Annotated in this window: 80 protein-coding genes, 1 pseudogene and 1 riboswitch (1 of these 82 cut by a window edge); of the genes and pseudogenes, 42 read left to right on the top strand and 39 right to left on the bottom strand. The window is 70.6% G+C overall.

Features of this window, described 5'->3' with window-relative positions; translation table 11 throughout:
- On the bottom strand, positions 1-1,371 hold a 1,371-nt coding region (gene rhaD, locus ABD120_RS23360; protein ID WP_343952124.1), incomplete at its 3' end, for a bifunctional rhamnulose-1-phosphate aldolase/short-chain dehydrogenase.
- Positions 1,372-1,499: 128 nt separating this feature from the next.
- A complete protein-coding gene (gene rhaI, locus ABD120_RS23355) occupies positions 1,500-2,660 on the bottom strand; it encodes an L-rhamnose isomerase (protein ID WP_343952193.1) in 1,161 nt (386 codons plus the stop codon).
- A gap of 221 nt (positions 2,661-2,881) precedes the next feature.
- Between rhaI and ABD120_RS23350 the strand changes: the two genes are divergently transcribed.
- Positions 2,882-3,883, top strand: a complete 1,002-nt coding sequence (locus ABD120_RS23350) for a LacI family DNA-binding transcriptional regulator (protein ID WP_343952123.1) — start codon at positions 2,882-2,884, stop codon at positions 3,881-3,883.
- A gap of 130 nt (positions 3,884-4,013) precedes the next feature.
- Here ABD120_RS23350 and ABD120_RS23345 read toward each other — a convergent pair whose 3' ends face one another.
- From ABD120_RS23345 to ABD120_RS23330, 4 genes are all read right to left on the bottom strand, one after another.
- Positions 4,014-5,621: an AMP-binding protein gene (locus tag ABD120_RS23345; RefSeq protein WP_343952122.1), complete on the bottom strand. Its 1,608-nt coding sequence runs from the start codon at positions 5,619-5,621 to the stop codon at positions 4,014-4,016.
- Positions 5,622-5,825: 204 nt separating this feature from the next.
- Positions 5,826-6,686 (bottom strand): poly(ethylene terephthalate) hydrolase family protein, encoded by an 861-nt coding sequence (locus ABD120_RS23340; protein ID WP_343952121.1) that lies wholly within the window; start codon positions 6,684-6,686, stop codon positions 5,826-5,828.
- A 195-nt stretch (positions 6,687-6,881) separates the two neighbouring features.
- The gene (locus tag ABD120_RS23335; RefSeq protein WP_343952120.1) at positions 6,882-8,468 is read right to left on the bottom strand and encodes a hypothetical protein; all 1,587 of its coding nucleotides are present in this window, start codon (positions 8,466-8,468) and stop codon (positions 6,882-6,884) included.
- Positions 8,469-8,539: 71 nt separating this feature from the next.
- The gene (locus tag ABD120_RS23330; protein ID WP_343952119.1) at positions 8,540-9,550 is read right to left on the bottom strand and encodes a LacI family DNA-binding transcriptional regulator; all 1,011 of its coding nucleotides are present in this window, start codon (positions 9,548-9,550) and stop codon (positions 8,540-8,542) included.
- A gap of 167 nt (positions 9,551-9,717) precedes the next feature.
- Between ABD120_RS23330 and ABD120_RS23325 the strand changes: the two genes are divergently transcribed.
- The 5 genes from ABD120_RS23325 to ABD120_RS23305 all read left to right on the top strand — a co-directional run bounded on the left by ABD120_RS23325 (position 9,718) and on the right by ABD120_RS23305 (position 16,262).
- Entirely contained in the window at positions 9,718-11,007 is a 1,290-nt protein-coding gene (locus tag ABD120_RS23325) for an ABC transporter substrate-binding protein (RefSeq protein ID WP_343952118.1), read from the top strand.
- Positions 11,001-11,855: a carbohydrate ABC transporter permease gene (locus tag ABD120_RS23320; RefSeq protein WP_343952117.1), complete on the top strand. Its 855-nt coding sequence runs from the start codon at positions 11,001-11,003 to the stop codon at positions 11,853-11,855. The genes ABD120_RS23325 and ABD120_RS23320 overlap by 7 nt, the downstream gene beginning before the upstream one ends.
- Positions 11,852-12,670, top strand: a complete 819-nt coding sequence (locus ABD120_RS23315; RefSeq protein WP_343952116.1) for a carbohydrate ABC transporter permease — start codon at positions 11,852-11,854, stop codon at positions 12,668-12,670. The genes ABD120_RS23320 and ABD120_RS23315 overlap by 4 nt, the downstream gene beginning before the upstream one ends.
- The gene (locus tag ABD120_RS23310; protein ID WP_343952115.1) at positions 12,667-13,656 is read left to right on the top strand and encodes a serine hydrolase domain-containing protein; all 990 of its coding nucleotides are present in this window, start codon (positions 12,667-12,669) and stop codon (positions 13,654-13,656) included. Before ABD120_RS23315 ends, ABD120_RS23310 begins: the two co-directional genes overlap by 4 nt.
- Before the next feature lie 107 nt (positions 13,657-13,763).
- Complete coding sequence (locus tag ABD120_RS23305) at positions 13,764-16,262, top strand: family 78 glycoside hydrolase catalytic domain (RefSeq protein ID WP_343952114.1); 2,499 nt, start codon at positions 13,764-13,766, stop codon at positions 16,260-16,262.
- On the opposite strand, the gene ABD120_RS23300 is transcribed toward ABD120_RS23305, so the two are convergent.
- The 5 genes from ABD120_RS23300 to ABD120_RS23280 form a co-directional block, all read right to left on the bottom strand.
- Positions 16,226-16,777 (bottom strand): GNAT family N-acetyltransferase, encoded by a 552-nt coding sequence (locus ABD120_RS23300; protein WP_343952112.1) that lies wholly within the window; start codon positions 16,775-16,777, stop codon positions 16,226-16,228. The two genes, ABD120_RS23305 and ABD120_RS23300, sit on opposite strands and share 37 nt — an antisense overlap.
- 118 nt (positions 16,778-16,895) lie before the next feature.
- The gene (locus ABD120_RS23295) at positions 16,896-17,204 is read right to left on the bottom strand and encodes a hypothetical protein (RefSeq protein ID WP_343952111.1); all 309 of its coding nucleotides are present in this window, start codon (positions 17,202-17,204) and stop codon (positions 16,896-16,898) included.
- 232 nt (positions 17,205-17,436) lie between these two features.
- A complete protein-coding gene (locus ABD120_RS23290) occupies positions 17,437-20,586 on the bottom strand; it encodes a S8 family serine peptidase (RefSeq protein ID WP_343952110.1) in 3,150 nt (1,049 codons plus the stop codon).
- A 227-nt stretch (positions 20,587-20,813) separates the two neighbouring features.
- On the bottom strand, positions 20,814-21,254 hold the full coding sequence (locus ABD120_RS23285) for a hypothetical protein (protein ID WP_343952109.1): 441 nt from the start codon (positions 21,252-21,254) through the stop codon (positions 20,814-20,816).
- 92 nt (positions 21,255-21,346) lie between these two features.
- Positions 21,347-22,258, bottom strand: coding sequence for a LysR family transcriptional regulator (locus ABD120_RS23280; RefSeq protein ID WP_343952108.1), 912 nt, complete (start codon positions 22,256-22,258; stop codon positions 21,347-21,349).
- A gap of 99 nt (positions 22,259-22,357) precedes the next feature.
- On the opposite strand from ABD120_RS23280, the gene ABD120_RS23275 reads away from it, so the two are divergent.
- Entirely contained in the window at positions 22,358-22,807 is a 450-nt protein-coding gene (locus ABD120_RS23275) for a nuclear transport factor 2 family protein (RefSeq protein WP_343952107.1), read from the top strand.
- Positions 22,808-22,892: 85 nt separating this feature from the next.
- Complete coding sequence (locus ABD120_RS23270) at positions 22,893-23,717, top strand: SDR family NAD(P)-dependent oxidoreductase (protein ID WP_343952106.1); 825 nt, start codon at positions 22,893-22,895, stop codon at positions 23,715-23,717.
- A 160-nt stretch (positions 23,718-23,877) separates the two neighbouring features.
- Here the strand turns inward: ABD120_RS23270 and ABD120_RS23265 are convergent, their stop codons facing one another.
- Positions 23,878-24,351 carry an NUDIX hydrolase gene (locus ABD120_RS23265; RefSeq protein WP_343952105.1) on the bottom strand — a complete coding sequence of 158 codons (474 nt, stop codon included), beginning with the start codon at positions 24,349-24,351 and terminating at the stop codon, positions 23,878-23,880.
- A gap of 452 nt (positions 24,352-24,803) precedes the next feature.
- On the opposite strand from ABD120_RS23265, the gene ABD120_RS23260 reads away from it, so the two are divergent.
- Positions 24,804-25,676, top strand: coding sequence for a hypothetical protein (locus ABD120_RS23260; protein ID WP_343952104.1), 873 nt, complete (start codon positions 24,804-24,806; stop codon positions 25,674-25,676).
- A 37-nt stretch (positions 25,677-25,713) separates the two neighbouring features.
- Here ABD120_RS23260 and ABD120_RS23255 read toward each other — a convergent pair whose 3' ends face one another.
- On the bottom strand, positions 25,714-26,889 hold the full coding sequence (locus ABD120_RS23255; RefSeq protein WP_343952103.1) for an NAD(P)/FAD-dependent oxidoreductase: 1,176 nt from the start codon (positions 26,887-26,889) through the stop codon (positions 25,714-25,716).
- A gap of 210 nt (positions 26,890-27,099) precedes the next feature.
- On the opposite strand from ABD120_RS23255, the gene ABD120_RS23250 reads away from it, so the two are divergent.
- Both ABD120_RS23250 and ABD120_RS23245 read left to right on the top strand, forming a co-directional pair.
- A complete protein-coding gene (locus ABD120_RS23250) occupies positions 27,100-28,041 on the top strand; it encodes an RNA polymerase sigma-70 factor (protein WP_343952102.1) in 942 nt (313 codons plus the stop codon).
- A 28-nt stretch (positions 28,042-28,069) separates the two neighbouring features.
- The gene (locus tag ABD120_RS23245; protein ID WP_343952101.1) at positions 28,070-29,293 is read left to right on the top strand and encodes a cytochrome P450; all 1,224 of its coding nucleotides are present in this window, start codon (positions 28,070-28,072) and stop codon (positions 29,291-29,293) included.
- 162 nt (positions 29,294-29,455) lie between these two features.
- Here the strand turns inward: ABD120_RS23245 and ABD120_RS23240 are convergent, their stop codons facing one another.
- Complete coding sequence (locus ABD120_RS23240) at positions 29,456-30,496, bottom strand: NAD(P)-dependent alcohol dehydrogenase (protein WP_343952100.1); 1,041 nt, start codon at positions 30,494-30,496, stop codon at positions 29,456-29,458.
- 93 nt (positions 30,497-30,589) lie between these two features.
- Here ABD120_RS23240 and ABD120_RS23235 point away from each other — a divergent pair, with 93 nt between their 5' ends.
- Positions 30,590-31,186 carry a TetR/AcrR family transcriptional regulator gene (locus ABD120_RS23235; protein WP_343952099.1) on the top strand — a complete coding sequence of 199 codons (597 nt, stop codon included), beginning with the start codon at positions 30,590-30,592 and terminating at the stop codon, positions 31,184-31,186.
- Between the two features lie 80 nt (positions 31,187-31,266).
- Here the strand turns inward: ABD120_RS23235 and ABD120_RS23230 are convergent, their stop codons facing one another.
- Both ABD120_RS23230 and ABD120_RS23225 read right to left on the bottom strand, forming a co-directional pair.
- On the bottom strand, positions 31,267-32,328 hold the full coding sequence (locus tag ABD120_RS23230; protein ID WP_343952098.1) for a hypothetical protein: 1,062 nt from the start codon (positions 32,326-32,328) through the stop codon (positions 31,267-31,269).
- 294 nt (positions 32,329-32,622) lie between these two features.
- The gene (locus ABD120_RS23225) at positions 32,623-33,261 is read right to left on the bottom strand and encodes a dienelactone hydrolase family protein (RefSeq protein ID WP_343952097.1); all 639 of its coding nucleotides are present in this window, start codon (positions 33,259-33,261) and stop codon (positions 32,623-32,625) included.
- A 213-nt stretch (positions 33,262-33,474) separates the two neighbouring features.
- On the opposite strand from ABD120_RS23225, the gene ABD120_RS23220 reads away from it, so the two are divergent.
- The 3 genes from ABD120_RS23220 to ABD120_RS23210 are packed head-to-tail and all read left to right on the top strand — an operon-like array spanning position 33,475 to position 36,705.
- Positions 33,475-34,590, top strand: coding sequence for a sensor histidine kinase (locus ABD120_RS23220; RefSeq protein ID WP_343952096.1), 1,116 nt, complete (start codon positions 33,475-33,477; stop codon positions 34,588-34,590).
- Positions 34,581-35,225, top strand: coding sequence for a response regulator transcription factor (locus ABD120_RS23215; RefSeq protein ID WP_343952095.1), 645 nt, complete (start codon positions 34,581-34,583; stop codon positions 35,223-35,225). The genes ABD120_RS23220 and ABD120_RS23215 overlap by 10 nt, the downstream gene beginning before the upstream one ends.
- 34 nt (positions 35,226-35,259) lie before the next feature.
- Positions 35,260-36,705 (top strand): serine hydrolase domain-containing protein, encoded by a 1,446-nt coding sequence (locus ABD120_RS23210; RefSeq protein ID WP_343952094.1) that lies wholly within the window; start codon positions 35,260-35,262, stop codon positions 36,703-36,705.
- 198 nt (positions 36,706-36,903) lie between these two features.
- Here ABD120_RS23210 and ABD120_RS23205 read toward each other — a convergent pair whose 3' ends face one another.
- The 5 genes from ABD120_RS23205 to ABD120_RS23185 all read right to left on the bottom strand — a co-directional run bounded on the left by ABD120_RS23205 (position 36,904) and on the right by ABD120_RS23185 (position 40,888).
- Positions 36,904-37,701 (bottom strand): 2-keto-4-pentenoate hydratase, encoded by a 798-nt coding sequence (locus ABD120_RS23205; RefSeq protein ID WP_343952093.1) that lies wholly within the window; start codon positions 37,699-37,701, stop codon positions 36,904-36,906.
- Between the two features lie 3 nt (positions 37,702-37,704).
- A complete protein-coding gene (dmpG, locus tag ABD120_RS23200) occupies positions 37,705-38,709 on the bottom strand; it encodes a 4-hydroxy-2-oxovalerate aldolase (protein ID WP_343952092.1) in 1,005 nt (334 codons plus the stop codon).
- A complete protein-coding gene (locus tag ABD120_RS23195; protein WP_343952091.1) occupies positions 38,706-39,581 on the bottom strand; it encodes an acetaldehyde dehydrogenase (acetylating) in 876 nt (291 codons plus the stop codon). Before ABD120_RS23195 ends, dmpG begins: the two co-directional genes overlap by 4 nt.
- Before the next feature lie 78 nt (positions 39,582-39,659).
- Entirely contained in the window at positions 39,660-40,136 is a 477-nt protein-coding gene (locus tag ABD120_RS23190; RefSeq protein ID WP_343952090.1) for a RidA family protein, read from the bottom strand.
- 29 nt (positions 40,137-40,165) lie between these two features.
- Positions 40,166-40,888, bottom strand: coding sequence for an aspartate/glutamate racemase family protein (locus tag ABD120_RS23185; RefSeq protein WP_343952089.1), 723 nt, complete (start codon positions 40,886-40,888; stop codon positions 40,166-40,168).
- On the opposite strand from ABD120_RS23185, the gene ABD120_RS23180 reads away from it, so the two are divergent.
- Positions 40,862-41,932 (top strand): LysR family transcriptional regulator, encoded by a 1,071-nt coding sequence (locus ABD120_RS23180; protein ID WP_343952088.1) that lies wholly within the window; start codon positions 40,862-40,864, stop codon positions 41,930-41,932. The genes ABD120_RS23185 and ABD120_RS23180 overlap by 27 nt on opposite strands.
- A 45-nt stretch (positions 41,933-41,977) precedes the next feature.
- On the opposite strand, the gene ABD120_RS23175 is transcribed toward ABD120_RS23180, so the two are convergent.
- Both ABD120_RS23175 and ABD120_RS23170 read right to left on the bottom strand, forming a co-directional pair.
- Complete coding sequence (locus tag ABD120_RS23175) at positions 41,978-43,171, bottom strand: FAD-dependent oxidoreductase (RefSeq protein WP_343952087.1); 1,194 nt, start codon at positions 43,169-43,171, stop codon at positions 41,978-41,980.
- Between the two features lies 1 nt (position 43,172).
- Positions 43,173-43,727 carry a TetR/AcrR family transcriptional regulator gene (locus ABD120_RS23170; protein ID WP_343952086.1) on the bottom strand — a complete coding sequence of 185 codons (555 nt, stop codon included), beginning with the start codon at positions 43,725-43,727 and terminating at the stop codon, positions 43,173-43,175.
- Positions 43,728-43,886: 159 nt separating this feature from the next.
- Between ABD120_RS23170 and ABD120_RS23165 the strand changes: the two genes are divergently transcribed.
- Positions 43,887-44,840 carry an endonuclease/exonuclease/phosphatase family protein gene (locus tag ABD120_RS23165; protein WP_343952085.1) on the top strand — a complete coding sequence of 318 codons (954 nt, stop codon included), beginning with the start codon at positions 43,887-43,889 and terminating at the stop codon, positions 44,838-44,840.
- Between the two features lie 64 nt (positions 44,841-44,904).
- Here the strand turns inward: ABD120_RS23165 and ABD120_RS23160 are convergent, their stop codons facing one another.
- From ABD120_RS23160 to ABD120_RS23150, 3 genes are read right to left on the bottom strand one after another with little or no spacing between them, the layout of a single operon-like run.
- The gene (locus ABD120_RS23160; RefSeq protein WP_343952084.1) at positions 44,905-45,591 is read right to left on the bottom strand and encodes a response regulator; all 687 of its coding nucleotides are present in this window, start codon (positions 45,589-45,591) and stop codon (positions 44,905-44,907) included.
- Entirely contained in the window at positions 45,588-46,805 is a 1,218-nt protein-coding gene (locus ABD120_RS23155; protein WP_343952083.1) for a sensor histidine kinase, read from the bottom strand. Before ABD120_RS23155 ends, ABD120_RS23160 begins: the two co-directional genes overlap by 4 nt.
- Positions 46,806-46,828: 23 nt before the next feature.
- Positions 46,829-47,545 (bottom strand): hypothetical protein, encoded by a 717-nt coding sequence (locus tag ABD120_RS23150; protein ID WP_343952081.1) that lies wholly within the window; start codon positions 47,543-47,545, stop codon positions 46,829-46,831.
- Positions 47,546-47,684: 139 nt separating this feature from the next.
- On the opposite strand from ABD120_RS23150, the gene ABD120_RS23145 reads away from it, so the two are divergent.
- Complete coding sequence (locus ABD120_RS23145) at positions 47,685-48,257, top strand: hypothetical protein (RefSeq protein ID WP_343952080.1); 573 nt, start codon at positions 47,685-47,687, stop codon at positions 48,255-48,257.
- A gap of 72 nt (positions 48,258-48,329) precedes the next feature.
- Here the strand turns inward: ABD120_RS23145 and ABD120_RS23140 are convergent, their stop codons facing one another.
- From ABD120_RS23140 to ABD120_RS23120, 5 genes are all read right to left on the bottom strand, one after another.
- Complete coding sequence (locus ABD120_RS23140) at positions 48,330-48,863, bottom strand: pyridoxamine 5'-phosphate oxidase family protein (RefSeq protein WP_343952079.1); 534 nt, start codon at positions 48,861-48,863, stop codon at positions 48,330-48,332.
- A gap of 196 nt (positions 48,864-49,059) precedes the next feature.
- Positions 49,060-50,331: an amidohydrolase family protein gene (locus ABD120_RS23135; RefSeq protein WP_343952078.1), complete on the bottom strand. Its 1,272-nt coding sequence runs from the start codon at positions 50,329-50,331 to the stop codon at positions 49,060-49,062.
- Positions 50,332-50,394: 63 nt separating this feature from the next.
- Positions 50,395-51,132, bottom strand: a complete 738-nt coding sequence (locus tag ABD120_RS23130) for a TVP38/TMEM64 family protein (protein WP_343952077.1) — start codon at positions 51,130-51,132, stop codon at positions 50,395-50,397.
- Between the two features lie 133 nt (positions 51,133-51,265).
- Positions 51,266-52,504 carry an MFS transporter gene (locus ABD120_RS23125; RefSeq protein ID WP_343952076.1) on the bottom strand — a complete coding sequence of 413 codons (1,239 nt, stop codon included), beginning with the start codon at positions 52,502-52,504 and terminating at the stop codon, positions 51,266-51,268.
- A 392-nt stretch (positions 52,505-52,896) separates the two neighbouring features.
- Positions 52,897-53,343, bottom strand: coding sequence for a hypothetical protein (locus tag ABD120_RS23120; protein ID WP_343952075.1), 447 nt, complete (start codon positions 53,341-53,343; stop codon positions 52,897-52,899).
- A gap of 346 nt (positions 53,344-53,689) precedes the next feature.
- Here ABD120_RS23120 and ABD120_RS23115 point away from each other — a divergent pair, with 346 nt between their 5' ends.
- Complete coding sequence (locus tag ABD120_RS23115) at positions 53,690-54,328, top strand: response regulator (protein WP_343952074.1); 639 nt, start codon at positions 53,690-53,692, stop codon at positions 54,326-54,328.
- 161 nt (positions 54,329-54,489) lie between these two features.
- Here ABD120_RS23115 and ABD120_RS23110 read toward each other — a convergent pair whose 3' ends face one another.
- Positions 54,490-55,494: a hypothetical protein gene (locus ABD120_RS23110; protein ID WP_343952073.1), complete on the bottom strand. Its 1,005-nt coding sequence runs from the start codon at positions 55,492-55,494 to the stop codon at positions 54,490-54,492.
- 110 nt (positions 55,495-55,604) lie between these two features.
- Here ABD120_RS23110 and ABD120_RS23105 point away from each other — a divergent pair, with 110 nt between their 5' ends.
- Genes ABD120_RS23105 through ABD120_RS23090 form a run of 4 tightly spaced genes read left to right on the top strand, consistent with a single transcriptional unit; the run spans position 55,605 to position 57,673 of the window.
- Entirely contained in the window at positions 55,605-56,399 is a 795-nt protein-coding gene (locus tag ABD120_RS23105) for a GNAT family N-acetyltransferase (protein WP_343952072.1), read from the top strand.
- 57 nt (positions 56,400-56,456) lie between these two features.
- Positions 56,457-56,720 (top strand): S8 family serine peptidase, encoded by a 264-nt coding sequence (locus tag ABD120_RS23100; protein ID WP_343952071.1) that lies wholly within the window; start codon positions 56,457-56,459, stop codon positions 56,718-56,720.
- A gap of 58 nt (positions 56,721-56,778) precedes the next feature.
- Entirely contained in the window at positions 56,779-57,282 is a 504-nt protein-coding gene (locus ABD120_RS23095; RefSeq protein ID WP_343952070.1) for a hypothetical protein, read from the top strand.
- Entirely contained in the window at positions 57,245-57,673 is a 429-nt protein-coding gene (locus ABD120_RS23090; protein ID WP_343952069.1) for a hypothetical protein, read from the top strand. The genes ABD120_RS23095 and ABD120_RS23090 overlap by 38 nt, the downstream gene beginning before the upstream one ends.
- 246 nt (positions 57,674-57,919) lie before the next feature.
- Here ABD120_RS23090 and ABD120_RS23085 read toward each other — a convergent pair whose 3' ends face one another.
- Positions 57,920-59,233: a hypothetical protein gene (locus ABD120_RS23085; protein ID WP_343952068.1), complete on the bottom strand. Its 1,314-nt coding sequence runs from the start codon at positions 59,231-59,233 to the stop codon at positions 57,920-57,922.
- Positions 59,234-59,420: 187 nt separating this feature from the next.
- Positions 59,421-60,827, bottom strand: a complete 1,407-nt coding sequence (locus ABD120_RS23080; RefSeq protein ID WP_343952067.1) for an MFS transporter — start codon at positions 60,825-60,827, stop codon at positions 59,421-59,423.
- 216 nt (positions 60,828-61,043) lie between these two features.
- Positions 61,044-61,222, top strand: a riboswitch (cobalamin riboswitch).
- 36 nt (positions 61,223-61,258) lie between these two features.
- Between ABD120_RS23080 and ABD120_RS23075 the strand changes: the two genes are divergently transcribed.
- From ABD120_RS23075 to ABD120_RS23060, 4 genes are read left to right on the top strand one after another with little or no spacing between them, the layout of a single operon-like run.
- Positions 61,259-61,939 (top strand): (2Fe-2S)-binding protein, encoded by a 681-nt coding sequence (locus ABD120_RS23075; protein ID WP_343952066.1) that lies wholly within the window; start codon positions 61,259-61,261, stop codon positions 61,937-61,939.
- A gap of 13 nt (positions 61,940-61,952) precedes the next feature.
- Positions 61,953-63,236, top strand: a complete 1,284-nt coding sequence (locus tag ABD120_RS23070) for an MATE family efflux transporter (protein ID WP_343952191.1) — start codon at positions 61,953-61,955, stop codon at positions 63,234-63,236.
- A complete protein-coding gene (locus ABD120_RS23065; protein ID WP_343952065.1) occupies positions 63,233-63,841 on the top strand; it encodes a TetR/AcrR family transcriptional regulator in 609 nt (202 codons plus the stop codon). Before ABD120_RS23070 ends, ABD120_RS23065 begins: the two co-directional genes overlap by 4 nt.
- On the top strand, positions 63,838-64,680 hold the full coding sequence (locus ABD120_RS23060) for an NAD(P)H-binding protein (RefSeq protein ID WP_343952064.1): 843 nt from the start codon (positions 63,838-63,840) through the stop codon (positions 64,678-64,680). Before ABD120_RS23065 ends, ABD120_RS23060 begins: the two co-directional genes overlap by 4 nt.
- A gap of 51 nt (positions 64,681-64,731) precedes the next feature.
- Here the strand turns inward: ABD120_RS23060 and ABD120_RS23055 are convergent, their stop codons facing one another.
- The gene (locus tag ABD120_RS23055; protein ID WP_343952063.1) at positions 64,732-65,448 is read right to left on the bottom strand and encodes a MerR family transcriptional regulator; all 717 of its coding nucleotides are present in this window, start codon (positions 65,446-65,448) and stop codon (positions 64,732-64,734) included.
- A 69-nt stretch (positions 65,449-65,517) separates the two neighbouring features.
- On the opposite strand from ABD120_RS23055, the gene ABD120_RS23050 reads away from it, so the two are divergent.
- Positions 65,518-65,976, top strand: coding sequence for a DUF6194 family protein (locus ABD120_RS23050; protein WP_343952062.1), 459 nt, complete (start codon positions 65,518-65,520; stop codon positions 65,974-65,976).
- Here the strand turns inward: ABD120_RS23050 and ABD120_RS23045 are convergent.
- Positions 65,958-66,701, bottom strand: coding sequence for a TetR/AcrR family transcriptional regulator (locus ABD120_RS23045; RefSeq protein ID WP_343952061.1), 744 nt, complete (start codon positions 66,699-66,701; stop codon positions 65,958-65,960). The two genes, ABD120_RS23050 and ABD120_RS23045, sit on opposite strands and share 19 nt — an antisense overlap.
- 112 nt (positions 66,702-66,813) lie before the next feature.
- On the opposite strand from ABD120_RS23045, the gene ABD120_RS23040 reads away from it, so the two are divergent.
- A complete protein-coding gene (locus ABD120_RS23040; protein ID WP_343952060.1) occupies positions 66,814-68,211 on the top strand; it encodes a serine hydrolase domain-containing protein in 1,398 nt (465 codons plus the stop codon).
- Positions 68,212-68,294: 83 nt separating this feature from the next.
- Here ABD120_RS23040 and ABD120_RS23035 read toward each other — a convergent pair whose 3' ends face one another.
- On the bottom strand, positions 68,295-69,179 hold the full coding sequence (locus tag ABD120_RS23035) for an NmrA family NAD(P)-binding protein (protein ID WP_343952059.1): 885 nt from the start codon (positions 69,177-69,179) through the stop codon (positions 68,295-68,297).
- 144 nt (positions 69,180-69,323) lie between these two features.
- Here ABD120_RS23035 and ABD120_RS23030 point away from each other — a divergent pair, with 144 nt between their 5' ends.
- From ABD120_RS23030 to ABD120_RS23015, 4 genes are all read left to right on the top strand, one after another.
- A complete protein-coding gene (locus ABD120_RS23030; protein ID WP_343952058.1) occupies positions 69,324-70,193 on the top strand; it encodes an esterase/lipase family protein in 870 nt (289 codons plus the stop codon).
- Positions 70,194-70,310: 117 nt separating this feature from the next.
- Positions 70,311-71,156: an SDR family oxidoreductase gene (locus tag ABD120_RS23025; RefSeq protein ID WP_343952057.1), complete on the top strand. Its 846-nt coding sequence runs from the start codon at positions 70,311-70,313 to the stop codon at positions 71,154-71,156.
- Entirely contained in the window at positions 71,153-71,566 is a 414-nt protein-coding gene (locus ABD120_RS23020; RefSeq protein WP_343952056.1) for a DUF4440 domain-containing protein, read from the top strand. The genes ABD120_RS23025 and ABD120_RS23020 overlap by 4 nt, the downstream gene beginning before the upstream one ends.
- Before the next feature lie 409 nt (positions 71,567-71,975).
- Positions 71,976-72,602: an iron chaperone gene (locus tag ABD120_RS23015; RefSeq protein WP_343952055.1), complete on the top strand. Its 627-nt coding sequence runs from the start codon at positions 71,976-71,978 to the stop codon at positions 72,600-72,602.
- A gap of 134 nt (positions 72,603-72,736) precedes the next feature.
- Here the strand turns inward: ABD120_RS23015 and ABD120_RS23010 are convergent, their stop codons facing one another.
- Positions 72,737-73,921, bottom strand: coding sequence for a cytochrome P450 (locus tag ABD120_RS23010; protein ID WP_343952054.1), 1,185 nt, complete (start codon positions 73,919-73,921; stop codon positions 72,737-72,739).
- Positions 73,922-74,276: 355 nt separating this feature from the next.
- Here ABD120_RS23010 and ABD120_RS39870 point away from each other — a divergent pair.
- The 4 genes and pseudogenes from ABD120_RS39870 to ABD120_RS22990 form a co-directional block, all read left to right on the top strand.
- A pseudogene (locus ABD120_RS39870) lies at positions 74,277-74,696 on the top strand (thioesterase domain-containing protein); the annotation flags it as partial.
- 85 nt (positions 74,697-74,781) lie between these two features.
- A complete protein-coding gene (locus tag ABD120_RS23000) occupies positions 74,782-75,210 on the top strand; it encodes a hypothetical protein (RefSeq protein ID WP_343952052.1) in 429 nt (142 codons plus the stop codon).
- 34 nt (positions 75,211-75,244) lie between these two features.
- Positions 75,245-75,757, top strand: a complete 513-nt coding sequence (locus ABD120_RS22995; protein WP_343952051.1) for a hypothetical protein — start codon at positions 75,245-75,247, stop codon at positions 75,755-75,757.
- A gap of 8 nt (positions 75,758-75,765) precedes the next feature.
- Positions 75,766-76,794, top strand: a complete 1,029-nt coding sequence (locus ABD120_RS22990; protein ID WP_343952050.1) for a Gfo/Idh/MocA family oxidoreductase — start codon at positions 75,766-75,768, stop codon at positions 76,792-76,794.
- On the opposite strand, the gene ABD120_RS22985 is transcribed toward ABD120_RS22990, so the two are convergent.
- Positions 76,791-77,936 (bottom strand): ROK family transcriptional regulator, encoded by a 1,146-nt coding sequence (locus ABD120_RS22985; protein WP_343952049.1) that lies wholly within the window; start codon positions 77,934-77,936, stop codon positions 76,791-76,793. The two genes, ABD120_RS22990 and ABD120_RS22985, sit on opposite strands and share 4 nt — an antisense overlap.
- A gap of 52 nt (positions 77,937-77,988) precedes the next feature.
- On the opposite strand from ABD120_RS22985, the gene ABD120_RS22980 reads away from it, so the two are divergent.
- From ABD120_RS22980 to ABD120_RS22960, 5 genes are all read left to right on the top strand, one after another.
- The gene (locus tag ABD120_RS22980; RefSeq protein WP_343952048.1) at positions 77,989-79,170 is read left to right on the top strand and encodes an MFS transporter; all 1,182 of its coding nucleotides are present in this window, start codon (positions 77,989-77,991) and stop codon (positions 79,168-79,170) included.
- A 172-nt stretch (positions 79,171-79,342) separates the two neighbouring features.
- Positions 79,343-80,764: a glycoside hydrolase family 3 N-terminal domain-containing protein gene (locus ABD120_RS22975; protein WP_343952047.1), complete on the top strand. Its 1,422-nt coding sequence runs from the start codon at positions 79,343-79,345 to the stop codon at positions 80,762-80,764.
- On the top strand, positions 80,761-81,432 hold the full coding sequence (locus ABD120_RS22970; protein WP_343952046.1) for a glutamine amidotransferase-related protein: 672 nt from the start codon (positions 80,761-80,763) through the stop codon (positions 81,430-81,432). The genes ABD120_RS22975 and ABD120_RS22970 overlap by 4 nt, the downstream gene beginning before the upstream one ends.
- Before the next feature lie 27 nt (positions 81,433-81,459).
- Entirely contained in the window at positions 81,460-82,692 is a 1,233-nt protein-coding gene (locus ABD120_RS22965) for a DegT/DnrJ/EryC1/StrS family aminotransferase (protein WP_343952045.1), read from the top strand.
- Positions 82,693-82,764: 72 nt separating this feature from the next.
- Positions 82,765-83,571: the 5' portion of a cytochrome P450 gene (locus ABD120_RS22960; protein ID WP_343952044.1), read on the top strand. The gene runs 375 nt beyond the window's last position; only the first 807 of its 1,182 coding nucleotides appear in the window; the start codon lies at positions 82,765-82,767; its stop codon lies off the right edge, out of view.

The raw sequence follows: 83,571 nt of genomic DNA, 5'->3' as shown, positions 1-83,571 counted from the left end.
CCGCGCCTTCTCCAGGTCGAGGTCGGCGACGACGACGCAGGCGCCCTCGGCCGCGAGCCGGGCGGCGACGGCCTTGCCGATGCCGGAGGCCGCGCCGGTGACGAGCGCGATGCGCGTCGCGTGCGGCTTGGGCTTCGGCATCCGCCGCAGCTTGGCCTCTTCGAGCTCCCAGTACTCGATGCGGAACTTCTCCTCGTCGGAGATGGGGGTGTAGGCCGACACCGCCTCGGCGCCGCGCATCACGTTGATCGCGTTCACGTAGAACTCTCCGGCCACGCGCGCGGTCTGCTTGTCCTTGCCGAACGAGAACATGCCGACGCCGGGCACGAGCACGATCGCCGGATCGGCGCCCCGGATCGCGGGAGTGTCCTCGCTCGCGTAGGCGTCGTAGTACGCCTGATAGTCGGCGCGGTACTGCTCGTGCAGTTCCTTGAGGCGCGCGATGCTCTCCTCGACGCTCGCCGACGCCGGCAGGTCGAGGACGAGCGGTTTCACCTTCGTACGCAGGAAGTGGTCGGGGCAACTGGTGCCGAGCGCCGCGAGCGGCTGCAGCTTCTCACGGGACAGGAACTCGAGCACTGCCTCGCTGTCGGTGAAGTGGCCGAGTTGCGGCCTGTCGTGCGACGCGAGCCCTCGGATCGTCGGCGCGAGCGCGGCGGCCCGCGTGCGCCGCTCGGCCTCGGGCAGCGGCTCGTAGCCCGGCACGACCGGGCCGAACGGCTCGGGCTCGCCGTGCTCTGCGAGGTAGGCCGCGGCGGTGTCGATGATCCACAGCGAGTTCTTCTCGCTCTCCTCGGAGGTGTGGCCCCACGCGGTGATGCCGTGGCCGCCGAGGATGCACCCGACCGCCTGCGGGTTGTTCGCCTTGATCTCCGCGAGGTCGAGGCCGAGCTGGAAGCCCGGGCGGCGCCATGGCACCCACACGACGCGGTCCCCGAAGATCCGCTTCGTGAGTTCCTCGCCCTCGGCGGCGGTCGCGATGGCGATGCCCGAATCCGGGTGCAGGTGGTCGACGTGGGCCGCGTCGACGAGCCCGTGCATGGCCGTGTCGATCGACGGCGCGGCGCCGCCCAGCCCGAACAGGCAGTGGTCGAACGCGGTGACCATCTCGTCCTCGCGCTCGACGCCCGGGTACACCTTCACGAGGTCGCGGAGCCGGTCGAGGTGCAGCACCGCGAGGCCGGTCTCGGTGAGCGTGCCGAGGTCGCCGCCCGAGCCCTTCACCCAGAGCAGTTCGACGGGCTCGCCGGTGACCGGATCGGTTTCGCTGCCCTTGGCCGAGGTGTTGCCGCCGGCGTAGTTCGTGTTCTTCGGGTCGGCGCCGAGGCGGTTCGACCGCGCGATGAGGTCGGCGGCTGCCTGGTTCGTCATAGGTCAGGTCCTTCGGTGTGGCGGGCGGTGGTCTGTGGCGCCGTCGGCGAGCCCCGTGATCTCTCGCGGGTCACCGGGGAGCGACGCTCTCCGGGCGGGAACGGTCGATGCTCGGCGACTCGACGGGCTCACGCTCCCCAGCCGGCCTGCGTACCGCCGATGCGCTCCTCAGCGGTCCGGGCGAGGTAGCCCGACTCGGCGAAGGCTCTCATCGGATCTGCGGCCAGGCCACGCGACTCGCGCCATTCCGCGAGGGCGGGGCGCACGTCGGTGTGAAAGGCGTCCATGAAGACGCGGTTCGCCTCAAGCACGTCGCCGCCGCGCTGGGCGGCGGCCAGGGCCTCACGGTCGACGAGCAGGGCGCGCGCGGTCATCTCCTGCACGTTGAGCACCGAGCGGAGCTGGCCGGGGATCTTGGCCTCGACGTTGTGGCACTGGTCGAGCATGAACACGACGTCGGGATGGTTGAGGCCGCCGCCCCGGATGACTTCGAACAGGATGCGGAACAGCTGGAACGGGTCGGCCGCGCCGACGATGAGGTCGTCGTCGGCGTAGAAGCGCGAGTTGAAGTCGAAGGAGCCGAGCTTGCCGAGGCGCAGCAACTGCATGACGATGAACTCGATGTTGGTACCGGGCGCGTGGTGGCCGGTGTCGAGGCAGACCATGGCCCGGTCGCCGAGCGCGGCGACCTGGGCATAGCTCGTGCCCCAGTCGGGCACGTCGGTGTGGTAGAACGCCGGCTCGAAGAGCTTGTACTCAAGTACGAGGCGCTGCCCGTCGCCGAGCCGGTCGTAGATCGTCTTCAGCGACTCGTGCAGGCGGTCCTGACGGCCGCGCAGGTCGGCCTGGCCCGGGTAGTTGGAGCCCTCGGCGAGCCAGATCTTCAGGTCGCGGCTGCCGGTGGCGTGCATGACGTCGATGCACGCGAAGTGGTGGTCGATGGCCTTCCGCCGGATCCTCGGGTCCTCGTGGGTGAGGGCGCCGAACCTGTAGTCGTCGTCCTGGAAGGTGTTCGAGTTGATCGTGCCGAGGGTGACGCCCAGGTCTTCGGCGTGCTTGCGCAGGTCGCCGTAGGAGTCGACGCCGTCCCACGGGATGTGCAGGGCCACGGTCGGCGCGAGGGCCGTGTACGTGTGCACCTGGGCGGCATCCGCGATCTTCTCGTACGGGTCGCGCGGCGTGCCCGGGGTCGAGAAGACCTTGAATCGGGTGCCCGAGTTGCCGAACGCCCAGCTCGGCAACTCGATGGCCTGCCGCCCGAGCTCGGCCAGGATGTCCGGGGAGAGCATGGTCACGATCGCTTCCTTCCGTCGGTCGGGGGTTCGTCGAAGGGCTCGGCCAGGTGTCGAGCGCACCATGTCGAAGGCGAGTGGCGTACGATTGAATCGTTTCAAACGATAGGCACAACGGCCAGTGCAAGCAAGTCACGCCGATCGCGAAGCGCTATGTTCTCGGAATGCCCGACCATCCGAGAGGTCGCCGCCGGGTCGATGCGCCAAGGGGAGAACCGATGACAGTGAGCGTTCGCGACGTCGCAGCCGCGGCGTCGGTCTCTGTCGGCACCGTCTCCAATGTCCTGAACCACCCGGACAAGGTCGCCCCGGCAACCGTCGAACGCGTGCTCTCCGCGATCGAAGAACTCGGCTTCGTCCGGAACGACGCGGCTCGGCAACTACGAGCAGGGATCAGCCGTTCGATCGGGTTGGTGGTACTCGACGTGCGCAACCCCTTCTTCACCGAGGTCGCCCGTGGTGCCGAAGATCGCGCGGCCGAGGAGGGGCTGACCGTACTGCTCGGCAACAGCGGCGCGGACAGCGCCCGAGAAGCGGCGTATCTCGATCTCTTCGAGGAACGGCGGGTTCACGGCCTGCTGATCACGCCGCTCGACGAGGAACTCGCCAGGCTTGAGCGGTTGCGCCACCGGGGTACTCCGGTCGTGCTCGTCGACCGGCAGGCGCTCCCCGGCAGCTTCTCCTCAGTGGCGGTCGACGACGTCGCCGGTGGGTTCCTCGCCGCTCGGCACCTGCTCGAACGTGGCCGCCGCCGGATCGCCTTCGTGGGTGGGCCACTCGGCATCCGGCAGGTCTCCGATCGCCTCAAGGGTGCTCGCCGCGCTGTCGCCAAGGTCGCGGGCGCCGCGATCGAGGTGTTCCCGACCGAGAGCCCGACGGTGCTGGAAGGCCGTACCGCCGGCGAGGTCCTGCAGGCCAGAGCCCCGGCGGAGCGCCCCGACGCGGTGTTCGCCGCCAACGATCTGCTGGCGACGGGACTGTTGCAGGCGCTCATCCTGCGCGGAAAGCTCCGCATACCCGAGGACATCGCACTGATCGGATATGACGACATCGACTTCGCCGCCTCGGCGATCGTGCCGCTCTCCTCGATCAGGCAGCCGGCCGCTCTGCTCGGTCAGACGGCGGTCGATCTCCTGCTCCGGGAGGCGTCGGGGCGCGGCGCGAAAGAGCAGGTCGTCTTCCGGCCCGAACTCGTGGAGCGAGCCTCGACGCAAGCCTGATCCTGTCGCCGTCCGCACCTGGCCGAGGTGCTGTCCGCCGTGATGATCGTGGCCACCACGCGCCCGAACCAGGCGGAGGACCGGCTCACCGCCTGTGATCACGAACACCGGGTGACCCCCCACGACCGGCTCATCGGTCGAGCCCGAGCAGGCGTACGCCCTCCTCGCGCATCTCGACCTTGCGGATCTTGCCGGTGACCGTCATCGGGAACCCGTCGACGACATGGACGTAGCGCGGAATCTTGTAGTGGGCGAGCTTGCCGGCGCAGAACTCCCTGACGGTCTCGGCGGTCAGGGGGGTGCCGCCCTGGCGGATGACGATCCAGGCCATGAGCTCCTCACCGTACTTCTCGTCGGGCACGCCGATCACCTGTACGTCGGCGATGTCGGGGTGGCGGTAGAGGAACTCCTCGATCTCCCGGGGGTAGACGTTCTCGCCGCCCCTGATGACCATGTCCTTGATCCGGCCGACCACGTTGACGTAACCGTCGGCGTCCATGGTGGCCAGGTCGCCGGTGTGCATCCAGCGGGCGGCGTCGACGGCCTCGGCCGTACGCTCCGGCTCGTTCCAGTAACCGAGCATCACCGAGTAGCCGCGCGTGCACAGTTCGCCGGGCTCGCCGCGCGGCACGGTCAGCCCGGTCTCCGGGTGCGTGATCTTGACTTCGACGTGCGGCATCACCCGTCCGACGGTCTCGGTGCGACGCTCCAGGCCGTCGTCGGACCTGGTCATGGTGGAGACGGGAGAGGTTTCGGTCATGCCGTAGCAGATGGCGACCTCGGCCATGTTCATCTCGGTGACGACGCGCCTCATCACCTCGACCGGACACGGTGAGCCCGCCATGATGCCCGTGCGCAGGCTGGACAGGTCGTACCGCCCCGCGAGGGCGAGTTCGGCGATGAACATGGTCGGCACGCCGTACAACGAGGTGCATCGTTCCTGTTGTACGGCCCGCAGCGTCGCCTCGGGGTCGAAGCCGGGCGCGGGGATGACCACGCACGCCCCGTGCGAGGTGGCGCCGAGGTTGCCCATCACCATGCCGAAGCAGTGGTAGAAGGGCACCGGCAGGCACACCCGGTCGTGCTCGTCGTAGTGAAGGAGTTCGCCGACGAAGAATCCGTTGTTGAGGATGTTGTGGTGTGAGAGCGTGGCGCCCTTGGGGAAGCCGGTCGTGCCGGAGGTGTACTGGATGTTGATCGCGTCGTCGGCGCTCAGCGAAGCCATGCGCGCGCGCAGCCGCTCCTCGGGGACGGTCAGCGCCAGCAGCCGGTCCCAGCCGGAGTCGCCGAGGTAGACGACGTCGGCGAACCCGATCTCCTCGACCATCGCCCGGTAGTCGCTGCCCTTGTGCGTGAGCGCGCTGATGAGCAGGCGCAGGCCCGACTGCCTGACGACGTAGTCGAGTTCATGGCTGCGATAGGCGGGGTTGACGTTGACCAGGATCGCGCCGATCTTCGCGGTGGCGTACTGGACGATCACCCATTCGGCGCAGTTGGGGGCCCAGATGCCGATGCGGTCGCCTTTGGCGATGCCGGAGGCGAGCAGCGCGAGGGCCAGCCGGTCGATGTCGTCGTTGAGCTCGGCGTAGGTCCAGCGACGGCCCGAGGGGACGTCGACGAGTGCCTCGCGGTCGCCGAAGCGCCGTACGGTCCGTTCGAAGTCGTCGCCGATGGTCTCGCCCAGGAGCGGGGTCCGTGCGACCCCGCTCGAATAGGACAGCATGTCAAGAACCTCCATCGAAGATCAGGGTGTGCCCGAGTGGCCGGCCGGGATCGCCGATCCCGGCGAAGCGTACCCAGGCGGTGTGCATCGCGTCGGCCTCCTGGGAGATACGCCCGACCGGCAGCGAACGTCCGCGCGGGTCGGTCAACGGGACGGCCGGGTCAGGGCGGGCTTGGTCGGTACTGCTCTCGCCGCGTCAGGCCCGCCCTGGTGGCCGTCCTAGGTGAGGTTCTTGAGGGCCTGGTCCTGCCAGGCGGTGTTGGTGGGGAGTTCGGGGGTGGCGCCGACGAAGGCTCCTCGGGCCTGGGTGTCGGCCATGAGCCGGTAGCGGAGCCAGGCGGTCACGTAGCCGAGGAAGCCGCCGCCGGTGTTCTGGATGTCGTTGTGGCCGGCGCCTTTGAGCATCGCCTTGCCCGCTCCGGCGGTGGCCTGGTCGTAGTAGCCCTGCACGGTCGCGGCCGAGGAGATCAGCCAGTCGTTCACACCGCTGAGGAAGAGCACCGGGCAGGTCAGGGCGGCGACGGAGAACTCGTCTCCCGGGCTCGCCATCCAAGGCGCGGGCACGGCGATCGGCACGACGGTCTTGATCAGCCCGGCGGAGTGGTTGGCCGCGTTGACGGATCCGCCCGCGCCCTGGGAGTGGCCGACGGCGGCGACCTGGGTGGTGTCCAGCTTGCCGTGGAAGACGCTGGCAGGGTCGGTGTTGAGGCCGACGAGGTGCTGGGCGGCGGCGAGGATCTCGGCGCCGGTGCCCGTGGTCGTGTCGGTGGAGGCGACCACCGCGAAACCCCAGGAGGCGAGGTGGTTGAGCAGTCCCGGGTAGTTGTCGGGGGTGGCCCACGAGCCGTTGCCCCAGGTGACGATCGGGTGGGTGACGCCACCCGAGCCCAGGGTCGAGGGGTGGTAGAGCCGGTGGCCGCCCGAGGTGCCGGTGGTGACCGGCCATGGACCCGTTGCCCGGTAGGTCGCCTCGATGGTGGAGGCGGCGGCGGCCGCTGTGGTGGTGGACGACAGGAATCCGGCGGACACGAGGCCGAGCGCCCCTGCTCGCAACGCCTGCCGGCGGGTGAAGTTCTCCATGGTCACCTCGATGAGTCGTGCGGAGACGTGAACATCTCCGGAGAGAAGTGCGCTGTCAAGAAGCGGACTGAAGGAAGTCCCGGCCGCCGTTCCGCTCCCCCGGGGCGACAGCCGGGACGGCCGCGCACGTGGCCGGCATCGGACGCCCGGCGTCGGCGACGGTGTGCCGACGCACGGGCGTCCTCCTGTCGTTGCTCACGCACATCCCGGCGTGCCGGAGGCGCGCTGCTGGCGCATGGCGGTCACGTCGCCCGCGACGGCCGACTGCGCCATCGGGCCGAGGTCGAGCACGACGTCGGTGAAGGCGAGCGACGCCTTGCGCATCGCCGGGATGTCGATCGCCTCGGCGCCGAACTGCGGCGTGAACAGCGTCTTGGGCGCGGCGATGGGCGAGATGACGGGCAGCAGGTGCTGGTTGTAGGGCGTGCCCTCGCCGCCGAAACTGCAGTGGCGCGGCACGGTGTTGAGGTCGGCCGCCGACAGGCCCTTGAGGATCGCGGTACGCCGCACGTCCCAGTGCTCGATGTGGCCCTTGACCAGTTCGCGCAGCGGCGTGCTCTCGCTGACCGGGACCAGCAGCAGTTCGGTGAGGGTGGGGTTGGCGACGAGTTGCTTGCCGGGCAGGCCGTTCGGCCTGGCGACCGCGTCGTAGCGCTTGGCGCCGAGGTGCTCGACGACGACGACGGAGGAGACCCCGCCCTGGTCGTACTCAGCGTCGAGCTGGGCGGCGAGTTGACCGGCGCCGCCCTCGCGGACGTCGGGTCCGGTCAGGTGCTGGTACAGGTGCCCGGTCACGAACGCGAACTGCACGGTACGCGGACGGCAGGCCACCGGCAGAGACGAGAGGTAGCGGGCCATCTCGATCATGGTGAGCGGGCCGTTGTCCCACACCGGGCTCATGCCGTCGGTGTGACTCTCCACGACGATCTTCTGCGCGCTCCCGCCGGGGAGAGTCGCGAGCAGGGTGCGCGTCGTCGTCGGCGTCCAGGCGGCGTTCACGGTCAGCGTGGCCTGGACCTGCTGCCCGGCGGCCAGTGCGTCCTTGATCTGCTTGCCCTGGTCGGCACCGACGTAGGCACCCGGCACGCCGTACGGCAGGCCCTCGTAGGGCGCGTACATACCCGCGATCTGGGCGTGCGGGAGCTGGCTGACCTCGATCACGCCCAGGGCGCCCGCGGCGGCGGCCGCCTTGAGGTCGGCGTCGGCGGCGGCCGGGGCCTCCATCGACTCCGAGCCGAGCAGATTGATCGTCATGCCCGGGTCGTACATGGAGTAGCCGAGCGTGGGCGGGTAGAAGAGCAGGTTGGGCACGTTGGTCCACGGCAGGTCCCGGACGACGATCTTCCCGGCGGCGTTGGCCGAGGTGATGTTCGTCCCGGCCGCCAGGTGGACGAGCGGCGCCGAGACGCCGCCCGTGCCGGTCGAGGAGGAGAACGGCACGGGCGCCGCGACCTGCACGTTCGTCCCGCCGACGGTCAGGCCGGTGCCCAGGTTGTCCCAGCGGTTGATGGCGTAGGGCAGGGAGGAGAACTGGAGGCCGGGGATGGTGGCCATCTCCTCCTCCAGCCACTCGATGTAGCCGGCCTGTGCGGTCGAGCCGGTCGGCCTGGGTCCGAACGTCGCCTGCCGCTCGGCGAGAGCGGTCAGGCGGGCCTCGGAGGCGAACGCGGCTGGATCCACCCTGACCGGACAGTTCTGGGCGGTGGCGGCCGCTTGCGCGGAGGCCGGTAGCGCCGGTGCGACCAGCGGGAGGAGAAGGGCGAGGAGAGCGAGACGTCTCACGTGGGGGGGTCCTTCCATTGAATCGTTTCATGCCAAGGCCGCGACGAGTCCCCCGACTTGCGGCCGAACACTCAGAGGCGCGGCGGCCCTGTGGTTCCTCGGACGATCAGCGTGGGTGACACCGACGAGGTCACCGACCGCGAGCGTCCCTCTATTCGCTCGACGAGCAGGCTCGCGGCGGTCGCCCCGATCACCTGCCCGTCCTGGTCGACGCTGGTGAGCGAGACGCGCTTGAGCGAGGCGATGCCGATGTTGTCGTAACCGGCGACGGAGAGGTCCTCCGGCACCGACAGGCCCGCCTCGTCGGCGGCGCGCAGCACGCCGAGCGCCGCGATGTCGGCCCCGGCGAAGATCGCCGTGGGCCGGTCGGCGCGCGCGAGCAGTTCCCGCGCGCCCTCGAAGCCGCCTTCCTCGGTGAAGGAGGTGGCCAGCACGTCGTCGGCGAGTCCGTGTGCGCGCATCGCCTGGCGGTAGCCTTCGGCGCGCACCATGTGCGGCAGTCCCTGGGCGCGGGCCCGCTCCAGGTGGGTGATGTGCGCGATCCGGGTGTGCCCGAGCCCGACCAGGTGGTCGACCACGAGCCCCGCCCCCATCACGTCGTCGTCGACGACCGCGTCGTAGGCGACGGCGCCGCCGTGCCTGCCCACCACGACGACGGGGGTGGCCGTCGCGATGACGGCGAGTTCGGCGTCGGTCAGGACCGGCGCTATGAGGATGAGCCCGTCCATGCTCCGGTCGATCATGGCGTCGGTCATCCTGGCCTGCGTCTTGGGCTCGATCCCGCCGGGCCCGAGCAGCACCTGGTACTCGGTGTCGCCCAGCCGGCCGGTGACACCCTCGATGATGTCGGGGAAGAACGGGTTGCGCGTGTCGGAGAGCATGACGCCCAGGGTGTAGGTGCGTCCGCGCAGGGCGCGGGCCGCGGCGTGCGGGCGGTAGCCCAGCTCGTCGATGGCCTGCGTCACCTTGGCCTGCATCTCCGCGCTCACACCGTAGGCCCCGCGAAGTACCTTGGACACGGCGGCCGTGGACACCCCGGCCCGCCTGGCCACATCCGCGATGGTCACCCGTCCGCTCGTCACACGCCGTCCTTCGTAGAGGTTTCGTAGAACGAACTACACACTTTACTGAAACGTGAGGCTAGCCCGCCGCCACTCCTCAGGTCTACCTCTTGACGCACGAATCTCCCGTGCCCTAACAATGGAGAACGTTCTACACATGCCCCCCTAGCGTGAACAGGAGGACGGGCGTGAGAGCACCATCCCGTCTACTCGGCCCGGCGATCGGCGCCGTCCTCACTCTGGCCCTCTCCGGCTGCGGATCGTCCGCGACGGAGGCGGGCGGCCAGGTCAAACTGACCCTCTGGCACAACAGCGCGGACCCGGCGCCGCTGCTGGAGATGTACAAGAAGTTCGAGAAGCAGTCCGGCCACAAGATCGAACTCGTGTCGATCCCGTCCGACGGGTTCGAGGACACCACCCAGACCAAGTGGGCCACCGGCGACCGTCCGGACATCCTGGAGTACCACGCGACGGTGAGCGGCCTGCTGGCCCTCAACCCGGCCCAGAACCTGCGCGAGCTGACCGGCGAGTCCTACATCGCCAGGTCCGGCGACCTCTACCAGGCCGCCGGGTCCGTCAACGGCAAGGTCTACGCCGCCATCACCGGCTTCCCCCAGGTCTTCGGCCTCTACTACAACAAGAAGGTCTTCACCTCGGCCGGGCTGACCCCGCCCACCGACTTCGCCGAACTCGCCGCCGCCTGCCCCAAGCTCAAGGCCGCCGGGGTCACGCCGGTCTTCGAGTCCGGCGGGTCGATCTGGCCGGTGCAGATCCTGCCCATCCTCTACCTGGCGGGCGCCAACCAGGCCAACGCGTACGGCAAGGCCGTCGCGGGCCACACCAGCACGCTGTCCGACACCGGCTCGCCCTTCGTCTCCGGCCTCACCGCCTACGCCAAGCTGCAGGCCGACGGCTGCTTCAACAAGGACATCGTCACCGCCAAGTTCGAGGACTCCATGAAAGCCCTCGTCACCGGCAAGGCCGCCATGGTCGCCCAGCACTCCGACATGCTCCCGGCCCTCCTCGCGGCCGCCGGCGGCGACCAGAAGACCGTCGACGAGAGCGTCGGCTTCGTCGGCCTGTCCAGCGACAAGCCGGTCGTGACCTACGCGCCCGGCCCGATCGGCACGTTCTACCTGCCCAAGACCGGTGACCCGGCCCGGGAGAAGGCGTCGCTCGACTTCGTGCGCTTCATGACCGGCCCGGCCTACGCCGAGTACATCACCGCGTCCAAGACCTTCCCCGTCCTCAAGGACGTGCCCGACCCGCAGGGCGTCTCGTCCGTGCTGCAGGACGTCAAGAAGGCCTACGACACCGGCGCGGTCATCGCCTTCAACTCCGACATCCCCGGCATGGGCGGGCTGGCCCAGCTCATGTCCGAGCTGATCGCCGGACAGAAGGACCCGCAGAAGGTGGCGACCCAGCTGCAGGGCCAGGTCGAGCAGGCCGCCAAGGCGGCAGGACTGCCCGGATGGTGATGCGGAACAGGGCGGCCTGGCTGCCGTGGGCACTACCGGCGATCGTGCTGGTCGCGGTCTTCTTCGTCGCCCCGTTCCTGCTCAACGTCCGGTTCGCGTTCTCCTCCTGGACGAGCTTCCGTGCCGAGATCACCTGGAACGGGCTGGACAACTTCAGCACACTGATCGACCAGGACCTGCTGGCCAACGCGGTCACCGTGACCGTGCTGTACGCGATCCTGTGCATGGCGATCCAGAACACCGTCAGCCTCTCGCTGGCGCTGGCCCTGCAGCGGACCAGCCGGATCAACACGTTCTTCCGTTCGGCGTTCTTCCTGCCGACGCTCATCTCACCGCTCGCCGCCGGATACATCTGGCGCGGGCTGCTGGCCCCCGAGGGCGCGGTCAACTCCTTCCTCGGCCTCGAATGGGCGTGGCTGGGCGAGTCGTCCACCGCGCTGGTGGTGGTCGCGTTCATCGACGCGTGGAAGTGGAGCGGGCTGATCACCCTCGTCTACATCGCGGGCCTCAACTCCATCCCGAAGTCGCTGCTTGAGTCGGCGACCGTCGACGGGGCAGGGCCGTGGACCCGGTTCCGGCGGGTGGTGTTCCCGATGCTCGCCCCGGCGCTGACCTTCAACGTGGCGGTCACCCTGGTCGGCGCGCTCAGCGCGTACGACGTCATCGCCGCCACCACCGGCGGCGGGCCCGGCGACCACACGCGGGCACTGAACGTGGTGATGCGCCAGCAGTGGGGGCAGGGCTTCTTCGGCTCGGCCAGCGCGCTGGGCTTCACCGTGACGCTGCTGGTGATCGCGACCGCCGTACCCCTCGTGTGGTGGCTGCGGCGCAGGGAGGTGCAGGGATGAGAGCGGTACTCAAGTACACGGTGCTGGCCCTCTTCGCGATCCCGTGGGTGCTCGTACCGGTCTGGCTCGTGGTCGTCAACTCGTTCAAGCCCGCGGGCGAGGCCGCCGAACTCGGCCTCGGCCTGCCCAGGACGTGGGCGGTCGCCGAGAACTACGGCATCGTGCTCGACCGGGGCGGCTACCTGGTGGGGCTGTTCAACAGCCTCAAGGTGACCGTCCCGATCGTGGTGGCCGTGGTGCTGCTCGGCGCGGCGGCGGCCTGGGCGTTCGGGCGCAGCAGGTCGCGGTGGCTGCAGGCGGCCTACTTCGTGATGGGGTTGTCGATCCTGCTGCCGCCGTCGATCATCCCGACGGTCTACCTGCTCCGGACCCTGTCGCTGGACGGCGGCTCGCTCGGCTACGTGCTGACGATGACCGGCTGCCGCCTGGGCATCGTGATCTTCCTGGCGACCGGGTTCGTCAGGGCCTTCCCCCCGGACCTGGAGGACGCCGCCGCCATCGACGGCGCCTCCCGCGCGCAGGTCTTCGCCCGCGTCCTGCTGCCTTTGCTGCGCCCCGTACTGTTCGTCGGCGGCGTGATCCTGATCATCAACGTCTGGAACGACTTCTTCTTCGCCCTCTTCCTGCTCCAGGGCAGCGCGAACGCCACGCTGCCGCTGAGCCTGTTCCAGTTCGCCTCCGGCACCCTGCAGAGCCTGAACTGGAACCTCGTCTTCGCCCACGTCCTGCTCACCACGCTGCCCCTCGTGGCGGTGTACGTCGTCGCGCAGAAGCGCGTCCTGGCCGGTCTCACGGAAGGTGCCCTTAAGGGATGACCACTCACGACTTCGCGCTCGACTGGGTCAGGCGTGAGATCAAGGAGGGGCGGCTGCCGTGCGCGGTGTTCGGCGCCGCGACCTCCGACGGGATCCAGGTGCTGGAGGCATTCGGCGCGCACGACGGCCGCGGCACCAGGACCGACGACCACTTCGCCCTGTTCTCGGTGACCAAGCCGCTGACCGGACTCGCCGCCCTGCGCCAGGTCGAGCGCGGGCTGCTGTCGCTGCGCCGTCCGCTGAAGGACGTCGTGCCCGGTTTCGCCCGTCCCGACGTGACGCTCTGGCACCTGCTCACCCACACCAGCGGCATCGCCGAGCAGACGCTCACGCCCGACAGCCTGCTCGACCATCTCGTCGCCGCGCCGTCGATGTTCGAGGCGGGCACGCTCAGCCACTACTCCAACCTGGCCTTCGCCGGGATCGCGGAGATGATCCGCGACGCCGCCGGCCGCGACCTGGCCGACGTGATCGACTCCGACCTGAACTCGCTGGTGCCCGGTGGCGGACGGATCACCTTCGACCCGGCGTGCGAGGCGGCCGAGGTTCACCACCTGGATCTGCTCGGGCCCGGCTTCGACTTCGACAAGTTCGTCCGGCTGCGCCACCCGGCGGGAGCGCTGTACTCCCGCGCCGAGGACCTCCTGGCGCTGGGCGGCGCGCTGCTGCGCGGCGACCGCGAACTGATCCACCCGACCACCCTGGCCGCCATGACGACCCCGCAGACCACCGGCCTGGTCAAGCTGCAGCCCGACCCGGTCAACGCCGGGCAGGACTGGGGACTGACCTGGAACCTGCGCCACTCGGCTCCCGGCCTGCTGGAGCGGCGGCTGTACGGACACGGCGGCGCCTCCGGCTGCCAGTGGTGGATGTACCCGGAGCAGGACGCGTGCTTCGTGCTGCTGATCAACGTGATGGCGCCGAGCCTGTCCGGCGTCGACGTCGACGGCCTGCACAACGCCTTCACCACCGGGCTCGATGCGTGAACCGGAACTCGGGGGTACAGGTCTCGGGCGCGCAGACGCCCTACATCCGCTCGGCTGCGGCCGGTTCACGAGCGGGTCTGACGTGCGGTCTGGTGGATCCTGTCGGCGTGGACGAGCCGTCGCCGAGGCTATCGTGGGACGCCCGGTTGCCGGCCGAGGCCGCCGTGGTGGTGTCCTCGGCCGGGCGTGAGGTGTGGCGGTCGTCCGTGCCTGCCGGGTCGTACCTCGTGGACGTGCCGGATGAGCTCCTGGACCCGCTGACGCCGTACACGTGGAGTGTGGAAGGGTATGCGAGCGGCGCGTTCACCACGGGCCTGCGCGGACAGTGGGACGCGCCCTGGCTGGCGGGCGACCCCCGGGCGGCGGTCAGCCTGCGCGGCTCGTTCACCCGGCGCCCCGGTCGCGTCTGGCTGGCCGCCACCGCGCTGGGTGTCTACCGGGTGCTGCTCAACGGGGTACGCCTGGGCGAGGAAGAACTGGCGCCAGGCTGGACCGACTACGGCCACCGCACCCGCTACCGGCTGCTGGAGCTCACGGAACTGCTCGCACCGGGCGAGAACGAGCTGGAGTTGTGGCTCGCTCCCGGCTGGTACGCGGGTCACGTCGCCGGTGGCGGCCCGCGCCGCTACGGCGACCGGCCCGCCGCCAGCGCCCAGGTGCTCGTGCGCGACGACGACGGGGTACGCCGCGTGCTCGCCACGGACACCGCCTGGACCCAGCGGGATCTCGGCCGGCCGCGTGCCGACCTGGTGATGGGCGAGACCATCGAGGTCCCTTCGGGGCAGACCGTACCCGCTGTCACGGCCTCTCCCCCGGAGATGCTGGTGGAGGCCGACCCCGCTCCACCGGTGCGGGTGATCGGCACGGTGCCCGCCGTGTCCGTCACCGAGCCCGCGCCGGGGATCCAGGTGGCCGATTTCGGGCGCAACGTCGTCGGGCGGGTACGGCTGCGCGTCGAGGCGCCCGGCCCCGTGCGGATCGTGGTGCGGCACGGCGAGGAGCTGACCGCGACCGGGCGGCTCTACACCGAGAACCTGCGCAGCGCGGACCAGCGTGACGAGTTCGTCCTCGGCCCCGGCTCGCACGTCGTGGAGCCCGCGTTCACCCTGCACGGGTTCCGCTACGCGGAGGTCACCGGCTGGCCGGGCCCGATGACTCCGGACGACCTGGAGGCGGTGCTGCTGTCCACCGCGCTCGCCGTCACCGGTTCGCTGACCGTGAGCGATCCCGCCGTACGCCAGCTCGTGGCCAACATCGGCGCGTCGGCCGACGGCAATCTGGTGAGCGTGCCGACCGACTGCCCGCAGCGTGACGAGCGGACGGGCTGGACGGCCGACATCTCGGTCTTCGGCTCGACGCTCAGCTTCCTGCGGCACACGCAGGCGTTCCTGTCCGGCTGGGTGACGACGCTGATCGACGGGCAGCGGGCCGACGGCGCGGTCCCGCACGTCGCCCCGGTCCTGCCGGAGTACGGCTACGACTCTCCCGTGTGGTCCGACGCGCTGGTCGAGGTGCCGTGGCTGCTGTGGCGGCGTTACGGTGACGACCGCACGCTGCGCCGTGCTTTCGAGCCGATGCGGCGGTGGGCCGACTACTGTCTGGCCCAGGCCGAGGGCGGCATCCGGCCGGGCCGGGCGTTGGGCGACTGGCTGGCCCCCGGCACGGTCGAGACGCCCAAGAGCCTCATCGCCACGGCGTCCCTCGCCCGCAGCCTGCGCCTGGTCGCGCACGTGGCCGACGTGCTCGGCGAACCGCACGCGCCGGAGTACGGCGAGGCGTTCACCCGCGTGGCGGACGCCTTCCAGCGGGCCTTCCTCAACGGGCCGAGGCTGCACACCGAGACGCAGACCGGCTACGCCGTCGCCCTCGCCTGGGATCTGGTCCCGCCCGAAGACCGGGCCGCCTCGGCGCAGGCACTGGCCGAACTGGTCCGCGCCGACGGGCACCGGCTCATGACGGGTTTCGTCGGCACCCCGCTGCTGCTGCCGGTGCTGTCGGAGACCGGTCACCACGATCTGGCGTGCCGGATCTTCAACCAGGAGGGCTATCCGTCCTGGCGCTACCAGCTCCGCGCCGGGGCGACGACCATGTGGGAGCGCTGGGACGCCTGGCATCACCGGCACGGACTGCAGACGCCGGCCATGAACTCCTTCAACCACTACGCCTACGGTTGCGTGGGCGACTGGCTGTTCCGGCACGTGGCGGGCCTGGGCGACGACCCGCGCGGGACAGGGGGCGGCTTCGGCGAGTTGCTGCTGCGTCCCGGTCCCGCCCCGCTGTTGCGCCAGGCGCACGCCCGCTACGAGAGCGCGTCGGGGACCGTCGAGTCGGGGTGGCGGGCGGGGCACGACGGCGTCCAGTTCACGTTCTCCGTCCCGGAGGGCGTGACCGCCCGCGCGGTGCTGCCCGTGCGCGGCGCGTGGGACGGGATGACCGTCAACGGCACCTTCCTCATGGGCCTCAGCGAGCAGTTGCCGACCACCAGGCTGGCCGACGGGGGCTGCGCCCTGAACCTGCCGCCAGGCCGCTGGTCGTTCACGGCCCCTGCGGCGGCCACGGCCCACCTGCTTCAGGAGTGGGACGACCTGGGACGGTCGGCCCGATAGACCACGTGGTCGCGGCCCTCGGCCGGGTTGTCCGGCGTCAGCTCGCCCTCGCCGACCCGATGCAGCCCGGCCTTCTCCAGCGCCCGCCACGACGCCCGGTTGCCCGCCGCCACCGGCACCACCACGCAGGGGGCGCCGGGGTGGTCCGTCCAGGTCGCCTCGACCACGGCCGCGATCATCCTCGGCCCGATCCCCTGACCGGCCCGCGCCTGATCGCCGACCAGGTAGTCGACGGTGACGGCGCCGTCCGGCACCTCCACCAGCGTGCGCAACTCCTCCGCGTAGTCCGGGTAGTCGGCGAAGGAAACCCGCTGCACCAGGCCGACCGGCTCCTCGTCGAGGAAGACCAGGAAGTCCTCCGAGGGCTCCTCACCGCGTGCGGCCGGGCCGAAGTCGCGCTCCACGGCCTCCGGCGAGGTCTCGTGGTTCCACCAGCGCCGCACATGGGGCTGCTCCAGCCAACCGCGCAGCAGCGGGAAATCGGCTACGGCCAGCCGTCGCCAAGTGATCGTCATCGCCTCACCTTGAGCTCGGCCGTGCTGCCGCTCCAGCGCTTCGCACGCCGAAGGAACCCGTTCCTGAAGGACACTCCATTCTTGCTTTCGCGCCTCCCCATCGCGGCCAGCATCTCATTCATACCCGCGCGGAGTGCGCCTCGCATCGGCTGACGCGGTGATCGGCGGCGTGGAGGATGGCGGCGTCGTCGAGCGGCGGATAGATCCAGGACTGGTTGATCAGCCGCTTGCGCTCCTTGCCCTCGGCACCGGACAACTCCACGGCCCGCTCGAATCCGCTGGTGTAGAGCGCGCCCGCCGGGCCGAGATCCAGGCAGGTCACGTACGGGACCGTACTGAAGGCCGCCGGCGGCAGGCTCGTGAGGTCGGCCACCGCGTAGTAGCCCGCGTGCTTGCCCAGCGGGGTCGCGTGCTGGCAGGACTGCACGACGGTGTGCCCGGACTGCAGTACGGCCGAGGCGGTGTCCCCCGCCGCGGAGACGTGTGGCGACCCGTGGACCCGACCGGGGCGCGGCGCACGCCCCGGCCACTCGCTGTTCCGACAGCGGAGCTTGTGCCCTGGACTGACAGACCTCTTCAGGCAGAAGCTCCGCCGATTCGTTCACCGACCCTGATGATTACCCGAGCGGCGTCGAGGTCGGCGGGGTGTTCTGTGCCGATCAGCCGATCGCGTAGGCGCGGCGGACGGTCTGGGTGACCGTGTCGCCGTTGCCGTCGGTGGCGGTCGCGCGCAGCGACACGAATCCGGCGGCGGCCGGGTTGGCGATCCGCGCGGCCCAGTGCGGGCCGACGGCCTTGACCAGGACGGTGGTCCAGGTGGCGCCGTCGTCGGCCGACATCTCCAGGCGCAGGCTCTTCACCTGTGCTTTGGCGGCGCCGGGGTTGCGCTCGGTCCAGATCGGGACCGTGGTGGTGGATCCGGGTTTGGCGCGGTTGTGGTCGTCGAGCCCGTGGGGCGCGTAGCGGACGGCGGTCAGCGGCAGCGCCTGAGGCGAGGGGGTGCGCGCCGAGCGGAACGTCCACGTCGCCTCCACCGAGGTGGACAGCGTGGAGTGCGGCACCTGGCGGGTGCCGGTCGCGGTTAGCGTGTACGTCGCCGCCTCGGCCGGAAGCCGGGCCTCCAGGATGCAGGAGGGGTTCGGCCACTTTGGCTCGCACCGTGTGTAGTCGGTCTTGGCGATGACCTGGCCGTTCTTGGCGAGGGTGACGCTGCCCGTGGCGTCGGCGTCCATGCCGGTCCGGCCTTCGGCGGCGTCGCTGAACAGGCGGGCGGCGTTGAAGGTCAGTCTGTCGCCGTCGCGCGCGCCTGCGGGGGTGGCGAAGGAGGGGCCGCTGACCGCGGCGTTCCACGTCTCGCGGGTGTGGCCGGCGGCCAGGCGCCTGCCGGTGTCCATGACTCTGAAGTTGCCGGTGGCCAGGATGGAACGCCACGCGATGGCGGGCGTGCGGTACTGAATCAGCGTGCCGGGCATGGGGAGGTCAGGTGTACGCGCGTCGTACGTCCAGCGGCCCTCAGTCCATTCGGAAGCCACGGAATGCGCGCCGGTCGTGGCCACGCCGGCGCCCCGGAAGGTGGTGGTCACCTTGGCGAGGTCCTCGGTTCTGGTGGCGTGGGTGAGGTTCTCCGGGATCCCGTCGGTCCCTCGGATGGCGAGGTCGTAGCGGTACGGGCTCGGGGTGGCGCCCCGCTTATGCCATACGCTCCTGGCAATGAAGGTGAACCCTGCCCGTTTCACCGGGATAGCGAAGTTCATGTTCGCCTCGATACCCGGGAACACTATGCCGGTGCTGAGCCACCCGTGGGCCATGAACACCTCAAGGAGGGTATGTGCGGCGGTGGGATCGTCCACGGTGAACGCGAGCGGCTTGCCCTGGCGGGCATCGAGCTTCACATCAGTGGATTCGGTGAGATTCACCATCTGATTGGTGGTCGTGTGCTCGTCGCCGGAACCGCTGATGCCCAGCTGGAAGTTCCACTCGCCAGGGGGGAGCCGGTAGGTGCCCGACCCGATCAAGAACACGTCGCGTTCCTGGCCGTCGGCAGTGTAGGCGTACCCGCTGGCGGAGGCGGGGGCGCCGGTCCGGTCGACGGCGGTGAACCGCACGTCGTAGGACTCGGGTTCGACCCAGGCGTTGGCGACGGTGCGGACGACCTGGTCGCCCGCCTTCGCGGTGACGGTGCCCGGGTAGTCGCCGGGGGCCTTGCCCTCGGCGTCGATCGTGACGGTGACCGGGGTGCTGCCCTTGGCGGGGATCTCGACGCGCTGGGCCGACAGGCGCAGGGTCTCGCCCTCGACGGTGAGGTCGAGGGTGACGGGGGTGTCGGCGGCGTTGGTGTAGACGATCTCGCGGGTGGCCACGCGTCCGCCGGTCGAGCCGTAGGGGAAGGCGGCGTGCAGGTTGGCGGGTGTGGCGACCACCTGCTGCGTCACGGCGCGGAGCACGTCCACGCGTCCGGCGCCCTGGTCGAAGAGGGTGGTGCCGGGCTGGGGCGCGGCGCTGCCGGTCAGGGCGGCCTTGAGCTGCCTGCCGGTCCAGGTCGGGTGCTTCTGGGCCAGGATGGCGGCGGCCCCGGCCACGTGCGGCGCCGCCATGGAAGTACCGGACATGGCCACGTGCGAGCCGTCGGACGTGCCCTTGGCGGCCGCCGCGACGATGTCCACACCGGGCGCGGTCACATCCGGCTTCACCGCATGATCATGGGCCCTCGGCCCCCGGCCGGAGAATCTGGCCATCTTGTCGGACTTGTCGACCGCGCCGACCGTCAGCGCGGCCTCCGAACTGCCAGGACTGCCGACGGTTCCGGGCTCGGAGCCGCTGTTGCCCGCCGCGATGACGAACAGCGTGCCGGTCTGCTCCGAGAGCGTGTTGACAGCCTGCTCGACCGGGTCGAGGTCGGGCGTGTCCAACCCGCCCAGACTCAAACTGACGATCTTGGCCTTGACGTCGACCGCGGCCCACCTCATGGCCACCAGGAGCGCGGACTCGGAGTATCTGTCGTTGCCGATCTTGCCGACGGCGAGTTTGGCGCCGGGGGCGACGCCCTTGTACTTGTCACCGGCACCTGCCAGGGTCGCGGACACATGGGTGCCGTGGCCGTTTCGGTCGGTCGGGTCGGGGTCGTCGGTGAAGTTCCGCGAGTGGGCGACGACGCCCTTGAGGTCGGGGTGGTCGGGATCGTAGCCGGAGTCGAGCACCGCGACGGTGACCCCGGCCCCGGTCAGGCCCTGCTGCCACGCCTGCGGGGCGCCGATCTGCGCGACGCTCCGGTCGAGGGTGGGAGATCGCTGTCCGTCGAGCCAGATCTTGCCGGAGGCGCGCGTACGGGCACCGTCCGCGACGGCCTGCCAGGTCCTGGCGGCCTCGGCCTTCGGGACGTTCATCGTCGCCAGCCCCAGCCCGGCGAGTTGTCTGGCCTGCCGCGCGCCGCCGAGCACGGCCGCCTCCCCCGAGGCGGACTGCGTGATCAGCGGGATCTCGTTCTTCTGCGCGTCGCCGTAGCCCCACTTGAGGAGCTGGGTGACGTTGAACAGCCGCTCGTCGAGCAGCCCTTGCGCCAGCAGGGACTTGGCGTCGGACGGGACGATACGCAGGTCGCCGTCCCGTTGCGTCACCTCGAACCGGACCTTGCGCTGCGGACCGGGCTCGATGTGGTAGCCCTGACCGGTGACGGTGACCCGGTCGCCGGTCAGCAATGTGACCGTGCCCGAGTCCGCCGCTGCGGAAGTGGCTTCAGCGGTGGCCGGGAGTGCGCCCGTGCCCATGGAAGCCACCAGCGCCGTGGCGAGAATCCCGTTGCGTAATCTCATGCATCTCCTCGTCGATGTGTCCCGACACCGAGTCGACGGCCCGCAGCCGAGCTCGCTCGAATACGCGCGTTCAGCCCGCCAGCGGCCCTGTCGTACGGCAGGGCCGCTGGCGCCGTACACACCTGGCGGCACGACCCAACAGGCATGCCGGACACGATAATACGTTTAACGAAGTATAGTCAACGCTGCGACCACACTTCCATCTACCGCGACGGTCTCGAAGGACCTCAGAAGCTGCCCGGCCGTCCGCACTGCCGCCCGGTCGGGAAGTTCTGACAGACGGTGATCTTGATTCGGTCGATCAGCTCCGAGGGGTTCTGACCGAAGAGGATGGGAGTGAAACCCTTCCTGCCATCCTTGGCGGTCCGGGTCGCGGACCGCTTGAGCTTGTTGCCGTAGAACGCCTCGACGACGACCGTGGTGGAGTAGTCGCTGCCTCGGCGGTTGACGACCGCGCCCTCCAATTTCACCGGTTCGTAGACGGTTTCGAAGGGCCAGGTGATGGTGCCTTTGACGAAGCCCATGTTGCAGTCGGAGGGCTTGTAGCACACGGTGAAGTCCTCATACCGGGGCGGGGCCTGCGCGGACGCGGCGGAGGTCGCGGCGCCGACGACAGCCACTGGAGCCAGGACGCAGGCGAACAGCGTTCTCATGATCGTCTTTCGCATCCGGAGGATGCTACCCGATTTGAGACATGGCCGAAACCGGTAATTCCCCTTAAGGTCGGTCGTTCAGCTCATTTATGCCCTGGACCGTATCTTCAGTTCGGTTCGTCGGTGTCACCGAGTGAGATGGGGCCGAGGTCGGCGGCGGTCTGCGCCAGCGCGCGGATGGGCCGGCTGTCGCCGCTGGACGGCCAGACCAGGGCGAACCGAAGTGCGGGCGCGTCGTGGACGGGGACGAAGACGACGCCCGGCGGGCTGTTGTAGCGGGCGGCGATCTCGCCCAGCGGATGGACACAGTCCCCGGCGGCGACCAGCGCGAGAATCTCGTGGAACGTACGCGCGACAGGCCCACGGGGGATGCGGCGGCCCAGCGGCGTACGGATGGGGATCATGGACGCGACCCAGTACTCCGGGGCGGCGGGGCCCAGGTCGGCGACATGGTTGTCGGCCAGGTCCTCCAGCGACGCGCTGCCGCGCTCGGCGAGCGGGTGTCCTGCAGACACCGCCAGCACCCGGCCGCCGACGAGTACGGTGGGCCCGACGGTGAGGTCGGGTTCGGCCACCGGCAACCACAGCACGTGCGCGTCGGCGTCTCCGGCGCGCAGCGCGGCGAACGGGTCTCCGCCGGTGACTTCACTGAACTGGACGTCGCTGCCGGGGTAGCGCGCACGGAAGGCCTCGACGAGCGGGCGCAGTTCGTAGCCGGCATGGCCGAAGACGCCCAGGCGCAATGTCCGGGCTGCACCCAGTCCCGACGCCTCGGCCCGGGCGAGCCCTTCCTGGAGCAGGTCGTAGGCCTGCCGCAGATCTTCGCGCAGGCGCCGGCCGACCGGGGTCAGGGCCACGCGCCGGCTGGTGCGGTCGAACAGCGCCACGCCGATGCGCCGTTCCTGTCTGCTGACGGCCTGGCTGACGCGCGCCTGTGAGACGTGCAGCCGTTCGGCGGTGCGACCGAAGTGCAGTTCTTCGGCGAGCGTCAGGAAGATCTCAATATCCCTAAGCTCCATGAATAACCCCCATGTTATGGATCGCCGCCTGAACCCTACCTTGTTCCCCCCTCTGACCAGCCTCGATGCTGGACGAACCAGCTGAGAGAGGAGGAAACGATGAGTGACATCCGAGCCATCGCCGACCGCGTCGAGATCGAGGCGCTGCGCGGCGAACTCACCGACGCGGTGATGACGCGCGACTACGAGCGCGTCGAATCCCTGTTCACGCCCGACGGCGCCATGCGATGGCCGCACGTCGGCAAGGAGTTCGTCGGCCGGGAGAAGATCCGCGCCGGTATCGAGTGGGGGCAGAGCCTCTGGGAGTTCTTCGTGCAGACCGTCCACCCGGGCGTCATCCGGATCGACGGTGACACTGCGACCGGCCGGGCCTACATCCAGGAGTTCGGGCGGATGCGCGACGGCGGCTCCCATCTGAACTACGCCCTCTACCACGACCGATACCAGCGCACCCGTGACGGCTGGAAGTTCGCCGAGCGCGTCTACGAGGTCAGATATCTCGACCCCAGTCCCCTGCCCGGCTCGGCGCCGACCGCCGACAGGGAATGACCACCACGCTTCGCACCCGGCCGCGCCGCCCCTCGAAGCGATCACCCGCAGTAGCCCCCACCATCCGGAAAAGGGAAACATCATCATGAGCAAGGATTGGTTCGTCACCGGTTCGTCCCGCGGCCTCGGCCGCAGTTTCGTCGAGGCCGCGCTGTCCCGGGGTGACCGGGTGGCGGCGACCGCCCGCGACAGCTCGCGCCTCCAGGATCTGGCCGACCGGTACGGCGACGCGCTGCTTCCGCTGGATCTGGACGTGACCGACAGGGCCGCGGTCTTCGCCGGTCTGCGACGGGCCAAGGAGCACTTCGGCCGGCTCGACGTCATCGTGAACAACGCCGGCTACGGACTGTCCGGCGCTGTCGAAGAGCTGACCGAGCAGCAACTGCGCGACCAGATGGAGACCAATCTGTTCGGCGCGGTGTGGGTCACCCAGGCCGCGCTGCCGTACCTGCGGGATCAGGGTGAGGGGCACATCATCCAGATCTCCTCGGTCGGCGGCCTGACCGTGTTCCCGCTCGGCGGCGGATATGTCGCCTCCAAGTGGGCGCTGGAGGGACTGAGTGAGGCCCTCGCCGCCGAGGTCGCCGCCTTCGGGATCAAGGTGACTCTGGTCGAGCCCGGCTTCTACGCGACCGAAGGGGCCGCCGGTGCCGTCCACGCCGACCCGGACCCGCTGTACGCCGGCCTGCGCGCGGGCTTCGCGGAGCTCGCCAAGACGCTCGACGTCGGCGAGCCGGCTGCCGCCGGTCGGGCACTGCTCAAGCTCGCCGACTCCGACAACCCGCCGCTGCGGGTGTTCTTCGGCGTCCAGGGCAACCAGATCGTCCCTCAGGTCTACGCCGACCGGCTCAAGACCTGGGCCGACTGGAACGACCTCGCGGTGGAGGCACACGGACGCGCCTCCTCCTGACGGCCTGGCAGCCGGACCGAGGGAAGGCGCTCACCCTCGGTCCGGGGGCGCTCATTCGAGCGGCGTAGCACGATCGACTGCCCGACCACGGCTCCCGTCTTGTTGATCACGAGAGGTGGCAGGGCTCGTGACCTGCGGCGCCTCGGGCTTCTCGGCTGGTTCACGGCCGCTTGGTCCTGGTCAGCTCGCCCAGACAGGCGTCCAGCGGTTGGACGGGGTCGGCCAACGGCCGGATGCCGTCCCACCAGCAGATCGCGCTGATCTCCTCGTTGGGTGTGAAGTCCGGGTCCACGCTGGTGCGCGTGGTGTAGAGGGCCGCGTACTCGACGCGCCGCTCGGGGCCGAGCAGGAAGCGCGCATGTCCGGCGAACACGGGGTCGGCGATGCTCAGGCCGGCTTCTTCCCACAGCTCTCGCACGGCCGCCATGCGTGGCGTCTCCCCCGGGTCGATCATGCCGCCGGGCAGCTCCCAGCACCGACGGCGGCGGTTGAAGACCAGCAGCAGCTCGTCACCGCGCCACACCGCCACCAGTGCCAGCGGCATGGGACCGTCGTCGAAGCGGGCGACCTCCGCAGCAGGATAGAACGCGGTCAAACGGTTCCCGGCTTCGTCGACGGCGAGAACGTCAGCCATCTCTGATCCTCCATCGGTAGGCGAGGCGAGTCCGCATCTCCCGTCGGCGCGTGCCGACGTTCGGCTTCACAGCCGATGCCCGCAGGGCCATTGTGAGACTCTCGGTTCCCGTTGAGGGCGGCTTGGGGCTCGGGGTTGGTCGCGCGATCCGGACGGGGTCGCCACGGTTGACCATGCTTCATTGAACTGAGTATTGTTTCCGGGCGTGCCGGAAAGATCCACATCGGCGCTGATCGCGGCGGTCGCGTCCACGGCCTTCTACCGGCCACAGGGGGACGGGCTGCGGCATACCCGGTGTGGCGCGGCCGTCACAGGCCACAAGAACGGCCGGCTCGCAGGCGAACTGTGGAGGAAGTGGATCACACGCGCCGCAGAGAGCACCAGACGCCCCGCAGGCCGTACGGGCGAGCCGGTGGTCGTGCGCGTGACGTCGAAACATGGGGAGAGCGACCGTGAACACCATCGGGAAGACCGCGCTGGCCCTGGCTGCGGCGGCCGTGCTCGGCGGCTGCGGAGGCGCAGCCGACCCAGCCGGGAAGAACACCGCGCCCATCTCGAAATCGGACGGCGCAGCGCGAGAGACGAAGTACCGGTTTGAATCGGTCAAGGCGGACTGCATGAAGGGGAAGGGCTTCAAGTACATCGCCTACGTGCCGCCCGAGGATCCCGACACCGCCGACGAGCGCAAGCGTGCCGTCGGCGACTACGAGGCATTGAAGGCGCAGCGGGCGAAGTACGGCTTCGGGGTCTTCGCGAGGTTCGTCCACCCGAAGGGCCCGGACAGCCCGGAGAGCATGCCCGATCTCTCCGGCTCCGACCCCAACGGGGACATCTCGACGAAGCTCTCCCCGGCTCAGCGCAGCAGCTACTGGGAGGCCGTGGACGCCTGCGCCGTCGTCGCCGCCCAGAAGGCCCTCGGCAAGAAGGTGACGTCCGCGAGAAATCTGCACGAACAGGCCGAAGCCGTCTGGGACAAGGCGGCTAAGCGCGAGATCAACGGCGACGCCGAACTGGTCGAGCTGGCATCGAGCATGGTCACGTGCCTGAAGGGCAAGGGCTACAAGGTCTCCGGCACCAAACCGACCGACCTGCCGGGGCGCGGGCTCTGGGCGTTCTTCGACCGGGAGGACGAGGTCGGCCGCGAGCAACGCGGGGACACTCAGGACCTCGGAGCCACGCTCACGCCCGCCCAGGCAAAACCGTACCTGGCCGAGGAGATCAAGGCCGCTCTGGACGACCTGGAGTGCGGCAAGGACTTCTACCCGGCATACACCCCCAAGGCGGCGGCCTTCGGCCAGAAAGTCGACGCGGAATTCGGCAGCTGAGGCGGGCGGTCGATACCCGCACGGGGCGGTCCGAGAATCAGATGCCGTCAACGGCGTCCGGCGTTGCGGCCAGGCGGTGCTTGCGCTTGGGCACGCCGAAGGTGGGATGCGAGGTGGCCCACAGCGCTGTCGTGAGGATGGCCGTCTTGACCCGTGCGGCCTTCAGGCCGCCCACATACGTCGGCTTCGCTTGCGCTTCGTCGTCGATCGGCTGCAGGATCCCGTCCCGCCGTCCGAGACTGATGTGGTTGTAGGTGTAGACCAGCTTGGTGTTCGCGATCGCGCGGCCGGTCAGACGTCCCACGATCGCCTCGACGGCCTGCCGTCCGGTGTGGCCGGCCGACGCGCAGGACATCGGCAGCGGCAGGCCGTTGTCGCCGATGGCGTGGGCGCTGTCGCCGATGGCGTACACGTTCGGGTGGGAGACCGACCGCATGGTGCGATCGACGATGATCTGCCCGTTCGCGGCGACCTCCAGCCCGCCGGCGGCGGCGATGGGATCGACCGTGAACCCGGCCGTCCACACGGTCGCGTCGGACGTCACGGCGGTGCCGTCGGCGCACCGCACCCGCGTCGCTTCGACGGCTTCGACTCCGGCGTGCTCCAGGACGATGACGCGCAGCCGGTCGCAGGCCCGCCGCAGGTGGCTGCGGGCTCCGGCGGAGAGCCTGGCGCCCAGCTCGCCCCGGGCGACGAGTGTCACCGACCGGCCGGGCCGGGATTCGGCGAGCTCGGTGGCGGTCTCGATACCGGTCAGCCCGTCGCCGACGACCACCACGCTCCCACCTTCGGCCCACCTGTCCAGGAGCTTGCGCAGGCGCCGCGCCGAGGGCCGGGCGGCGATGTCGAAGGCGTGCTCGGCCACGCCGGGGACGCCGCAGTCGTCGCCGTGGCTGCCGAGCGCGTAGACCAGCGTGTCATAGCCGAGTTCGCCGCCGACGTCAGCGGTGGCGACGACCTGGCGTTCGGGGTCGACACCGGTGACCCGGGCCAGCCGCAGCCGTATCCCGGTGCCCGCGAAGACGTCGGCGAGCTTCGGGGCCTCGATGTCCTGCCCGGCCGCGAGCTGGTGCAGCCGCATCCGCTGGACGAAGTCCGGTACGGCGTTGACCACGGTGATCTCGATGTCCTTCGGGGACAGCCGACGGGCCAGGTTCCCGGCCACGTAGGCCCCGGCGTATCCGGCGCCGAGGATGACTATGCGGTGCTTCATGTGTTGCTCCCACCTTGCTCACGATGATTCCGTTCCATCTCTGCGGCGCCGAGCGCGAGGCGTCCTGACGGACATGCGGCGGCGGCGCCCCGAACTTTGTGACGCCATGGCCGTGTGACATGGGTCACCGATCGCGGATGTCACACAACGGCGCGCGCCGACGTCTTGTGCCTAGAGCAGGAGCTGCGGGGTGACAGGCGGGAGCCGGGTATGGACCAGCGCGGGGATGCGACGACGGGCGCAGCCGGGCCGATGACCGGTGCCGGCCGGATGGATCCGGCCACCGAGGCGTTCCTCGCCCACCGCAACCTGCTGTTCACCGTCGCCTACGAGATGCTCGGCTCGGCGGCCGACGCCGAAGACGCCCTTCAGGAGACCTGGCTGCGGTGGGTCAGGGTCGATCTCGGGCAAGTTTCCGACCAGCGCGCCTACCTGGTCCGGATCACCACCCGGCGCGCACTGGACCGGCTGCGCACCCTGAAACGCCGCAAGGAGGCGTACGTCGGCCAGTGGCTGCCCGAGCCTCTGCTCACCACGCCGGACGTGGCCGAGGACGTCGAACTCGCCGAGAGCGTGTCGATGGCGCTGATGCTCGTCATGGAGACGCTGTCGCCGACCGAACGGGCCGTCTTCGTGCTGCGCGAGGTTTTCGACATCGACTACGAGGAGATCGCGGCCGCGGTCGGCAAGGCGCCGGCGACCGTACGCCAGATCGCCCACCGCGCCCGTCGGCACGTCGATGCCCGGCGGCCTCGCGAGGTGGTCTCCCCGAGCCAGGCCCGAGCGGTCGTGGAGTCCTTCCGGCGCGCGCTCGAAACCAGGGACCTTCAGGGCCTGCTCGACGTGCTCGCCCCCGAGGTCGTCCTGGTGGCCGACGGAGGCGGCCGCAAGCAGGCCATCCCGCAGCCGATCACCGGCGCCGACAAGGTGGCCCGCGCGATCGTCGGCGGCCTCGGCAAAGCACAAGGCACGTTCACCAGCGAGGCCACCGTGGTCAACGGCAACCCGGCCCTCCTCCTCGGCCTGGACGGCGAGCTCGACGGCGTCATGGCCGTCCAGATCGAGGACGACCGGATCACCGGCCTGTACTACGTCCGCAACCCGAACAAGCTGACCCGCATGGCATCCGAGACCCCGCTGACCCTGCGATGAACGCCAGATCCTTACCAGGAGGTCCCTCATGACGAACAGCGTCGCCGCCGAACTCACCGACCTGGAACTGCCGGTCGAGCGTGGCTGCCCGTTCACCCCACCCGCCGCCTACGAGCGGCTGCGCGAGCAGGCGCCGATCAGCAGGATCCGTATGACCAGCGGCGGCGAGGCGTGGTGGGTGTCTCGGCACGAGGAGGCCCGTGCCGTCCTCGCCGATCCCCGCTTCTCCTCCGACCGGCGCCACGACGGCTACCCGCTCTTCAACCTCGACGCGGCGACCCTGCAGCAGCTGCGCACCCAGCCGCCGGTGCTGATCGGCATGGACGGCGCGGAACACTCCGCGGCCCGCCGCCCGGCGATCAGCGAGTTCACCGTGAAACGCCTGGCCGGGCTTCGCCCTCGGATCCAGGCCATCGTCGACCACTTCATCGACGACCTGCTCGCCACCGACCGGCGGCCGGTCGACCTGGTTCAGGCGCTGTCCCTGCCGGTGCCCTCCCTGGTGATCTGCGAACTGCTCGGCGTCCCCTACGCCGACCACGACTTCTTCCAAAGCCGCACCTCCATGATGGTGAGCCGGACCTCGCAGGAGGACCGCTGGCGGGCCTTCGCCGATGTGCGCGCCTACGTGGACGGCCTGGTCACCCGCAAGGAGTCCGAACCCGGCGACGATCTGCTCAGCCGGCAGATCGCCAGGCAGCGTCAGACGGGCGCCCTCGATCACACGGGCCTGGTGAGCCTGGCCTTCCTGCTGCTGACCGCCGGGCACGAGACCACCGCGAACATGATCTCCCTCGGTGTGGTCGGGCTGCTCTCCCACCCTGAGCAGCTGGCCCTGATCAAAGCCGACCCGGGCCGGACGCCCATGGCGGTGGAGGAGTTGCTGCGCTACTTCACCATCGCCGACACGATCACCGCCCGGGTGGCGACCGAAGATGTGGAGATCGGCGGGGTGAGCATGAAGGCCGGCGACGGCGTCGTCGTCTCGGCCCTGTCGGCGGACTGGGATCCGGCGGCGTTCGAGAACCCTGCCGAACTGGATGTCGAGCGCGGGGACCGTCACCATCTCGCGTTCGGCTACGGCCCGCACCAGTGCCTCGGCCAGAACCTGGCCCGGATGGAACTGCAGATCGTCTTCGACACGCTGTTCCGCCGCATCCCCACCCTGCGGCTCGCCGCACCGGCCGAGGACCTGCCCTACAAGGACGACGCCGTCGTCTACGGCGTCCACGAACTCCCGGTCACCTGGTGACGGCCACGACCGACAGTCGCTGACCCCGGGAGCATCCTGGTGAAGCTCTCGGTCCATGCACGCTGCCGACTCCCAGTAGCGGCATCGGGGGCGCGAGCCGGCAGCGGGCGGGACGGGTGCAGCGGCCTCTCTCGCGTCCGGTTTGTCCGGCCCACGGTCTCCTCAGTCCAGGTCGGACAGGTCGAGCACGAAGCGGTAGCGGACGTCGTTTCGCCTGAGGCGGTCGAGTGCCGTGTCCACCTGTGACGACGGGAGTACTTCGATGTCGGCGGCGATGCCGTTGTCGGCGCAGAATCGGAGCATCTCAGCCGTCGCCAGGCGGCCTCCGCTGCCTGCGGAACTGAGCTTCTTGCGGCCGATGAGCAGGTCCGTGGCCTCGACGGTGACGGGGCCCAGGTGCCCGAGGAGGCTGAGGGTGCCGTCCATCGCCACCAGCTTCAGATACGGGGCGAGGTCGTGAGGGGCGGAGACGGTGTCGATGACGACGTCGAAGGTGTCGCGTGCCGTGGCCATCTGCCGGGTGTCGATGGCGTCGATGAGGTCGTGGGCGCCGAGTTTGCGGGCGTCGTCGCGCTTGTCCTGGGTGCGGCTGATGACGGTCGTGGTGGCGCCGAGTGCCACGGCCATCTTGACCGCGAGGTGGCCCAGCCCGCCGAGGCCGGCCACGGCGACACGACTGCCGGGGCCCACGCCGAGGTGGCGCAGGGGTTCCCAGACGGTGACGCCGGCGCACATCAGCGGGGCGGCCTCGGCCGGGTCGAGGCCGGAGGGGAGCGGGTAGGCGAAGGTGTCGCGCACGACGTACTCGCGGGAGTAGCCACCCAGGGTGGTCGACCCGTCCTGCCGGTCGGTACCTCCGTAGGTCAGAGTCGGGAAGGAGTGGCAGAAATTCTCCTGTCCGGCTTCGCACATGGCGCACACGCCGCAGGAGTCGACGATGTTGCCCACCGCGACGTGGTCGCCGACCGAGAAGGTGGTCACCTCGGGGCCGGTCGCGGTCACCACGCCGGTGAATTCGTGACCGGGCACCAGGGGCGTTCTCGTGTGCCGGTCGTAGGCGTGCAGGGCGTGCAGGTCGCTGTGGCACACGCCGCAGTGGTCGACCTGCACCGCGATGTCGTCCGGGCGCAGGTCACGGCGCTCCAGCGAGGTGCGCCGCAGTGCCGTCGGGCCGGTCGCCCGCCATCCGATGGTCGTTCGCATGCCCACTCCTTAAACAGACTGTTCGGTCTGCCGAAGTCTAAACACGGCCGCCCGGCAAGGCAAACCAACTGTTCTGTTTGCTAGACTCCGGGCATGCCGGAACAGCCCCAGACCTCGCGAGGCGCCGCGACCTACCAGCGCATCCTGGACGCCGCCACCGAAGAGTTCGCCCGACACGGCATCGCCGGGGCGCGCATCGAACGCATCGTGACGGCGGCGCGCACCAACAAGGCACAGCTCTACGCCTACTTCGGCGACAAGGAACGACTCTTCGACGCGATCTTCCTCAGCTCGCTGGAGCGCATCACCGACGTCGTGCCCATCGACGCCGACGATCTCGCGGACTGGGCCGTTCGTCTCTACGACGAGTACCTGCGCCGCCCCGACCTCATCCGGCTGGCGACCTGGACACGGCTGGAGCGCCGGCCTGCCGGGCACCTCGTCGAGACGCACGAGCACTACGACGACCGCAAGCTCACGGCCATCGCCGAGGCCCAGACCGCCGGGCGGGTCCGCGCAGGCGACCCGTTCGACATCATGGCCATGGTCATCGCCATGTCCATGGCCTGGTCACCGGTCAGCAACGTGTATGCGGCCAGCAGCCAAGAACCCGATGACGTACACGACCGGCGCCGCGCTCTGCTCCGCGACTGCGTCCGAAGCGCCACTGCGGCTGACAGAGGCGACTGACCGCCACTGACCACTCACGCGTGTGGCCGGCACCGGACCCCGGGTGTCACGCCGGAACTTCGGCTGCGAGGTTACTCCGGTCAGAAGGGCCCCTCCCACAAACGATCTTGTACGCGATCGTAAATGGCGCGGAGCCAGGGCCGGCGGACCTGAGGCAGCCGCACCAGGGTATCGAGGAAGACGTCCCGGTCCGGCCGGAACGCCAAGATGGGCAGGAAGGGCGAGAGATCATCGCGATAGACCTGGTGGGCGGCCTTGGGTGCGACACGCCCTCCGGCCGCCGGGCCGCGATCACGAGGAGACACCAGATACGTCCACACCTCGGCGTCCAAGGGAACCACGTCTCGGGTGGCGGCGGGCTGCCAGATCTCACCGGTGTGCGGATGCCGTGGGGTCAGGGCGATGGTGCCGGCGACAGCCGGAACGCCGGGTCCGGCCAAGGCCAGTGGTCGGGCAGGTGATCGCTGAGGCAGCAGGGCGTCGAGTGAGCGGCCGAAGAAATCGGCGAGCAGGCCCGCAGGGACGGTGATCCGGGTGCCGTTCGACGCCGCCAGCGCATGGGCCAGGGCCGCGCCCACCGCAGCCGCCCACAGCGGGCTCCACCAGCCCGAGCGCTCCACCGGAGGGGTGCCCGGCCACCGCTCGCGTAACTCGTCCCAGTCGGCGCTGTCGAGGGCCGGGCCCGGGACGGGCAACGCACGTACGCCACGCGGGTCCAGCCAGACGGCCTGCCAGGACCCGCAGTCGTCTATACGGGATGCCACTGCGGTCCCGCACCCGGTGCAGGCCAGGTTCGGGCCGTCTCGCCCATCAGGCCCACAGCACCTACCGCTACAACGCTCGGGGATCAGGACGGTCCCTCGGACGTCGCCCGGCGCGATGACGATCGCTTCCCGTGGGCCGTGGGACAACGCGAAGACCGGCGCGTGCACGCCGGAGGCCCGCACCTGTTCCGGGCTGTTCTCGGCCCACGGTCGCCACGGCGGGCCGAAGGGCTCAGGGTCGACGGCGTAGGTGCCGGACTCCATCAGAACGCCGATGAGCTCGTGGCCGTACACCTGGCGGGCATGGACGGGGAGAGCAACCCGCGATACCGGCGCGGTCAGGAGGGTGTCGCACCGCGCACAGGCGAAGACCGTCATGGATTCTGTCCCTGGAAACGTCGTGTGACCAAGGGCCGAGACTATCCGGCTGGAATGCCTTGTGCAGCAGGCGTCCGACGGGCTACTGGGCCTGCCGGCCCGTTTCCGCTCGTCACGCTGGTGCACGGCGGGCCGTACGACGGACATGCCGTCGGGACCGCGCCTTCCCGGCCGATCCGAGTGGCCGTGAAGGCCACGGACACGAGTTCGCGGCGGGCGCGGTCGGCATGGGATGTCCTCAGCGGCACCGATCGGCTCTGGACCGTTCGCCACTCGGACGTTCTCGAACGCCGGTCAGCGATGGGTCGGTCTCGCCGGCCGGAAGTGGTCGGTGAACCAGTCGCAGGCGAGGTCCGCGACCCTGTCGAGCGCCCCGGGCTCCTCGAACAGGTGTGTCGCAGCGGGGATGACCTCAAGGCGGTTCTCGCAGGTCAAGCGCTGCTGCGCCGCCTGGTTGAGGTCGAGGACCAGTTCGTCCCAGCCGCCCACGATCAGCAGCGTCGGCGCCCGTACCAGCGGCAGCCGGGCTCCGGCGAGGTCCGGCCGGCCGCCACGTGAGACGACGGCGGCCACCCGGCTGCCCGGCTCCGCCGCGGCCCACAGCGCGGCCGCCGCCCCGGTGCTGGCTCCGAAGTAGCCGACCGGCAGCCCTTCGGCTTCTTCTCGTCCGCCGAGCCAGCTTGTCACCTGTGTCAGCCGTCCGGCCAGCAGTTCGATGTCGAACACGTTGCCCCGGTCGCGCTCCTCCCCCGCTGTCAGCAGGTCGAAGAGCAGTGTGCCCAGACCGGCGTGGTTGAGCACCGAGGCCACGTACCGGTTGCGCGGGCTGTGTCTGCTGCTGCCGCTGCCGTGGACGAAGACCACCACTCCTGTGGTGTCTTTCGGAACGACCAGTTGTCCCGGCAGCCGGACGGCTCCGGCGTCCACGTTCACAACTCGGCCCCCCTGCCGTCGATGGGCCACCCTCCTTTCCACCGTCGGCGTACCCGGGGTGCACGGGTAGGGCCGAAGGTCCCTATGACGCCCACGTCAGACCACATCTCCCTCAAAGGCCGATAAAGCTGGATATCGGGTGTGGGGGACCGCACTCATCGTGCGGAAAACTTCAATGTGCTCGCGCGAGACGGCCCTCTACAGTTTCTGAACATGGTGGTCGTGCGGGCCGCGGCACGCGGCATGGTCGGATTGGTGCTCGGGGCGGTGATGGCCGTGGTCGAGTTGCCGTGGGCACTCCTCGCGGTGCCGCTGCGCGCGCTGCCACCGACCCGCCTCTGGTCGGTCCGGGTCACCCGGATGCTGGCCGAGGCCGACCGGGTCCGCGTCAACCGCTGTCTCGGTGGCGCCATCGCCGTAGGTCCGGCCGGGGGCCGCGCGTCCGCGTACGTGGCGTTGCGCGGTCTGCTGGGCGGGCTCGGCGGTGCCGTACTGATGCTGGTCGGGGTCTGGGTGGTGTTGAGCTGGCGGGCGTTGTCCGGCGCCTCGGGCGAGCGTGCCGAGATGAGTTGGCACGATCCACTCACCTGGACGGCGTTCGTGGTCCTGGTCGTCTTCCTGGCGGCGCAGGCCCTCATGGGCCTGGCGGCGCTGGAGCGGAGGCTGGCCGTGTGGGGGCTGGCGCCCAGTGACAAGGAGGTGCTGCGGAGCCGGGTCGATCAGTTGTCGCGCACCCGGGCGGAGGTGCTGGAGGCCGTCGACGACGAGCGACGACGCATCGAGCGGGACCTGCACGACGGCGTCCAGCAGCGCCTGGTGGCGCTGGGCATGCTGCTCGGCCGCGCCGACCGCGCGGCCGACCGGGACGCCGCCGCCTCGCTGTTCCGGCAGGCGCAGGAGGAGTCCCGCCGCGCTCTGGAGGAGTTGCGGGAGGTGGCCTGGCGGATCTATCCCGCGGCCCTGGACGACGGCGGGCTCCCGGTGGCGCTGGAGTCGCTCGCCGAAAGCTCCGGCCTGCCGATCCTCCTGGACTACGACGTCCCGGTACGGCTCGGGCCGGCCCAGGAGACCGTCGCCTACTTCGTGATCTGCGAGGCGGTGACGAACGCCCTCAAACACAGCCGGGCCCGGCGTGTCGAGGTCGAGGTGCGCCGGTCCGACGGCAGGTTGCTGGTGCGCGTCAGCGACGACGGGGTCGGCGGTGCCAGAGCCGACGGGCGCGGCCTGTCCGGTCTGGCCCGCCGGGTGGCCGCCCACGACGGCCGCTTCGAGCTCGACAGCCCTGCGGGCGGCCCGACGGCACTGCGGGTGGAGCTGCCGTGCGCATAGTCCTGGCCGAAGACAGCACTCTGCTGCGCGAAGGGCTGACCCGGCTGCTGAGCGAGGACGGTCACGACGTCGTGGCGGCCGTCGGCGACGGAGAGGGGCTGGTGGCCGCCTGCGACGAGCACCGGCCGGACGTCGTCATCGCCGACGTGCGCATGCCGCCCACCTTCACCAACGAGGGCCTGCGGGCCGCGCTCGCCGTCCGGCGCCGGCATCCGGGGATCGCGGTGCTGGTGCTGTCTCAGTACGTCGACAAACGCTACGCCGCCCAACTCGTCGACGGCGACGTGCGCGGGGTCGGCTACCTGCTCAAGGACCGGGTGGTCGAGGTCGGCGACTTCCTGGAGGCGCTGCGGCGGGTGGCCGACGGCGGCACGGCGTTCGATCCCGAAGTCGTCCGGCGGCTGCTCAACCGCGCCCGCGACACCGAGTCATTGGCCCGGCTCAGCCCACGCGAGCACGAGGTGCTGGCGCTGATGGCGCAGGGGCACACCAACGAGTCCATCGCCGGACGTCTGCACGTCTCGCGCAGCGCGGTGGAGAAACACGCCAACGCGATCTTCGACAAGCTCGGCCTCACGCACGTGGACGGCTACAACCGCCGGGTCCTCGCCATCGTGCGCTTCCTCAACGACTGAACCGGCCGGTCGCTCTTTCACAAGGAACAACGTGATGACAATACGCTCGGTCATCGGCGCGGCTCTGCTGTTGCCGCTGATCTTCCCCGCCGCCACCACCGCCGCCACCGCCGCCGCGACGGGGGCGACGCGACCGACCCCGGATGCGGTCGCGGCGGTCGTCGCGGCCAACCTCGGACCCACCCGCCTGCCCGGCGTCGCGGTGGCGCTCGTCAAGGACGGGCAGGTGCTTCACACCGGCGGGTACGGCCACGACGCGCGCGGCGAGCCGGTCACCGACCGGACCCCGATGCGGATCGCCTCGCTCACGAAGTCGTTCACCGCCCTGGCCGTCATGCAACTGGCCGAGGACGGCGCCCTCCGACTCGATGATCCCGTCGTACGGCATCTGCCGGAGTTCTCCCTGGCCGACCCCAGATCCGCGCGGATCACCGTCCGACAGTTGCTCAACCACAGCTCCGGCATGTCGGATACCACCTACCCGGAGGCTGCGCTCCCCCAGCCGGACTCCCTGCGGCGGGCCGTGGCGGACCTGCGCCGTGCCGCACTCGCCGCCGCCCCTGGACGGCAGCACACCTACCACAACCCCAACTACTGGGTCGCCGCGCGCCTGGTGGAGGTGGTGAGCGGGCTGTCCTTCGCCGACTACCTCACCCAGCGGGTGCTCACCCCGTTGCGGATGTCCTCGACGGTGACGGTCGACAACTGGAACGATCCCGTGCCCGGCCTCGTCGACGGGCACAACCGCTTCCTCGGTCTCACCTGGCCGCGTACCGAGCCCGACCGGTTCGTCGCCGGGTCGGCCAGTCTCGTCACCACCGCCGTCGATCTCGCCGCATGGCTGGCCCTGCACACCCGGGACGCGACCGGCGGCGTGCTGTCCGCCAGGGGACTGCGCGAGTTGCACCGGCCCAGTGGCCCCGACGGGCGCTACGCCCTCGGCTGGGACAACCCCGACCCGTTCGGTGGTCCCCGGCAGATCGCGCACAACGGGTCTTCCTTCACCTCGACCGCCGCCATGGTGCTGCTGCCCGACAGCGGATACGCCATCGCGCTGATGTCCAACAGCCGGATGCCGCTGGAGGCCGACGTCGAGGCCATCATGGACGGCCTCATCGCCCTGACCGATGGCGAGCCCGGTGCGGGCGGCCCGCTCCCGGCGGCCTTCATCGCGGACCTGACCGTGCTCGCCGCCGCGATCTCGATCGCGGTCGGCGGGGGGCTCAAGGCGCGCCGCGCCCGGCAGTGGGCGCGACGCCGCACGGTCTCCTGGCGGACGGCGCTCCGGCTCGTTCCGTACCTGCTGCCGGTGCCGGTGCTCGCGTTCCTGCCACAGGTTCTGGAGTCGGTCACCGGCGGCCGTGGTGTCACCTTCGTCCTGCTGTCTCACCTCTGGCCGACCTTCCTGGCCTCGGCCGGCTTGATCGCCGCGACCGGGATCCTGGTCGTCATCGCCCGCGTCCGTGCCCTCCGCCGATAGGCGGGGCACAGCCGATTCCGAACTGCATCACCATGCAGCGAGGTCTGCGGGCTGTCACTCTGTCCGCTCCATGTGACGGCGCAGACGGCTGTGATCATGGATCGGCGGGCGCGTCCGGGTCCGGGACGGCCGCCTCGGGCGGGATCTGATGCGGGTCTCGGCGAGGCGGAGACTGACCGCGAATCCCGGCCTCTCGTGTCAGGACGGGTCTTCCTCGGCCAGCGCCGCCGTCACCCTGCCGATCCCGGGGAAGTCCGCCGTGACGCTGTCGCCCGGCGCGATCGTGACGGCCCTGGTGAAGGAGCCGGACAGCACGACCTGGCCTGGCTCCAGCGACACCCCCAGCGCACCGACGGCGTTCGCCAGCCAGGCCAGAGCGTTGAACGGGGTGCCGAGGACCGCCGCTCCCGTACCGGTTTCGGTGACCACGCCGTTCCTGATCAGCGTGCAGTTCGCGGATCGCAGGTCGACGTCTGCCGGATCGATCGGCGTGCTGCCGAGGATCGCCGCCCCGGACGATGCGTTGTCGGCGATCGTGTCGACGATCGAGATCTTCCAGTTCTGAATCCGGGAGTCGACGATTTCAAGGGCCGGCAACAGGTATCGCACCGACCTGGCGGCGTCGTCGACAGTCACGCCGGGTCCCCGGAGAGGGGCGCCCAGGATGAAGGCGATCTCCGGCTCGATCCGAGGCTGGATGAACCCGCCGGCGGGGATCGGCCGGTGTTCCGGGTGGAACATGCTTGCGGTCAGATGGCCGTAGTCCGGCTCGTGGACGCCCATCTGCCGCTGGATCGCGGCCGAGACCAGGCCGATCTTGTGGCCGCGGACCTGGTCTCCGGCCTCGGTCCAGGACCGCACCTGCTCCTGCTGGATCCGGTAGGCGTCGGTGACGGTCGCGCCGGGGTAGGTGGTGCTCAAGGGCGGAATCGGGGTGCCCGACCGGTAGGCGTCGAGCAGCGCGGCGGCCGCCTCCCGGACCTCGGAACGCCTCATCACTCACACGCTCCGCGCTCGACTCGAAAGCTCCGCCGCCACGTCGATGATCATGTCCTCCTGACCTCCGATGACCTCGCGTCGGCCCAACTCCAGGAGGAGTTCGCGCATGGGTACGCCGTACTTGTCCGCGGCGCGCTTCGCCGGGTGGAAGAAGGTGGAGTAGAGACCGGCGTAGCCGAGCAGGAGTGCGGTCTCGTCGACGATCTGCGGTTCGGTCATCAACGGCGCGATGAGGTGTTCGGCGACCTCGATCAGTGCGAAGAGGTCGACTCCCGGGTGGTGACCGGCGCGTTCCAGCGCCGCCGCGAGAACCTCCGTCTGGGCGTTGCCGGCGCCGGCTCCCAGTCCTCGGAGCGATCCGTCGATGTAGGTCGCGCCGTTCTCGACCGCGGCGAGCGCGTTGCCGACGCCCACGCCCAGGTTGTTGTGGGCGTGGAAGCCGATGTCCGCGTGGACCGCGTCGCGCAGCGCGGCGACACGGGCTCCGGCGGAACCGGGCACGAGCGCCCCGGCGGAGTCGACCACGTAGATCACCTGCGCGCCGTAGGAGTCCAGTTTGGCTGCCTGCTCGGCCAGTGCCTCAGGTTCGAGCTTGTGGCTCATCATCAGGAAGCTCATGACCCGCATGCCGTGCTCGCGGGCATGGCGGATCGGCTGCTCGGCGCAGTCGGCCTCGGTGCAGTGCGTGGCGACGCGTACGGTGCTCGCCCCGGCGTCGCGGACGGCGTCCAAGGCGGTGAGCGTCGAGATCCCCGGCACGTACAACACGGCGATGTCCGCTCTGTCCACAGCGGCGACGGCGGCCTGTACGTACTCGACGTCCGTCGCTGCGGCGAACCCGTACTGGATCGAGGAGGCGCCGATGCCGATGCCGTGGGCGACCTCGATGACCGGGACACCCGCCCGGTCGAGACCCCTGGCCACCGCGCCGACCTGTTCCGGTGTGAACTGGTGCGAGACACTGCTCATGCCGTCACGCAGGCTCGTGTCCACGAGTGTGATCATCGGGTGGCTCCAAGGGTCTTCTCCGCGATCCGTTCGGCGACGGCGGTCGCGGCGGCGGTGATGATGTCGAGATTGCCCGCGTAGGTGGGCAGGAAATCGCCGGCGCCTTCCACCTGCACCATGACGGTGACCAGGTTGCCGTCGACCTCCATGAATCGCAGCCGGTAGCCCGGCACGTACCGTTGGACTTTGGCGACGATGTCCCGTACGGCGCGCTCGATGCGATCGGCGTCGTTCCGGCGGACCCTCGCGTACACGGTGTCGCGCATGACCATGGGCGGATCGGCAGGGTTGATCAGTGAGAACGCTTTCGCCTCGTCCACCCCGGCGACGGCGGTCAGGGCCTGTCCGGTCTTCTCGCTGAACTCGCTGAGGTTCCACCGGGTGCCCGGACCCGCGCTGCCGCTCGCGATGGTGGCGACGATCTCGCCGTAGGAGACGTCGGCGACCTGGTCGATCGCGTACAGGAGGGGGATGGTGGCTTGCCCCGCGCAGCTGACCATGTTGAGGTTCGGCGCCTGCAGGTGATCGTCGAGGTTGACGGCGGGTACGACCCAGCGGCCGACCGACGCGGGTGTCAGGTCGATCGCGATGATCCCCGCGGCCTCGTAGCGTGGCGCGGCAGCGGCGTGCACCTTCGCCGAGGTCGCCTCGAACACCAGCGGGGGCCGGTCCGATCGGCTGAGCAGCCAGTCGACGCCCTCAGCCGACACCTCGACGCCCAGGTCCTTCGCCCGCCGCAGGCCCTCGCTGCCAGGGTCGATTCCGATCATGAAACGCGGATCGATGAGTTCGGATCGGTGCAACTTGTAGAGCAGATCCGTTCCGATGTTGCCTGAACCGACGATCGCCGCCGGGACTTTCACGGGCATGCGTGCGCGCTCCTTGTGACTGAAAGGTGTTGCCGTCCCTGCGGGGCCGACTGCTTTGGGGTTCGGGGAGTCGCCGGCTCAGCCGTGTGCCGACTGGCGAATCTCGACCAGAAGTTCCAGTTCGACGGGTGAGCTCAGCGGCAGCGCCGCCACCCCGACCGCCGAGCGGGCATGCCGTCCGGCGTCGCCGAAAAGTTCGCAGAGCAGGTCCGATGCCCCATCGCCGACCTGCGGGAGCCGAGTGAAATCGGCAGTCGACGCGACGAACACCACGGCCTTGACCACGCGGGCCACGGCCGCCAGATCGCCGATCTCCGCCTTCAGCGCCGCCAGTGAGTTCAGCGCGCACTGGCGCGCGCACTCGTACGCGAGTTCCACGCTGACCGTGTCACCGAGCCGGCCGGCCGCGATCAGCCGCCCCTCCCGCAGCGGCACCTGACCCGAGACGTGGACGTGGTCCCCGCTGCGTACGGCGGGCACGTAGGTCGCGACCGGGGGGACGACCTCCGGCAACGTCAGCCCGAGTTCCTTGAGGCGCCGTTCGGGATGTGACATCGTCCGCTCCGTTCCGCAGGGTCCCGGGCTCATCGAGGGCCGCCGCGCCAATCAGGCATCGCCCGCTCGCCGACAGCGACGTCGTAGGCCGCGCGGGCCAGCAGACGGGTCGAGTCCAACGTCGGCAGGCTGGAAACATCGGGCGTGATCAGCAACGGGATCTCGGTGCAGACGAGCGCGACCGCGTCACAGCCCCTGTCGGCCAGCCGTTCGATGACGTGGAGATACTCCTGGCGTGAGGTATCGCTGATCACCCCGTTCACCAGTTCCTTGAAGATGACCTCGTTGACGAGGTCGCGGTCGTCGGCCTCCGGCAGCACCGCGGTGATCCCACGGGCGGCCAGCGCCTGCGGGTACAGCGAGCCGTCCATGGTGTACCTGGTGCCCAGGACGCCGACGCGGGTTCGCCCTTCGGCCGCGGCCTGGTCCGCGACGACCTCGGCGATGTGGAGACCCGGCAGTGGGAGGTCCGGGCCCGGCACCTCCAGAGCCATGTGCGCGGTGTTGTCCGGGCAGACGAAGAAGTCGGCGCCGGCCCGGGCGAGCCGCTGCGCGCTGGTCGCCAGGGTCGCCCGGACGGTCGCGTGATCTCCGCTTTCCCAGGCGGGCATGCTGTACCCGAAAGCGATGTAGTTGAGGGTGACGTCGGGATGCTCGTTGCGACCGGTCCGGTGGAACCCCTCCTCGCAGAAGGCGAGGAAGCAAAGGGCCGCTCCTCCCGTGCTGTGAGCGAGAACTCCAAGGTGTTTCACGACGGCTCCGGCGTTTCAAAGAAGTCGGGACGGCTTCATTCTTCACCGGAGGGCCCCAATTTGCCATGTCGAGGCATCGATCGATATATCATCCATGCTGTGGAGGCATGGATGGATCTGCGGTTGCTGGGGTACATGGTCGCGATCGCCGAGGAGGGATCCATCAGCGGAGCCGCTCGCCGCCTACGGCTGACCCAGCCGACACTGAGTCGGCAGCTGCGCGAACTGGAACGACGCTTGGGGGTCGAGCTGTTCGCCCGCGCCGGCCGTGGCCTTCTTCCCACCACAGCAGGTGAGGCGCTGCTCCGGCGGGCCGTGCGCATGCTGGCCGATGCCGAAGCCACTCTCAACGACGTGCGGCTGGCCGCTGAGGGCAAGACCGGTCGCGTGACGGTCGGGTTCGCCGGATCGGGCATCAACGGCGCGCTGGGAGACGCCCTCGGCCGGCTGCGGGCAGAACTCCCCGACGTCGACCTGTCCCTGGTGGAGCTGTTCGACGACGCCGAGATGTCGGCCGGCATCCTGGACGGAAGCCTCGATGTGGCGGTGCAGCGGCTGCCGGTTCGCGACGCCCGTCTCGCCACACGAGTCTGGACGCGCGAGCCGTTGACCCTCTTCCTGCCGGCCGGGCACCCACTCGCCACGACCCGTGAGCCGGCACCTGTCTCCGTACTCGGTGAGATCCCCCTGGTGCTGTGGCCACGCGAATCCGCGCCTCACGCGCACGACGAGATCACCTCGTTGTGCCACCACGCCGGGATCGTGCCGCGCGTCGGCGCACGGGGCAGGACCGTTCAGACGATCCTCGCACTGGTCGCCGCCGGTTTCGGCGCGGCCGTGATGGCCGACTCCTATCGAGTGCTGCACCGAGAGGGCGTGACACCTCGACGACTCGCGGGTACCGCCACCACCTTGCACCTGGTCTGGCGAGACGGGGACACGGGCCCGCTTCTCACCCGCTTCATGACCGCCCTGAACGCCGTGAAGGCTCGGCATCACACGATGCAGGACCCGAGACGCGCACACGACACACCGGGCCTTTGATCAGCTGGTCGTGGTTCCGGATCGGGCCGGTTGAGCGCCCGTCGGTCATGCGGGGATGTGCTCCGGCTGGACGCCCATGCCCAGGAAACGGCCCATCAGGTGGCGCAGTGGCGGCAGCATCCGGAACGCCGTGAAGATCGGCGGCACATGTTCAGTCGTGTCGTCGCCCAGGTCCTTGGGATAGAGGTCGCGCAGGATGCCGAGTTGGAAGGCCTGGGTGAGCTTCGCGGCGCGCTCCCTGCGTGACTGCACCCGGGCCAGGTCGCCGTCCTCCGGAGTGCCTCCCCTGGCGAACAGCGGGCCCAGCAGGTTGGCGGTGGCCACCGCGTCCTGGACGGCCAGGTTGATGCCCACTCCGCCTGCGGGCGACATGGCATGGGCGGCGTCGCCGATGCACAGCAGTCCCGGCCGGTGCCACCGCGCCAGCCGATCCACCCGGACGCTCAGATGGTGCACCGCCTCCCAGTCGTGGATCTGGTCCACGCGGTCGCGCAGTGCGGGAGCCAACCGCGCCACCCGTTCCCGGAACGCCGGCAACCCTGCGGCTTTCAGTTCGTCGAAGGCGGTCGCCGGAATCGCATGGGCGAGCTGCCAGTAGTCACCTCGATCGATGGAGATGAGCACCCCCTTGCCTCCTTGGAAGAAGGGCACCCGATCATGCGGACGGCGGGGCAGGTGGAACCACAGCACGTCCACGGGTGGTGAGGCCTTCGCGGGGGCGAGGTCGGCACGCGCCCGGACGGTGGAGTGGCGGCCGTCGGCCCCGATCACCAGGTCGGCCCGCACCTGTACGGGACCGTCCTCGGTGTCGGCGAGGACCCCGGTCACCCGCCCGCGCTCGATGAGAAGTTCCGTCGCCCGGGTGCGGCGCAGGAGCCGGAAGGAGGGGTAGCTCTCGGCCTTGCCGGCCAGGAAGTCCAGCACGTCCCACTGTGCCATGAACGCGATGTAGGGGCAGCGCACGTTCAACCGGCTGAAGTCGGCGAAGGTGACGTCTCGGCCGCCCATGTTGACCGTCACCTGGGGCATTCTGGTGTGCGGGAGGCTGAGGAACTCCTCGATCCAGCCCAGCTCGGCGATCAGTTCGAGCGTCGAGGGGTGGACGGTGTCACCTCGGAAGTCGCGCAGGAAGTCCGCGTGTTTCTCCAGCACGATCACCTCCACGCCCTGACGGGCGAGCAGCAACCCGGCCATCATGCCCGCAGGGCCGCCCCCGACGACACAGCACTGTGCACGCATATCATCCTTCTTCCGGATAGAGCAGCCCGACCAGGGCCGCGATGTCGATGGGGGTGCCGAACCGCCGGTTGATGGCGACGGTGGCGAACAAGGTCTTGGCCGCCATGACCGTGTCGTGCGGGCGCAGGTCGCCGGCATCGACCCGGTCGCGCAGGAAGTCGCCGATGAGCCGTTGCCCCTCGTTCACCATCGTCGCCAGCGGCGCGCGGGCCTGGGCGGCGCTGAAGAACAGCGCCATCAGTTCGGCGTTGTCGGCCAGCAGCCGATCGAACGCCTCCAGCAACTCGGTCAGCACCTCGGTAGCCGGCCGGGTGTCGTGCCCCTGCGCCCGCCACTCCAGCAGCCGGGGCAGGAATCCCCGTTCCGACAGGAGGGTCTCCACCATCGCCTCCTTGCTGGCGAAGTAGCGGTAGAGCAGGCCGGGCGTCACGTCGGCGGCCTGAGCCACGTCCTTGACCGTGGCGCCGTCCACGCCCTTGTCGGCGAACACACGCAGGGCCGCGTCCAGCAGTTGTTCCCGGCGCCATACCGCCTGTTCACTCCGCGTTCTGGACATGACCCACCTCATTGAGTAAACGTTTATTCAATATAATACACCGACGGCTGCTCCGCTCGACACGGCGATCCCGCCGTCGCGCAAGGGGGAACGCGACCTGAAACACAGACCGGCCGCATGACTGTTGATCTGACAAGCCGCGCGATGCACAGTGGATGTGTGAAGATCATTTTATGGGGAGGCGCCTCACGCCGGCTGTGGGCGGCGATGGCCTCGGCCGTCATGATCGCCGTGACGCTGGTGACGCCGTCCCACGCCCGTACGAACATGGCCACGACGTACCAGATCTGGCACTGGAACATCGCCGGCCACGGCAAACATCTCGGTTCCACGACCAACGGCATCATCCAGGCGATCGGCAGTTCGATCAGGGGTCGCAACCCCGACTTCGTGTCGGTCAACGAGATCTGCCACAACCAGTACGACGCGCTCATCGACTATCTGCAGCGGATCAACTGGCCGCAGAACGAGCTCAACTTCGCCCGCTACGAGCGGGTCACCCCGGCCGGCGACGCCCGCTACTGCGGCGGCGCGGGTTACGGTGTCGCGATCTTCAGCCGCCTCGCCCTCGGCACCGCCGACCGGTTCACCCTGCCGCAGGCCGCTGAGGACAAGCAGCGCAAACTGCTGTGCGCGCCGGTCTCCGCCCTGCCACGCCTGCGCTTCTGCACCACTCACCTCACCTTCGTCGAGGCAGACCAGGAGGCGCAGCTCGGCTACGTGCACAACGTCCTTGAGCGGTACCGCGCCCAGAACGACACGGTGCTGATCGCCGGGGACTTCAACCTCCAGCCGCACGATTCCCCGCTCGACACCTGGTACACGGCCACGGTCAACACGGACCACAACAAGGGCAACCGAGGCCAGTATCACGAACTGGACGACGCGAACCCGATCTGCCCCGGTTGGGGGGAACAGACCACCGAGAGCAACACCCTGGGCAAGTGCGGCCAGTCCCGCAAGGTGGACCTCGTGTTCGCCCGGGCCGACAAGCTCACCGCCTATCGGCAGGACTCACAGCCGATCGGTCACGTCTGCGGCGCCAACCGCGACAAGCCGTGCTCGGACCACCGCATCGTCAACGCCTTCGCCACCGTGACGGTGGCTCCGTAGAACTCGGGCTGACGCCACGACGCCGGGCAGCGTGTGCCGCGCTGTCCGGCAGCGCCCGACCCGCTCAGGATTCGGCCGGCTGCTGCGCGACGCTGACCAGCCCGGACTCGTACGCGCTGATCACCAGTTGCGCACGATCACGTGCCTGCAGCCTGCTCAGCAACCGGCCGATGTAGGTCTTCACGGTGCCACGGCTGAGCTGCAGGTACTCGGCGATGTCGGCGTTGGAGAAACCGCGCGCCACGAGCACCAGGACCTCACGTTCGCGCGCCGTGAGCTGGTCCGGCGACGGCCCCGGCGCAGGGTGCGGCGGCGGCAGGCGCGTGAACCGGGCGATCAGCCGCCGGGTCACCGTGGGGGCGAGAAGGGACTCTCCGGCGGCGACGGTGCGGATACCCGCCAGCAGGACGTCGGGGGAAGTGTCCTTGAGAAGGAACCCGGCCGCCCCGGCCCGCAGCGCGCCGTACACGTACTCGTCGAGGTCGAAGGTGGTGAGGACGAGGATGCTTGTCTCCGCCGTCTCGGGGGATCCGGCTATCTGCCGGGTCGCCTCGATGCCGTCCATGCCGGGCATGCTGATGTCCATCAGCACCACTTCAGGACGCAACTGCCGGGTACGCTCGACGGCTTCGGCGCCGGTGCCCGCTTCCCCCACCGTGGTCAGCCCGGGAGCGGTGTCGATGAGCACCCGGAAGCTGCCTCTGAGCAGAGGCTGGTCGTCTACGACGAGCACCCGGATCGGTCGGGTCATGCGGTCGTCTCCTCTCGGCTCGCGGCCGGGCCGTGAGCGGGTTCGGGCGGGAGCCGGGCCGACACGGCGAATCCGCCACCGGGTCTCGGGCCCGCCTGGAACGCTCCTCCGTACATCATCACCCGTTCGCGCATCCCCACGAGGCCGTGGCCGCCGCTGAGGCCCGCCCGGTCGGACACCGGCGCGTTCCCCGCTCCGTCGTCCAACACTTCGATGCCCACGCCGCCGCGCGGGTCGGCGGTGATCGTCAGTTGGCAGTGTGTTCCGCCTCCGGCGTGTTTGATCACATTCGTCAGCGCCTCTTGAGCGATCCGGTAGACGGTCAGCGCCGTCCCCGAGGGGAGGTCGGCCGCGAGGCGGGTGTGCAGCTCGGTACGGATTCCCGCCTGCTCGGCACGCTGGACGAGAAGTGGCAGGTCGTCCAGCCCTGGAGGAGGCACCGAGCCGTGCCCGGGCGGCGCGGTGGCGTCACCACGCAGCACGCCCAGGGCGCGGCGCATCTCGGTCAGCGCCTCCCGGCCCGTCCGCTCGATCGCCCGGACCGCGTCGAGCGTCTCCTGGGGGCGTTGCCCGGCCACATGGTTGGCGACCGCCGCCTTGACGACGATCACGCTGAGGCTGTGCGAGACGACGTCGTGCAACTCTCTGGCGATGCGCAGGCGCTCCTGCGCCAGCGTCTCCTCGACGACGCGCCGCTTCCTCCGGGCCGCCCGCCCCCGCCGCTCCCGCACGACATGGCCGGCCGCCCACGCGGAGGCGAGCGCCAGCCACGCGAACGCCGCCTTCCCGACGGCTTCGGACCACGAGCCGGACGGGGTCAGAACCGCCTCTCCGGAACCGATCGCGGCCGCCGAGGCCAGCAGGGTCAGCGCCAGCGCCACCGCAGCCCGTCGTGTCGGCTCGAAGAGCGCCACCGCGTATCCGGCCAGGGCCGTGGAAAGGTAGGGGTCGCGGGTGATGTCGAGCAGTGTCGCCACCGCCGAGGCGGACAGGACCACGGCGAGCACCGGCAGGGGCCACAGGCGCCGGACGGCGAGCGGCGCCCCCACGCAGGCGGCGATCAGCAGGCTCACCCACCACGGGCCGGTGAATCCGGGCAGGCCGTCGGAGGCGTCGTAGCCGGACATCGCGACATACGCGGCGGTCACGACCGAGGCCGCACAGACATCGAGTACCAGCAGGTGGGGGCGGGGGCGCCGGCGCGCTGTGTGCATCGCATGACCATATCGAGGGCTTCTCATCCGACTTGTCCCAGCAGGAACATCGCGGCGCCCACGACACCGACCAGGAGCAGCCGTCCGGCGACCGTGACCGCACGCGGGGCCGGGCCGGTGCGCAACGCCGCCACGCCCAGGGGGACGAGCGCGACGCACAGCCCCACGGCGGCGGCGACGGACCAGGCGGTCGTCCCTTTCAGCACTCCCAGCGGCATCGCCGACGCCAGACCCAGCGCCGCCGCGGGAACCGCTCCCAGCAACCGCGAGCGGTAGGCCCCGACGGCGAGCAGGATCCAGCCGACCAGGATGGCCGCGTTGAGCGTGCTGAAGATGTGGAACGCGCCGTAGCTCTCGGCCACCGTCCGCGTCGCGGACGCCGCTCCGCTGCCGGTCACGAGTCGAAAGCTCAGGTGGTCGACGCCAGCGTGGAACGTCCGGGCGAACAGGCCGAGGAGCGTGAGGGTGCCGCCCCACACCGCCAGTTCCCGGTGTCTCTCGCCGATTCTGGCGGCCAGGAACGCGACTCCCGACCAGAGCAGCGTCCAGCCGGCGGCGACCGAAGCGTACGACGCGGTCATGAGATCGGGATGGTGCTCGTACGCACTCAGTTGCGCGGGGAAGAAGAAGTCGAACCGCAGGCGCAGCAGGACACCGGTGAGCACCAGCAGCGGCCCGGCGATGAGCGACGCGCCGCCCACCCAGCGGCCTGGGAAGACGGGCGGAGAGGTGAGGGTCATGGGGACAACGATGGCGCCGCCGCAGGTGCCGCGTCGTCTGAGCACGGACCATACTTTCGGATCGGACCGTGGTCGTACCGGTCGGCTCGATCGCCGCCTCAGGTCCGACGCCGAGTCGTACGATCGTGGAGCACAGGACATGCGCACCGCCCAGCCCGTGGAACCGGCACGGAGCTTCTACCTGCTGGAAGAGTCGATGTGCGTCATCGGCGAAACCGGATACTTCCGGGCGTACACCACCTTGGAGGAGCTGCGGGCCCGGCTGGCGCCCAAGCTCTCCCACTCTGCGGAATCCAACGATTTCCTGCTCGGTGAGAGCGTCAACGTGTGGACGGTGCAACGGGGACGGCTCACCGCAGGTCTGGACGTGACCGAACTCGTCGATGTCCGGCTGCCGAGCGGCCCCGTCACCGTGTCCGCGCTCAATCGGCATCGCCACGACTTCACCGGAGGGAGACGGGCCGATCCGCCTCCCTCGGACTCGGGGGCCACCCTCGTCCTCGACTGGGCCGCTCTGGCCGCCCGGCTGCCGCCGTTGGCGGCGCCGCCGGCGGTACCGGGCGACAAGGACCTGGTCGTACGGTTCGACGGCCCCCACCCCGCCCCTGGCATCCTGTCCTACCTCGACGACCTGGTGGCCCAACTGGCCGACGAGGATCTACGGAGATCGCTGTTCCTCAGTCTCGACTACGAGACGCCGTTCACGCTCTGACCCCGCCGTCGCGTCGAGAACCGACCCGGACGGGGACGTTCTCGGGCTCCTGCGAGACGAGTCAGGGACAGGTCACTCCGTCAGCCTCGAAGTGGCCGGCCCCTCGACCTGCGCGGGCGCGTAGACGGTCATCCAGTGTGGGCGCAGGCGGTAGTAGACCACCTCGTTGTCCCAGTCGAAGGGGTCGTGGCCGTAGAAGTCCTTGAGATGGGCGAGCAGGTCCGGCCAGTCCGGGGCCGGGTCGGCGTCCTCCGGGTTGAGGATCTCCACCGTGCCGTGTGTGAACACGCCCAGGTCCTCTCCGCGCATGTGCGCGACGCTGGCGGCGGGGCGGGCGGCGAGGTGACGGGCCTTGGCGGCGGTGCGTGCCGTACCGAAGTGCCACTTTCCGTGCAGGAAATGCCCGTCCGCTCCGCTGATTCGAGGCTCGCCCTTCGCCGTCACGGTGGACAGCGCGAGAGTGCACATACCGGTCAGGATCCGGGTGAGCCGCTCAGCGGTGAGGGTGTTCTCCGTGACGATCGAGCGGAGGTGCGAGGTGGAGCGGGACAGGGAGTTCTCAAGAAGGGCCTGAAGTTCCTGCAGCTCTTGCGGGGTTTCGTGCATGACGTCCTTGTCTGTTCGTTGGCCCGTCCATGCTCGGTGCGAAACCCGACATCCTCTGTCATGTTTCGCGAGACTTCACGGTGCCCGCCTCGTCCGATTCCTCCCCCGAGCGGGGACTGACCGACCCGACCTCGTTGGCGAGCACCACAGGGTGCAGCCGCAACGCGTCGGCCGTCGAGCGGCGGAGCCTCACGTCCTACTGGTTCGGTGGGGTGCGGTCGACCAGGCGGCCGTTCTTCCAGACGGCCGCGATGGAGCGCAGGGCTTCGGGGTCGGCCGTCGGGTCACCGTCCACCAGAATCAGGTCGGCCCGCAGGCCGGGCGCGATGCGACCGCGGTCGGTGAGTCCGAACGTACGGGCGGGGACGGCCGTGGCCGAGGCGAGGGCGGCGCTCGGGCTGAGCCCGGCACGGGCCAGGTGGGTCACCTCGGCCAGCATGCTGACGCCGTTCGCGGTGGCGCGGATCGGCGCGTCGGTTCCGGCGAGGATCGGAACTCCGGCCGCGTGCATCCGGCGCACGTTGGCTGAGCCGATCTTCAGGAAGTCGGGCCTGCCCGGACGCTCCTCCGGCTGCCGTTCCAGCAGGTGCCGCTGCGTGGGGCTGAGCCACGGCGTGATCCGTTCGTCGGCGAGAAGTTCTCTGGCGCCGACTCCCCAGTCGACGACGGAGAGCGTCGGCACGAAGAAGGCGCCGCTGCGGCGGAGTTCCGCGATCTGCGCGGGTCCGGCCTCGGTGTCCCAGAAGCCGTGGACGAAACCGTCCGCGCCGGCGCGAGCGGCCGCCAGGACGAGCGCCAGCTTCTCGGCGTGGACCACGGCTCGGCGGCGGTGCCGGTGGGCGGCGGCGACCGTTCGGCGAACCTGTTCGAGGGTCAGGGTGGGGAGCTGGGGCCGGGGCGGCGGTCCCCCGTCCTCAAGGATCACTTTCACGTAGTCCGAGCCTTCGGCGATCCGGGCGGCGACGAACCGGTCGAGGTCGGTGTCCTCGGTCACTCGCGGGAACTTCCAGGTCGGGTGGAGCGGATGGCCGCCCGGAACCGTGACGCCGACACCCGCCGACCACAGGTCCGCCTGGGTGGTTCCGGCGGTGGAGCGCCGTTGCCCGCGGGCCGCCCTCAGCAGTGCCGGGTCGCCGAACATGTCCAGTTCAGTGGTGACGCCGAAGCGCAGCGCGTCCGCCCTGCTGCCCTCGAACGAGTGCACATGGCAGTCGATCAGGCCGGGGAGCAGCGTACGGCCGCCGCCGTCGTACACCCGGTGGCGGGAGGAGGAGGGCACGTCGCCGACCGCGAGGATCCGCCCGCCTGCGACGAGTACGGTGCCATGACCTGTGATCTGCCTCCCGTCGAAGATCCGCACGTTGCGGATGGCCAGCGGGGCCTCGCCATCCGGCGAAGCGGCGGAGACGGCGACAGCCGTTGCCGGGAGCAGGGAGAGAAGTCGGCGGCGAGACAGTCGGTAGCGCATGCCCACGAACGTATAAAGATCATGGTTTCTGGTGACAGGAACTCAGGTATCCGGCGGATCACCCTAAGTCTGTGATTTCAGGGGCGTAGGTAGGGTGCTTCCGCTTGGTTCTTCGTCAGTGGCCGTCGCGTGGGACTGCGGTGGGGTTTCCGAGCTCCTGACGCCGAGACGGGCGTCGAGCAGCAGCCCGGCCAGGCCCAGCACCGCGAAGATCACAGAGATCACGACCAGCGTGGGGTCGACGTCTCCGGTCAGCGCGTCGCCGAGGATGACGACGGAGACCGTACCGGGGAGCAAGCCGACGGCGGTGGCGAGCAGGAAGGGCGCGAGCCGGATCGACGACACACCCGCGCAGAAATTGATCAGCGGAAAGGGCACGGGGCCGATCAACCGCAGCGATCCGACGGCGAGCCAGCCACGGCGGGCGAGCCGGCGGTCGACCGCCGAGATCGCCGGGTGGGTCAGTCGCGAGGCGATGGCGTCACGGCCGAGTGCGCGCGCGAGAAGGAAGGCCAGCGCGGCACTCACCGTGGTGGCGGAGATCGACAGCGCGACGCCGATGACCGGGCCGAACAGGAACCCGGCGCCGAGAGTGAACGGCATTCGGGGGAAGACGACGGTCACCAGCGCGTGCGCGGCGAAGAACGCCAGCGGCAGCCACGGGCCGGCCGCCCAGTCGCGCAACTGCTGGACGTCGGGGTGCGGGACGAAGAACGCGACCAGCACGAACACCGCGAGGAGTACGGCGGCACCGATCAGCTTCGGAGCCGGGAGCCGTGGTCCACGGCGGCGTATCTGCATGGACTCCATTGTCATCGGTCGGTGAGAGCGGAATGTCCCGAGCACCTGACCTGCGCGGGCGGGCCTCGCCGTACGAGTTGCGCGGGCTTGCGGACCACGACCGTAAGCGCAAGGCCTGAGGCGCCGCGACCACTCACGGATCAGGTGTGGGCGCGTCGGCCCGGCGCAGGTCGCGGATGGCGGGGCTGGCCAGCAGAAGGGCGACCACCACCACGATCATGGCCGAGGAGAACAGCAGATACGGCTGGACACCCACCTCCTGGCTCACCGGCCCCGCCACCGCCCGGCCGACCGGCTGCATGACCAGCGATCCCGCGACGTCGTAGGCGTGCACCCGGGCCAGTACCGCAGGCGGGATGTGGGTCTGGACGCTGGTGTGGAACATCACCAGCCAGAACGCGACGGACGCCCCCGCCACCGCGTGTCCGGCTGCGAGGAGCGGGACCGGCAGGTCGAGCGCCACCACCAGCGGCGCCAGCACGAACCCCGCCATCGCGCAGGCCCCGGCGCGCAGGGGGTGGCGTGGCCGGATCCGGGCGGCGAGCAGCCCGCCCACCACGCTTCCCGCGCCGAGCATGGCCATCACCAGGCCGAACGCCGCCGTACCGTGCGTCGTGGTGATCACGGCGGCGCCGAGGGTCTGGTGCGGGCCGAAGGCGGTCAGCGCCCCGAACATCCAGATCAGGATGACACCCCACAACCAGGGACGGGCGCGGAAGTGGTGCCACCCTTCGACCAGTTGCGTGGACAGCGGCGCCGGACGTCCCCGCCTCGGCACCTGGAGGCGCGTGCGCATGCTGAGCAGGCACAGGCCGCTGACCGCGAAGGTGGCGGCGTCCACAGCCAGTACGGTCGCCGGTGTCGAGACGGTCAGCAGCAACCCGGCCAGTGCGGGACCCAGCACCGTCATCAGCGACTCGGCCACCCGCAGCGTGGCGTTGGCGCGCTGCACGTCGGCCGCCACCTGCGGGATCACGGTGGCGACGCCCGGCTGGAAGGCGGCGGTGCCCAGCCCGACCAGCACGAGCAGGACCAGCACCAGCCACAGCGGCGGCGTGGTGACGAAGAAGGACGCCGCCAGCACCCCCTGCACCAGCAGTCGGCCCAGATCGGCGCCCGCCATCATGCGCCGGGCACCGAACCGGTCGACCAGCACGCCGCCGAACACCACGAAGATCGCCAGCGGCGCGATCTGCGCGGCCAGCGCGTATCCGACACCTGTGGCGCCGTAGCCGTTCTGGACCATGGCGGCGGTCAACGCCACCGGCAGCATCATGTCACCGGCGACCGAGGTGGTACGGGCGAGAAAGAAACGGGTGAAATCCGGAGTCCACCCCGAACCGGACGCGGCGCGCTGATCGCTGGGGGACATCGTGACGAAGTTACTACACGCCCTTGATCCAGGTTCATGCAGACTCGTCATGAATCGGGCGTCGATCGGTACCCGCCTTGCGTCACGGTCCCAGGGGGCGTTGAACAACCGCCGATCTTGGGCTGGCGCAGAGATCGTGACGGTTTGGGCTGTCAGCGATCCGCGTCCCGGGGTGACGGTGGATGGATGCCGGTAATTGACTGCTGCGGCGGTGGTGCCGGACGGCGGCGCCGAGGTGCCACCGTCCGGCCCGACCGGGGGCGCTGTCATGGCTGCCGGAGGCGCCCTCCCGGCCATCGCCGTCGTCAGGGGGTGCTGTACGCGCACCCGGCGCGACGGACCGGCCCGGCTGACGCCGCCTTCACCAGGGCTGGGCCGTTCTGGGCAGCCGGTCAGTCACACCAGGGCGGGGTGAAGTTCCCGGCCTGGGGCACGACATCGCCGAGGTCGGCGAAGCCCACGTGCCGGTTCGCGGGGTTGTGGTTGTAGAGCAGCAACCAGTTGTTGCCGCGAGGGGATTTGAACGGGAGCTGGCAGATGGCCGCCACGTCGTCGGCGGGCCGGGGCAGCCCGTTGGGGACTTCGCCCGCATTGCACTGAACGGACGGGCACTGGAAGAGGCTGAGACGGTCGAACTTCGCCCAGACCCCGTTCCCGATGCCCATCGGGGAGACCACGCTCCCGTCACTCGATACGGGCCCCGTCGGAGTGATCATCTGGAGTCTCGGTCCGTCAGCCTGCGGCCTCGGCTCGTTCGCCTGGGCGGCCGCGGACGGGAACGGCGCCAGCAGGACACCCAGTGCGGCGACGGCGACGGCGACACGGCGTAAAGGTCTCACGTTTCTTTCCCTTCGCTGGACGGTCGTGCGGCCCGGACCCGACTCCAGGCCGCACTGACCTTGCTATCCCTCCCCGCCTTGTCCGAAGACCCGGAACAGCGCCGATCAATCAATATGCGATCAATCGGGCATCGCCGCCTGCCGCAGACGCACGCACATAACGGCAGGCCGTCGACGGGCTCCAGCCACCACGACGCGCCCGGTCCGAGTATCCAGCCGATTGAGAACATGGCCGGGGTGGAGGCGGTTGCGTGCCTTCCCGGAATCGCGCGGCGGGTTGTTTGTCATGATGTACGCAAGTCAGAATCGCGAGTTCGAACCGGACCCGCGTGTTACGGGGGACCTGTTGATCCGAGTGCTCGTCGCCGACGACCAGGCACTGTTGCGCGGCAGCTTCCGTCTGCTGATCGATTCGGAGGACGATCTCACCGTGGTCGCCGAGGCGGCGAACGGGCGGGAGGCCGTGGCGCTCGCCGACCGCCATTCGCCCGACGTGGTGCTCATGGACGTACGGATGCCGGAGATGGACGGCATCACCGCGACCAGGCAGATCTCCGCGAACACCCGGGTCCTCATCCTGACCACGTTCGACCTCGACGAGTACGTCTACTCGGCGTTGCGGGCGGGCGCCAGCGGGTTCCTGCTGAAGGACGCTCCGCCCGACGACCTGCTGAGGGCGATCCGGGTGGTCGCGTCCGGCGAGACGCTGCTCGCCCCGAGCGTCACCACGAGGCTGATCGCCGAGTTCGTCCGGCAACCGGCCAAGCAGGTCCTGCGAGGGCTCGACACGCTGACCGACCGGGAGCGCGAGGTCCTCACGCTCATCGCCCACGGCCTGTCCAACGCCGAACTCAGTGTCCGCCTCCAGGTGAGCCCGGGAACGGTGAAGACGCACATCGGCCACCTGCTGGCGAAGCTGCGGGCCCGAGATCGCGCCCAACTCGTCATCGCCGCCTACGAGGCCCACCTGGTCACACCGGGATAGCCCGAAGGCACCCGGGCCGGGAACACATCCGATGAAGACCGCGCTTGGTGGGAGGTGGTGGGTCAGCCGTCGCCCTGGACCTGCGCTGAGCCACAACGTCGTCAGCCCGGACGGATCACGGGCCGCGCCGGCAGGGTGCGGCTCGTCTCACGGTCGGCGCATCAGTATTCGATGAATCCGTACAGTGCCCGGTGGTTCGACTTCGTGCCGCTCACCGTGTGATCGATGGCGGACGGCCGTACCGTGCCCTTGACGAACAGGTAGTCGATCTTTCTGGAGCCCATGGTCGGCTTGGATCCGTAGCCGGTCATGCCGAAGCCGCCGAGGGTCGTGGGTGCGATGTCCCGCCGGTTGGCGTCGATCCCGACCACGCGGATGTCGGATGCGTTCAGCAGACTCGTGGCGTCCGCGCCGATGTTGATGCCGGAGCCGTCGATGCCCGTGTTGCCCGCGCCCCCGCAGGCGTTCCCGCCGTTCTGCTCCGGTAGGTGCATGGTCGCGGCGAAAACCGTCGTCCCTGTTTCCCTGATGGTGAACCTGGCCGCGATGGCGCTCGTGCGCTTCCACTTGTGCGCGTAGGCGGCGCCGTCGTCGATGCTCGGCGGCTTGTAGAGCGTGCAATTGCGCCCGCCGTCGTACAGGGTATTGGGCTTCAGCCAGCCCGCGCTCCAGTATTTGGAGACGTCACCCGCCGCCAGGTCGAGCGTTCTGGTGTTGTAGACGATTCCGTTGGTCTGCTTCTTTTTCAGGTCGCCGAGATCCTGCTGGCTGCACCGGTGGGTGCTGCCCCACGGCTCGGGGTCGTCCCACGCCACGATCGCCCGGTAGGTGCCCGCCGGGTAGCCGAACTTGGCAGAGAGCTGGTCGGCGTAGGCGGCGGCCTGGCCGGTACCGCGTACCTGTTGCACGATCAGCAGGTCGGGGGCCGCCACACCGGCGGTTCCCGTGTTGCCGTCGTCGTCGACCAGTATCGAGGTGAGATGGTCGGGGCCCGATATTCGGGTACAGGTGCCGTCGGCGTTGTTCGTCACCAGGTTCTCGATATTGTTGTTGTAAACGCGTAAGACCCGATCCGCCGTCGCCTGCGCGACCGACGGCGTGGACGTGGCGAGTGAGACGAGCGCGACGAGCGCAATCGCGCCGGGCCGCCGATAATCGAAGGACATTCTTTCAGAGTAACGATTTTGACGGTGAACTTTACCCGTCTTGCCGACCTGTCCGCCCGACGGGCCGTAGCATCCGCGTACCGGTAGCCGATCTCGCGAAGGGAACCCCCGTGTCGCCACTCGCCCTGGAGTCGAAGGACCACCTCATCGCCGTCTGGACCGACCTGGTGCACGACCGGGGCGGCCAGGTCAGCGTGGACGACGGCGTCAGCCGCATGTGGGCCGACAGCACCTTCGGGTTCTGGAACACCGTGACCCTGACCGGTGCGGACATCCCACCCGACGCCCTCGGCGACCAGGTCGGGCGGGCGGCGTCCTTCATGCGCAGCCGGTCGCGGTCCGGCTACCTGTGGGTCTTCGAGGACCTGCTCAGCCCGCAGGCGAAGGCGGAACTGTTCCGCCAGGCCGCCGAGGCCGGGCTTGAGCCGGCCTTCTCCGGCTGGGGCATGGCGGGCGATCTGTCCGTTCCCGACCCGCGCCATCCGGAGCTGGAGTTCCGCCGGGTGGAGACCGACGAGGACCTCGCGGTCTACGGCGCCATCAACGCCCGCGCGTACGGCATGCCGCCCTCGGCCGGGGAGGACGCCTTGGCCGGCTCTGCGCTCTGGCGGGCAGGCACCGTTCACGCCTATCTCGGATACCGCGACGGACAGGCGGTGACCTGCGCCGCGACCATCGCCGGCGAGGAGTCGATCTTCCTCGCGCTCGTCGCCACCCTGCCCGAGGAAATGCGCAGGGGGTACGGCGAAGCCGTCACCCGCAAGGCCATCCACGAAGGCAGCAGGCACACCGGGCACCGCCGCCTGGTGCTGCACGCCACCCAGGCCGGGCAGCCCGTCTACGAGCGCATCGGCTGCCGCGTCAACACCCCGATCCACTTCTTCCAGCTCACCTCGGACGCCTGAGCGATCAGACCGGAAGCCCCTGTCGGACTATGCGGGTCCGCACCATGGACGCGGTGCGTGACCATCGGAGTGGCGGCGACTCCTGATCACAGCACGCCCGGCCTCGATCCGTTCGAGCAGGCCGTGAACGTGCTCTCCGAACGTACGGGGGCGCTCTTCGTCGTCGCGGGGGGCAACAGCGGCTCCGAGCCCGGGACCATCGACAGTCCCGGCAGTTCGGAGGCCGCGCTGACGGTCGGCGCGGTCGACAAGTCCGACAAGATGGCCAGATTCTCCAGCCGGGGCCCAGAGCCCATGATCATGCGGTCAAGCCGGACGTGACCGCTACGACCTCATCGACCGGCGCAGCGGCGGGCTGCCCGAGGACCCCACCTCCTCCGTGAGGACCAAAGACCTCGCCAAGGTGACTTCCACGTTCAAGGGCTTCGGTACGGCCACGACCGCCGACCACTACATGGGTTACCAGCTGTCGAACGGAGAGTGGTCGCTGGGCACCCGGACACGTGACCTCCCGATGCCCGGCGCGCTCGTCCAGTACCGGACGCCTGGATACACCTGGCAGACGACCGTGTCCACCGGCGGCCACCGCCAAGAGGACACGGGTCGGCGCAGCCACGGCGGCCACACACGGGAGACGTGGAACGCCGCGGTGAGCGGCCCGGCGTTCGCCACCACCTGTGATACCTCATACAGCAAGCTAAATTTCCACATGACATTTACCCTGATCTTGGTATTTTTCAGGACATTAATGCTTCGCACTCCTATGGGCATGCGCGTTCGCTACGATGCGCTTGGCGCAGCCGCCGTCAAGGCGTTCGGCCATGAATCGTGGCCCGATATCATAAATGGCAGAATTGCGCATCCCGATTTTCTCATGCGATGAAGTAGGTTCCACTATGCGCTTTTCCGGAAAGCTCGCTCTCGGTTTCGTGGCGGTCGCTCTGTCCGTGACCGTTTCCGCGTGCGGCGGCGACGCCACCGCCACTGGATCCAGCTCTGATTCCGGCTCCTCCTCCGCGTCGGGCGTCGACAAAGCCGCCTTCATCGAGAAGTTCAAGGAAGACCCGGAGATGAAGGAGCTCCTCAAGGACATTCCGGAAGACGTGGCCACCTGCATGCTCGACCTCGGATGGGAATCGGCACAGAAGTACGATCCCGCCAAGCTCAAGTCCTTCGTCGAAGGGAAAATCACGATGGACGAGCTCGGCAAGGAGGACAAGTCCACGGCGGACGAGAACATCGCCAAGGCGGAGAAGTGCGTCAAGAAGCCGTGACCTGACAGCACATCAGGACGGCGCGCGGCTCCCGCATAGTTCCACCGCCGACGGGATTCACGAACGACTCTCGCGGGCGAGCCGCTCCACGCGAGCGTGCAGCGCCTCGTGGACGGGGTCCACCGCCCGAGGCCGGTGGTCCCCGCAGCGAGTACGACCGTCGCGACCCGCCCGGTGTCGAGCACCTCCCGGAGGGCGGCCCGCCGTCATGCGCCGGTTCGGGCGGTGGGGCGGCGGCCGGCCGCGTCAGTTCTGGATCCTGCCGTAGACCGTGAGGTCGCCGTCCACGCACAGGCCGTTGTAACCGTCCGTGGTGATCTTCTGAGTGCCGTCGTAGGAGACGCTGAAGTCGCCCTCCACCGACAGGCCGCTCTTGCCGACCGTGGTCATCTTCTCGGTGCCGCCGTAGGAGACTCTGAGGTCGTGGTTGGCGGAGAACCAGCCGTTGACGTCGCAGTCGCCGTTGGCCGTGAGACCGCCGTTGACGGTGAGGGCACCGTTCAGCGTCGTGTAACCCGAGGCCACGATGGCTTCGGTGGCGAGGTCCCCCGCGACGTTGCAGTCACCGTCGATCTGACAGTACTGCTCGACCGTCACAGATCGGGCCTCCACCGTGTCGGCGGTGAGCCCGTCCGAGACCGAAAGCCCGTCGTTCGCCGACAGTCTGCCGTAGACGGAGACGCTGTCGTTCGCGGTCAACCCTCCGTAGACGGAGAGGCCGTCGTTCGCGGTAAGCGCCCCGTAGACGCCGAGTTGTCCCTTGACGGTGAGTTCGCGGAGGGTCGGGTTGGTGACGGTGACGGTGACGGTGGCGTACCGGTCGGCCGTCTCGAATCCGGTGGCGCCCTTCTTGGACGCCTTCAGGCTGAAGGTGGTGTCGTTGGCGATCACGCTCGCCGGAATGGTCCAGGAGGTCTCGACGCCTTCGTGGAGGACCGTGCCGTCGCCGTCGTACAGGTGGAAGGAGTCTCCGTTGCTCTCCCAGGTGAGGAGCGCCTGGTCGCCGGCGTTGAACTTCGTCTTGGGGACGGTCGGCCGCTCCGGGCTGCAGGCCAGGAAGCTGTGCAGGTAGAAGGGGGGCTCTGCGGTCTCCCAGGTCAGGTCCTGGGGCGCCTTGCGGGTGCAGTCGCCGCTGGCCGTGCCGGAGGTTTCGGTGACCGAGCAGGTGAGCGTGCTGCCGGGGTCGGCGGCCACGTTGCCGGTGATGCTGATCTTCAGCGGCGTGTCGATGAGATCGAACCCCGGTATGGGCGGGGGCTGGAAGACGACGTGGTAGTAGTTCGTGGCCGCGTCGAGGCCGAGTTCCCGCCCGCTTTTCACTTCGGTGGAGGCGGGGTTCCACTTGCCGGCGATCGAGGATTGCGGGTTCTCCGTGAACCAGGCGCCGCCGTCGTCCGGTGCGCTGACCGGGACGGCGACGTCGATCTTGTCGCAGTAGACGTTCCGCCCGGCCGGGCTGGAGACGGTGATGTCGATGGTGTTGGCCGAGGGTTTGTCGGCGGTGCCCGCCTGGAGTGGCGCGGTGCTGGTGCTGTAGTGCAGCAGGGGCGCGTCAGGCATGGTCTGCCTTCCTTGTGGGTTGGCCGCAGAAGAGTGGGGTTGGCTGCAGAAGATCGCCCTCCTGATCCAAACGCCGGTATTGGAGCGTGACAAGGGGAGACAAAAGGGGCTCTTTAGTGATGTTCTCCGCGCCTTGACAAGGCATCGTCCGCCCGCACGACCGTGCGGGCGGATCGGCACTCGGCGGCTATCGGGCGGACCCGGCCGGGGCCTGCCGGGCCCGTGCATGCGGGCGCAGCACGGTGAAGACCACGAGGACGGCGGCGGCCAGCAGCCCGGCGCCGAGCGTCAGGCCGAGCGCGTACCCGGCGTTCAGGGACTCCGCTGTGACGACCTGCCCGGTACGGCTCTGCGCGGCGGTGCCGAGGACGGCCAGCCCGAGCGAGGCACCGAGCTGCCTGGAGCTGTTGAGCAGGGCCGAAGCGGTTCCGGCCTCATGGGAGGCGACACCGTTGGTGGCGGTGGAGACGACCGGGGCGAGGCAGAGCCCGAAGCCGACCCCGGTGGCGATCGAGGGCCCGAGGACGTCGGCGAGGAAACCGCCGTCCGGGCTGATCAGGCCGAACCAGGCGAAGCCGAGCGCGGTCAGCGACCCGCCGACGATCATCAGAGTGCGCGGCGGGAACCGGTATCCGAGCCTGACCGCGAGGACGGAACCGGCGATCACCCCGAGGGCGAGCGGCAGGAACGAGACCCCCGTCAGCGCCGGACCGGTCCCGAGCACACGTTGCAGGTAGAGGGACATGAAGTAGAAGGCGGCCGACATCGCGGCACCGGCCAGGAGGCTGAACAGGTTCGCGCCCGCGACCGAGCGGTTGGCGAACAGGCCGAGCCGGATCAGCGGCTCGCGTGCGGTGGTCCGTTCGACGTGGACGAACGCGGCCAGCAGGACGGCGGCGAGCCCCAGCGTGCCGAGGGTGATCGGCGAGGTCCACGAGTTCTGGTCGGTGCTGACGACGCCGTACACCAGCAGGCTCATCCCCGAGGTGGCGAGGACGGCGCCGAGCACGTCGGGACGTCCGCCACGCTCCGGAGCGGGGCCGGAGGCGATCCGCCAGGCCAGGGCCAGGGCGCAGGCGGCCATCGGCACGTTCACGAACATCACCCAGCGCCAGCCCGCGTACTCGGTGAGCAGGCCGCCGATCAGGACGCCGAGGGCACCGCCCGCCGCGTTCGTCGCGCTCCAGATTCCGAAGGCGCGGATGCGGGCCCTGCCCTCGGGGTAGGCGGCGGCCAGCAGTGCCAGCGCGGCCGGGGCGAGGACGGCGGCGCCGACGCCCTGCACCGCGCGGGCGGCGACGAGGTGGCCGGGCTCCTGGGCGAAGCCGCCGGCCAGTGAGGCGAGGCCGAACACGGCGAGCCCGAACAGCAGGACCCGCCTGCGTCCGTACCGGTCCGCGGCCTTGCCGCCGAGAAGGAGCAGCCCCCCGAAGGTGAGCGCGTAGGCGTGGATCACCCAGGTCAGGCCCATCGGGCCGAAGCCGAGCCCGGCGGCGATCTGCGGGAGTCCCACGTTCACAACCGACAGGTCCAGCGAGACCATGAACTGGACGACGGCCACGGCGGCGAGGGTGGTCCCCGGCCGGCTCAACACCGCGCGCTCCCCTGGTCCGGTCTCACATCGCGGAACTCTCTTGTATGCATGCCGGACATCGTGGCCGTCGTACCGGTCGGCGGTCGTCGTGCCGAGGGAGACTTCTCGGCCTGGTACCGGGGAAGTAGGACCGGCTCGGATACTCCCTGAGGAGTAGTGGCGGTCGTGGCGTACACCAGGGGGCCGATGACAGGAGCCTCGCCCTCATATGTCGGTATATGTCACGATGGATCATGTAGGCGAGCGCGGAACGAGGAAGCCGGTGCGAATCCGGCGCGGTCCCGCCACTGTGACCGGCGAGCGGACCCCGAGCATGCCACTGCCCCGAGGGGCGGGAAGGCCGGGGTGAGCCTCGACCCGGGAGCCAGGAGACTCACGCGGTCGCCTCCTCGACGAACTGGGGCGGATCTCCCCGGAGAGGAGCGGAACGCATGCGGTACGACCTGGTACCGGCACCCGAGAGCACGGTCCGGGCGGCCCTCGACGGGGTCGCCTCGTTCGCCCCGCACGTCGGCGGCGACCCCGCCGGATGGCACGACGTGCGCACGGACTACGAGCGCGGCTTCACCGACCTGGTCACGGCCACCGCGGAAAGGTACGGCACCGGCGAACTGCGCGTCGGCGCCTCGATCGCCCAGTTGGGCCACGCCGCGCGGCTCTGGTTCCCGGTCGTCGGCGCCGTACTCGTCCACGGGGTGATCCCCGACCTGACCCGCCTGGACCGCGCCGACGACGGCCCCCGCGTCCGGCTGTCCGTCGTGTCCGGCTGGCACGCCGGGACGGAAGAGCAGGTCGCCGGCCTGCTCTACGACATGGTGGTCGGCGACCACCTGGACGCGCTCGCCCGGGGTCTGCGGGTGAAGGTCGCGCACGGCCTGCTGTACGGCAACGCCGCCTCCGCCCTCGCCGAGGCGGGCCGCGCCGTGGTGAGTGCCCGGCCGGACCTCGCCGAGCCCGCCACCCGGCTGGTCGACCGGCTGCTCGGGCACGGCGGCCTGGCGGGCAGGGGTGCGCTGGTCTCCCCCGAACTGGCCTTCCGGCGTACCACCTGCTGTCTCTACTACCGGGTACCGGACGGCGGCAAGTGCGGCGACTGCGCGCTCGGGACGTGACCCGGTGAGGAGGATGTGGGCGCTGACGGTGCCGCTGCTGGTGGCGGGCCTGACGCAGATCATCGTCAACATCGTGGACACGGTCATGCTGGCCAGGTACTCCACTGCGGCACTGGGTGCCTTCGCCCTGGCCTCGCCGGTGTACCTGGTCGCCCTGGTCGTGGTGCGGGGGTGGGCGACCGCCGTGCAGATCACGGTCGCACAGGCCCACGGGGCCGGGAACCCGGCGGCGGTGGTGCGGATCGTCCGGGTGGGCCTGGCCACGTCGTTCGGTGCCGGAATCGCCGTCGGTGCCGTGCTCGCGGCCGTCGCCGAGCCGGTGCTGATCGTGCTGGGCGCCCCTCCGGAACTGGTCGGCCCCGGGGTGGCGTACCTGCGGGTACTGGCGTTCGCGGTACCGTTCGCCGCCGCGTCGTTCACTCTGCAGAGCGCCTGTTCGGGGATCGGGGTGACGCGGGCGGCCATGTGGCACGCGCTGCTGGTCAACGCGGTGAACCTGCCGCTCGGGCTGTGGCTGATCTTCTCCGCCGGGCTCGGCGTCACCGGGGCGGCGCTGGCCACGCTGGCCTCCACCTCGGTCGGTGCCGCCTTCCTTCTGGTGTACGCGCGGGCCCGGCTGCCGCGCGGCACCGGTGCCGGTTTCGACGGCGCCCCGGTGGCCGGGCGGCTCTGGCGGCTCGGCTGGCCGGAGATGGGCGCCATGGGGATCGGCTACCTCAACGAGGCCCTGATCGCGGGTTTCGCCGCCCGGATGGGTACTCCGGAACTGGCCGCCTACCGTGTCGTCGACAACCTGCTGCTGATCGTCTTCACCGTCATGGCCTCGGCGTCGGCGTCCGTGTCCATCCTGGCCGGGCAGGCGGTCGGCGCGGGCCAACCGGAGCTGGCCGTCCGGTGGCGGCGTACCGGCCTCCGACTGCTGCTGCTCGTGTACGCCGGACCGGCGGCCCTGATCCTCGCCGGTGGGACGGCGCTGCCCACTCTGTTCGCCGGCGGTCCGGAGGTGGCGGCGCTGGCGTGGTCGGCGGTGCCGCTCGCCCTGTTGAGCCTGGCGCCGATGGTGCCCGCCATGGTGTACGGCAGCTATCTGCGGGCCCTCGGCGACACCCGGTCGGTGATGATCGCGAACGTCGCCGGCGACTACCTGGTGCTCCTCCCGCTGAGCTGGCTGCTGGGGGTGCACCTCGGCCTCGGGCTCACCGGGATCTACGCGGCGTGGATCGCCTTCGCGGTCATTCTGACCGCACTGCTCCGGTTCCGTATCGCCGTACCGGTTCGTGATACCGTACGGTCATGATGACTGCTGTGGAGCGAAAGCGGCGGGCGGGCGGGGACAACCGCGTCCGCGTGCTCGACCAGGTGGTGTCCGTGCTGGTGGTGCGCGGATACGAGCGCACCCGCTTTCGCGATGTGTCCGAGGCGAGCGGAGTCGCGGTGAGCACCCTGCAGGGCTACTTCGGCTCCCGCGAGGACATGCTGATCGAGGCCCTCCAGCACTCGACGACCACCGAGGTCGCCGAGATGGAGCGGCTCGCCGAAGGCTTCGAGGACCCGTGGCGGCGGCTGAGCGCGCTCGCGGAGCGGGGGCTGGCCACGCCGGTGCCGGTGTGGCGGATGCTGATGGAGTTCTGGACCGCCGCCGCGCACGACGAGGAACTGCGCAGGCACAGCGAGCGGCTCGACGAGCGCTACCGCCGCCCCTTCGTCTCCGCCGTGGAGCGCGGTGTCGAGGCGGGGACCTTCACTCCTCGCGACAGCGCCGGCGCGGTGGTCGACGTCCTGATCGCCGCGATGGACGGCCTGCTCTACCCGCGTGTCCTCGGCATCGGGCGCACCCCGGCGGAGGACTACCACCGGGTCGTCATGGCGCAGCTGGCCTGGTCGCTGGGGGTGGCGGAATGACAGTCCTGGTGACCGGCGCGAGCGGCAAGGTCGGGCGGCGCGTGGTCGACGCGCTCACCCGGCGCGGCCGCCGGGTGCGCCCTGGGTCGCGCCGCAGCGCCGTACGGCTGGACTGGGCCGACCCGGCGACCTGGCAGCAGGCCCTCGACGGGGTCGAGTCGGTGTTCCTGCTGGTCCCCGGCGGCGATGACGGACACCGGTCGGTGGCGGGCGTCGGCGAGCGCGTCGTGAGCTTCGTGGAGGCGGCCGAGTCGGCGGGGGTCGGCAAGATCGTGCTGATGACGGCGCTGGGCATGCAGTACGCGCCCGCCGAGGTCGAGCAGCGGGCGGTGGAGCTCCGGGTCATCGGCGGCGCGATGAGCTGGACCGTCCTGCGGCCGAACTGGTTCTTCCAGAACCTCACCGAAGGCCCGCTCCGCGCACTGGCCGAGGCGGCGGACGGGACGCTGCGCGTACCCTGCGGCGACGCGGCGGTGAGCTTCATCGACGCCCGCGACATCGCCGACGCGGCCGCGGAAGCGCTGCTGGGCGCGCACGGCGGACGGGAGTACGACCTGACCGGCCCGGACAGCCTCACCTTCGCCGAGGTCGCGGGCCGATGCGCGCGGGCCACGCTGCCGATCCGGGGCTACGAGCCGGTCGACGACGAGGGGTTCCGGCAGGCGGCCGCCGCCCTGGGCTGGGACGGCGACTACATCGACACGGTCAGCGGGCTGTTCGCGGCCATCGCCTCCGGAGCCGCCGCCGACGTCACCGATGACGTCCCGGCGCTGCTGGGGCGCCCGGCGTACCACTTGGACGACTTCCTGCTCGGCCTCCCGCCAGAACAGGGAAGATGAAGATCGATCTGCGTCCCTGCCAACCCTCGGTACTGGAGCCGGCCAGGTGACTCACTCGGCCAGGGCGAGTACGGCGCTGAGCGCTGCGCCCCCGTCGAGCAGGGCTCTGGAGCGCGCCGCGATGGCGGCGGCGCGGGCGGCCAGCGCGGCGGCGACCTCCTCCGACCGGCGGGCCGGCCGCAGCTCCGGCATGAGGGCCCGGATGGCCGGGATGCGGTATCCGGCCTTGCGGAGCTGGTGCACGATCCGCGCGTCCCGCACCTGGGCCGGGGTGTAGACCCGCACCGCCCGCGCGGGAGCGCGGTCGGGGACGACCAGCCCCTCCGCGTGCCAATGGCGCAGGGTCGAGGGGCGCAGGCCGAGGGCGTCCGCCAGTTCCGAGACGTTCATCGCGTCCGACGCGCGCACGTCCGCGATCGGCTCGGCGGAGATCGCCCGCGCGGCCGCCTCGGCCTCCCGCAACTCGGTTCGCTCCACGTCGAGCCGGGCGTGCGCCGCGTCGAGCAGGGCGAGCACCCGCTCCACCCCGGGCAGGTGGACGGCCCGCACCATCTCCTTGGCCTCGACCGGACCGGCGCCCGCCGCCAGGGCGCGGTAGGCCAGCGCGGACCGCACGTGGATCTCGCCGTAGACGCGGTAGCCCGCAGCCGTGCGCACCGCCGGCGGCAGGACCCCGTCGCGTTCGAGGTTGCGAATCTGCTGGACGGAGTACCCGGCCCGCCGTGCGACATCGACCGTACGCAGGTTGCTCGATTTGCGACTTTGCACCCCGAAACCCCGCCATCTCTGCAGCCAAGTCTCCATAAGCACTTCAATGCAACGCTAGAGCACATGACCATGGATGAGATCATTGACTTCGTGGACGGCCTCGACGGCGTCCTCACCGTCAGCGCGACACCCGACGACGGCTCCTCGCCCGAAGTGAGCTGGGGCGACACGTTCTTCTTCTACGCACCCGACGGGGTCATGCCGACGGCGACGCAGCCGTTCGCGACGGTCGTCACCAAGAACCTCCCCGGCGACGAACTGTCGCAGCTCGACCGACCGGGAGTGTTCCGGGTGAACATTGCCGTGGGAAAGGAGGAGTTCGCCCGGCGTACCGGATATCCGGCACGCGAGTTCCCCGTCGCCGGAACCGACCCCAGCGCCGCCGACACCCTGATGGCGCACCCCGTCTACGGCGCCCAAGGCTGGCTGGCGGTGGTGAACCCGGACGAGCACACCGGGGCGGCGACGCTGGAACTGCTGCGTACGGCCTACGGGCTGGCCCGCGCCCGCTACGAGCGGCGCGGCTGAGCGGCCCCTGAGAACCGGGCGGCCAGGCCGCCGAGGACACAGTCGAGGCCATCGGCGAACTCCGCGTCGCGGCCGGCGACCGGGTCCTGGCCGCGCCGGGCGGCATACAGTTCGCGCAGCCGGGGGTGCTCGCGAACGGCCTGCTCGGCGGCGGGCCACAGGCGGGCCGCCCACTCCCGCTCGTCCTGACCGCTGCGGGCCAGCTTCGCCAGCCACGCGGCCTCGGCGGACGATCTGCCGATGACGTAGGCCACGACCACGTTGAGCGCCAGGTCGGCCGCCTCCAGCGAGAAGCCACCTTGCTCGAACGCGGCCAGGACGGCCTCGTTCTGCCTGATCACGTTCGGACCCAGATAGGCGACGCCCGTCTCGCTGAGCACGGAGGCGATCCACGGGTGGCGCAGGACCGTGGCCCGCAGGCTGTGGGCGTAGCGGGCGACGGCCGCGTACCAGCCGGCCGGATCGTCTGCGGCGGGCGGCTCGACCTCGCCGTAGACGCGGTCGACGACCAGTTCGATCAGCTCGTCCTTGTTGGCCACGTGCGTGTACACGGAGGTGGCTCCGGCGTTGAGGCGGGTGCCGAGCCTGCGCATGCTCAGGGCGTCGAGGCCCTCGGCGTCCAGCAGGTCGAACGCGGCGGACACGATCTGCTCGCGGCTCAGCGGCGGCTGCTCGCGACGGGGCCGCTGCGGGCGGGTCCACACCGACGGGTACGGCTCCGGCATGTGTTCTCCCTCGTCACAGTGTGTCCGAACAGTGTACGGGTTGCCCAACGGCAGATGATGTCCGTACAGTGTGCGGACCATCGAACACTGTACGGATCGTGAGGAGTCGTTCATGCCGCCCTTCGACACCGGCCATTGGCAGGCCAGGCTCGACGAACTGCGGGCCCGCCACCGCGTGCCCGGGGCCGCGCTGGCCGTCCTGGCCGACGGGGTGGTCCACGAACTGGCCGGCGGCGTGCTGCACCGGGGAACCGGGGTCGAGGCCACGGCCGACTCGGTGTTCCCGGTGGGTTCGCTGGCCAAGCCGTACACGGCGACGCTGGTGATGCGCCTGGCCGACACCGGAGCCCTCGACCTGGACGCGCCCGTGGTCGGCGTGCTGCCGGAGTTCGCCACCCCCGACCCGTCGGCCACCGAGGCGATCACCGTGCGGCAACTCCTGTCGCACACCGGAGGGGTGACCAACGACTTCACCCACGACTCGGGCCGGGGCGACGACTGCCTGGCCAAGTACGTCGAGGCCGCCAGGGACGTGGCACTCGACCTCCCGCCGGGGGCCGCCTACTCCTACGGCAGCCTCGGGTACGTCGTGCTCGGCCGCATCGTCGAGGTGCTCACCGGCGGCACCTGGGACCGGGCGCTCAAGGACCTGATCTTCGAACCGCTCGGGCTCGGGCACTCGATGACACTGCCGGAGGAGGCGCTGCGCTTCCGCGCCGCGATGGGCCACCTCGGCGGACTCGGCGAGGATCCCGTCCCGGCGCCGGTCTGGGACCTGATGCCGCGCTCCGCGGGCCCGTACGGGCGGGTCATCGTCTCGGCGGGCGACGTCGCCCGCTTCGCCCGCATGCACCTGTCGGGCGGCCTCGCCCCCGACGGCACCCGCGTCCTGTCCTCGGAGGCGGTCGCCGCCATGCGGCGGCGCGTGGTGGACAGCCCGGACAAGTGGTCCATGTCCGCGGACGGCTGGGGCCTGGGCTGGGCCCTGTACGACTGGGACGGCGTCACCGGCTTCGGCCACGACGGCAGTACGGGCACCCAGCAGTCCTACCTGCGCGTCATCCCGGACGCGGGCGTGGCGCTCGTGCTGCTCGCCAACAGCAACACCGCCAGCAGGCTGTACGCCGACCTGTTCGCCGAACTGCTGGCCGAGTTGGCGGGTGTGCGCATGCCGCCGCCCTTCGCTCCCCCGGCGAACCCGCCCGAGGTGGACATCACCCCGTGGGTGGGCACGTACCGGCGAGAGGGCGTCGTCACGACCGTCGGCCGCGCCGCCGGTGGCGGGGCGCGCCTGCGCCTTGAGTTCGTGGACGGGATGCGGGAGGTCGTCGAGCGCATGCCGGATGTCCCACCCTGGCTGGAGGCGGACCTGACGCCGCTGTCGCCGACGGTGTTCGCCGTCTCGGGCGGCGTGTTCGGTGAGGACCACGTCCCGGTGGTCTTCTCCACCCTGACCGACGGGACGCCGTGCGTGTACGTCAGCATGCGCGCCGCCCGCAGAACCGGCTGAGGACCCCTCCTCTTCGGCCGCACCGCGGACGTGTTCGCGATCGACGACACCTGGGCCCTACGCCGCTACCGGCACGGCGGGCCTCACCCCGCCGGGTGGAGGGCGGGGCGGAGTTCGGCCCAGGCCCAGGCGCCGAGGGTCGTGTCCGTCGTGGTCAGGGTGGTGCGGGGCTGTTCTGGGACGAAGCCCTCGCGCAGTCCGGTCGACATGCCCATGACGGCCTCGACCTGCGGTGGTGTCATGCCGAAGCCGGTCAGTGTCGTGCGCATGGCGTCGTCGCCGACGCGGTGGGCGGTGACCGGACGCCCCAGCACCTCGCCGACCACGGCGAGGGCGTCGTCCCAGGACAGGTCCTGCGGACCGTGGACGGCCCGCACCCGGCGGCCCGCCGCGCCGGGGCGCAGCAGCAGGGAAGCGGCCACCATGGCGATGTCGCCGGGCGCGACCCACGGGAACGGCTCGCCGGTGGGGCGCAGCACGGCCACGCTGCCTGCCCGGATGGCCTCCAGTTCGAACAGCAGGTTGCTGTAGAAGTAGCCGCACCGCAGGTGGGTGACGGCCGGTTCGGCGAGGGCGTCGAGGGCCTCCTCCACGCGGGCCAGGCCGTCGATCTCCCCGGCACCCGTACGCAGTTCGGCCCCCACGCTGCTCTGCAGGACGGTGTGCGGGACGCGGTTCTCCGCGACCGAGGCGGCGACGGCAGCGCCGACCTCGGCGTACGCCGCGACGGGGTCGTCGCTCTGGCCGGGCGGCACGATCAGGTACAGCGCGTCCACGCCCCGGGTCACCGCGGTGACGGACCGGACGTCCCGAAGGTCGACCTCGCGGGCGTCGACGAGATCGCCCCAGGCCGCGCGGGCCCGCTCGGGGTGGCGGGTCAGCAGCCGGGGACGGATCCCCGCACGGACGAGGTGCCCGACGAGCGGGCGGCCGACATTGCCTGACGGTGCGGTTACAGCGATTTCCATGGCTGTCACCGTACGGGGAGATGTGGCCGGAATCTGGCCTGGATCACGCGGGACACCGTAACGTTCGTCAGAGTCGGCCGCGCCCTCGTGCACAACAGGGCCGGACCCCTTGCCGAAAACGATCTTGGATCTTACCGTTCGATCATGCGGAAGTTAGTTTCGGTGGTAAGCATGCTGCTGACGATGGCCTTCGTGCTCGCGACGGCCCCCACGGCGAACGCGGCCCAGGTCCCGGCCCGGGGCGACGGTCAGCGGCCGACCCTGCTGGTCCACGGCTTCGACCGCGAGGCCGACACCAACTGCGCCGGTTCCTGGCGCACCGTGAAGGACACGCTGCTGGCCAACGGCTGGAGCGAGGTCCGTACCTTCGGCTACTACAACCGATCGACCAACTGCGACCTCGGCTTCGCCGGAACCACCGACACCCGGGTCCAGGAGGTCGGCCGCCGCCTGGCATGGACGGTCTACGACGCGTACTCGGTGCACGGGGTCGCGGTGGACATCATGGGCCACTCGCTGGGCGGCCTGGTCGCCAAGGCGGCGATCGAGGGCGTGAACCGCTACGGCGGCAACGGCACCGGCGACTGGCCGCCGCATCTGTACGTCGAGGACATCGTCACCTTCTCCACGCCGCACAAGGGCATCACCGGCTGGGTCGAGGTGTGCGCGCTGACCCACGAGCAGTGCAGTGACATGCGTCAGGGCAGCGGCTTCCTGAGCTGGCTGGGCAAGGAGCCGGACTCGCAGATGGGCACCGACTACACCTTCCTCGGCTCGGACTCCGACACGACGGTCAGGCCGGACTCGGCCACGAACGGCCGCCGTGCCGACCACTGGAGCTGGTACTACAAGAACCGGACCGGCGGCTCCATGGACCACACGGCCATCCGCAACACCGCGACCGGATCCTGGGACACCCTGTCGGGCGACCACTCGGCCACGCGGACGCGCGCGTGGGGCGATGCTCCGGTGCTGCGTGGCATGCAGGCGCTGTTCAGCCATCAACTCGCCTGAGCGGCACACCGCCAAGCTCGCCCGGTGGGCGAGCTTGGCGGATCGCCGGACGTTCCTTAAAGAGGTCGATTCTTCTGTTTATCGAGCGTACGGCGCGGGGGCGGCACAGTGGTGGCCATGAGGTTTCTCGTACTGAACGCCGCCGGGGCCCAGGGCGGCGCCGTGGCCCGCCGCCTGCTCGCGGAGGGCCTGCCGGTGCGCGGTTTCTCCCGCAGCGGCACCGTCCCGGAGGGCGCCGCCTCCGCCATGGGCGATCTGAGCGATCCGGAGGCGGTCAAGGCCGCCTTCGCCGGAGTCGAGCGTGCCTCGGTGACGCTGCCCATGGTCTACGACCCCGCGACGGTCGAGGGGTACGCGCGCAACATCCGGGACGCCGCGCTGACCGCCGGGGTGAGCCGCCTGGTCGTCAACACCGCCAACCGGCTGCCCGAGGGCGAGAGCGGGTCCCCCGCCTTCGAGACCCGGCGGGCGGCCGTACGGATCCTGCGCGCGGCCGGACTGCCGGTGGTGGAACTGCGCCCCGCCGTCTACCTGGACAATCTGGCCGCCCCCTGGGTCACGGGCCCGCTGGCGGACGAGCGCGTGCTGGCCTACCCGCTGCCCGCCGACCTGCCGGTGGCCTGGCTCTCCCATGAGGATCTGGCCGCCTTCACACTCGCCGCCCTGGTCGACGACGGTCTGGACGGCGCCGCCCTCGACCTCGGCCCGGAGACGGCCGTCACCGGAACAGAACTGGCCGAGGCCGTCGGCGCCCGCTACCTCGCCCAGGACGTCACCGCGTTCGAGACCGCCCTGGCCGCGCAGGCGGGGCCGCAGGCGGCCGCCGCCATCGCCGCCACCTACCGCCGTGCCGCCGCCGACCGCACGTTGCTGGCCGCCGACCCGTCCGTCCTCGACCTGCTGGGCGTACGGCCGACCCCGCCGCGCACCTGGCTGGCCGCCCAGCCCTGGGCCCGGCCGTGACCGGCGAACCCGAGTCGGAGATCGAGGCCGAGATCATCCGTCATCACCGGGTGATCGAGCGCTGGCTGTCGGGCGCGGCCACTGCAGAGGAGTTCGGATCCTTCGCCGAGGCGCACGCCGGCGGCTTCACCCTCACGGACCCCGACGGCACCACGCTCACCCGCGCGCAGGTGCTGGCGCGGGTCGAGGGTCTGCACGGCGCGGCGCCCGGGCTGCGCATCGACATCCGCCGGGCGCGCGTGGTGGCCTCGGAGGGGCCGCTGGTGGTGGCCGCCTTCGAGGAGTGGCAGCAGAACGCCGTCCGCCAGTCCACCGCGATCCTGCTCAGGGACGGAGCGCAACTGCGCTGGCTGCACCTGCACGAGACCTGGATGCCGCCCAGCCCGCCGGCGCGAGTTCCCGCCGAATAGCCTGCCCGGCCGCGCGGTGCTCGGCGGCCGGGTCGCTCTCGTCGAGGACCGCGGCGATGCCCTCGTGCCTCCTTGTGCCGGTTGCCCAGATTCGGGGCCAGTTCGAGGGCCTCGCGGTGCAGCCGCAGCGCCAGTGGCAGATGCCCGCACAACCGCAGCACCTCGTCCAGGCCCACCAGCCGGTTGCGGCTGGTGACCAGGACGACGGACGGCCAGCCGCCGGACAGCAGGTGGCGGACGTGGTCGGCGTCGACGGCGTTGTCGAGGACCACGGCGGCCCGCCGCCTGGCCAGCTCGGACCGCCAGCACGCGGCCGGTCGCTCGATCCCTTCCCTGGGCACCCTCTCCGAGGGGACGTCGAGCGCGGTGCGGAGTCGGCGTCCAGCGGCCCCCGTCCCTCGGTGAACCCGTGCAGGTCCACGTAGAGCTGGGCGTCCGGGTAGTCGGCGGCGAGCCGGTGTGCGGCGTGCACGGCCAGGCAGGTCTTGCCGACGCCCGCCATCCGTCGATGGCGACCACACGGTGGCCGTCGACCGCGGCGAGCACGGCGGCGAGCGCGGCGGCGCGGCCGGTGAAGTCTGGCGCGTCGCGCGGCAGGTCGTTGCGTGGCGGAATCCGTCGTCCTGCCCGACGCGATGCGGCCGATCGAGGAGATCTTCGAGGCGGCGCGCTCCGGCGGGAGGCTCCGCACTTCTCCGGGCCGGAGCGGCTGGCCGACCGGCCGGACGCGGTGAACGACGAGATGTCGGACGCCGACCGGGTACTTGCCGAGCGAATCCACGCCGTCATCAGGGCCACCGCGCCCGAGCTCACGCCGAAGCCCTGGTACGGCATGCCGTCCTACGCCAGGAACGGCAAGATCGTGTGCTTCTTCCAGAGCGCGGACACGTTCAAGGCCAGGTACGCGACCCTCGGTTTCAACGACGCGGCCAACCTCGACGAGGGCACCATGTGGCCGACCGCTTTCGCGCTGACGGTGCTGACCGCCGACGACGAGGCCCGGATCAGCGCGCTCGTGAAGCGGGCGGCGAGCTGAGATCCGGGCCGCGACAGCGTGCCGGGCGGCAGGCGGGCTCTGCCTGCCGGCCCTGGCCGGCTGTCTGGCCGACCGGCGGGTTTGGACCCCGGTACTGCGGCCCGCCGACCGGCCAGACGTTCAGTGGGTCAGCCTCAGGACAGGCGGACGGGCAGCGACTTGATGCCGTTGACGAAGTTCGAGCGCAGCCGGCGGACGTCGTCCGTCTGGCGGATCTTCGGGAAACGGATGGCCAGCTGCTCGAACAGGATGTGGAGCTCCATCTTGGCCAGGTGGCTGCCGATGCAGAAGTGCGGGCCGCCGCCGCCGTAGCCGATGTGCGGGTTCGGGTCGCGGCCGATGTCGAACGTCTCCGGGTCGGGGAAGGCCAGCGCGTCGCGGTTGGCCGAGGCGTAGAAGACGACGACCTTGTCGTTCTCGCGGATCTGCTGCCCGCCCAGCGTCAGGTCGGCGGTGGCCGTACGGCGGAACATGTTCACCGGCGAGACCCAGCGGACGATCTCGTCGGCCGCCGGGCGGGCCAGCGTCGGGTCGGCGACGAGGCGCTCCCACTGCCGGGGGTGCTCGAACAGGGCGAGCATGCCGCCGGAGGCGGCGTTGCGGGTGGTGTCGTTGCCCGCGATGACCAGGAGGTGGACGAACAGGTTGAACTCGTTGGGGGCCATGGTCTGGCCGTTCTCGTCGGGCGCGAGCAGCTTGCCGACGATGTCGTCACGCGGCTCGGCCCGGCGCTGGGCGGCGAGTTGCTGGGCGTAGGCGTACAGCTCCCGCTCGGCCACACCGTCCTCCTCGGGGGAGGCGAGGTAGTCGGTGTCGGTGGCACCGACGATGCGGTTGGACCAGTCGTACATCTTGCCCCAGTCGGAGGCCGGGACGCCGAGAAGCTCGCAGATGACGTACAGCGGCAGCGGCGCGGCGACCTCCTCGACGAAGTCGACCTCTCCCGAGCACGTGTCGAGAAGGTCGTCGCAGATGTCGCGGATGCGCTGCTCAAGGTTGTTGATGTTGCGCGCGGTGAAGCCCCGGTTCACCAGCTGGCGGCGGCGCGTGTGCTCCGGCGGGTCCTGGTTGAGCATCATCAGGCGCTGGAAGGGCAGTTGCTCCTCCGGCAGCTCGTCGAAGAAGGCCAGGCGCCGCTCGGAGGAGAACAGGTCGGAGTTCCTGGAGACGTGGACGACGTCTTCGTACCTGGTCACCGCCCAGAATTCGGGCTCGCCCTGGTGGCGGTGGACCGGGTCGTTCTCTCTCAGCCAGCGCAACTGCCGGTGCGGCGGTCCGCCCGCCGCGTACGTGTCCAGGTCGATGAGATCGATCTGCATTTACTCCCCGCCTTATCCGGGTGTCGTTAATTCGTCGACGCGCGATTCGCTGGGTGTCTCCGGCTGCGCGATGGGTGCGTGCAGCGCATCCGGATCCGGGTTCCCGCGATTCGCGAAATCGTCGTCGCAGCTCGGCCTGCAACTTGGACCAGACTTTTTCGTTCGTTCGGAGATTAAGGTCATGCGATCTTGCGCGTCAAGTCGAATGCCCTGGTCGAAGCGTCCAGAGAATTGCACTCGCCTGTAGCCGAACGCAAAATTTGTCGGATGATCAGCATCCGTTCTATCGGTAAACGCAAATGACCGCGAGCAGCGGTCATATTTCATTCCGGCCGTACGGCCGCCAAGCCGGTGAATGGACCGCGCCATGCCCGGTAATCGTCCGGCAGGCGCGCGCAAGCGGCCGTTCTCACGAGTAACGGATGCCGAGGCGTGCGTCGAGCCCGCCGACGAAGCCGGCGAGCGTCTCGTGGTCGGGCACCCGCCCGCAGCACACGTAGATCCGCTCCCGGAACCCATTGCGCCAGTCGAGGGCGGTGACGTGCTGGCCTATCGCGCCCTCGTGGCCGCGCTGCCCGCCGCGAAGACCGTCTACGGCGTGTTCGACGGGTACACCGACGCCCGTACGCGCACGACCTGGCCGACGCCGGAGGCGATGGTGGCCGCCTACGCCGCCGACCTGCGCCCGCTCGTCGGCGAGGGCGGCTGCCATCTCGTGAGCTGGTCCCTCGGCGGGGTCCTCGCCCATGCCGTGGCCGAGGAACTGGAGCGGACGGGGGTGCGGGTCCGTTCGGTGTCCATCTGGGACGCCGACGTGCCGGCCGTACGCGACCGCCCGCCGGAGCCCGACTTCGCGGCCGGTGCCCCTGTCCGTCCTCGGCTCGCTGGCGCCGGAGGGCATGAGCCTGTCCGCGCAGGACCGGGCGCGGCTGCGCGCCGGATTCGGCACCGGCGCGGACCGCGACCCGGGCGGCTGGGCTCTCGACACGGCCGAGGCGTTGTTGGGCGTCCGGCCCGCCGTCGAGGCGCGGGCGGTGGCCGAGCGCGCCGTGGTGGCCGCCCTGCACGCCTGGCTGTTCTCCGGCTGGCGGCCGGGAACCGTCGCGGCGCCGCTGTGGGTGGTGTGGGCGGGCGAGTCGATCGACCGGGGGCTCGTCACGAGAACCGACTGGGCGGCGCACACCCGCGCCCCGGTCCGAGCGGATCGCGTCGAGGGCGGGCACTACGACGTCCTGCGCCACCCGCTCGTCGCCAAGCTGGCCGTCGACCTGGCCGACTCCACTACTTGACGAATGAGAGCAAGTACTTGCTCTCATTCGTCAAGTGAGCACGGCTGATCATGTGGCGTTGGCGAACGAACTGGCCGAACTGGTCGGCCGGCGGGTCCTGGACCCGCTGGAGATCCTCTTCGGCTCCGCCGAGCAGGTCGATCCCCTCAGAGATCGCCTGCGAATCGAGGCCGAGGTCTGGGCCGCCCAGCTCCTGGGTCCGGACGGCGACCTCGCCGTCCGGACCTCGGCGCGGCTGATCGCCGCGATCTTCCCCGGCGACGGCCCCTTCGACCCCTCGGACGAGTGGTGGAGCACCCCCTTCGGCCGCGCCGTGGCCAGACGGGCAGGCCACCCGGGCCTGGACGCGGTGTCGTTCGCCACGGCGGGCGCGATGCTCGGCATCACCCGGCAAGGCGTCCACGACCTCGTGCGTCGCGACCTCGCCGGCCTGCCGCCGCACTTCCGGGTAGCCGAGCTGGAGGGGAGTCACGACATGCTCGCCGAGCGGCCCGGGGACGTCGCCGCCCTGATCGCGGGCTTCCTCGGCGGCGGGCAGGCGGTTTGAATGGCGGTATGACAAGTGACCTCCGTGTGGGGCTCGCGGGTTACGGCGTCGCGGGCCGGATCTTCCACGCCCCTCTGATCGAGAGCACGCCGGGACTGTCCCTGGCCGCCGTCGTCACCAGGTCGCCCGGCCGGCGTGCCGCGCTCCGGCGCGAGCGGCCGGGCGTGCGGGTCATGGACTCGGTGGACGAGCTGCTGCGGTCGGCCCCCGACGTCGTCGTCGTGGCGACACCCGACCACACCCATGTGCCGTTCGCGCTGGCCTGCGTCGAGGCGGGTGTGCCGGTCGTGGTCGACAAGCCGTTCGCCCCCTCGGCCGAACAGGCCCGCCAGGTCATCGCCACCGCCGAGCGGCGGTCGGTTCCGCTGACCGTCTTCCACAACCGCCGCTGGGACGGCGACTACCTGACCGTGCTGCGGCTCCTTTCCGAGCACGCGCTCGGCGCCGTGCACCGGTTCGAGACGAACTGGGAGTTCGCGGCCGACCCCGATCCCGTCCGGCCGGGCGGCGGGCTGCTGTCGGAGCTGGGCGTGCATCTGATCGACCAGGCCGTCCAGGCTTTCGGTCCGGCCTCCCGGGTGTACGCCGAACTCGCCGCACGCCGCTCCGGGACCATCATGGACGACGACGCCTTCGTCGCCGTGACCCACCGGAACGGCGTCGTGTCCCACCTGAGGACCGCCGCCGTGGTCCACGAGCCCGCGCCGCGCTTCCGCGTTCTCGGCGCACGCGGCTGCTTCGTCATCGACGGCCTCGACGGGCAGGAGGCCGCGCTCGCCTCCGGCGCGGCGCCGGGCGGCGCGGGCTGGGGCGCGGCTCCGGAGGATTCCTGGGGACGGCTGGTCACCCGCGACGGCACCCGGCGCGTGCCGACGGAGCCGGGGGCCTACCCGACCTTCTACCGGCGCCTGGAAGCGGCGCTGCGCGGCGGCGGGGAGCCGCCGGTCGATCCGTACTCCGCCGTCGAGTCGCTCACGGTGATCGATGCGGCGGTGCGTTCGGCGCGCACCGGGCAGGTCATCGACCTGGGTCGCTAGAACAGCTGCTCGCGCGCGTGATCCAGGGCGGTGGCGACCGCCCCGGCGAGCACCGCGTCGGCGGCCAGTTCGCCGACCCGCACCTCTGCGGGGAACGGGCTGCGCCGGGCGATGGCCGTACCCACCCTGGCGGCCAGCGCGGCGCCGCCCGCCCTGCCCACCTCACCGCCCAGCACCACGCAACCCGGGTCGAGCACCAGGCACAGCGCGAGTACGCCGTCGGCGACCAGGTCGGCGAGTTCGTCCAGCAGCGGCAGCCCGTCCCGCGCCGCCCGCTCGACCACGCTCACGGCCGCCGGAACACTCGCGCCGCCGGGCACGTCGAGCCCGTGCCGACGGGCCAGGTCGAGGATCGGCACCGCTCCGACCAGCCCGTGCAGGCCGGGCGGCCGCTGCTGCCTGGCGAAGACCGGCGCGGGGACGGCCAGGAAGCCGATCTCCCCGGCTCCGCCGGACTCGCCCCTGCGCAGCCTGCCGTCCAGGATCAGGCCCGCGCCGACGCCGTAGCCGATCCACAACAGGGCGAAGGTCCGCCGATCCCGCGCCGCCCCGAGGCGGTGCTCTGCGACGGCCGCGAGGTTCACCTCGTTCTCGATCAGCACGGTGGCGCCGAAGCCGGCCTTCAGCGCGGCGACCAGCCGGGCGTGCCACTCGGGCGGCCACCCGGTGGAGCGCAGCGCCCCGGTCGCGGGCTCGACCACGCCGGGCGCGCCGACGGCGATCGTGTTCGGCTCCTGCGCGAAGGAGCGTTGCGAGATCTCGCGTACGGCCCGCACGACCCGCTCGACGAAGCCCCCCAGGTCCGCTTCGACGGCGAGCCTGGTGTCGGGCACCCGTCCGCCCGCCAGGTCGGCGGCGCCGATGGAGACCGAGTCCGTCCTGGCGTCCAGCCCGATGACGTGCGCGTATCCGGGCCGGAGCTGGTAGAGGCGGGCGTTCGGACCCGGCTGCACGGCGTCGGACGCGCCGCGTACCTCGATGCGCCCGTCCTCCTCCAGACGGGCGAGCAGATCGGAGATCGTCGCCCTGGACAGCCCGGTCAGCTCCCTGAGCTGCGCGGCCGTCAGCGGCCCCTGCCGCCACAGGAAGTCGAGCGCCAGCCGGTTGTTGATGGCCCTGGCTATGCGCGGAGTGGCGCTCATCGGCCCCTCTGTCTATTTGTTCGGCTAGTAGCCTGATAGATTCTAGTATGTCATGAACGAGGTGAGCAGGGCCCGCGTCGCCGTCACAGTGATCTTCGCCGTCCACGGCGCCGCCCTGGGAGCCTTCGCCACCCGGATCCCGTGGATCCAGGACCGGCTCCAGCTCAGCCCGGCCGCGCTCGGCGCCGCGCTGGTGGCCCCGGCGATCTCGGCCTGCTTCGCGATGCCCATGGCCGGTCGGGTCATGCACCGACTCGGCAGCCGCCGCGCGCTCCTCCTCATGACGGTCGCGCTCAGCCTCACCGTCGCCCTGCCCGCCCTGGCGACGTCCCTGCCGATGCTGTGGGCTGCCCTGCTGGCCTACGGCGCGGCCACCGGCATCGCCGACGTCGCCATGAACGCGGCCGGCGTCGAGGTGGAGCACCGACTCGGCCGCTCGATCATGTCGGGGCTCCACGGGGCGTGGAGCGCGGGCGGGCTGGTCGGCTCCGGCCTCGGCGCCCTGGCGGCGGCCATCGCGCTCGACGCGCGCCCCCACCTGGCCCTGATGGCGGCCCTGCTCGCCCTCGTCTCGGCGGTGACCTGCCGCTGGGTCCTCGACACGCGCTCGGACGGCCGAGCGCCGCCGCGCGGCGGCTTCGCCTGGCCGGGGCGGGCGGTCATGGCGATCGGCCTGGTGGGCTTCTGCGCCCAGTTCGCCCAGGGCGCGGCGGGCAACTGGAGCGCCGTCTACCTGGAGGACGTCGCCGGGGCCTCACCCGGCATCGCCGCCGCGAGCTTAACCGCGTTCAGCCTCACCATGGGCCTGGCGCGAGCCTGCGGCGACCTGGCGGTCAGACGCTGGGGAACGGTCCTGGCCGTGCGCGTCTCCGGGCTCGCCTCGGTGGCCGGAGGCGCGCTCATCGCGCTCGGCCGCGACCCGGCGCCGGTCATCGCGGGCTTCGCCCTGCTGGGCGTCGGCATCGCCGTCGTCGTCCCGCTGGCCTTCGCGAGCGCGGGCCGCCGGGGCGAGGATCCCAACACCGCGATCGCCAGCGTGGCGACCGTGACGTACCTGTCCAATCTGATCGCGCCGGCCGCCGTCGGCGCGGTCGCCGGAGCGACGTCGCTGCCGACCGCCTTCGCCCTGATCACGGTGCTCGTCGCCGGGGTGGCGGCGGGGGCGTCCGCGTTCCGCGCACCGGCTCCCGGACGACCCCGGGTACTACGCCCGGAACAAGGAACAAGCGGCTGACACGAGGGCCGTTCGCCTTTTCGACTGGGCAATTCGACTTTCTTGACACTCGACGAGCGCGGCTCTGATGATTGGCTGTCCGGCCCGGGCGAGCGTATCGCCGGTGCTCCGGTATTCACGCTGATCCGGGTGCTCGGCCGCAATGCGTTTTCCGTTTTTTGAGGAGTCAGCAATGACCGAGCTCGATCGCCTGGTGTACTCCTGCATGCTGCCCGGTGTCACGGGCGCCACCGTGCCCGCCTGGGTGCGCCGCGGAATCGAATCCGGATTCCCCGGGGTGACGATCTTTCCCGGCCCGTATCTGCGCGATCCGGCCGCGATCTCGAATCTGGCGGCCGCCGTACGCGAACTCGATCCCGGCGCGCTGGTCTCCCTGGACGAGGAAGGCGGCGACGTCACCCGCCTGGAGTACGCGGCGGGCAGTTCCTACCCCGGTCCCCTCGCCCTCGGCGTCGCCGACGACCCGGCACTGACCGGAAGGGTCGCCGCGGCCATGGCGCGGGACCTGCTGGCGCACGGTGTCAACTACAACCTCGCGCCGTCGGTCGACGTCAACAGCGATCCGGACAACCCGATCATCGGCGTCCGCTCGTTCGGAGCGACGCCGCAGCAGGTGAGCGCCCACGGCACCGCGTTCATCGACGCCATGCAGGACGCCGGGGTCGCGGTGGCGGCCAAGCACTTCCCCGGCCACGGCGACACCACCGCCGACCCCCACCAGTCCCTGCCGGTGGTCACCTGCTCGGCGCAGACGCTGCGCGAGCGCGAACTGGCGCCGTTCGCGGCGGTGGCGGGGGCCGCGAGCGTCATGGTCGCGCACGTCGTCTACACCGCGCTCGACCCGGAGCGACCCGCGACGCTCAGCCCGGTGGCGCTGCGCCAGGTGCTGCGCGACGAACTCGGCTACCAGGGCGTCGCGCTCAGCACCTCGGTCGCGATCGAGGCGGGCAACGGGCCGGAGCAGGCCGTGGCGGCTGCCGTCGGAACCCTGGCGGCCGGGGCCGACCTGGTGCTGCTCGGGCCCGCCGTGGACGAGGACCTCTACACGCGCATCCACGCCGCCGTCGCCGACGCCGTCCGGCGGGGCGAGCTGACGCTCGACGCGGCGGCCGAACGGGTGGAGCGCCTGCGGCGGCGCTACCCCGCCAAGCCGGGCAGCGCCTCGGCCCCCGACCCCGTCGGACTGGAGGCCGCGCGGCGCGCGGTCCTCGGCCGGGGCCGGTACACGCTCACGGAGCCCGCGACCGTCGCCGAGGTGCGGGCGGAGGCGAACGTCGTCGTCGGAGAGGCGGCCTGGAGCCTTGCCGACGCGCTGGCCGCGCGCTCTTCGCTGCGCCGGGCGGTTCGGATCGACGGCCCCGAGGCCACGCTCGGGAGCGTCGAGGGGCCGCTCGTGATCGTGGTGCGCGACGCCTACCGCACCCCGTGGATGCGCGAGTGGACGCACAAGGCGCTGGCCGAGCGGCCCGACGCGATCCTCGTGGCCGTCGGCATGCCCGACGACGCCGCACTGACCACCGGCGCGAGCGTCTCCGCCTTCGGCGCGGGGCGGGTGAACCTCCAGGCCGCGGCCGAACTGCTGACCGGGCCATGACACCTGCCAAGCACCTGTTCGTCACCGGAGGGGTCGCCTCCCGGCTGGGCAAGGGGCTGACCGCCTCCAGCCTCGGCCGGCTGCTCACCCTGCGCGGCCTCCGGGTGACGATGCAGAAGCTCGATCCCGGCGGGTCCGGCGTGCGCGGCGTCGAGGGCACGATCCAGGCCGTCCGGTACGCGCGCGAGAACCGGTTGCCGCTGCTCGGCAACGGCCTCGGCATGCAGTGCATGGTGATCGAGGCCGCACGATCGCCGGCCGGGCTCACCGGCGCGGGCAGCACCGAGTTCGACGCCGCGACCGGCCACCCCGTCATCCTCGCCGGTGAGGACGGTATACGCCTGGGCCTGTCCCCCGCCGCCCTCGCCCAGGGCTCGCTCGTCCACGAGTTGTACGGCGGCGCCGAGGTCGTCGAACGCCACCGGCACCGCTACGAGCTCAACAAAGCCTACCGCGACCGTCTGGAGGCGGCCGGGCTGCGCCTGAGCGGCCTGTCCCCCGACGGGCGGTTCGTGGAGTACGTCGAACTGCCGCGCCGGTCCCGCCCGTTCTTCGTGGGCACCCTGGCGCACCCCGAGTTCCGCTCCCGCCCCACCCGCCCGCATCCGCTGTTCACCGGCCTGGTCGGCGTCGCCGTCCGCCGCGTGGCAGGAACGGACGGTCCCTGAGACCGACGGACTCCCCAGGAGGGCACGATGCCAGGACCCGGCTACGCCTACTTCGGCAGCGAAGAGGAGCAGAACGTCCTCGACGTCCTCCGGCGGTGGCGCGAGACCCGCGAGACCTTCGGCGCGCTCCCGCCCGCCTCGCAGATCGACCGCTTCGAGACCGAGGTGGCCGCCCGGTTCGGGACGCCGTACTGCGTCGCGGTCAACAGCGGAACCTCGGCGCTGCTCACGGCCCTGGCCGCACTGGGCGTCGGGCCGGGTGACGAGGTCGTCGTCCCCGGCTACATGTTCGTGGCGTCGCTGGCCGCGATCGTCTACAGCGGCGCCACACCGGTGCTGGCCGAGATCGACGAGTCGTTCACCCTCGACGTCGAGGACGTCCGCCGCCGCCTCACGCCGCGCACCCGGGCGATCATGGTTGTGCACATGCTGGGCGCGCCCAGCGCCATGGACGCGCTGACCGCGCTGGCCCGCGAGCACGGGGTGGCGGTCATCGAGGACGTGGCGCAGGCGTGCGGCGCCACCTACCGGGGCCGACTCCTGGGAACGTGGGGCGCGGCCGGAGCCTTCTCCCTCAACCCCTTCAAGGTCGTCACCGCCGGTGAGGGCGGCTTCGTCCTCACCTCCGACGCCCGTATCCACCAGCGCGCGTTCTCCTTCCACGACCACGGTTTCCTGCCCGGCAAACCGGAGGGCGGCGACGGGGACCTGCTGTTCGGTCTCAACCTGCACATGACCGAGTTCGGCGCGGCCGTCGCGCGGGCCCAGTTCGGCAAACTGGAGGAGATCCTGGACCGTACGCGCGAGGTCAAGCGAGCCTTCGTCGAGCGGGTGCCGCAGCGGCCGGGGGTGCGCCGCCGTACCCTGCACGACGCGGACGGCGAGTGCGGCACCCTGGCCGTCTACGTCTTCGCCGACGCGACCGCCGCCCGCGCGGTGGCCGACGAACTCGGCGCGACCGTCCTCGGCGAGTCGCCCAAGCACAACTACGCCCGCATCCCGGCCCTGCCCGCGCTCACCTCCGCGGAGCACCCGTCCGCCCCGTTCCGTCCGGCGCTGGCCCCCGAGGCGGCGGCGGGGTATCGGCCCGGTTCCCTGCCGCGCACCGACGATCTGCTGGGCCGCTCCGTCGCGGTGGCCATCGGGTTGTCGGACGCCTACCTCGGTGCGGGGTTCGGCGTCACCGTACGAAGCACCGAACAGGAGATCGAGCTGGCGGCGAGCCGATTCCGCGCGGCACTGGACCGCGCCCTCGGCTGACCCCGCCGGGTCGGCTTCAGGGTGATCACCCTCGCACGAGTACCGGAATCCACGTCCACTCAGGAGGAAGCCATGCGGTTGCCGCTCGAACGGACCCACCCGATGCGATCCGCGCCCGATCTGCTGATGCTCCAGCGGACGGGCCCGATCCACGCCGTACAGACCCGTCTCGGCCATCCCGCCTGGCTGGTGACCGGCTACGACCTGGTGCGCGCGCTCCTGGACGACGACCGCCTCGGCCGCTGCCACCCCGAACCGGAGAAGGCCAGCAGGAACAGCGACGCGGCGATCCTCAGCCAGATGCTGGACGGCTACGACACCGAGCAGGCCGACCACCGCAGGTTGCGGGCGCTGCTGCAACCGCACTTCTCCCCTCGCCGCATGCGGGCGCTGCGCGGCCGGGTCGAGGAGCTGACCGCCGGGCTGCTGGATGAGATGGCGCAGGCCGGGCCGCCGACGGACCTGAACACCGCGCTGGCGTTGCCCTTGCCCATCGCGGTGATCTGCGAGCTGCTCGGCGTGCCGTTCGACGACCGCGAGCAGTTCCGCGCGTGGACGCAGGCCGTGGGCGACATGGCGGACGGGGCCCGATCCCAGGCCGCGCTCGTGGCGCTGTACGAGTACGGGCGGCGGCTCGTGGCCCGCAAGCGCGCCGAGGGCCTGACCGACCTGGACGTCGAGGAGATGGACGTCATCGGCCGTCTGGCCGTGACCGACGGCGTCACCGACGACGAAGCCGCGCAGATCGGCATGCAGTTGCTGTTCGCCGGGCACGAGACGACGGTGGTGGCACTCGGCAAAGGCGTCCTCTGGCTGATGACCGACCGCCCCCAGTGGGAGGCCCTCGTCGACGACCCCGGCCTGATCGACGACGCGGTG

Source organism: Nonomuraea longicatena (assembly GCF_039525605.1).
GTDB lineage: Bacteria > Actinomycetota > Actinomycetes > Streptosporangiales > Streptosporangiaceae > Nonomuraea > Nonomuraea longicatena.
Note: the sequence above shows the minus strand (reverse complement) of the source record. Positions and strands in the feature narration are given on the sequence as shown.

Excerpts from the sequence above, each read along its gene's own strand:
- ABD120_RS23040 (WP_343952060.1), top strand. The coding sequence starts at position 66,814 with ATGCCGCCCTTCGACACCGGCCATTGGCAGGCCAGGCTCGACGAACTG.
- ABD120_RS23170 (WP_343952086.1), bottom strand. The coding sequence starts at position 43,727 with ATGTCCAGAACGCGGAGTGAACAGGCGGTATGGCGCCGGGAACAACTG.
- ABD120_RS23065 (WP_343952065.1), top strand. The coding sequence starts at position 63,233 with ATGATGACTGCTGTGGAGCGAAAGCGGCGGGCGGGCGGGGACAACCGC.
- ABD120_RS23205 (WP_343952093.1), bottom strand. The coding sequence starts at position 37,701 with ATGAGGCGTTCCGAGGTCCGGGAGGCGGCCGCCGCGCTGCTCGACGCC.
- ABD120_RS23315 (WP_343952116.1), top strand. The coding sequence starts at position 11,852 with ATGAGAGCGGTACTCAAGTACACGGTGCTGGCCCTCTTCGCGATCCCG.
- ABD120_RS23045 (WP_343952061.1), bottom strand. The coding sequence starts at position 66,701 with ATGCCGGAGCCGTACCCGTCGGTGTGGACCCGCCCGCAGCGGCCCCGT.
- ABD120_RS22975 (WP_343952047.1), top strand. The coding sequence starts at position 79,343 with ATGACCGAGCTCGATCGCCTGGTGTACTCCTGCATGCTGCCCGGTGTC.
- rhaI (WP_343952193.1), bottom strand. The coding sequence starts at position 2,660 with ATGCTCTCCCCGGACATCCTGGCCGAGCTCGGGCGGCAGGCCATCGAG.
- ABD120_RS22970 (WP_343952046.1), top strand. The coding sequence starts at position 80,761 with ATGACACCTGCCAAGCACCTGTTCGTCACCGGAGGGGTCGCCTCCCGG.
- ABD120_RS23275 (WP_343952107.1), top strand. The coding sequence starts at position 22,358 with ATGAGTGACATCCGAGCCATCGCCGACCGCGTCGAGATCGAGGCGCTG.
- ABD120_RS23010 (WP_343952054.1), bottom strand. The coding sequence starts at position 73,921 with ATGCAGATCGATCTCATCGACCTGGACACGTACGCGGCGGGCGGACCG.
- ABD120_RS23320 (WP_343952117.1), top strand. The coding sequence starts at position 11,001 with ATGGTGATGCGGAACAGGGCGGCCTGGCTGCCGTGGGCACTACCGGCG.
- ABD120_RS23340 (WP_343952121.1), bottom strand. The coding sequence starts at position 6,686 with ATGGAGAACTTCACCCGCCGGCAGGCGTTGCGAGCAGGGGCGCTCGGC.
- ABD120_RS23135 (WP_343952078.1), bottom strand. The coding sequence starts at position 50,331 with ATGCGCTACCGACTGTCTCGCCGCCGACTTCTCTCCCTGCTCCCGGCA.
- ABD120_RS23270 (WP_343952106.1), top strand. The coding sequence starts at position 22,893 with ATGAGCAAGGATTGGTTCGTCACCGGTTCGTCCCGCGGCCTCGGCCGC.
- ABD120_RS23265 (WP_343952105.1), bottom strand. The coding sequence starts at position 24,351 with ATGGCTGACGTTCTCGCCGTCGACGAAGCCGGGAACCGTTTGACCGCG.
- ABD120_RS23290 (WP_343952110.1), bottom strand. The coding sequence starts at position 20,586 with ATGAGATTACGCAACGGGATTCTCGCCACGGCGCTGGTGGCTTCCATG.
- ABD120_RS23285 (WP_343952109.1), bottom strand. The coding sequence starts at position 21,254 with ATGCGAAAGACGATCATGAGAACGCTGTTCGCCTGCGTCCTGGCTCCA.
- ABD120_RS23085 (WP_343952068.1), bottom strand. The coding sequence starts at position 59,233 with ATGCCTGACGCGCCCCTGCTGCACTACAGCACCAGCACCGCGCCACTC.
- ABD120_RS23300 (WP_343952112.1), bottom strand. The coding sequence starts at position 16,777 with ATGACGATCACTTGGCGACGGCTGGCCGTAGCCGATTTCCCGCTGCTG.
- ABD120_RS23240 (WP_343952100.1), bottom strand. The coding sequence starts at position 30,496 with ATGCGAACGACCATCGGATGGCGGGCGACCGGCCCGACGGCACTGCGG.
- ABD120_RS23140 (WP_343952079.1), bottom strand. The coding sequence starts at position 48,863 with ATGCACGAAACCCCGCAAGAGCTGCAGGAACTTCAGGCCCTTCTTGAG.
- ABD120_RS22980 (WP_343952048.1), top strand. The coding sequence starts at position 77,989 with ATGAACGAGGTGAGCAGGGCCCGCGTCGCCGTCACAGTGATCTTCGCC.
- ABD120_RS23345 (WP_343952122.1), bottom strand. The coding sequence starts at position 5,621 with ATGGAGGTTCTTGACATGCTGTCCTATTCGAGCGGGGTCGCACGGACC.
- ABD120_RS23255 (WP_343952103.1), bottom strand. The coding sequence starts at position 26,889 with ATGAAGCACCGCATAGTCATCCTCGGCGCCGGATACGCCGGGGCCTAC.
- ABD120_RS23110 (WP_343952073.1), bottom strand. The coding sequence starts at position 55,494 with ATGTCCTTCGATTATCGGCGGCCCGGCGCGATTGCGCTCGTCGCGCTC.
- ABD120_RS23235 (WP_343952099.1), top strand. The coding sequence starts at position 30,590 with ATGCCGGAACAGCCCCAGACCTCGCGAGGCGCCGCGACCTACCAGCGC.
- ABD120_RS23035 (WP_343952059.1), bottom strand. The coding sequence starts at position 69,179 with ATGGAAATCGCTGTAACCGCACCGTCAGGCAATGTCGGCCGCCCGCTC.
- ABD120_RS23025 (WP_343952057.1), top strand. The coding sequence starts at position 70,311 with ATGAGGTTTCTCGTACTGAACGCCGCCGGGGCCCAGGGCGGCGCCGTG.
- ABD120_RS23050 (WP_343952062.1), top strand. The coding sequence starts at position 65,518 with ATGGATGAGATCATTGACTTCGTGGACGGCCTCGACGGCGTCCTCACC.
- ABD120_RS23220 (WP_343952096.1), top strand. The coding sequence starts at position 33,475 with ATGGTGGTCGTGCGGGCCGCGGCACGCGGCATGGTCGGATTGGTGCTC.
- ABD120_RS22965 (WP_343952045.1), top strand. The coding sequence starts at position 81,460 with ATGCCAGGACCCGGCTACGCCTACTTCGGCAGCGAAGAGGAGCAGAAC.
- ABD120_RS23075 (WP_343952066.1), top strand. The coding sequence starts at position 61,259 with ATGCGGTACGACCTGGTACCGGCACCCGAGAGCACGGTCCGGGCGGCC.
- ABD120_RS23150 (WP_343952081.1), bottom strand. The coding sequence starts at position 47,545 with ATGACCCTCACCTCTCCGCCCGTCTTCCCAGGCCGCTGGGTGGGCGGC.
- ABD120_RS23090 (WP_343952069.1), top strand. The coding sequence starts at position 57,245 with ATGGCAGAATTGCGCATCCCGATTTTCTCATGCGATGAAGTAGGTTCC.
- ABD120_RS23245 (WP_343952101.1), top strand. The coding sequence starts at position 28,070 with ATGACGAACAGCGTCGCCGCCGAACTCACCGACCTGGAACTGCCGGTC.
- ABD120_RS23070 (WP_343952191.1), top strand. The coding sequence starts at position 61,953 with ATGTGGGCGCTGACGGTGCCGCTGCTGGTGGCGGGCCTGACGCAGATC.
- ABD120_RS23155 (WP_343952083.1), bottom strand. The coding sequence starts at position 46,805 with ATGCACACAGCGCGCCGGCGCCCCCGCCCCCACCTGCTGGTACTCGAT.
- ABD120_RS23125 (WP_343952076.1), bottom strand. The coding sequence starts at position 52,504 with ATGTCCCCCAGCGATCAGCGCGCCGCGTCCGGTTCGGGGTGGACTCCG.
- ABD120_RS23030 (WP_343952058.1), top strand. The coding sequence starts at position 69,324 with ATGCGGAAGTTAGTTTCGGTGGTAAGCATGCTGCTGACGATGGCCTTC.
- ABD120_RS23060 (WP_343952064.1), top strand. The coding sequence starts at position 63,838 with ATGACAGTCCTGGTGACCGGCGCGAGCGGCAAGGTCGGGCGGCGCGTG.
- ABD120_RS23350 (WP_343952123.1), top strand. The coding sequence starts at position 2,882 with ATGACAGTGAGCGTTCGCGACGTCGCAGCCGCGGCGTCGGTCTCTGTC.
- ABD120_RS23230 (WP_343952098.1), bottom strand. The coding sequence starts at position 32,328 with ATGACGGTCTTCGCCTGTGCGCGGTGCGACACCCTCCTGACCGCGCCG.
- ABD120_RS23160 (WP_343952084.1), bottom strand. The coding sequence starts at position 45,591 with ATGACCCGACCGATCCGGGTGCTCGTCGTAGACGACCAGCCTCTGCTC.
- ABD120_RS23280 (WP_343952108.1), bottom strand. The coding sequence starts at position 22,258 with ATGGAGCTTAGGGATATTGAGATCTTCCTGACGCTCGCCGAAGAACTG.
- ABD120_RS23190 (WP_343952090.1), bottom strand. The coding sequence starts at position 40,136 with ATGTCACATCCCGAACGGCGCCTCAAGGAACTCGGGCTGACGTTGCCG.
- ABD120_RS23175 (WP_343952087.1), bottom strand. The coding sequence starts at position 43,171 with ATGCGTGCACAGTGCTGTGTCGTCGGGGGCGGCCCTGCGGGCATGATG.
- ABD120_RS22990 (WP_343952050.1), top strand. The coding sequence starts at position 75,766 with ATGACAAGTGACCTCCGTGTGGGGCTCGCGGGTTACGGCGTCGCGGGC.
- ABD120_RS23145 (WP_343952080.1), top strand. The coding sequence starts at position 47,685 with ATGCGCACCGCCCAGCCCGTGGAACCGGCACGGAGCTTCTACCTGCTG.
- ABD120_RS23310 (WP_343952115.1), top strand. The coding sequence starts at position 12,667 with ATGACCACTCACGACTTCGCGCTCGACTGGGTCAGGCGTGAGATCAAG.
- ABD120_RS23195 (WP_343952091.1), bottom strand. The coding sequence starts at position 39,581 with ATGCCCGTGAAAGTCCCGGCGGCGATCGTCGGTTCAGGCAACATCGGA.
- ABD120_RS23250 (WP_343952102.1), top strand. The coding sequence starts at position 27,100 with ATGGACCAGCGCGGGGATGCGACGACGGGCGCAGCCGGGCCGATGACC.
- ABD120_RS23130 (WP_343952077.1), bottom strand. The coding sequence starts at position 51,132 with ATGCAGATACGCCGCCGTGGACCACGGCTCCCGGCTCCGAAGCTGATC.
- ABD120_RS22985 (WP_343952049.1), bottom strand. The coding sequence starts at position 77,936 with ATGAGCGCCACTCCGCGCATAGCCAGGGCCATCAACAACCGGCTGGCG.
- ABD120_RS23210 (WP_343952094.1), top strand. The coding sequence starts at position 35,260 with ATGACAATACGCTCGGTCATCGGCGCGGCTCTGCTGTTGCCGCTGATC.
- dmpG (WP_343952092.1), bottom strand. The coding sequence starts at position 38,709 with ATGATCACACTCGTGGACACGAGCCTGCGTGACGGCATGAGCAGTGTC.